The 115,343-nt window shown below is 68.7% G+C and carries 104 protein-coding genes and 1 pseudogene (1 of these 105 running past the window's edge); 36 read left to right on the top strand and 69 right to left on the bottom strand.

What is annotated here, in order from left to right:
* A protein-coding gene (locus ACYVDG_RS07770; RefSeq protein ID WP_460747758.1) for a GAF domain-containing protein crosses the window boundary here: on the top strand, nt 1–540 show its 3' portion. It extends 615 nt beyond the left edge of the window; 540 of the gene's 1,155 nt are visible here — the last part of the coding sequence; its start codon lies off the left edge, out of view; the stop codon is at nt 538–540.
* Between the two features lie 55 nt (nt 541–595).
* On the opposite strand, the gene ACYVDG_RS07765 is transcribed toward ACYVDG_RS07770, so the two are convergent.
* On the bottom strand, nt 596–1,237 hold the full coding sequence (locus ACYVDG_RS07765) for a response regulator (RefSeq protein WP_460747725.1): 642 nt from the start codon (nt 1,235–1,237) through the stop codon (nt 596–598).
* Nucleotides 1,238–1,243: 6 nt separating this feature from the next.
* Nucleotides 1,244–5,728 (bottom strand): HAMP domain-containing protein, encoded by a 4,485-nt coding sequence (locus tag ACYVDG_RS07760; RefSeq protein ID WP_460747724.1) that lies wholly within the window; start codon nt 5,726–5,728, stop codon nt 1,244–1,246.
* Nucleotides 5,729–6,320: 592 nt separating this feature from the next.
* Between ACYVDG_RS07760 and ACYVDG_RS07755 the strand changes: the two genes are divergently transcribed.
* Nucleotides 6,321–8,486 carry a SpoIIE family protein phosphatase gene (locus ACYVDG_RS07755; RefSeq protein WP_460747757.1) on the top strand — a complete coding sequence of 722 codons (2,166 nt, stop codon included), beginning with the start codon at nt 6,321–6,323 and terminating at the stop codon, nt 8,484–8,486.
* A 31-nt stretch (nt 8,487–8,517) separates the two neighbouring features.
* Here the strand turns inward: ACYVDG_RS07755 and ACYVDG_RS07750 are convergent, their stop codons facing one another.
* Nucleotides 8,518–9,123: a response regulator gene (locus ACYVDG_RS07750; RefSeq protein WP_460747723.1), complete on the bottom strand. Its 606-nt coding sequence runs from the start codon at nt 9,121–9,123 to the stop codon at nt 8,518–8,520.
* Nucleotides 9,124–9,375: 252 nt separating this feature from the next.
* Here ACYVDG_RS07750 and ACYVDG_RS07745 point away from each other — a divergent pair, with 252 nt between their 5' ends.
* Nucleotides 9,376–11,058 carry a S1C family serine protease gene (locus tag ACYVDG_RS07745; RefSeq protein WP_460747722.1) on the top strand — a complete coding sequence of 561 codons (1,683 nt, stop codon included), beginning with the start codon at nt 9,376–9,378 and terminating at the stop codon, nt 11,056–11,058.
* Nucleotides 11,059–11,822: 764 nt separating this feature from the next.
* Here ACYVDG_RS07745 and ACYVDG_RS07740 read toward each other — a convergent pair.
* From ACYVDG_RS07740 to ACYVDG_RS07730, 3 genes are all read right to left on the bottom strand, one after another.
* Nucleotides 11,823–13,277, bottom strand: coding sequence for a sensor histidine kinase (locus tag ACYVDG_RS07740; protein ID WP_460747721.1), 1,455 nt, complete (start codon nt 13,275–13,277; stop codon nt 11,823–11,825).
* A 5-nt stretch (nt 13,278–13,282) separates the two neighbouring features.
* A complete protein-coding gene (locus ACYVDG_RS07735; protein ID WP_460747720.1) occupies nt 13,283–13,975 on the bottom strand; it encodes a response regulator transcription factor in 693 nt (230 codons plus the stop codon).
* Nucleotides 13,976–14,060: 85 nt separating this feature from the next.
* The gene (locus ACYVDG_RS07730; protein WP_460747719.1) at nt 14,061–15,008 is read right to left on the bottom strand and encodes an HpcH/HpaI aldolase/citrate lyase family protein; all 948 of its coding nucleotides are present in this window, start codon (nt 15,006–15,008) and stop codon (nt 14,061–14,063) included.
* A 158-nt stretch (nt 15,009–15,166) separates the two neighbouring features.
* On the opposite strand from ACYVDG_RS07730, the gene ACYVDG_RS07725 reads away from it, so the two are divergent.
* Complete coding sequence (locus ACYVDG_RS07725) at nt 15,167–17,545, top strand: molybdopterin-dependent oxidoreductase (protein ID WP_460747718.1); 2,379 nt, start codon at nt 15,167–15,169, stop codon at nt 17,543–17,545.
* Between the two features lie 61 nt (nt 17,546–17,606).
* Here ACYVDG_RS07725 and ACYVDG_RS07720 read toward each other — a convergent pair whose 3' ends face one another.
* Nucleotides 17,607–18,284 carry a GntR family transcriptional regulator gene (locus ACYVDG_RS07720; protein WP_460747717.1) on the bottom strand — a complete coding sequence of 226 codons (678 nt, stop codon included), beginning with the start codon at nt 18,282–18,284 and terminating at the stop codon, nt 17,607–17,609.
* A gap of 92 nt (nt 18,285–18,376) precedes the next feature.
* Between ACYVDG_RS07720 and ACYVDG_RS07715 the strand changes: the two genes are divergently transcribed.
* From ACYVDG_RS07715 to ACYVDG_RS07700, 4 genes are all read left to right on the top strand, one after another.
* A complete protein-coding gene (locus ACYVDG_RS07715; protein ID WP_460747716.1) occupies nt 18,377–19,582 on the top strand; it encodes a CaiB/BaiF CoA transferase family protein in 1,206 nt (401 codons plus the stop codon).
* Complete coding sequence (locus ACYVDG_RS07710) at nt 19,582–21,237, top strand: FumA C-terminus/TtdB family hydratase beta subunit (RefSeq protein ID WP_460747715.1); 1,656 nt, start codon at nt 19,582–19,584, stop codon at nt 21,235–21,237. The genes ACYVDG_RS07715 and ACYVDG_RS07710 overlap by 1 nt, the downstream gene beginning before the upstream one ends.
* Nucleotides 21,238–21,259: 22 nt before the next feature.
* Nucleotides 21,260–22,147 (top strand): HTD2 family dehydratase, encoded by an 888-nt coding sequence (locus ACYVDG_RS07705; RefSeq protein WP_460747714.1) that lies wholly within the window; start codon nt 21,260–21,262, stop codon nt 22,145–22,147.
* A gap of 67 nt (nt 22,148–22,214) precedes the next feature.
* Nucleotides 22,215–23,057 (top strand): HpcH/HpaI aldolase/citrate lyase family protein, encoded by an 843-nt coding sequence (locus tag ACYVDG_RS07700; protein ID WP_460747713.1) that lies wholly within the window; start codon nt 22,215–22,217, stop codon nt 23,055–23,057.
* On the opposite strand, the gene ACYVDG_RS07695 is transcribed toward ACYVDG_RS07700, so the two are convergent.
* The 3 genes from ACYVDG_RS07695 to ACYVDG_RS07685 form a co-directional block, all read right to left on the bottom strand.
* Entirely contained in the window at nt 23,047–25,239 is a 2,193-nt protein-coding gene (locus tag ACYVDG_RS07695) for a PrsW family glutamic-type intramembrane protease (protein ID WP_460747712.1), read from the bottom strand. The two genes, ACYVDG_RS07700 and ACYVDG_RS07695, sit on opposite strands and share 11 nt — an antisense overlap.
* A 194-nt stretch (nt 25,240–25,433) precedes the next feature.
* On the bottom strand, nt 25,434–26,774 hold the full coding sequence (locus tag ACYVDG_RS07690; protein ID WP_460747711.1) for a methyltransferase family protein: 1,341 nt from the start codon (nt 26,772–26,774) through the stop codon (nt 25,434–25,436).
* Nucleotides 26,771–27,733, bottom strand: a complete 963-nt coding sequence (locus ACYVDG_RS07685) for a hypothetical protein (RefSeq protein ID WP_460747710.1) — start codon at nt 27,731–27,733, stop codon at nt 26,771–26,773. Before ACYVDG_RS07685 ends, ACYVDG_RS07690 begins: the two co-directional genes overlap by 4 nt.
* Before the next feature lie 130 nt (nt 27,734–27,863).
* Between ACYVDG_RS07685 and ACYVDG_RS07680 the strand changes: the two genes are divergently transcribed.
* Nucleotides 27,864–28,541: a TetR/AcrR family transcriptional regulator gene (locus ACYVDG_RS07680; RefSeq protein WP_460747709.1), complete on the top strand. Its 678-nt coding sequence runs from the start codon at nt 27,864–27,866 to the stop codon at nt 28,539–28,541.
* Complete coding sequence (locus ACYVDG_RS07675) at nt 28,538–29,029, top strand: NUDIX hydrolase (protein WP_460747708.1); 492 nt, start codon at nt 28,538–28,540, stop codon at nt 29,027–29,029. The genes ACYVDG_RS07680 and ACYVDG_RS07675 overlap by 4 nt, the downstream gene beginning before the upstream one ends.
* A 68-nt stretch (nt 29,030–29,097) precedes the next feature.
* Here the strand turns inward: ACYVDG_RS07675 and ACYVDG_RS07670 are convergent, their stop codons facing one another.
* Nucleotides 29,098–30,483, bottom strand: coding sequence for a dicarboxylate/amino acid:cation symporter (locus ACYVDG_RS07670; RefSeq protein WP_460747706.1), 1,386 nt, complete (start codon nt 30,481–30,483; stop codon nt 29,098–29,100).
* A 57-nt stretch (nt 30,484–30,540) separates the two neighbouring features.
* Nucleotides 30,541–32,106: an NAD(P)H-hydrate dehydratase gene (locus ACYVDG_RS07665; protein ID WP_460747705.1), complete on the bottom strand. Its 1,566-nt coding sequence runs from the start codon at nt 32,104–32,106 to the stop codon at nt 30,541–30,543.
* A gap of 242 nt (nt 32,107–32,348) precedes the next feature.
* Here ACYVDG_RS07665 and ACYVDG_RS07660 point away from each other — a divergent pair, with 242 nt between their 5' ends.
* On the top strand, nt 32,349–34,094 hold the full coding sequence (locus ACYVDG_RS07660) for an N-acetylmuramoyl-L-alanine amidase (RefSeq protein ID WP_460747704.1): 1,746 nt from the start codon (nt 32,349–32,351) through the stop codon (nt 34,092–34,094).
* Nucleotides 34,095–34,657: 563 nt separating this feature from the next.
* On the opposite strand, the gene ACYVDG_RS07655 is transcribed toward ACYVDG_RS07660, so the two are convergent.
* Nucleotides 34,658–36,097, bottom strand: a complete 1,440-nt coding sequence (locus ACYVDG_RS07655) for an HNH endonuclease signature motif containing protein (RefSeq protein ID WP_460747703.1) — start codon at nt 36,095–36,097, stop codon at nt 34,658–34,660.
* Between the two features lie 1,003 nt (nt 36,098–37,100).
* Between ACYVDG_RS07655 and ACYVDG_RS07650 the strand changes: the two genes are divergently transcribed.
* The 9 genes from ACYVDG_RS07650 to ACYVDG_RS07610 all read left to right on the top strand — a co-directional run bounded on the left by ACYVDG_RS07650 (nt 37,101) and on the right by ACYVDG_RS07610 (nt 43,005).
* Nucleotides 37,101–37,463: a hypothetical protein gene (locus ACYVDG_RS07650; RefSeq protein ID WP_460747702.1), complete on the top strand. Its 363-nt coding sequence runs from the start codon at nt 37,101–37,103 to the stop codon at nt 37,461–37,463.
* Nucleotides 37,456–37,884, top strand: coding sequence for a hypothetical protein (locus tag ACYVDG_RS07645; RefSeq protein WP_460747701.1), 429 nt, complete (start codon nt 37,456–37,458; stop codon nt 37,882–37,884). Before ACYVDG_RS07650 ends, ACYVDG_RS07645 begins: the two co-directional genes overlap by 8 nt.
* Before the next feature lie 156 nt (nt 37,885–38,040).
* A complete protein-coding gene (locus tag ACYVDG_RS07640) occupies nt 38,041–38,322 on the top strand; it encodes a hypothetical protein (protein WP_460747700.1) in 282 nt (93 codons plus the stop codon).
* A 10-nt stretch (nt 38,323–38,332) separates the two neighbouring features.
* Nucleotides 38,333–39,187, top strand: coding sequence for a sulfurtransferase (locus tag ACYVDG_RS07635; RefSeq protein WP_460747699.1), 855 nt, complete (start codon nt 38,333–38,335; stop codon nt 39,185–39,187).
* 206 nt (nt 39,188–39,393) lie between these two features.
* Nucleotides 39,394–39,993 carry a DUF4178 domain-containing protein gene (locus tag ACYVDG_RS07630; protein ID WP_460747698.1) on the top strand — a complete coding sequence of 200 codons (600 nt, stop codon included), beginning with the start codon at nt 39,394–39,396 and terminating at the stop codon, nt 39,991–39,993.
* Nucleotides 39,994–40,000: 7 nt separating this feature from the next.
* The gene (locus ACYVDG_RS07625; RefSeq protein ID WP_460747697.1) at nt 40,001–40,513 is read left to right on the top strand and encodes a DUF2617 family protein; all 513 of its coding nucleotides are present in this window, start codon (nt 40,001–40,003) and stop codon (nt 40,511–40,513) included.
* Nucleotides 40,514–40,524: 11 nt separating this feature from the next.
* Nucleotides 40,525–40,848, top strand: a complete 324-nt coding sequence (locus tag ACYVDG_RS07620) for a hypothetical protein (protein WP_460747696.1) — start codon at nt 40,525–40,527, stop codon at nt 40,846–40,848.
* A 75-nt stretch (nt 40,849–40,923) separates the two neighbouring features.
* Entirely contained in the window at nt 40,924–41,352 is a 429-nt protein-coding gene (locus tag ACYVDG_RS07615; protein ID WP_460747695.1) for a DUF350 domain-containing protein, read from the top strand.
* A gap of 72 nt (nt 41,353–41,424) precedes the next feature.
* Nucleotides 41,425–43,005: a polyamine aminopropyltransferase gene (locus tag ACYVDG_RS07610; protein WP_460747694.1), complete on the top strand. Its 1,581-nt coding sequence runs from the start codon at nt 41,425–41,427 to the stop codon at nt 43,003–43,005.
* A 304-nt stretch (nt 43,006–43,309) separates the two neighbouring features.
* Here the strand turns inward: ACYVDG_RS07610 and ACYVDG_RS07605 are convergent, their stop codons facing one another.
* The 6 genes from ACYVDG_RS07605 to ACYVDG_RS07580 form a co-directional block, all read right to left on the bottom strand.
* Nucleotides 43,310–44,749, bottom strand: a complete 1,440-nt coding sequence (locus ACYVDG_RS07605) for an NAD(P)/FAD-dependent oxidoreductase (RefSeq protein WP_460747692.1) — start codon at nt 44,747–44,749, stop codon at nt 43,310–43,312.
* Nucleotides 44,750–44,816: 67 nt separating this feature from the next.
* On the bottom strand, nt 44,817–45,671 hold the full coding sequence (locus tag ACYVDG_RS07600) for an ABC transporter permease (protein WP_460747691.1): 855 nt from the start codon (nt 45,669–45,671) through the stop codon (nt 44,817–44,819).
* Nucleotides 45,671–46,522 (bottom strand): ABC transporter permease, encoded by an 852-nt coding sequence (locus ACYVDG_RS07595; protein ID WP_460747690.1) that lies wholly within the window; start codon nt 46,520–46,522, stop codon nt 45,671–45,673. Before ACYVDG_RS07595 ends, ACYVDG_RS07600 begins: the two co-directional genes overlap by 1 nt.
* Before the next feature lie 2 nt (nt 46,523–46,524).
* Nucleotides 46,525–47,829, bottom strand: coding sequence for an ABC transporter substrate-binding protein (locus ACYVDG_RS07590; protein WP_460747689.1), 1,305 nt, complete (start codon nt 47,827–47,829; stop codon nt 46,525–46,527).
* Nucleotides 47,830–47,872: 43 nt separating this feature from the next.
* Nucleotides 47,873–49,051 carry an ABC transporter ATP-binding protein gene (locus tag ACYVDG_RS07585; protein ID WP_460747687.1) on the bottom strand — a complete coding sequence of 393 codons (1,179 nt, stop codon included), beginning with the start codon at nt 49,049–49,051 and terminating at the stop codon, nt 47,873–47,875.
* A 12-nt stretch (nt 49,052–49,063) separates the two neighbouring features.
* Nucleotides 49,064–50,512 carry a gamma-aminobutyraldehyde dehydrogenase gene (locus ACYVDG_RS07580; protein ID WP_460747686.1) on the bottom strand — a complete coding sequence of 483 codons (1,449 nt, stop codon included), beginning with the start codon at nt 50,510–50,512 and terminating at the stop codon, nt 49,064–49,066.
* Nucleotides 50,513–50,762: 250 nt separating this feature from the next.
* On the opposite strand from ACYVDG_RS07580, the gene ACYVDG_RS07575 reads away from it, so the two are divergent.
* A complete protein-coding gene (locus tag ACYVDG_RS07575) occupies nt 50,763–52,133 on the top strand; it encodes an aspartate aminotransferase family protein (protein ID WP_460747685.1) in 1,371 nt (456 codons plus the stop codon).
* Nucleotides 52,134–52,211: 78 nt separating this feature from the next.
* Here ACYVDG_RS07575 and ACYVDG_RS07570 read toward each other — a convergent pair whose 3' ends face one another.
* Nucleotides 52,212–52,682, bottom strand: a complete 471-nt coding sequence (locus tag ACYVDG_RS07570) for a flavodoxin family protein (protein ID WP_460747684.1) — start codon at nt 52,680–52,682, stop codon at nt 52,212–52,214.
* Nucleotides 52,683–53,094: 412 nt separating this feature from the next.
* On the opposite strand from ACYVDG_RS07570, the gene ACYVDG_RS07565 reads away from it, so the two are divergent.
* The 7 genes from ACYVDG_RS07565 to ACYVDG_RS07535 all read left to right on the top strand — a co-directional run bounded on the left by ACYVDG_RS07565 (nt 53,095) and on the right by ACYVDG_RS07535 (nt 60,605).
* The gene (locus tag ACYVDG_RS07565; RefSeq protein ID WP_460747683.1) at nt 53,095–53,721 is read left to right on the top strand and encodes a DUF4352 domain-containing protein; all 627 of its coding nucleotides are present in this window, start codon (nt 53,095–53,097) and stop codon (nt 53,719–53,721) included.
* Between the two features lie 286 nt (nt 53,722–54,007).
* Complete coding sequence (locus tag ACYVDG_RS07560; RefSeq protein ID WP_460747682.1) at nt 54,008–54,451, top strand: hypothetical protein; 444 nt, start codon at nt 54,008–54,010, stop codon at nt 54,449–54,451.
* A gap of 30 nt (nt 54,452–54,481) precedes the next feature.
* Nucleotides 54,482–55,123, top strand: a complete 642-nt coding sequence (locus tag ACYVDG_RS07555) for a DUF4352 domain-containing protein (protein ID WP_460747681.1) — start codon at nt 54,482–54,484, stop codon at nt 55,121–55,123.
* 347 nt (nt 55,124–55,470) lie between these two features.
* Complete coding sequence (locus ACYVDG_RS07550) at nt 55,471–56,313, top strand: nitrilase-related carbon-nitrogen hydrolase (protein WP_460747680.1); 843 nt, start codon at nt 55,471–55,473, stop codon at nt 56,311–56,313.
* A 6-nt stretch (nt 56,314–56,319) separates the two neighbouring features.
* Nucleotides 56,320–57,726: a dihydropyrimidinase gene (hydA, locus tag ACYVDG_RS07545; RefSeq protein WP_460747679.1), complete on the top strand. Its 1,407-nt coding sequence runs from the start codon at nt 56,320–56,322 to the stop codon at nt 57,724–57,726.
* Nucleotides 57,727–57,738: 12 nt separating this feature from the next.
* Nucleotides 57,739–58,749 (top strand): TIGR03842 family LLM class F420-dependent oxidoreductase, encoded by a 1,011-nt coding sequence (locus ACYVDG_RS07540; protein WP_460747678.1) that lies wholly within the window; start codon nt 57,739–57,741, stop codon nt 58,747–58,749.
* A gap of 347 nt (nt 58,750–59,096) precedes the next feature.
* A complete protein-coding gene (locus ACYVDG_RS07535) occupies nt 59,097–60,605 on the top strand; it encodes an NCS1 family nucleobase:cation symporter-1 (protein WP_460747756.1) in 1,509 nt (502 codons plus the stop codon).
* A gap of 75 nt (nt 60,606–60,680) precedes the next feature.
* Here the strand turns inward: ACYVDG_RS07535 and ACYVDG_RS07530 are convergent, their stop codons facing one another.
* Entirely contained in the window at nt 60,681–61,739 is a 1,059-nt protein-coding gene (locus tag ACYVDG_RS07530) for a CDP-alcohol phosphatidyltransferase family protein (protein WP_460747677.1), read from the bottom strand.
* A 749-nt stretch (nt 61,740–62,488) separates the two neighbouring features.
* Between ACYVDG_RS07530 and ACYVDG_RS07525 the strand changes: the two genes are divergently transcribed.
* Nucleotides 62,489–64,615: an acyltransferase family protein gene (locus ACYVDG_RS07525; RefSeq protein ID WP_460747676.1), complete on the top strand. Its 2,127-nt coding sequence runs from the start codon at nt 62,489–62,491 to the stop codon at nt 64,613–64,615.
* 51 nt (nt 64,616–64,666) lie between these two features.
* Here the strand turns inward: ACYVDG_RS07525 and ACYVDG_RS07520 are convergent, their stop codons facing one another.
* Nucleotides 64,667–65,767: a DUF6716 putative glycosyltransferase gene (locus ACYVDG_RS07520; protein ID WP_460747675.1), complete on the bottom strand. Its 1,101-nt coding sequence runs from the start codon at nt 65,765–65,767 to the stop codon at nt 64,667–64,669.
* A 194-nt stretch (nt 65,768–65,961) separates the two neighbouring features.
* Between ACYVDG_RS07520 and ACYVDG_RS07515 the strand changes: the two genes are divergently transcribed.
* The 5 genes and pseudogenes from ACYVDG_RS07515 to ACYVDG_RS07495 all read left to right on the top strand — a co-directional run bounded on the left by ACYVDG_RS07515 (nt 65,962) and on the right by ACYVDG_RS07495 (nt 70,579).
* Nucleotides 65,962–67,119: a cytidylyltransferase domain-containing protein gene (locus tag ACYVDG_RS07515; protein WP_460747674.1), complete on the top strand. Its 1,158-nt coding sequence runs from the start codon at nt 65,962–65,964 to the stop codon at nt 67,117–67,119.
* Nucleotides 67,116–67,559 (top strand): annotated as a pseudogene (locus ACYVDG_RS07510) (N-acetylneuraminate synthase family protein); the annotation flags it as partial. The gene ACYVDG_RS07515 and the pseudogene ACYVDG_RS07510, both read left to right, overlap by 4 nt.
* A 73-nt stretch (nt 67,560–67,632) precedes the next feature.
* The gene (locus ACYVDG_RS07505) at nt 67,633–68,040 is read left to right on the top strand and encodes an N-acetylneuraminate synthase family protein (RefSeq protein WP_460747673.1); all 408 of its coding nucleotides are present in this window, start codon (nt 67,633–67,635) and stop codon (nt 68,038–68,040) included.
* An 87-nt stretch (nt 68,041–68,127) separates the two neighbouring features.
* Nucleotides 68,128–69,105 carry a glycosyltransferase family 2 protein gene (locus ACYVDG_RS07500; protein ID WP_460747671.1) on the top strand — a complete coding sequence of 326 codons (978 nt, stop codon included), beginning with the start codon at nt 68,128–68,130 and terminating at the stop codon, nt 69,103–69,105.
* An 82-nt stretch (nt 69,106–69,187) separates the two neighbouring features.
* Nucleotides 69,188–70,579, top strand: a complete 1,392-nt coding sequence (locus tag ACYVDG_RS07495; protein WP_460747670.1) for a polysialyltransferase family glycosyltransferase — start codon at nt 69,188–69,190, stop codon at nt 70,577–70,579.
* Here ACYVDG_RS07495 and ACYVDG_RS07490 read toward each other — a convergent pair.
* The 4 genes from ACYVDG_RS07490 to ACYVDG_RS07475 form a co-directional block, all read right to left on the bottom strand.
* Nucleotides 70,492–71,754, bottom strand: a complete 1,263-nt coding sequence (locus ACYVDG_RS07490; RefSeq protein ID WP_460747669.1) for a DUF6716 putative glycosyltransferase — start codon at nt 71,752–71,754, stop codon at nt 70,492–70,494. The genes ACYVDG_RS07495 and ACYVDG_RS07490 overlap by 88 nt on opposite strands.
* Nucleotides 71,741–72,763, bottom strand: coding sequence for a hypothetical protein (locus ACYVDG_RS07485; RefSeq protein WP_460747668.1), 1,023 nt, complete (start codon nt 72,761–72,763; stop codon nt 71,741–71,743). Before ACYVDG_RS07485 ends, ACYVDG_RS07490 begins: the two co-directional genes overlap by 14 nt.
* Nucleotides 72,764–72,920: 157 nt before the next feature.
* A complete protein-coding gene (locus ACYVDG_RS07480) occupies nt 72,921–73,685 on the bottom strand; it encodes a crotonase/enoyl-CoA hydratase family protein (protein WP_460747667.1) in 765 nt (254 codons plus the stop codon).
* 9 nt (nt 73,686–73,694) lie between these two features.
* Nucleotides 73,695–74,468, bottom strand: coding sequence for an SDR family NAD(P)-dependent oxidoreductase (locus ACYVDG_RS07475; RefSeq protein WP_460747666.1), 774 nt, complete (start codon nt 74,466–74,468; stop codon nt 73,695–73,697).
* 203 nt (nt 74,469–74,671) lie between these two features.
* Between ACYVDG_RS07475 and ACYVDG_RS07470 the strand changes: the two genes are divergently transcribed.
* Nucleotides 74,672–75,268, top strand: a complete 597-nt coding sequence (locus ACYVDG_RS07470) for a Uma2 family endonuclease (protein WP_460747665.1) — start codon at nt 74,672–74,674, stop codon at nt 75,266–75,268.
* A gap of 3 nt (nt 75,269–75,271) precedes the next feature.
* Here ACYVDG_RS07470 and ACYVDG_RS07465 read toward each other — a convergent pair whose 3' ends face one another.
* From ACYVDG_RS07465 to rplM, 4 genes are all read right to left on the bottom strand, one after another.
* Entirely contained in the window at nt 75,272–76,300 is a 1,029-nt protein-coding gene (locus ACYVDG_RS07465) for an ROK family glucokinase (protein ID WP_460747664.1), read from the bottom strand.
* A 161-nt stretch (nt 76,301–76,461) separates the two neighbouring features.
* Nucleotides 76,462–77,799: a phosphoglucosamine mutase gene (glmM, locus tag ACYVDG_RS07460; protein WP_460747663.1), complete on the bottom strand. Its 1,338-nt coding sequence runs from the start codon at nt 77,797–77,799 to the stop codon at nt 76,462–76,464.
* Nucleotides 77,800–77,960: 161 nt separating this feature from the next.
* Complete coding sequence (rpsI, locus tag ACYVDG_RS07455; protein WP_460747662.1) at nt 77,961–78,470, bottom strand: 30S ribosomal protein S9; 510 nt, start codon at nt 78,468–78,470, stop codon at nt 77,961–77,963.
* 37 nt (nt 78,471–78,507) lie between these two features.
* Entirely contained in the window at nt 78,508–78,957 is a 450-nt protein-coding gene (gene rplM / locus ACYVDG_RS07450) for a 50S ribosomal protein L13 (protein ID WP_460747661.1), read from the bottom strand.
* A 1,624-nt stretch (nt 78,958–80,581) separates the two neighbouring features.
* On the opposite strand from rplM, the gene ACYVDG_RS07445 reads away from it, so the two are divergent.
* On the top strand, nt 80,582–81,427 hold the full coding sequence (locus ACYVDG_RS07445; RefSeq protein WP_460747660.1) for a hypothetical protein: 846 nt from the start codon (nt 80,582–80,584) through the stop codon (nt 81,425–81,427).
* 108 nt (nt 81,428–81,535) lie between these two features.
* Here the strand turns inward: ACYVDG_RS07445 and truA are convergent, their stop codons facing one another.
* From truA to rpoB, 39 genes are all read right to left on the bottom strand, one after another.
* Entirely contained in the window at nt 81,536–82,381 is an 846-nt protein-coding gene (gene truA / locus ACYVDG_RS07440) for a tRNA pseudouridine(38-40) synthase TruA (protein ID WP_460747659.1), read from the bottom strand.
* Nucleotides 82,382–82,507: 126 nt separating this feature from the next.
* Nucleotides 82,508–83,011: a 50S ribosomal protein L17 gene (gene rplQ / locus ACYVDG_RS07435; protein ID WP_460747657.1), complete on the bottom strand. Its 504-nt coding sequence runs from the start codon at nt 83,009–83,011 to the stop codon at nt 82,508–82,510.
* 66 nt (nt 83,012–83,077) lie between these two features.
* A complete protein-coding gene (locus tag ACYVDG_RS07430) occupies nt 83,078–84,100 on the bottom strand; it encodes a DNA-directed RNA polymerase subunit alpha (protein WP_460747654.1) in 1,023 nt (340 codons plus the stop codon).
* 181 nt (nt 84,101–84,281) lie between these two features.
* A complete protein-coding gene (gene rpsK / locus ACYVDG_RS07425) occupies nt 84,282–84,686 on the bottom strand; it encodes a 30S ribosomal protein S11 (protein WP_013156138.1) in 405 nt (134 codons plus the stop codon).
* 69 nt (nt 84,687–84,755) lie between these two features.
* A complete protein-coding gene (gene rpsM / locus ACYVDG_RS07420) occupies nt 84,756–85,133 on the bottom strand; it encodes a 30S ribosomal protein S13 (RefSeq protein ID WP_460747653.1) in 378 nt (125 codons plus the stop codon).
* A 216-nt stretch (nt 85,134–85,349) separates the two neighbouring features.
* Nucleotides 85,350–85,463, bottom strand: coding sequence for a 50S ribosomal protein L36 (gene rpmJ / locus ACYVDG_RS07415; protein WP_026117481.1), 114 nt, complete (start codon nt 85,461–85,463; stop codon nt 85,350–85,352).
* Nucleotides 85,464–85,517: 54 nt separating this feature from the next.
* Nucleotides 85,518–85,739 (bottom strand): translation initiation factor IF-1, encoded by a 222-nt coding sequence (gene infA / locus ACYVDG_RS07410; RefSeq protein ID WP_017578623.1) that lies wholly within the window; start codon nt 85,737–85,739, stop codon nt 85,518–85,520.
* Between the two features lie 328 nt (nt 85,740–86,067).
* Nucleotides 86,068–86,523: a DUF1707 domain-containing protein gene (locus tag ACYVDG_RS07405; protein ID WP_460747652.1), complete on the bottom strand. Its 456-nt coding sequence runs from the start codon at nt 86,521–86,523 to the stop codon at nt 86,068–86,070.
* A 77-nt stretch (nt 86,524–86,600) separates the two neighbouring features.
* Nucleotides 86,601–87,425 (bottom strand): type I methionyl aminopeptidase, encoded by an 825-nt coding sequence (map, locus tag ACYVDG_RS07400; protein WP_460747651.1) that lies wholly within the window; start codon nt 87,423–87,425, stop codon nt 86,601–86,603.
* On the bottom strand, nt 87,425–88,084 hold the full coding sequence (locus tag ACYVDG_RS07395; RefSeq protein ID WP_460747650.1) for an adenylate kinase: 660 nt from the start codon (nt 88,082–88,084) through the stop codon (nt 87,425–87,427). Before ACYVDG_RS07395 ends, map begins: the two co-directional genes overlap by 1 nt.
* Nucleotides 88,085–89,398 (bottom strand): preprotein translocase subunit SecY, encoded by a 1,314-nt coding sequence (secY, locus tag ACYVDG_RS07390; RefSeq protein ID WP_460747649.1) that lies wholly within the window; start codon nt 89,396–89,398, stop codon nt 88,085–88,087.
* Nucleotides 89,399–89,680: 282 nt separating this feature from the next.
* Nucleotides 89,681–90,145 (bottom strand): 50S ribosomal protein L15, encoded by a 465-nt coding sequence (gene rplO, locus ACYVDG_RS07385; RefSeq protein ID WP_460747648.1) that lies wholly within the window; start codon nt 90,143–90,145, stop codon nt 89,681–89,683.
* Nucleotides 90,142–90,327: a 50S ribosomal protein L30 gene (rpmD, locus tag ACYVDG_RS07380; protein ID WP_460747647.1), complete on the bottom strand. Its 186-nt coding sequence runs from the start codon at nt 90,325–90,327 to the stop codon at nt 90,142–90,144. Before rpmD ends, rplO begins: the two co-directional genes overlap by 4 nt.
* A gap of 2 nt (nt 90,328–90,329) precedes the next feature.
* Complete coding sequence (rpsE, locus tag ACYVDG_RS07375) at nt 90,330–90,932, bottom strand: 30S ribosomal protein S5 (RefSeq protein ID WP_460747646.1); 603 nt, start codon at nt 90,930–90,932, stop codon at nt 90,330–90,332.
* A 51-nt stretch (nt 90,933–90,983) separates the two neighbouring features.
* A complete protein-coding gene (gene rplR, locus ACYVDG_RS07370; RefSeq protein ID WP_460747645.1) occupies nt 90,984–91,364 on the bottom strand; it encodes a 50S ribosomal protein L18 in 381 nt (126 codons plus the stop codon).
* Between the two features lie 2 nt (nt 91,365–91,366).
* Nucleotides 91,367–91,903 (bottom strand): 50S ribosomal protein L6, encoded by a 537-nt coding sequence (gene rplF, locus ACYVDG_RS07365; RefSeq protein ID WP_460747644.1) that lies wholly within the window; start codon nt 91,901–91,903, stop codon nt 91,367–91,369.
* A gap of 18 nt (nt 91,904–91,921) precedes the next feature.
* Nucleotides 91,922–92,320 carry a 30S ribosomal protein S8 gene (gene rpsH / locus ACYVDG_RS07360; protein WP_460747643.1) on the bottom strand — a complete coding sequence of 133 codons (399 nt, stop codon included), beginning with the start codon at nt 92,318–92,320 and terminating at the stop codon, nt 91,922–91,924.
* A 266-nt stretch (nt 92,321–92,586) separates the two neighbouring features.
* Nucleotides 92,587–92,772 (bottom strand): type Z 30S ribosomal protein S14, encoded by a 186-nt coding sequence (locus ACYVDG_RS07355; RefSeq protein ID WP_460747642.1) that lies wholly within the window; start codon nt 92,770–92,772, stop codon nt 92,587–92,589.
* A gap of 13 nt (nt 92,773–92,785) precedes the next feature.
* Entirely contained in the window at nt 92,786–93,361 is a 576-nt protein-coding gene (gene rplE / locus ACYVDG_RS07350) for a 50S ribosomal protein L5 (RefSeq protein WP_460747641.1), read from the bottom strand.
* Nucleotides 93,361–93,666, bottom strand: coding sequence for a 50S ribosomal protein L24 (gene rplX / locus ACYVDG_RS07345; protein ID WP_460747640.1), 306 nt, complete (start codon nt 93,664–93,666; stop codon nt 93,361–93,363). Before rplX ends, rplE begins: the two co-directional genes overlap by 1 nt.
* Before the next feature lie 3 nt (nt 93,667–93,669).
* Nucleotides 93,670–94,038: a 50S ribosomal protein L14 gene (gene rplN, locus ACYVDG_RS07340; protein ID WP_460747639.1), complete on the bottom strand. Its 369-nt coding sequence runs from the start codon at nt 94,036–94,038 to the stop codon at nt 93,670–93,672.
* Between the two features lie 104 nt (nt 94,039–94,142).
* Nucleotides 94,143–94,415 carry a 30S ribosomal protein S17 gene (gene rpsQ, locus ACYVDG_RS07335; RefSeq protein ID WP_460747638.1) on the bottom strand — a complete coding sequence of 91 codons (273 nt, stop codon included), beginning with the start codon at nt 94,413–94,415 and terminating at the stop codon, nt 94,143–94,145.
* Nucleotides 94,412–94,666 (bottom strand): 50S ribosomal protein L29, encoded by a 255-nt coding sequence (gene rpmC / locus ACYVDG_RS07330; RefSeq protein ID WP_460747636.1) that lies wholly within the window; start codon nt 94,664–94,666, stop codon nt 94,412–94,414. Before rpmC ends, rpsQ begins: the two co-directional genes overlap by 4 nt.
* Nucleotides 94,666–95,082, bottom strand: a complete 417-nt coding sequence (gene rplP, locus ACYVDG_RS07325; protein ID WP_460747635.1) for a 50S ribosomal protein L16 — start codon at nt 95,080–95,082, stop codon at nt 94,666–94,668. The genes rpmC and rplP overlap by 1 nt, the downstream gene beginning before the upstream one ends.
* A gap of 7 nt (nt 95,083–95,089) precedes the next feature.
* Nucleotides 95,090–95,878, bottom strand: a complete 789-nt coding sequence (gene rpsC / locus ACYVDG_RS07320) for a 30S ribosomal protein S3 (RefSeq protein ID WP_460747634.1) — start codon at nt 95,876–95,878, stop codon at nt 95,090–95,092.
* A complete protein-coding gene (gene rplV / locus ACYVDG_RS07315) occupies nt 95,878–96,246 on the bottom strand; it encodes a 50S ribosomal protein L22 (protein WP_460747633.1) in 369 nt (122 codons plus the stop codon). The genes rpsC and rplV overlap by 1 nt, the downstream gene beginning before the upstream one ends.
* Before the next feature lie 74 nt (nt 96,247–96,320).
* On the bottom strand, nt 96,321–96,599 hold the full coding sequence (gene rpsS / locus ACYVDG_RS07310; RefSeq protein WP_460747631.1) for a 30S ribosomal protein S19: 279 nt from the start codon (nt 96,597–96,599) through the stop codon (nt 96,321–96,323).
* 12 nt (nt 96,600–96,611) lie between these two features.
* Nucleotides 96,612–97,451, bottom strand: coding sequence for a 50S ribosomal protein L2 (gene rplB, locus ACYVDG_RS07305; RefSeq protein WP_460747630.1), 840 nt, complete (start codon nt 97,449–97,451; stop codon nt 96,612–96,614).
* A gap of 58 nt (nt 97,452–97,509) precedes the next feature.
* Nucleotides 97,510–97,800, bottom strand: coding sequence for a 50S ribosomal protein L23 (rplW, locus tag ACYVDG_RS07300; RefSeq protein WP_460747627.1), 291 nt, complete (start codon nt 97,798–97,800; stop codon nt 97,510–97,512).
* Entirely contained in the window at nt 97,797–98,468 is a 672-nt protein-coding gene (gene rplD, locus ACYVDG_RS07295; protein WP_460747626.1) for a 50S ribosomal protein L4, read from the bottom strand. The genes rplW and rplD overlap by 4 nt, the downstream gene beginning before the upstream one ends.
* Nucleotides 98,469–98,471: 3 nt before the next feature.
* Nucleotides 98,472–99,122: a 50S ribosomal protein L3 gene (gene rplC, locus ACYVDG_RS07290; protein ID WP_460747625.1), complete on the bottom strand. Its 651-nt coding sequence runs from the start codon at nt 99,120–99,122 to the stop codon at nt 98,472–98,474.
* A gap of 12 nt (nt 99,123–99,134) precedes the next feature.
* Entirely contained in the window at nt 99,135–99,443 is a 309-nt protein-coding gene (rpsJ, locus tag ACYVDG_RS07285) for a 30S ribosomal protein S10 (protein WP_013156110.1), read from the bottom strand.
* A gap of 254 nt (nt 99,444–99,697) precedes the next feature.
* Nucleotides 99,698–100,891: an elongation factor Tu gene (gene tuf, locus ACYVDG_RS07280; RefSeq protein WP_460747624.1), complete on the bottom strand. Its 1,194-nt coding sequence runs from the start codon at nt 100,889–100,891 to the stop codon at nt 99,698–99,700.
* A gap of 83 nt (nt 100,892–100,974) precedes the next feature.
* Entirely contained in the window at nt 100,975–103,089 is a 2,115-nt protein-coding gene (fusA, locus tag ACYVDG_RS07275; RefSeq protein ID WP_460747623.1) for an elongation factor G, read from the bottom strand.
* A 45-nt stretch (nt 103,090–103,134) separates the two neighbouring features.
* Nucleotides 103,135–103,605, bottom strand: coding sequence for a 30S ribosomal protein S7 (gene rpsG, locus ACYVDG_RS07270; RefSeq protein WP_460747622.1), 471 nt, complete (start codon nt 103,603–103,605; stop codon nt 103,135–103,137).
* A gap of 2 nt (nt 103,606–103,607) precedes the next feature.
* Nucleotides 103,608–103,979, bottom strand: a complete 372-nt coding sequence (rpsL, locus tag ACYVDG_RS07265) for a 30S ribosomal protein S12 (protein WP_014912437.1) — start codon at nt 103,977–103,979, stop codon at nt 103,608–103,610.
* A 475-nt stretch (nt 103,980–104,454) separates the two neighbouring features.
* The gene (locus ACYVDG_RS07260) at nt 104,455–106,866 is read right to left on the bottom strand and encodes a DNA polymerase III subunit gamma/tau domain-containing protein (RefSeq protein WP_460747621.1); all 2,412 of its coding nucleotides are present in this window, start codon (nt 106,864–106,866) and stop codon (nt 104,455–104,457) included.
* A 262-nt stretch (nt 106,867–107,128) separates the two neighbouring features.
* Entirely contained in the window at nt 107,129–111,007 is a 3,879-nt protein-coding gene (locus tag ACYVDG_RS07255; protein WP_460747620.1) for a DNA-directed RNA polymerase subunit beta', read from the bottom strand.
* A gap of 34 nt (nt 111,008–111,041) precedes the next feature.
* Nucleotides 111,042–114,509 (bottom strand): DNA-directed RNA polymerase subunit beta, encoded by a 3,468-nt coding sequence (gene rpoB, locus ACYVDG_RS07250; RefSeq protein WP_460747619.1) that lies wholly within the window; start codon nt 114,507–114,509, stop codon nt 111,042–111,044.
* Nucleotides 114,510–115,343 lie beyond the last annotated feature (834 nt).

Raw genomic sequence — 115,343 nt, 5'->3', positions numbered from 1 at the left:
GTCGTCCTGGCCGCCCGCAGACTCGACGTACTGAACCGGATGACCCGCCTCCTCCTCCGAGGCGCGGGCATAGCCCTGACCGACGCCGCCGAACTGCTGGCCGATTCCTACGCCGACTGGGTGGTCATCGACGTCTGCGACCTCCCCGAGGACCCCGAAGCGGCCCGCCGCGCCGCGGTCATCGGCCCCGCCGACGCCCCCGCCCACCAACGCGACGAGGTCCGCGCGCTCTCCCCCCGCGCATCCGACATCCCCGGCGAGGTCCTGGGCCGCGGCCAGTCACTCCTCTTCCCCCTCATCGAGGACGAGACGGTCCTGGGCCACACACCGTCGGGCGCGCCCCTGCTATCCGTCCTCGGGGCCGGGTCGCTCCTGTCCGTGCCTCTCAGGGGCAGCCGGGGCGTCCGCGGGGCGCTCACCCTCATCCGCCGCAGCAACCGCGGCAGCTTCCGCCTCGCCGACCTGGGCCTCATCGAGGAGATCGGCGAGCACATCGGCCTGGCCCTCCCGCCCCGGGCGCCAGCGGAGCCCAAGCCCTAGGCAGGCCCCGGCCCCGGACAGGGACAGGGACTGGCGGAAACCGCCGCCCAGCCACCTAGTCGTCGGGACCGTGCAGGGTGTCCACCAGGGTGGACAGCCGACCGGCCGAGCGGTCGACCCTGCGCACGGCGTCCACCAGCGGCTGGTCGATCTCCTGGTACTTGTCCACCACGTGCTCCCGCAGCGCGCTCAGGTCGGCCTGGACCTGCCGGGAGCGCTGGGACAACTGCTCCGCGAGCACCTTGCCCGGCTCCCCGGTCTCCTGGTTGAGGACCCGCTGCAGGGAGCGGGCCTGCTCGCGCATCTGCGCCTTCAGCTGGTGCAGCTCGACGAAGACCTCGACCTTGGAGCGCAGCACCCACGGGTCGAACGGCTTGATCAGGAAGTCGACCGCCCGCGACGAGTACCCGCGGAAGACCTGGTGCCGATCGACCTCCTGAGCGGTCAGGAAGATGATCGGCACGTCCTTCGTCTTCTCCCGCTGCTTGATGTGCGCGGCGGTCTCGTACCCGTCCATCCCGGGCATGATGACGTCCAGCAGGATCACCGCGAAGTCAGTACCCAGAAGCTGCTTCAGCGCCTCCTCACCGGAGTTGGCCCGGACCAGGTTCTGGTCGAGGGAGGTGAGGGCCGCCTCCAAAGCGATGAGGTTCTCGTCTCGGTCGTCAACGAGAAGGATGTTGGCCTTCTGAGTCACTGCTGGCTACTCCGAGTCTTCGGTCGGGTTGCTTCCGGTCCTGCCGGTGTCCCCGTTCGATTCACTGTTATCCGTGGTGTCACTGTGACCGGGGTCGTCCGTGGCGCCATTGTGCCCGTCCGGAGACCGGCCCGTTTCACCGGCCCCGGAGTGGCCGCCACCCGAGCCGTCGACATCGGCGTCATCGGCCGCGGCACCGGCCCGCGTCTCCTCCGGCCCGGCCGTGAGCCACCTGCGCATCACGTCGAGCAGGTGGTCCAGGTCCACCGGTTTGGTCACGTAGTCGGTGGCCCCCGCCGCGAGGCTGCGCTCCCGGTCGCCCTGCATGGCCTTGGCCGTCAGGGAGATGATCGGCAGGTCCTCGAACTGGGGCATCTCCCGAATCCGCTGAGTGGTCTGGTTACCGTCCAGCTCGGGCATCATCACGTCCATCAGGACCAGGGAGATGTCCTCGTTGGCCTCCAGCCGCTCGATCCCCAAGTGACCGTTGTCAGCGTAGAGGACCTCAAGTCCTTGAGCCTCGAGCGCGCTGGTCAACGCGAACACGTTGCGCACGTCGTCATCGACGATCAGCACCCGCTGGCCGCTCAGGATCGCCCGCCGCTCCGGGTCCGGGCGTGCCTCGGCCGTGTCCTGCCCGTCCCCTTCCTCGTCGCCCGCCGCGTCGGGGGCGTGTTCGGGGCCCTTGAGCACCTGCACCATCGGCAGCGGTTCCGCGGGCTCCCCGGAGTCGGTCAGGGCGGCGACCACCGCGTCGAAGTCCTCGTCCGGCAGGTCGAGGCCGTCCTCAGGGATGCCGCCGCCGGCGTCGTCCCCTCCTCCGGGCAGGGCCTGGCCCTCCACCCGGTTCGGCTCCAGCACCGGAAGCGGGTGCAACTGGGTCAGCTCGTCACCGACGTCGCCCGCCTCCTCCGGGATGCGGACCGGCAGCAGCAGCGTGAACGTCGAACCCTGGTTGGCCACGCTCCGCACCCGGATCTCGCCGCCCAGCAGCCGGGCGAAGTTCCGGCTGATGGACAGCCCGAGCCCGGTTCCGCCGAACCGCCTCGACGTGCCGCCGTCCCCCTGGTGGAAGGCCTCGAAGATCACCTGCAGCTTGTCCTCGGCGATCCCGATCCCGGTGTCCGCGACGGTGAAGGCGATGACCTCCTCGTTGGCCACGAACATGTCGATGTCGGTGTCTTCCAGTGCCCACGCCGGTTCGATCAGCAGCCGCACCTCGCCCTGCGGGGTGAACTTCACCGCGTTGGACAGCAGGTTCCGCAGGATCTGCTGGAGGCGCTGTTCGTCCGTCCACAGGGTCCCGGGGATGTCCGGGGAGACGTCCACCGCGAACGCCAGCCCATGCTCCCCCGTCACGGGACGGAAGGTGGCCTCCACGTAGTCGACCAGCTGCGCGATCGAAACCTCGCTGGGCTGGACCTGGGCGCGGCCCGCCTCCACCTTCGACAGGTCGAGGATCTCGTCGATGAGGAGCAGCAGGTCGCTTCCGGCCTTGTGGATGGTCTGGGCGAACTCGACCTGCTTGGCGGACAGGTTCTGCTCGGCGTTGTCGGCGAGCAGCCGGGCCAGGATCAACAGGCTGTTCAGCGGGGTGCGCAGCTCGTGCGACATGTTGGCCAGGAACTCGGACTTGTACTTGGACGAGACCTGGAGCTGATGGGCGCGCTCCTCCAGCGCGTTGCGGGAGCGCTGGATCTGCTGGTTCTGGAGTTCGATCGCGCGGTTCTGGTTGGCCAGCTGTGTGGCCTTCTGGCGCAGCTCCGCGTTCTTGCCCCGGAGCTCCTCCTGCTGGCGCTGCAGCTCGTTGGAGCGCTCGCGCAGCTGGCTGGTGAGCTGCTGGGACTGCTCGAGCAAGTGCTCGGTACGGGTGTTGGCCAGGATGGTGTTGATCGTCGTGCCGAGCAGGGAGACCAGCTGCCGCAGGAAGTTCTTGTGGATCTCCCGGAACTCGTCGTAGGAGGCGAACTCCACCACACCGAGCGAACGCCCCTCCGAGACGATCGGGAGTATGTACAGGTTGCGCGGCTGGGACTCCCCGATCCCCGACTCGACCATGACGTAGCCCGGCGGGATGTTGGATACCTGCTGCTCGACCTGCTGGGACAGGGCCTCACCGGCCAGCCCGACACCCTTGTGGATGCGCTGCCGGTCCTCGGACGGCTGGAAGCCGAAGCCCGCGTAGAGGCGGAAGATGTCCTGGTGGTCCTGGTCCTCGGGGAGGTAGCAGGCACCGTGCTGGGCCTGGATCAGCGGCGTCACTTCGGTCATGATCAGGCGGGCGAGCTCGTTGAGGTCGCGGTGCCCCTGGATGTGGCCGGAGATGCGGGCCAGGTTGGACTTGAGCCAGTCGGCGTCGCGCTGGTCGGCGGTGGTCTCGCGCAGGTTGGACACCATCAGGTTGATGTTGTCCTTGAGTTGTTCCATCTCCCCGCGGGTGTCGACCTGGATGTTGCGCGTCAGATCGCCCTTGGCGACGGCGTTGGCGACCTCCGCGATCGCGCGTACCTGCGTGGTGAGGTTGCCCGCCAGGCCGTTCACGCTGTCGGTGAGCTGCTTCCACGTTCCCGTGACGCCCTCAACCTTGGCCTGACCGCCCAACTGCCCCTGGCTGCCCACCTCGTACGCCACACGGGTGACCTCGGTGGCGAAGGCCGACAACTGGTCGACCATCGTGTTCACCGTCGTCTTCACTTCCAGGATCTCGCCCTGGGCGTTGACGTCGATCTTCTTGGTGAGGTCACCGGCGGCGACCGCCGTCGTCACCTCGGAGATGTTGCGCACCTGGGTGGTGAGGTTGTGCGACATCGAGTTCACGTTCTCGGTGAGGTCGTTCCAGATGCCCGAGACGCCCTTGACGCTGGCGCGGCCGCCCAGCTTGCCCTCGGTACCCACCTCACGGGCCACCCTGGTGACCTCGTCGGCGAACGCGGACAGCTGGTCCACCATCACGTTGATGGTGTCCTTCAGCTCCAGCATCTCGCCCTTGGCGTTGACGGTGACCTTCTTGGTCAGGTCGCCGGCTGCGACCGCCCTGGTGACCATCGAGATCTGCCGCACCTGGTAGGTGAGGTTGTTGGCCATGGAGTTCACGTTGTCCGTGAGGTCCTTCCAGACCCCGGACACGTCGCGGACGTGGGCCTGTCCGGCCAGCTTGCCCTCGGTACCCACCTCTCGGGCCACCCTGGTGACCTCATCGGCGAAGGTCGACAGCTGGTCCACCATCTTGTTGATGGTGTCCTTCATGTCGAGCATCTCGCCCTGGGCGTCGACCGTGATCTTCTTGCTCAGATCGCCCTTGGCCACCGCCGTGGTGACCTGCGAGATGTTGCGGACCTGGTAGGTGAGGCTGTTCGCCATCGAGTTGACGTTGTCGGTCAGGTCCTTCCAGATGCCCGAGACGCCCTTGACGTTGGCGCGGCCGCCCAGCTTGCCCTCGGTACCCACCTCACGGGCCACCCTGGTGACCTCGTCGGCCAGGGAGTCGAGCTGGTCGACCATGGTGTTCACGGTGTTCTTCAGGGCGAGCATCTCGCCCTGCACGTCCACCTCGACCTTGCGGGTCAGTTCGCCCCTGGCCACCGCAGTCGTCACCTTGGAGATGTCGCGGACCTGGTTGGTCAGGTTGTCCGCCATCGAGTTCACGTTGTCGGTGAGGTTCTTCCAGATGCCCTGGACCCCCCGGACGTTGGCGCGGCCGCCCAGCTTGCCCTCGGTACCCACCTCACGGGCCACCCTGGTGACCTCGTCGGCGAACGTGGACAGCTGGTCCACCATCGTGTTGAAGGTGTCCTTGAGCTCCAGCATCTCGCCCTGGACATCGATGGTGATCTTCTTGCTCAGATCACCCCGGGCGACGGCGGTGGTCACCGTGGAGATGTCGCGCACCTGGAGGGTGAGGCGGGAGGCCATCTGGTTGACCGACTCGGTGACCTCGCGCCAGGCGCCGGAGACGTCCTCCACACGGGCGCTGCCGCCGAGCTTGCCCTCGGTGCCCACCTCGCGGGCCACGCGCGTGACCTCCTCGGTGAAGCCGCTCATCTGGTCGGCCATCCGGTTCACCGTGTTGGCCAAGCGCAACAGGTCGCCCTTGAGCTCGCCGCGCCGCCCCACGGTGGACGCCCTGCGGTTCAGCTCGCCCTCGGCGACGGAGTCCAGGACACGGGCGACGTCGGTCACCGGCTCGGCGACCTCGTCGAGGAGGACGTTGAGTGCCCGGGCGCTGTTGCCCCAGGCTCCCCGGGACGGGTGGACGTTGACCCGCTCGTTGAGCCGACCCTCGTCACGGACCACGTCGCCGACCCGCTGGAGTTCGGTGCTGAGCTGCTCGCTGTGGTCGACCACCTCGTTGAAGACCGAAGCGATCTCGCGGAGCTTGCCGCTGCCCCGCGACCTGAGCCGGACGCTGAAGTCGCCGTCCCTCATCCGGTACAGCGCACTCAGTATCTCGTCGAGCTGATCATCGGCCAGTTCCGTGACCGCCTCGGGCATGAACCCCTCCTCAATCCCGCAAGTCACTTCGACAACCGAACCCGCGCCGATCCCGGTCCGACCCACGCACAATGGGACGGTCCCGTGCACAGCGCACGGGACACGGAGGCGCGCGAGCGATCACGCACCTTCGGCCGTGCTCGACAGATCATTCCGCGCTCGCAACCACCAGGCTGCCCCTCGCTGCGCCGATGTCGCTCGGACAGCCAACCCCGGGCTGACCTTCGCTCATCGTCCGGCGAGAGATTGCCTGGACGGCCGCTCGCCTCGATGCCGGCTCCGCCGACACGAGCGAAAGCATCCGTCGAACACTCCCTAGGTCACACACCGTCACGCTACCGTCGCGAAGTACCACCCGAAAGAAGCGGATGTGTCGACTTACACTAACTGGCCGAGGCCTCGTACACAGGAGGGTTCGCCATGTTCACGTCCCTCTCGCACGCCGATGGGCGCCGATGCGGGGCCGTGACGAACAGGTTCCGGTGGATCGCGACGAGCGGGGCCCGGCACACGCGTATCGTGGCAGTGGCCACCATTCCCACACCCGCGCACAGTGACGAAGGACACCGACGGCTTGGCAGCACATGACGCGTTGAAGGTCGCTCGACGAGAGTTTCCCCCTGCTCCCGAGACCGCGGCGGCCGCCAGAGAGTTCGTGCACGACACCCTCCTGACCTGGGGTGTACCCGACCCCTTCGACGACATCATCCTGTTGGTCAGCGAGCTGGTCACCAATGCCGTCATTCACGCGGACTCGGCGCTGGAGGTGACCGTGCGCCGCTCGGAGGGTTCGACCGAGGTCATGGTCACCGACTCCTCTCCCGAGCGCGCCGTCCCGGAGGCCGGTCCGCTCTCCGTGGACACCTCCCCCTCCACCGGCGACGAGCGCAGCGGCGGCCTGGGGCTGGCCCTCGCCTCGGCGATCGCCTCCAGCTGGGGTGTCAGCTACGGGCGCAACGACAAGGCCGTTTGGTTCCGCATCGAGGACAAGTCGGCTGAGCATCCGTCACTGGAGTCCCCTCCGGTACGCCGCGGACCCACGCGCCCCGCGCGAGCTCCAGCGTGGTCTGCCCTGGACTCGGCGCTGGGCTCCCGCCTGTCCCTGCCCCAACTGCTGGAACGCACCGTGGAGTACGCGACCACGGCGCTGGGCGGGGACGCCGCCTACATCGCGCTGGCCACATCGGACGAGACCATGTGGGAGGTGCGATCGGCGGTCGGGCTGACCGGCGGGGCCCACTGGCGCCCGCTGCGGGTGCGGACCGAGGAGATCTTCCCGTCGGCCGCGCCCGAACCGGGCCCGGTGATCAACGACGACCTGATGATCGCCCGTGCCACCCGCGGCGCCCTGGCCAAGGCCGGGATGCGGTCGCTGGTGACGGCGCCCCTCATCGTGGACGGCCGGGTGACCGGCCTGCTGGGCGTGGCCTCCACGCGCGCCCGGCACTTCGGCCCTGCGGCGGCCAAGCGGCTCCAAGAGGGCACGGACCTGATCGCGCTCCCGGTGGAGCGGTCCCGGCTGGCCGAGGTCGAACTGAGCCGCCGCGCCTCGCTGAGCTTCCTGGCCGAGGCGAGCGACCTGCTCGCGGGCACCCTGGACGAGCGGATGACCGGAGCGCTGGCCGCTCAGCTGATCACCTCGCGCCTCGGCCGCTGGTGCGCCATCCACACCATCAACGAGCTGGGGATCTCCAAGCTCACGCACGTGGTACACAGCGATGAGAACCTCAACGACGTCCTACGGTCCCTGCTGACCGCACTGCCGCCGCGCGAACAGCGCGAACCGGGTCCCCTGTGGGGCCCGAAGGAGCTGGCGGACGAAGGGTTGGACGAGCAGCTGTCCGGCGCGCTCGCCCGCGGCCCGGCGATCAGCATCCCGCTCGTGGCCCATGGTCGGGCGCTCGGACGGATGACGATCGGCAAGAGCGAGACCGACGACTTCACCCGTGAGGAGGCCGATGTCGCCGACGACCTGAGCCGTCGTGTGGCTTCGGCAATGGAGAACGCCCGGCTGCACGAGCGGCACACGGCGATGAGCACGGCACTCCAGCGCAGCCTCCTGCCGGCCAAGGACAAGGAGCCGGTCATTCCCGGGGTGGACCACGCGGTCTACTACCGGCCCTCGGACGAGCGCAGTGAGGTGGGCGGGGACTTCTACGACGTCTTCTCCGCCAGCGGCCGCTGGTGCTTCGCCATCGGCGACGTGTGCGGGACCGGACCGGAGGCAGCGGCCGTCACCGGGCTGGCCCGGCACACCCTGCGCGCGCTGGCCCGTGAGGGCTTCACCCCCGCGCACATCATGCAGCGCCTCAACATGGCGATCTTGGACGAGAACACCTCGACCCGGTTCCTGACCATGCTCTACGGGGAGATGACCCCGGCCACGGACTCGGCGGGCGGCATGCGCGTGCGCATGGTGTCCGCCGGCCACCCGCTGCCGCTGCGGCTGAACCAGAAGGGCGACGTGGTCCCCTTCGGCAGCTCGCAGCCCCTACTGGGCGCCTTCGAGGACGTCGGCTTCAGCACCGAGAGCGTGGACATCCTGCCCGGCGAGGTGGTGCTCGCGGTGACCGACGGCGTCACCGAGCGGCGCAGCGGCGCGGACATGCTCGGCGACGAGGGACTCATGAAGATCTTCTCCAACGCGGCCGGGCTGACCGCCCAAGCGGTGATCAGCCGGATCGACCGCGAACTGGAGGAGTACGCACCGGGCGGCAACGTCGACGACACCGCGATGCTGGTGCTGCGCTTCCTCTAGGCCGCCGGACCGCGAGGCCGCAGGGCCGGCCTCAGAGCCAGCCCATGTCCTGGGCGGTGCGGATGGCGGCCATCCGGTTCTCACCGCCGGTCTTGCCGATGGCGTTGGACAGGTAGTTGCGTACGGTGCCCTCGGTGAGGTGCAGGCCTTTGGCGATGCGGGCGACGGTCGCCCCGTCCGCGGCGGCCCGCAGGACCTCGGCCTCGCGGTCGGTGAGCGGGCTCTCACCACCGAGCATCGCGGCGGCGGCCAGTTCGGTATCGATGTACCGGCCGCCTTCGTGGACCTTGCGGATGGCACCGGCGAGCTGCTCGACCGGGGCGTCCTTGGCCAGGAACCCGCGGGCCCCCGAGGCCAGGGCGCGGCGCAGGTAGCCGGGGCGGCCGAAGCTGGTGAGGATGACGACCCCGCACCCGGGCGCCTCCGTCTTCAGCTTCGCGGCGGCCTCCAAACCGGTGGCGCCCGGCATCTCGATGTCCAGCACGGCGACCGCGGCCCCGTGTTCGAGAACGGTGTCCACCACCCGGTCGCCACGCCCGACCTCGGCGGCGACCTCCAGGTCCTCCTCCAACCCGAGCAGCGCGGCGATCGCACCGCGCACCAGGTGTTCGTCGTCGGCGAGAACCAGCTTGATCACGGGCGGGCCTTCCCAGTCGCACGCGCTGTATGGAAGCGCGGGCAAGGTATCGTTCCGGACATTGTGGCGTATAAGGCCCTGGCCTCCTAGGGGAATCCGAGGCGGGGGAGGCGCGTTTGCGTGGTCGGGAGCGCGGACCACCAGGGCCGAGCAGAACTCGAAACCGCTCTGTATCGGGCTCTCACCCTGTTCTAACCCACGGGCCACATGATGAAGCATGTCAGTACATCGTCCCGCCAGCCGGAGGATGAGTTGCACCCGAACGATCCGAGTGACGGCCCGGAGACCGGTGCGGGAGCCGAGCACGGCGACACCGAGCACGGTCACACCGGGTCCGGCGCCGCAGAGCGACCCGCGGACCACCCCGTAGACCCCGAAGCCCCGGTAGGCCCTGAGGCCTCATCCGCACCGCGCTTCTCACTGCCCGAAGGCGCCACGCCGAGCTGGGCGACGGGACCCAACGACACCGACCGCGCCTCCTATGTCTTCCCCGAGCCCGAAGGGCAGCAGGGACCGAACGCGGGAGCGCCGTCTGGGCCGCAGCCGGGGGCGCATACGGGGGCTCATCCCGGTGCCCAGCCGGGGCCCTACCAGACGGGCGCTCACCAGACAGGCACCCATCAGACCGGCGCCTATCAGACGGGCGCCTTCCAGAGCGGACCCTTCCAGGGCGCGCAGCACGGCACGTTCGGCGGTCCCGGCGGGCCGTACAACACCGGCCCCCACAATCCGGGTCCGCACGGCGCGGGGCCGCACCAGGGCTTCGAGCAGCCGGGCTTCGGGCAGCATCCCCACGGCCAGTTCGGCCAGGGGCCCTTCCCCGGCCAGCCCCAGCCCAAGAAGCGGGGCACCGGCCGGATCATCGCCATCGCCGCGGTGACCGCCCTGGTCACCAGCCTGATCGTGGGCCCAGCGGTCGCGCTGGGAACCGCGTACCTGATGCCCGGCGGGGCGAGCTCGCCGATCAGTTCACTCACCGGCGAACAAGGGTCGAGCGCCACCGAAGGCGCCGTCGGCGACGTCGCCGACGAGGTCATGCCCAGCGTGGTCTCCATCCAGACCGGTGCCGGAGGCGGCAGCGGCGTGATCATCTCGTCCGACGGGCAGATCCTCACCAACGCGCACGTCGTGGAGGCCGGCGAGGGCGGCCCCATCCAGGTGCAGTTCAGTGACGGAACGGCGGCCGAGGCGGAGGTGCTCGGAGCCGACCCGGTCTCCGACATCGCGGTGATCCAGGCCGAGGGACGCGACGACCTCACCCCGGCGACGCTCGGCGACTCCGACCAGGTCGGCGTGGGCGGCGACGTGGTGGCGATCGGTTCTCCGCTGGGCCTGTCGGGCACGGTGACCACGGGCGTGGTGAGCTCGCTCAACCGTCCCGTGAACACCGGCGCCACCGAGAGCGGCGGCGGTCAGACCTCGACGGTGATCAACGCGATCCAGACCGACGCGGCCATCAACCCCGGCAACTCCGGTGGCCCGCTGGTGAACATGGCCGGTGAGGTGATCGGCGTCAACACCGCCATCGCCGGGCTCTCCCAGGAGGGCGGATCGGTGGGTCTGGGCTTCGCCATCCCGATCAACCAGGTCCAGCCGATCGCCGAGCAGCTGGTGGAGAACGGAAGCGCGAGCTACCCGGCCATCCAGGCCACCATCGCGCCCAGCCGCGGCGGCGGAGCCGAGATCATGGAGCTCACCGAGGGCGGATCCGCCGAAGAGGCGGGGCTCGAGGCCGGTGACGTGGTCGTCTCCGTGGAAGGGGAGGAAGTCACCTCGCCCGACCAGCTGATCGCCCAGATCCGCTCCCGTCAGCCCGGTGACGACATCACCCTGGGCGTGCTCTCGGGCGGCAGCGGCAATGAGCAGGAGGTCGAGCTGACGCTCGGCGAGCAGAGCGCGGAAGCGGCCTCCGAGGAGGACGCCGAGGAGGACTGACGGGGGCGTCTTCGCCTCGCGACCTCAGTACGGGTGGGGCGGAGCGGCCAGCGGGCCGCTCCGCCCCGCCCGTGTTTCCGGCCCCATGGTGGAGTTGCTCCGGACGGTTGGGTTGCCACCTGAGGTCGGGGGTTGCTGCTGGGCCGGGGCTCCCGCCGGCTAGGGGACCGTTTCCGCAGGTGGCGGAAGCCCTACTGGGGTGCGGGAAGCCCTACTGGGGTGGGTGTTCCGCGCCAGTGCGGGTTTTCCCGTTTCCTGCCGCCCGATGGTGGCCGTCTCCGCTGCGCGCCTCAAGGTCGTCGCCATCGAGCGCTTCGCGCGCGAGGGGCGCTGCACCTTGACCCGCTTCGCTGCGCCGGCGGGTGGGCGGCTATCAGGAAACGGGGGGCCTGTGGTCGGGGCGCCAAGGGGCCGCACGGGCCCTTCGGGCCCCGGGACTGCGGCCCGGCGGGCCAAGCCCGGTGGGCCGAGTGGCGCCCAGCCCACCGGCCGAGTCCGGCCGTGACCGGCCGGATTCCTGCCCGTCCGCCCGGCTTCGGGCACCCTTTCGGAAGATGATCTTGCTCCCAGCTCAACCCTCGGCCGTCGAGGGTTGAGACAGGGGCAAGATCATCGGGGATTAGCCGGTTTCGGAAGCAGCGGACACCCCTACCGAACTGGTTTCGGACACCGGGACCGCACCGGTGAGCCCACAGCACCCGGGAACCCAGACTGCAGGCTTCGCCCCGAAGACATCACCGTGGCGTGCTCTGCCGGTGGCGAACCTACTCGGAAGGGTGCGGACCCCGCTGGTGGAGGGGCAGGTGGAAGCCGATCGCGGTACCGCCGCCCTGGCGGTTGCGGGCGAACACCTGACCACCGTGCGCGTTGGCGATCTCCTTGACCATGGCCAGGCCCAAGCCGGAACCGGGCAGGCTGCGGGCGACGGTGGCCCGGAAGAAGCGCTCGAAGAGGTGGTCGATCTCGGCGGGGTCCACACCGGGCCCCCGGTCCAGGACCTCGACCACGCCGCCGCGGACCCGGATCACGATCGGCTCGGTGCCGTCCGGGTCGAACTTCGCGGAGTTCTCCACGGGGTTGGACAGGGCCCGTTCCAGAGCACCGGGGCGGCCCCACACGACGCTGGCGTCGGCGTCCACCACGATCTCCCGCCCGGTGCGGCGGCGGGTCCGGGCCGCGACCCGCTCAGCGACCTCCGCGAGGACGACCGCGCTGGCCGACTCGTCCTCGTGGTTGCCGGTGGCCAGCCCGACGAGTTCGTTGACCAGGTCGGTGAGCTCGCGGGTCTCGCCCTGGAGGTCGTCTATGAGCCGTTGGCGGGCCTCCGGGCTGAGCCGATCCACCCGGCCCAGGACCTGCACGTTGGTGCGCAGGCTGGTGAGCGGGGTGCGCAGTTCGTGCGCGGCGTCCTGCACCAGGCGGCGCTGTTCGTCCTTGGACCGGGCCAACCGGGCGAGCATCCCGTTGAAGGCACTGCCGAGGCGGCCCACCTCGTCACGGGTGGGCTCATCCGGTCCGTTCCCACCGCGGTCGGGGGTGACGGGGTCCAGGCGGCCGGTGGAACTGACGTACTCCGCGGCACCGGTGAGGCGGACCAGCCGGCCGGTGAGGCGGTGGCCGACGAGCCAGCCCACCGACGCCGCGCACAGGGCCACGAACAGCCCCACCCACAGGGTCTGGGTGGCCAACCGCCCGATCATCAGTTCCATGGGCGACAGGCGCTGGAACAGCTGGACCGCACCGCGCTCCTCCCCGACGGAGACCGTGCCCACCCGGTACTCCTGGCCGTTGACCTCCGTCTCGCGGGTGTCGACGACCCCGGCGTCCTGGGCCCGCGCGACAGCCAGGTCCTCCGTGGTGGGGTGGAAGGTGGCGGGTTCGTCGGTGTTGGCGAGCAGACGCGCCCAGGTGCCGTCCGGGGTGAGGATCTGCGCGTCCATGCTGCCCGGGGCCAGGAAGGTGAGGGTGCTGCTGTCCGGGGTGGTCGGCTCGTCCTCGGCGGCGATGACGAGCTGCTCGGCGAGCTTCTGCACCGCCGTGTCGAACTCGCTCTTGGCGTCGGCCCGGATGAGCGCCGCCGCCGTGGTGTAGGCGAGGGTACCGACCAGGGCGATGGTGACCGCCGCGACCAGTGCGAACAGGAGGGCGAACCGCGTACCCAGCCGCCAGTCCCGGGGGTTGAGCAGGACACTGTGCCGCAGTGTCTCGTGACCGGACACGTGACTCACCCCTGAAGACGCAGCGTGTACCCGACGCCCCGGACCGTCTGGATGAGCGGGGGCCCGCCGTCCTCCAGTTTGCGGCGCAGGTAGCTGATGTAGACGGCGAGGTTTTTGGACTCCGGGCCGAAGTCGTAACCCCAGATGCGGTCGTAGATGGTGGCGTGGTCCAGGACGATCCCGGTGTTGCGCATGAGGAGTTCGAGCAGGTCGAACTCGGTCTTGGACAGCTCGATCTCGCGCTCTCCCCGCCAGACCCGCCGGGCCCGGGTGTCCAGGCGGAGCTCGCCGACGCGCAGCGGGCCCTCCTCGTCCTCAGGCACCGGTGTGGCGCGGCGCAGCAGCGCCCGCAACCGGGCGAAGAGCTCGTCGAGTTCGAAGGGTTTGGCGAGGTAGTCGTCGGCACCGGCGTCCAGGCCCGCCACCCGGTCCGGGGTCTCCACCCGGGCGGTCAGCATGAGGATGGGCGTCCTGTCGTTCTCCGCGCGCAGGACGCTGGCCACACCGAGGCCGTCGACCCCGGGCATCATGACGTCGAGGACGAGCAGATCCACCGGCTCGGCGTGGACAGCGGCCAGGGCCTGGACGCCGTCCGCGGCCGTTCGCACCGTGTACCCCTCCAGTTGGAGGGCGCGTTCCAAGGACTCCCTAATGGCCCGGTCGTCGTCGGCGACCAGGACAGTGGCGGTGCTTTCCATGGCCCCATGTTGGCCCACCATGGTGAGAGCTCGGTAAGAGACGGGCCGACAGGCCCGGTGGTCAGAGCGCCCGGCGGGCTCACGGTCAGGCGTCCGGGCGGAACTCGCGTGTCCGGGACAGCCCCGCGGCGCGCCCCTTGCCCGCCACGACGAGGGCCATCTTCCGAGAGGCCTCGTCGAGCATCTCCGAACCAAGCATGACGGCGCCCCTGCGGTCCACGGTGGTGGCGTGCGCGTAGGCATCCAGGATGAGCTCGGCGTGGTCGTAGTCCTCCTGGGAGGGCGCGAAGACCTCGTTGGCCGCTTCCACCTGCAGCGGGTGCAGGACCCACTTGCCGTCGAACCCCAGGGCGGCGGTGCGTCCGGCCGCGCGCCGGAAGGCGTCCACGTCGCGGATCTGGAGGTAGGGGCCGTCAATGGCCTGGAGGTCGTTGGCCCGGGCGGCCACGAGTATGCGCATGAGGACGTGGTGGTAGGCGTCACCGGTGTCGTAGCCGGGCGGCTGCTCACCCACGACCAGGCTCTTCATGTTGATGGACGCCATGAAGTCGGCGGGGCCGTAGACCAGGGTCTCCAAGCGGGGAGAGGCCGCAGCGATCTCGTCGACGGCGACCAGGCCCTTGGCGTCCTCGATCTGCGCCTCGATGCCGATGCGGCCGACCGGCAGGTCCACGGCGCGTTCGATCTGGGTGAGGAGTGTGTCCAGCCAGTGGACGTCCCGTGCGGCGGTCACCTTGGGCAGGACCAGGGCGTCCAGGTTGGCGCCAGCGCCCTCCACCACGGAGATGACGTCGCGGTAGGCCCACTCGGTGGAGATGTCGTTGACCCGCACGGAGCGGACCTTGCCGTCCCAACCGCCGTCGTTGAGCGCCCTGACCACGTTGTCGCGGGCGGCCGCCTTCTCCAATGGCGCGACCGCGTCCTCCAGGTCCAGAAAGAACGCGTCGGCGTCCAGTCCCCGGGCCTTCTCCACGAACCGGGGGTTGGACCCCGGAACCGCGAGTACCGAACGCCGCGACCTCAGCTCGCCCATCGTCGTCCCCGCTCCCGTCCGTTGTGCTGTGCCTGCTGTCGTGCGTGCCGCCCGTGGCACGCGTGCATCATCGCACCGTGTGAGGCACGGAGCAGGGTCCGGGTGGTGCATAGAGTGTGGTTCGGGCCAAGGGCCCGGGATCCACGAGGAGAGTGCACATGTCCACCACGCTTCACCCGACCAGCACCCACTGGGGCAGTTACCAGGTCGAGGTCGAGGGCGACCGGGTAGTCGGGGTACGCCCCGACCCGGAGGACCCGGCACCCGCCCCGGTCATGGGCAACACCCCCGCGGCCCAGCACCACCGCACCCGGGTGGCCCGCCCGGCCGTGCGGCGCCGGTGGCTGGAGCACGGTCCCGGCCCGGACCCGCGCCGCGGCGACCCGGAGGACGCCTACGTCGAGGTGGAGTGGTCCACGGTGCTGGACCTGCTCGCCGGTGAACTGGACCGGGTGCGGACCGAGCACGGGAACGCGGCGATCTACGGCGGCTCCTACGGTTGGGGCAGTGCGGGTCGGATCCACCACGCGCAGAGCCAGCTGCACCGCTTCCTCAACACCATCGGCGGGTACACGCGCTCCCGCACCACGTACAGCCACGGCGCCCTGGAAGTACTGTTCCCTCGCCTCATCGGCACCCCCGCCGCGAACCGGATCTTCAGCCGCGTGCCGTCATGGAAACGGATCCGCGAGCACACCGAGCTGCTGGTGAGCTTCGGCGGGCTGCGGCTGTCCAACACCTGGACGTCCTCCGGCGGCCGCGCCGCCCAGACCGCGGGCCCGGCGATGACCGCGGCCTCGGATGCCGGCGTGGAGTTCGTGTCGGTGTCCCCGCTGCGCGACGACACCCCCGCCGAGCTGAAGTCGGAGTGGGTGTCCTTGGAACCGGGGACCGACACCGCGGTGCTGTTGGGCCTCATGCACGTGCTCTTCACCGAGGGGCTGGCCGACACGGACTTCCTCGACCGTTACACCGTCGGCGCCGACCGGCTGCGTGCCTACGTGATGGGCGAACGGGACGAACAGGGGCGCCCCGGCGGGGTCGAACGCTCCCCCGCGTGGGCCGAGCGGGTGAGCGGTGTTCCCGCGGCCGACCTTCGGTCGCTGGCCCTGCGGATGGCCGGGAAGCGCACCCTGCTCAACGTGGGCTGGTCCCTGCAGCGCGCCCGGTACGGAGAGCAGCCGCTGTGGGCCGGGTTGGCGCTGGCGTGCTGCCTCGGGCAGGTGGGGCTGCCCGGTGGGGGCTTCGCGTCGGGGTACGGGTCCATGGGCAACTACGGGGGCGGCGCGACCCCGATGGGACTGCCGCGCATGCCGCAGGGCAACAACCCGGTGGACTCGTTCATCCCGGTGGCCAAGGTGTCCGACATGCTGTTGCACCCGGGACACCCGTACGACTACGACGGCGAGCGCCGCCACTACCCGGACATCAGGCTCGTGTACTGGGCGGGCGGCAACCCCTTCCACCACCACCAGGACCTGACCCGGCTGACCAGGGCCTTCGGACGTCCGGACACCGTGGTGGTGCACGAGACCCACTGGACCGCCACAGCCAGGCACGCGGACATCGTGGTCCCGGCGACCACCACGCTGGAACGCGAGGACATGGCCGCCAGCCGGGGCGACCTGGCGCTGCGCGCCATGCCCAGGGCGGTGCCGCCGCACGGCCAGGCCCGCGACGAGTACGACACCTACGCCGATCTCGCCGAGCGCCTGGGCCTGCGCGAGGAGTTCACCGAGGGCCGCAGCAGCCGTGAGTGGATGCGGGTGGCCTACGAGCGGTGGCGTGCGCTCCTGGCCAGCAGGGACCTGGAGGTACCCGGTTTCGACGGGTTCTGGGAGCGGGGCAGGTTGGAGATGCCCGCCCGGGTCGAGGACGAGACCCACATGGGCGAGTTCCGCGACGATCCAGACTCGAACCCGCTGCGGACTCCCAGCGGACGGATCGAGCTGTACTCGGAGACCATCGCGTCCTTCGGCTACGAGGACTGCCCCGGTCATCCCGTGTGGCTCCCCGGCCCTGCCGTCACCGGTCGCGACGGCCGGAGCCGTGGCGGGGGCGGGAAGCACCGCGCCCCCGGCAGTGAGGACTGGCCGCTGGTCCTGATCGCCAACCAGCCCAGCGGGCGGCTGCACAGCCAGCAGGACATGGGCGCCTACAGCGCGTCGCAGAAGATCGACGGCCGCGCACCGCTCCGCATCGGGCCCGAGGACGCCGCGGCGGCCGGGGTCGCGGAGGGGGACCTGGTGCGGGTGTCGAGTCCGAGTGGTTCGTGCCTGGCCGGCGTGGTCGTGAGCGACGCCCTGCGCCCCGGCGTGGTGCAGCTGTCGACCGGCGCCTGGTACGACCCGTCCGGCCACGGCGTCACGTGCGCGCACGGCAACCCGAACGCGCTCACCGAGGACGTCGGGACGTCGTCCCTGAGCCAGGCCTGCACCGGCCAGCTGGTACGGGTCCGGGTTGAACCGTACGAGGGGACCCCGCCGAGGGTCCGCACTTTCGAACCACCCGCGGGTGTTCGTCCGCCGGAGCGGTGAGGCCGCGTGTCCGCCCCGGCCCCGGTAGCAGGCCGGGCCGAGGCCTTGGGCGGGGCCTTCGTCAGGCCCTGGCCGGGGCCTCCGCCGAGGACTCCGCGGTGAGCTGGCGCATCGTGTGCTCGGCCGCGTCCGCGATGTGGGCGCGCATGTGCTCGGCGGCCTGCTCACCGTTCCGTTCCCGGAGCGCCGCCATGATCGCGCGGTGCTGTTCCGAGGAGGCGTGGGACCGGCCGACGAGGCTGATGGCCTGGTAGGGGACCCCGTCCCACAGGCGGTCGATGAAGTCCAGCAGGTACTCGGACCGGGCCGCGCCGTAGACGGCCCGGTGGAACCGGGCGTTGAGCTGGGTGATCTCCTCGTCGCGCCCCTCCTCGACCGCGCGGTCGAGGACCTCCAGGGCCCGCTCCATGGCGGCCAGCTGCTCATCGGTCGCCTGTTCGGCCGCCAGACGCGCCGCCATGGGTTCCAGGACCAGCCGCAGCCGGTACACGTCCTCGGCCCGCTCCGGGGTTTGTTGGGCGACGACGGCGCCGAGGTTGGCCCGCTGTTCGATCAGGCCCTGGGCCGCGAGCATCCGCAACGCGTCCCGGACCGGCGTCAGGCTCATCCCGAGCCTCCCGGCCAGGTCCTGCAGGCGCAGGCGCTCTCCCGGGGCGAGCTCACCCGAGCGGATGGCGTCACGCAGCGCCGTGTAGGCGACCTCGGACTTGGTGGGGGTCTCCACACGCTCGATCGACATGTCCTCAGGCTAGCGCACCTTGGCATTTTGTTCTTTATAAATTATTCTCCCTGGCACCAGCTCAGCTCGGCGACGTTGGAGGAGTCAACCCCATGCCGGCACTGGACGGTGTCACCGTCGTCTCGATCGAACAGGCGGTCGCGGCCCCCTTCGCGACCCGGCAGCTCGCCGACCTCGGCGCCCGGGTGATCAAGGTGGAGCGCCCCGGGTCGGGAGATTTCGCACGCGGCTACGACACCACCGTCAACGGGATGTCGAGCCACTTCGTGTGGACCAACCGGGGCAAGGAGAGCCTCGCCCTGGACATCAAGGACCCTGAGGACGCCGAGCTGTTGAGGGGCCTCGTCGAGCGCGCCGACGTGTTCGTGCAGAACCTGGCGCCCGGTGCCGCCGAGAGGGCGGGGTTCGGCGCCGACCAGCTCCGCGCCCGCAATCCGCGGCTGGTCACCTGCCAGATCTCCGGATACGGACCGGAGGGCCCCTACCGCGACAAGAAGGCCTACGACCTGCTCATCCAGTGCGAGGCGGGGCTCCTGTCGATCACCGGCTCCGAGGACGAACCCGCCAAGACGGGCGTGTCGATCGCCGACATCTCCGCGGGCATGTACGCCTTCTCGGGGATCCTCGCCGCCCTGTACGAGCGCGTGGCCACGGGGACGGGAACCCACGTCGACGTCGCCATGCTCGACGCACTCGGCGAGTGGATGGGCTACCCGTACTACTACGCCAACCACGGGGGCACACCGCCCAAGCGCAGCGGCGCGCGCCACGCGTCCATCGCCCCGTACGGGCCCTTCCGTGCGGGTGACGGCTCCGACGTGTTCCTCGCGGTGCAGAACGACCCGGAGTGGCGCTCGCTGTGCACGCGGGTACTCGGCCGACCGGAGCTGGCGACCGAACCCGCCTTCGCGACCAACAGCGACCGGGTGCGCAACCAGGACCGGGTCACCCGGGCCGTCGAGTCGGCCTTCGCCGACCTGACCGCGGACGGGGCCGCCAAACGGCTGGACGAAGCCGGGATCGCCAACGCCCGCCTGCGCACCATGGCCGAGTTCGCCGACCACCCCCAGCTCGCGGCGCGGGACCGCTGGCGCGAGGTCGACACCCCGGCCGGCCCGGTTCGCGCCCTGCTCCCACCGGTGACGCCCGGCGGTGTGGAGCCCGAGATGGGCCCCGTCCCCGCGCTGGGCGAGCACACCGACGCCATCCGCGCCGAACTCGCCGCGCCTGCCGTCCCCGCTACCCCTCCCACCACCGGCGCCGCGCCCTCGGGGACCGCCGGACCGGGGAGGGCGTGATGGCGGAGATCCCCTACACCGACCCGCTCCCCCTGGGACCGGACACCACGGAGTACCGCCTCGTGGCGACCGAGGGCATCCGGACCCACCACCACTCCGGCCGACCCGTCCTCGACGTCGCGCCACCGGCGCTGCGGAACCTGACCCGGCAGGCTATGGAGGACATGGCCCACCTGTTGCGCCCCTCCCACCTCGCGCAGCTGCGCACCATCGTCGACGACCCCGAGGCGAGCGGAAACGACCGCTTCGTCGCCTCCGACCTGCTGCGCAACGCCGCGGTCGCGGCCGGGGGCGTGCTCCCGATGTGCCAGGACACCGGAACCGCCGTCGTCATCGGCCAGCGCAGCAACGCGGTGCTGACCGACGGGGACGACCACCGGCAGATCGCGGGCGGGGTGTACGACGCCTACTCCAGCCTCAACCTCCGCTATTCGCAGATGGCCCCGCTGACCATGTGGGACGAGGTCAACACAGGCACCAACCTGCCGGCGCAGATCGACGTCAAGCTCCTGCCGGGCAACGAGCCCCGGTACGAGCTGCTGTTCATGGCCAAGGGCGGCGGCAGCGCGAACAAGACCTTCCTCTACCAGGAGAGCAAGGCCGTGCTCGCGGAAGAGCGCATGCTCGCCTTCCTGGAGGACCGGCTCCGCTCGCTGGGGACCGCGGCCTGCCCGCCCTACCACCTGGCGATCGTCGTGGGCGGTTCGAGCGCGGACCAGGCGCTCACGACGGCGAAGCTGGCCTCCACCCGCCAGCTCGACTCGCTGCCCGAGCAGGGCTCATCCCTGGGGCACGGTTTCCGCGACCGCGACTTCGAGCGGCGCGTACACGAGCTGACCAGGCAGATCGGTTACGGGGCCCAGTTCGGCGGCAAGTACTTCTGCCACGACGTGCGCGTGGTGCGCCTGCCCCGCCACGGCGGCTCCCTGCCGATCGCCCTGGCCGTCTCCTGCTCGGCCGACCGCCAGGCCAAGGCCGTGATCACACCGGAAGGCGCGTTCCTGGAGCGGTTGGAGACCGACCCGGCCCGGTTCCAGCCGCCGGTCTCCGACGAACGGCTTTCCGAGGACGCGGTGCACGTGGACCTGGACCGCCCGATGGAGGGCATCCGCTCCCAGCTCTCCGGTGTCGCCGTCGGCACCCGCGTCCAGCTGAGCGGCACCATCGTGGTGGCCCGCGACATCGCGCACGCCCGCGTCCGGGACGCACTGGAACGGGGCGAGCCGATGCCCTCGTACCTGCGCGACCACCCCGTCTACTACGCCGGCCCGGCCAAGACCCCGAGCGGGCGGCCGTCCGGCTCCTTCGGACCGACCACGGCCGGACGCATGGACGGCTACGTCGAACAGTTCCAGCGCGCCGGCGGATCCCTGGTCATGCTGGCCAAGGGCAACCGCTCGGACTCGGTGGTGAACGCCTGCCGCAAGTACGGCGGCTTCTACCTGGGCTCCGTCGGCGGCCCCGCCGCGAGGCTGGCCGAGGAGTGCATCCGCGACGTCCAGGTCCTGGACCACTCCGACCTCGGTATGGAGGCCGTGTGGCGGATCCGCGTCGAGGACTTCCCCGCGTTCGTGGTCATCGACGACAAGGGAAACGACTTCTTCGCGCCCATCGCCTCCCCGACCCTGCACATCACCCCGCGCCCCGGGGCCTGAGCCCGCCGACCCAAGGAGTCCCATGTCCCTGCTGAGCACGGCCGTCGAAGGCTGGGATCCCGCGCCCATGAGCGTGACCGGGACCATCGACGCGTGGCCCGCCGAAGCGTTCTCCCACGCGCTCGACCTCCCGATGAGCCTCAAGCGGGGCGATGCCCTGCCCCCGATGTGGCACTGGTTCCACCTCCTGGACCACCCCACCCGCTCGGCCCTCGGTGAGGACGGGCACCCCTCCGACGGCGCCTTCCTCCCGCCCGTCCCGGACCGGCGCCGCATGTTCGCGGGCTCCCGGGTGCGCTGGCACGCCCCGATCCGCATCGGGGACGAGGTCACCCGCAGGTCGGCGCTCCAGCAGGTGCGGGTCAAGCAGGGGCGCAGCGGGGAGATGGTCTTCGTGACCGTGCGCTCCGAGTTCTTTCGAGGTGACCGGGTCCTCCTGGTCGAGGACCAGGACATCGTCTACCGTTCCCAACCCGCCACACGGCGGCCCGAGGCGTCCCCGCCCTCCGCCGCGGCCACGGAGGCCCCGGCGGAGCCGTCCGACGGGGCGGCGCAGGGCGGAACACGCATCACCCTGGACACCGACCCCGCCCTGCTGTTCCGCGTGAGCGCCCTGACCTACAACACCCACCGCATCCACTACGACCTCCCCTACTGCACGGACGTGGAGGGTTACCCCGGCCTGGTCGTGCACGGCCCCCTCCTGGCACTGCTCCTGATGGAGGTCCCCCGCCGGTTCCACCCGGACCGGACCGTGGAGTCGTTCGAGTTCCGCCTGGTCACACCGGTTTTCTCGGGACAGCGCGTCGTCGCTCACGGGAACACCGGAGACGGTGGCGACCTCGTGCTGTCCGCCGCGGCCGAGGGTGGCCCCAAGGCCATCCGCGGGTCCGCCGTCCTCGCGCCCTGACCCCCACCGCGCCTACCGGTCCGGCGCCGCGGCGACCGGGTCCGGGCACGACGTCTGAGGAGTCTCCATGACCGAGTCGAACAGGCAAGACCGAACCGTGACCGAGCAGACCGCGCTCCCGGGCCCAGCGCCGCTGTTCTGCCCGGCCACCCGGCCCGATCGCGTCCGCAAGGCCGCCGAAGCGGCGGACGCGGTGATCGTCGACCTGGAGGACGCCGTCGCACCGGACGACAAGGGCATCGGGCGCCGCCACGCGCTGGAAGCCCTCGACACCCTGGGGACCGGCCGGGTCATCGTCCGCGTCAATGCCGCCTCGACGCCTTGGCACACGGAGGACCTGCGCGCCCTCATCGACTTTCCCGAGGCCGTCGTGATGCTGCCGATGACCGCCTCCCGGGACGAGGTGGAAATACTGAGGCCGCGGCCGGTCATCGCCCTGTGCGAGACCGCCGCGGGGATCCTGGCAGCGCCCGCGATCGCCCAAGCGGCCAACTGTGCGGGGCTGATGTGGGGCGGTGAGGACCTGCTGGCCGACCTCGGCGGCCGTACCGGCAACGGACGGGGACGGCTTCCCGTGCTCGACCATGCCCGGTGGACGGTGCTGCTCGCCGCCCGCGCGGCGGGCCTGCCCGCGATCGACACGGTGTACGTGGACACCGACGACGAGTCCGGACTCAGCGCGGAGGCCGTCGAGGCGGCCAACGCGGGCTTCGACGCCAAGGCGTGCGTCCATCCCAAGCAGGTCCCGGCGGTCAGGTCCGCCTTCCGGCCCACCGAAGGGGAGATCGCCTGGGCCAGCCGTGTCCTGTCCGCGGCGGCCTCGCGGGGCGGTGCCTTCGGTTTCGAGGGAGGCATGGTCGACGCCCCCGTCATCGCCCGAGCCCGGTCGATCCTGGCGGTCAGCGGCTGATCAGGCGGTTCACCTTCCGGGGCAACAGGGTTCCGGCGAGGCCGAGGAGTGCGTAGCCCACCTGGCCGGGGGCGAGCATGCCGAGGATGGCGCCCGTGTTGGCGGTGGGGGACCTCAGGAACTCGCCCATCCTGGGGTGTGCGTGCGGGACACCGTTGCCCATGCTGAGGAGGCTGAGCAGGGCCGAGGCGGTGAGGGCCGCCCACGTGACGGTGGCGGTGTCGGCCTCGGCGATCCAGTTCTGGAAGACCTCGACGGCGTGCACGGCGTAGGCGGGGCCCGCGCCGGGGTCCGGGGCGGGCGAGGCCCCCGGCAGGGCGAGCGTGGCACCCGTAAGGGTGAGCAGCCCGGCCGCGGCGATGACGATGCCGCCGGTACCCGCGAGGCCGATGCGGCGGGCGAGCTCGCGGGAGCTGCCGGTGAGCTCCTCCTGGGAGGGGTAGCGGCGCCAGCTCCCGCTATCGGAGCGGGCCTCACCCATCGCGTTGGCCCGGCGCCAGCGGAGGAAGCGCAGGGTGTCGCAGAGCGCGGCCGGCCCCTGTTTGGCCGCCATCGTGGCAGTGGCGAGCTCGTGCACGATCGCGGTGAACGTCATGGTGAGGGTGACGGGCAGGTCCACCCAAGAGAGCGCGATACGGCGGAACAGCGGCGCGATGTCGGCGGGCACGCGGACCCGCATGGAGACCGACTTTCCGTGCGCCCAGCGGCGCAGCCTCGGCAGGGGCGCGCGGCCGGGGAGCGGCGGCGTGGTCTCCGCGGCGCCGCCGATCACCCGGTAGTCCATGGCCACCGCGAAGAGCAGGGCGAGCAGCAGCAGCCACGGGGTGAGCGAGCCGCCGCCGAGCGCACCGTGCACGAAGGTGGAGACGGGGTCCAGGCTGTGCGCGTCCGTCTGGGCGTTCAGGTGGAGGTGGTCGAGGTACACCAGTCCGGTGGCGAGCACCGGCAGCAGCCAGAGCCAGCTTCCGTAGCGGCGGCCGACAACGGCCAGGCCGAGCGTGGCGCCGATCAGTCCGGTGACCACGGCGTGCCCCGCGAAGACCACGGGCGCGACTCCGTCCAGCCCCGGCCCGACCTCCCCGCCGGGCAGGATCAGGCCCGTGCCCTCTCCCCCGTCGGCCAGGGGGAAGGCGATGTCGGTGAGGAGCTGTTCGGCCAACTGGAAACCGGCCCCGGAGGCCGCGGCCAGCAGGAGGAAGTCGACGGCTGACAGGCGGCGCATCCTGCGCCGGGCGATCAGCACGAAGAGCAGGAGCGGCGTGAGTTTGCCCAGCTCCTCGACGGTTACCGCGACATAGGTCCGGCTGAACACGTCACCGGTGTCGAGGCCGAGGGCACCGCTGACCAGGGCGGAGACGAGGGCGATCGGCCACAGCAGGAGGGCGCCTAGGGCGGTGACCCGGAGGAGCGTCGCGAAGGAGACGGTTCTGGAGCGGGCCAGCAGGGCCAGCTGGAACAGCAGCAGGTAGGTGAGCATCAGGGCGGGCAGGGCGATGCCGAGTTCCGGGGCCGCAAGGGGCACGAGGAGCAGCACGCCGAGCATGAGCCAGCCCCACAGGCCCCGCAGCCCGCGGCCGAACCGCACCGGCCCCGGGGAGCGTTCACGGGCGCGTTCGGCCCAGCGGGAGACGCGTTCGGCCAGGTCGGGCCCGGGCCCCCGGGGGACGCGCGCGTGGCGTGCCCCGGGTTCGACGCAGTTGTAGTGCTGGGCGGCCCGGACCAGTTCGGACCGGTTGCTCTCCAGCGCCTTGCGGGCGAAGTCCGCTCGGGCCTGCGGGATGTCCGGCCCGACGATCTCCCGGACGAAGTCCGCGGGCCCCGCGGCGACGGTGAGTTCGTTGGACGCGACCAGGACGGCGGCGGAGAAGTCCTCGACGCAGACGAGGAAGTCGGTGGGCTTGGGCCCCCAGCCGCGGATCAGGGCGATGAGGGTGTCCGTGTCGAGGGGCACCTCAGTGACCGGATCGTAGGAGAACTCGGCCCGGGTGCGGCAGACGAGAAGGCGGTCGACGCCCATCGCCCGTCCGGCCTCGACGATCCCGCGGATCAGGTTGCGGTCGCGCGGAACGGAGAAGGGCGTGGTGACCTTCCCCCCGTCCCGCACCCACTGGAGGTCGAACTCGGTCGCTCCGGCACAGACACGCAGCACGAGGTCGCGCGCGAGCATCGCCTGTACTTCCATGGACTTCCTCGTGCCGGGGGGCTGAGTACACGGGGGCCGTCCATGTCCGGAGTTGTCCGGCACTGGGGCGGCCCCGCACGAGCATAACGGCGAAGGGCTTCCGCGGAACATGCGCGTCCTGCCCTAGCGGCCGCCGTTGGACACCGGAGTCCGGTTTCCGGGCGAAGCTGGGTCAGTTCCCGGACGGGGCTGTGTCAGTTCCCGGACAGGGAGGGCACCGGTACCGCGGTTTTCGGGACCGTCCGCGACGGACGGGGGCCCGCGCCGAACGCGTCCGTGCACAGCTGGACGAAGTGGCGCAGCACCGGCAGCGACAGCGCCCAACCGGTCATCGCCCACCCCAGGTTGAGGTGGTCCATGGCCCGTGCCAGGGCGGCCACCCCGCTCCACCGGACCCCCTCCGCGTTCTCGTAGGTGAGCCGGTACAGCACCTCGGGGTGTTCCGCGGCCGGCCGCATGGCCAGCGCCGTCGGCCTCCGCGCCGCCACCCAGCTCCCCAATCCCCGGCACATGCCGCAGTCCACCGCCACGTAGAGGGTGCCCCGGGCCCGCCCCTCCCACGGGCGCCAGCGCGGCAGCCATGGACGCGTAGCCGTGCTGTAGGCGTCCCACTCCTCCCCGAAGTGCTCGCGCAACTGCCCGCCCTCGTGCCAGGAAGCGAACCCCACCGCATATCCGAGGGCCACCAGCGCGCCCAGCGACAGCGGCGGGTGGAGGACACCGAGCACCAGGTAGAGCAGCACGACGGTGAGCTGCATCGGGTTGCGGACGTAGGCGTAGGGTCCGCTGGTCACCAAGCGGGCAGGCGGGTCGTAGGGCAGCGGGGTGCCCCCGCCCACCGCCGCGAACTCACGCGCCGCGGCCAGGCCCGGCAGGCAGACCAGGGCGACCACCTGGGCACCGACGGCCAAGGCCTCCGGTGTCGCCGCCCAGGGAACCCACGGATATTCGGCCATGGCCGGGGCGGACGCGAAGGCCGGGACGGGCGCGGTCGCCAGGACGTACAGGGGCAGGACGACCATGAGCCCGAGGGCGAGCACGGCTTGGGCCCACACCCGGGCGTGCACCGCCTGGCGGCGCCGGGTCCAGTAGGCCAGCATCAGGGCGGGGATCAGGCACAGCGCGACACCGAGGATCTCGCCGAGCAGCCACCACCCGCCCAGCACCACCACGGGCTCACCCAGCGGCATGAGGATCACGTCCAACCACACCAGCAGCACCGTCACCAAGGGAACCGGCAGGAACCGGAGCATGAGAGCCGGCAGGGCACCCCACAGCAGGACCCAGGCGAGCAGCAGGTCGACGGGGATGCCCTGCCAGACGGCACCCTCGGCGTGGAAGGACCACCACCCCTCCCGCTGGGCGACCAGGTTGAGCGGAATGAGGGTGAGCAGCACCCATCCGGAGGCCACGATCATCGCCGCCGTCTCCCGCTGCCCCGGTGTCCGCCACAGGCACAGGGCGACGAGCGCCACCACCGGCAGTGCGAGGCCCAGGCCCCGGACGAGGAGGGCGGGCAGTTCGTCGGGGATCACCGGGCCGCCTCAGCGAAGGTCTCAGCGAGGTACTCGGCGGCCAGGTCGGTGGCGTAGGCCTGTACCGGGCCGAAGTACCAGGAGGGGTCGTAGGTGCGCTCGTACTCGATCTCCCAGGTCATGACGGTCCCCTCCGCTGTCTCCTCCCAGGTGGCCACGGCGCGGTCCATCTCCATCCAGTTGTCGAAGGCGGTGTCGTCGGTGACGTCGAAGACCACCCGGCCGCCGTCGGGGCGCATCTCGCTCTCCGTGACCGCCAGCTCCATGTGGCGCGGGGTGGCTTCGGCACCGAAGGCGAGCGTTCGGCGCGGGGTGAAATCGACGGCGCGGGTATCGCCCTCAGCCAGGCCCTCCCCGGAGGCCTCCAGCGGCAGGGGGAAGGGGATGGCGGTGAGGAAGAGGGCCCGCGGTGCGTCGTACTCGGGCGGGGCGGCGAGGGCGTCGGCAACCTGGTCGGGGGCGGCGTCGACGACCACCGAACCCCGGCCCGCGCTCTCACGCGGCAGCAGCGAGAACCCGCCGACCCCCTCCATGGCGAGGGCGAACAGGACGGGGATCGCGACCAGCGCGTGCGGGTTGCGCCGGTCCAGCTGGAACACCGTCACCACCAGCCAGGTGACCAGGGAGACCACGCCGTAGATCAGCGGAGCGGAGATGACCAGGCAGACCACGCCCTCCCCGAGCAGCGGCCCGGCCAGCAGCAGGGCCAGGGTGGTGACGGCCATGGCGGCGCCGAGCGCGCTGCGGACCCGGACGCACAGGACGACGAGCAGGGCCAGGAGCGCTGGCAGCCCGACGTAGAACAGGGCGGTCTGGTCCAGGCCGCCGAACTGGGTGACCCGCACGGCGAGCAGGCCGCCGAATGCCGCGAGGACGATCCCGGCCAGGATCCAGCGGGCGCGGCTGGGGCGGTACGGGGCCGGTTCGGGTGCGTCGGCCGGTTCGGGTGAATGCGTCATGGCGGGGACTCCCTTGTCGCAAGGTCCTCTGGTCGCACGATCCTTCGCACTGCTTCGATGCCACGATTAAAGCACAAGTTTTAATCACTCGATTAAAACGTATGATGAAGGAAGATCGAGAGGGAGGACGATGGCGAGGAGTGGCGGCGGAGGCCGCAAGAACAGCGCCGAGACCAAGGACCGCCTGCTCACGGCGGCGAGCGAGATCCTGCGCGAGGAGGGGTACGTCGGAGCGTCGGCCCGGGCGATCGCCACCCGCGCCGAGGCCAACTCGGCCCTGGTCTTCTACCACTTCGGCGGGGTCGACCAGCTGTTGCTGGCGGCGCTGGACCGGTCCAGCGCCGAGCGCATGGCCATGTACGAGGAGCTCGCCGGGGAGGCACGCACCCTGGAGGAGCTCGTGGAGGTCGCCACCCGCATCTACCGGACCGACCTGGAACGCGGCTACATCACGGAGTTCTCCGAACTGGTCGCTGCCGCGGTCACCAAACCCGACCTGCGCCCGGAGGTCAACCGGCGGGCACAGCCGTGGATCGACTTCATCGCCGGCGAGTGGGAGCGTGTGGTCGGCGGCTCCCCGCTCGGGAAGCTGCTGCCCGCCCGGGAGGTGGCGTACGCGGCGATCACCTACTACCTGGGGGTCAACCTGTTCTCGGTGCTGGACGAGGACCACAGCCGGACCGAGGCCGTGTTCGACCTCGCCGGGAGCCTCGCACCCCGGGCCAAGCTGCTCACCCTGCGCCTCCCCCGGCGCAGGGACACAGCCAAAGAGAAGGCCACGGAAAACCCAGTGAGGAAGAGCGAATGACAGTGAACGTGGACGTCGCCGACGGGATCGAGTTCCCCGACACCGCCGACGGCAACCGCTGGGTCGCCGGCGCGGTGATCACCGACGGTGCCGGGCACGTGTTCGCACAGCGCCGCTCGGCCACCCGCAAGGTGTTCCCGCACTGCTGGGACGTGGTCGGCGGACACGTCGAGGACGGCGAGAGCATGCTCGAGGGCCTGGCCCGCGAGGTCCGCGAGGAGACCGGGTGGACCCTGTCCGGCGTGGTCGCGGAGCTGTACCGGCTCGACTGGGACCCGGGGGACGGCCTGACCCGCCGCGAGGTCGACTACCTGGTCCGCGTGGACGGCGACCTGAGCACCCCGGTCCTGGAGGCCGAGAAGCACACCGAGTTCATGTGGGTCGACGACTCGAAGGTGCACCTGCTGCGCGACTCCCGAGACCCCGGCGACTACTTCATCACGGACATCGTCCAGCTGGGCCTGGACGCCGCCCGGAAGCTCGGCTGAGGGCACCCGATGGAGTGCGGAACCGCGCCGCCACGGGTGACGGCGCGGACCGGGTCAGGTCGGTCAGGTCAAGTCGTGTCTCCGGGGCGCGCCGACGAAGTCTCCGATTCCCCGTCCGAGGGGTCACCGGGGTCCTCGGGAGCATCCGGCTCCGAGGACTCCCGTGCCGGGGCATCGGGGTCTTCGAACATCTCCTCTTCCGTCCCCGCGATGATGCGCGTACCCGTCAGATCCCCGGTGATGTTGCACATGGTCCGAGCCATGTCGAGGAGCGCGTCGATACCCGCGACCAGGGCGACCGGGGCCATCGGCAGCCCCACGGAGGTCACCACCATGGACAGCATGATCAGACCAGCGCCCGGAACACCTGCGGTGCCGATCGAGGCGAGGACACCGGTGAGGACGACCGTGGCGAGCTGCGCGATGGTGAGTTCGACCCCGGCGATGTTGGCGACGAACACGGTCGCCGCGCCCACGTAGATCGCGGTGCCGTCCATATTGATGGTCGCGCCGAGGGGGAGGGTGAAACCGTAGACACCCTCCTTGACGCCCATACGGTCCGCGGCCCGGGTGGAGACCGGCAGCGTGCCGTTACTGGAACGCGTGACGAAGGCCGTGACCATCGGCTCCTTGGCCTCGGCGAAGAAGCGCCCCACGCGCGCCCGAAAGAGCATAAGCAGGAGAGCGTAGATCGCGATCATGACGATGATCGACCCGTACACCACGCCGGTGAGTTGGAGCAGCGGGCCGATCGCCTCGAAACCGGTCTCCGCGAGGACCACGGCGATCAGCGCGAACACACCGACTGGGGCGTACTGCAAGACCCCCTTGACCACACGGAACACCAGTTCCATGGCCCCTTCCACGCCTCGGCGGAGGAAGAGCCCCATCTCCCGAACTCGGTGTTCGTTGCTGTTGACCATGAAGGTCAGGGCCAGGCCGAAGGCGATGGCGGTGAACATGATGCCCAGGACGTTGCCCTCAACCAGCGCCTCGAACGGGTTGGCGGGCACGATGCTGAGCAGGGTCTCGGAGATCGCCGGGGCTTCGGCCGCCTCCTCACCGTCGTCCGGCATGCTCAGCCCGGTCCCGGGGGAGATTGCCAGGGCCACGCTCAGGCCGATCGTGACGGCCAGTGCCGAGGTCGCCAGGTAGAAGACGAAGACCTTCAGCCCGATCCGGCCCAACCGCTGCGGAGAGATCGAGACCACGCCCGCGATAAGGGTCGTGACGATCAACGGGAAGACGAGCATCTGGAGCAGGTTCAGGAACAGTTCCCCGAGCGGTTCCAGGATCGGCAGGGCCCAGGACTGGGTGTCGGTCACCGAGACGGTGAGGCCGACCACCACGCCTACGACGAGGGCGATCGCCATTTTCCAGATCAGGGGGAAGTCGAGGTAGCGGCGCCACAGACTCGGCGGGCTCGGAGGGCTTTCGGTCACGTCCGCGGACATCGTCGTCCTCAATCAGCTAGGAAGCAAATGTCCGTTTTATACCTTGGTTTCGGCTGGTCACACGTCACGATCCTGTTGCCGACCGCGGAGGCGTTCTCCGGCTCCAGAAGCCTCCGCGACCGCGAGCGGCACCGCGTCCAGGAGGTCCGACGCGCTGATCGGCGCCCCCGACCGCGCGAGCACCGCCGCACGCCCGTGCAGGTAGGCGGCGCACATGGCGGATTCCTGGGCGGGCAGCCCGGACGCGAGTAGAGCCCCCGCCACCCCCGAAAGCACGTCTCCCGAACCCGCCGTAGCCAACAGCGGGGTACCGGTCGGGTTGGCCACCGCCGGCTCGCCGGGATGCGCGATCACAGTCGTCGAGCCCTTCAGCAGCACGGTCGAGTGGTACAGCGAAGCGGCGTGGGCTGCGTGTTCGAGGCGGCGCTGCTCGATGTCCGCGCGGTCGGCCTTCGGCAGCAATCGGGAGAGCTCACCGGCGTGCGGGGTGAGCAGGGTGTGCGCGGTGCGTCGGCGTACCAGATCGGTGAGGGGCACGCTGTCCGCCAACAGCGTGAGCGCGTCTGCGTCGAGCAGCACCGAGCAGTCGCTCTCCAACAGCGCCCGAAGCTCGTCGCCGTGGGCGGGGTGCGTGCCGCGGCCGGGGCCGGCCACCGCGGCCGAAACCCGCCCGGGGGCCAGGTCCGTGCTGCTCATCGGGTCGAGGTGCACCCCGACCGCTTCGGGCCAGCGCGCGAGCACCTGCGCGAGGACGTCCTCGCCGCCCCCGTAGCGCACCATGCCCGCCCCGGTGCGCAGGGCACCCCCGACGCACAGGACGGCGGCACCGCGGTACTGGTCGGACCCGGCACGAACGGCGAGCACTCCCCGGCGGTACTTGTCGTCCTCGGCCGAAGGGGTGGGGAGGAGGCGCGCGATGTCCACAGCCTGTGGACAGGACAGGCCCGCCCCGGGAAGCTCCGGGGCCAACCCGATGTCGACGAGGTGGACCCGACCGGCCCGCTCGGCCCCCGGATCGACGAACAGGCCGGGTTTGTACGTACCGAAGGTGACGGTGTCGTCGGCGCGCACAGCGTGCCCGGGCACCTCCCCGGTGTCGGCGTCCACACCGCTGGGGAGGTCGACCGCGACCACGGGCGCCGGAGAGTTCGAGGCCAGCGCGGCCAGCGCGGCGAAGGGCTCGCGCAGGCCGCCCCGGCCGCCGATGCCGAGGAGCCCGTCCACGATGAGGTCTGTGTCGAAGAGCGCCGACTCGGCATCGTCAGAGACCGCGTTCCGGTACGAGTCGGGGTCGGGGTCGTCGGACTGCCCGAGCTGGACGACGCGGCCGCCGACGGCGCGCAACGCAGCCAGCCCGCCGGGGTGGGCACGCTTCCCGGCGAGCACCGCGCGCACGAAGGCGCCCCGTGCGGCCAGGGTCGCCCCCGCGAAGAGAGCGTCGCCGCCGTTGTCACCACCGCCGACCAGCAGGGTCACCCTGGACCCGTAGACGCGGGGCAGCATGCGGGAGCAGTGGACGGCGAGACCGAAAGCGGCGCGGCGCATGAGGGCGCCTTCGGGCAGCCTGTCCATGAGGGCCTGTTCGGCATCGCGTACGACGCTGACTGTGTGGGCGGAGCGCACCGGTCACCTCCGAGGGGTGGGGTCGGGGTCCCATCGTGGCGCATCGGGTCGGCGGTGTGCGCGCACCGCCACACGGACGCCCGGTGCCGGGTGCCGGGTGCCGGGTGCCGGGTGCCGGGTGCCGGGCGAAGCGTGTCGGGCAGCGGGTGGCGAATGGGGGGTACAGAGCTCATCTTTGGCACTTATCGCCCGTTGTCACGGAATCGCCACGTAGAGAAGTCCGCACTGGGGACAATGGAGGTATGCCTCGACCGAGCAACTACGTGTCCAGGTCCGATCTGGGCTGGGGTACGTCCCCGGCCTCCGAAGCCAATCCCCAGTCCGGCCTCGTGATCCACTACGACAGCGCCGACCAGGGGCTCCCCAACCAAGACCACTCCGCCTGCCTCACCTACTGGAACAACACCCGCGACTTCCACACCGGTCCCTCCCGGGGATGGGCGGACATCGGCTACTGCGCGGATGAGGAGACCGAGATCCTCACCGAGGACGGCTGGCGTTCGTTCCGGCAGGTCAGCGCAGGCGACACCGTACTCACCCTCGACCACGGCACCGGGACGTCCCAGTGGCAGCCGGTTCAGGCCGTCAACGTCTTCCCCGCGACCGAGCGCACCCTCATCCGCTTGGAAGGGCGCGCGCACTCCTCCCTCACCACCGGTCAGCACCGCTGGCCCGTGGAACGCACACCGGCCCACGCTTCTGCACTCAGCAAGGTCTGGGCGACCACAGGCACCCTCAACGAGGAAGACCTCTTCCGGACCGCCGCGCCCTGTGCCCACCTGCCGGACCAGCCCAAGTGGCCCGACTCCTTGGTCGCGGAGACGGCCGAGAGCTGGAGGTCCGGTACCGGCGGCGCACCCGACCACGAGTTCCTGCGTTCCCTCACCCTTGCGCAGATCACCCAGCTACTCGGCCGTTTCGGGTTCCGGGACGGGGGCTGGGAGAAGGACCGGGACCGGGACCGGGACCAGAGCCGAGACCGGGACTGGGACTGGGACCAGGGTCGGCTCCGGGACCGGGCCTCGGCGGAGGCTCTCCAGTTCGCCGCTGTCCTGGCCGGGCAGACCGTACACCTGCGCTGCCAGGAGGACGGCTGGTCAGTGGAGCCCGATCAGCGCGCGCTGCTCCCCTCCGGCGACCTCACGCGCACCGAAGAGCGCTACGGCGGACACATCTGGTGCCCGACCACGCCCAACGGCACCTGGCTGGCGCGGCGGCGGGGGACGGTGTACTTCACCGGGAACTCCTTCATGGCCTGCGCGCACGGGTACGTGATCGAGGGCCGCGGGCTGTACCGCACCCAGGCGGCCCAGCCAGGAGGGAACTCCTCGCACTACTCCTGCACCTTGGCCACCGGGCCGAACGACGGCATCACCCCGGAGCAGATCAACGCGGTCCGTGCTCTGCGGCAGTGGTTGATGGAATCCGACGCCTCTATCGCGGGAACCGTGCTCGGGCACCGCGATTTCACCCCCACGTCCTGTCCCGGTGACCGGGCCTACCAGATGGTCCAGGACGGAACCTTCACGCAACCCTCCGACGGCATCGAAGGAGACGACATGCCCCGACACCGCAGGTTCGAGAAGGACGACAGCCAGGACCTGGAGCCGGGCACGTGGGCCAGCCTGCGCTTCGACAGGCGGCACGACGACGAGACCGGTGAGTTCTACGCCCTGGTCGGGGTGGAGGAGACCGACGGCGCCTACTACGACCTGTCCGTCGGCGTAATCCTGGAAGGCGTCACCCCCGGCTCTGAAGTACAGATCCGCGCAACCGAGTACGAGCCTGACGGGGACGGCGGCTGGCAGATCGCGCGAAATCGTCCCCTCGACAGCCCCGTGCACGCTGGTGGCAAGGCGCACTTCACCTACTCCTGGAAAGGAAACCTGTCGGAGGGTCGCCGGGTGAGGATCCGGATAGCCCAGTTCGGTGACGCGGAGGCGCACGTGACCTCTGCGACCGCCGACGTCTTCTACTGGCCGTTCTGACCCCCGGCCGTTCTGAACCCCGGCCGTTCTGAACCCCGGCCGTTCTGAACCCACTGGCAACACGGACTCCGGGACTGGCCCCAGGCTCGGGATGGTGCGGAAAGCCCTGTACCGGGGTTCGGGGGTTCTCTCTGGCTGGGGTTCCCCCCTTTCCCGCCGCCCGATTGTGGCCGTCTCCGCTACGCGCCTCAAGGTCGTCGCCATCGAGCGCTTCGCGCATCAACGGCGCTCCACCTTGACCCGCTCCGCTGCGACGGCAGGTTGGCGGCTATCGGGAAAGGGGGACGGGTGGTTGAGGTCCGAGCGGTCCCGGCCTTCGGCCGGGCAACTGCGTCGGCCTGGCGGCCGATGCCTGCCACGCCGCCGGAGCGTTGACGCCTGGCGGTGTCGCGGCCGGTCATTCTGAGCGGCGGACCCCTCGGCCTGGGGGCCGATGCCTGCCCCTGCGCCGGAGCGTTGACGGGTCGGGTGTCGCGGCTGGTCATGGTGTGCGGCGAACCCCTCGGGAGGGCGCCAGGGCATCAGGGCGTGGGGGCGTGGGCCGGTAGGGCCTTGGCGGGGAGTTACCGCTCCTCAGGTGTGGGAGTGGGAGTGGGTGTGGAGGCTGGGTCGGGGTCCCCGTCCTGATCCTTGCCCCCACCCTTGTCGTTGTTGTTGTTCCGGTTGCGGTGAGAGGGGCGGCCCTGCCAGACGGACTGCTCCGGATTGGTCTCCCGGCGGTACTTCAACCGGTTGTGGTCTGAGCACAGTGGCTGGATATTGTCCGCGCTCGTGGACCCGCCGGCCGAGAAGCTCCTCTTGTGGTCGGCCTCGGAGTCGCTGGCCGGGGTGTTGCACCCCTGGTACCAGGCGCAGGTGGTGTGACCGAACATCCCCGCATCCCGCAGAGCGCCCGTGGCGTTGCGCTGGGTACGGCCCACGTCCAACACCGTCTCCCCCTTCGGGGAGGTGATCATCCGGCGCAGCACACTGTTGGGGGCCAGTGCACGGATCGCGGCCATAGAGACCACCTGCCCGTCCTGGGTGGTGGCCGGACCCGCACCCCCGTCCTCGCCTCGGAGGCCGAGGAAGGTGGGCAGGGGCACCATGATGTTGATCATCGCCACCGCAGCACGCTTGCGACCCGTGCCGCCCTTGCCCTTGCTGTCCCCGGTGCCGGCCTCGGCGCCCTCAGCGTCCCCGGTGGGGTTGGTGGGGTGGGAGGCGGAGCGGACCAGGTTCATGAACGCGTCATACATCCGCTCGGAGGCCGATACGTGCAGCCTCTCGGGGTCATAGTCCACCTCGTGGGCCTTGAGCTCACGCTGGATCTCCTCGGCGTGCTCACTCGGACCCCACAGCTCGACCATGAAGGTCGCATCAAAGGTGCGCACCAGGCGTGCACCCCGGGCGTCGAAGGCGGCCTGGTACTGCTCTTCCACCACGGCCGGGTTGTACTGGGCCAACAGCTCCCGGCCCAGCCGGGCGATGTGGGAGGTCGACATCGCCGGTTCCTTGGCCTTGGCGGCCATGATCCCGGCCTCCATCATCTGCCGAAACTCCCCGGCGTTGGGGTGGCGGCCGGTGTTGCGCGCCCCCACCGCCCTCTCAGCGGCCCGGCACACCGCCACCGCCTCTCCAATCGACAACAACCCAGAGTCCAAGCCCTGGCGGGTGGCGGGCAGCTCCAGGGCGAAGAGCCGGCGGGCCAGCTCGGCGCGCCCGTTGGCCTCAACGGGGACCATCCCCACCGAGTGGATCAGCCAGTTCTGCACCGACCTCTGCCCACCCGCCTCCAACAGAGTCCCAGCCGCCTCCAGCTGGGCCAGGCGCAGCAGCATCGCAAGCTGGGCCTGCTCCATGTCCTCGCACACCTGCGAGATCACATCCAGCACCTGACCGGCCGCACCCGCCGGAGGCACCTCGCCCATTTCCGAAGCGATCTTTCCCCGGGCAGCACCCATGGCGGCCACGGCGGGCGTATTGCCCGCCGTGTTCCCGCACTGCCCAAAAGAAGAAGCCATGACTCAAGGATATCAAGAAAGGCATAGAAAGGACCTATCCTCGGGGTGATAAAACCCTTACCCGGCCACCCCGACCCGCCTTTCTATCCCCCAACGAGAAGCCTTCCAGGGAAAGGGAAGCGACCCCCTGTGCGCATTCTTGGGCAAAGCGGGCATATGTACACCAGAATGGTGATGATCTTGCCCCTGTCTCCACTCTCGACGGCCGAGGGTGGAGACAGGGGCAAGATCATTGGGGTTTTTCGCCTCCCGCATTGACCGGCCGCGACACCCGGCCCGTCGACGCTCCGGCGGAGTGGCCCACCCGGCCGCTAGGCCGTGCTGTTCGTGGTCCTCCGCACACCTTGACCGGCCGCGACACCGCCAGGCGTCAACGCTCCGGCGCAGGGGCAGGCATCGGCCGCCAGGCCGACGCAGTTATCGGGCGAAGCCCGAAATGGCTCGGACCTCAACCACCCGGCCCCTCTTTCCCATAGACGCCAACCCGCCGTCGCAGCGAAGCGTGTCAAGGTGGAGCGCCAATGACGCGCGAAGCGCTCGATGGCGACGACCTTGACGCGCGTAGCGGAGACGGCCACAATCGGGCGGCGGGAAAGGAGGGATCCCCAACCCAAGAAGGGAACCTCAAGCCAGAACAACAAGCGCCGCCTGATTTCATTGTCCGCCTTTCTCCGCCTCCGCGCACAATGCCTCGCCGTGGCGCCACAAACTGACCGTGGCGCCACAAACTGCTCGGCTCCGGCGGGGTGGGTGTTCGCGATCGCCGCATGTGCTCGGAGCACTGGCTCAGCTTGCGGCTGCCGTCTCGACTGGCGGTCGGTTGCCGTCTCGACTGCCAGACTTCGCACGGCGGCCAGACGTCGCACGGCGGCCAGTCATACACCGGCCAAGGGAGCTACTACACTGCGTCGTATTGGGCGTCCTCCTGGATGTCGTTATTGGACTCGTTCCGCTGACATGGGCGGACATTCGCGGAGTAGCGCAGTACCGGAGCGGAGGCGGCATGGTCGACTGGCTGACCATGACCATTCAGATGGTGTCGTTGGGGATGGCCGTGTGGTGCCTCATCTCCACGTTCCGCGACCAGCCCATGCTGATACCGCACCTGGTGGGCATGACCGTGCTGTGGCTGCTGGTGCTGGCACAGGTCGCCGCGACGATTGTGGCGATGGGCGGGGGTGAACGGCCGGACGAGATGGTCATGTTCGTGTCGTACCTCGCGACCGTCGCAGTGCTGCCGCCGGCGTGCGCTGCGTGGGGGTTCATGGAGCGCAGCAAGTGGGGCCCGGCGGTCATCGCGTTCGCGTGCCTGATCCTGCCGGTACTGCTGGTCCGCATCGAGCAGCTGTGGAGCCCCGTTGCCTGACACCACCGTTCCGGACCGCACTCTGCGCACCGGCCCTGGGCGCCTGCTCGTCGCTGTGTACGCGGTGTTCGCCCTGGCGGCGACCGCCCGTGGGAGCTACCAGCTGGTGACCCGGTTCGACGAGGCGCCCTTGGCGTACGGGCTGTCCGTGCTCGCCGGGGTGATCTACCTGGTCGCCGCCGTCGGCCTGGCCCGGGCGGGGCGCACCTCGCGGATGGTGGCGTTGGTCTCGGTTTCCGTGGAGATGGCCGGGGTACTCGTGGTGGGCGCCCTGAGCGTTTTCCTGCCCGGGGTGTTCCCGGACGACACCGTGTGGTCGAACTTCGGCAGCGGTTACTTGTTCATTCCGCTGCTGCTGCCTCCCCTCGGGCTCTGGTGGATTCTGCACGTCCATCGCAGGGACCGCGCACACCATCGATGACCCCACGACATAAGTCGGGACGTACCGGGCATTGACCTCCATATGGAGGTACACACTCAACCGCTCGACCGCGCGTCCACCAGGCCCTCCGCGTTAGGCGGACCTGTTCTCCTGTTCGCCGGACTCGGACTCACCCTCTGGGCTTGGGGCGCCGCCGTGCCCGAACCCGCACGGCTCCAGATCTTCCTCTGCCTATGGCTACTGGGAGTGGGCATTCTCGCCGCGCGGCTGCTGTTCGACGGACTGCCGCAACTGGAACTGCGGGTGTCCAGGAGTGTGCTGACCTTCGCGATCGGTGTGGTGGGCGCCGCGGCGGTGGCCACGATGCCCTGGTCCGACCTGGGATCGGTGTTCTGGTACCAGCTCTGGTTCTCTGTTCCGCTGGCCACCGGCCTGGGCCTGGCCGCCTTCCGCCCCTCGGGCGGGCGCCGTCACTAGGATGACGACCATGTCCGATCAGACGCTGTCCCTCCCGGTCGCCGTTTCGGCCGACTGGCTCCGTGAGCACCGCGACGAGGTCGTCCTCGTCGACTCCCGCTGGTACCTCGATGGCCGATCCGGCCGCGAGGCCTACCTGAACGGCCACATCCCCGGCGCCGTGCACGCCGACGTGGACGCGGACCTGGCCGCGCCGGCCAGCGCCGAGGGCGGCCGCCACCCCCTCCCGACCGCGGCCGACTTCGCCCGCACCCTCGGCCGACTCGGCATCGGCGACACCTCCTCCGTAGTCGTCTACGACGACGCGGGCGGCTCTGTGGCCGCGCGCCTGGTCTGGATGCTCCGCGCCCTGCGCACCCCCGCCGCGATCCTCGACGGCGGCCTCCAGACCTGGACCGAAGGCCTGGAAGAGGGCGAGTCCACCACCGCGCCCGTGCACCGGACCGCTCTCCCGTGGCCCGCGGACCGCCTGGTCGGCACCGAAGCCCTCCAGCAGGAGCTCTCCGACCCGCACCGCCTCCTCCTCGACGCCCGCGTCCACGGCCGCTTCACCGGCGAACAGCCCGCACCCGTCGACGCGCGCGCCGGCCACATCCCCGGAGCCCGCAGCGCCGAATGGCCCGCCAACCTCGCCCCCGAGGGCCTCCTCGCCGCTCCCGAGGCCCTCCGCGAGCGCTTCGCCGCCCTCGGCGCGGAGTCCGCCACCACGGTCACCGCCTACTGCGGGTCCGGCGTGACCGCCTGCCACGACCTCCTCGCCCTGGAGCACGCGGGCTTCACCAACACGCGCCTCTACCCCGGTTCATGGAGCCGTTGGGGCGGCGACGAATCACTCCCGCTGGAGACCGGCGACCCGAAGTCCTGACAGGGCTTTGAGCCCCGCGGCGACCGCCTAGGCTGGGGCAAGTCCGATAGGTCCGGAAAACCCCCGGCCCTGGGCGCTCATGCCCGCCGCCGAACCTGCCGGAACAGGAACCAGAACGCCCGAGCGGGCGTCTCACCGAGCAGTAGGCTGCCCTGGCCCGTTCCCGGGTACAAGAACCGTGCTTCACCGCGAAACGAGGAACACTGGTGACCGAACTCCTCCTTCTGCTGATTCTCATCGTTGGGATCGTGATCGGAGTCCTCATCTACACGCAGCGCTCGCGCTCGCAGAAGCAGGACACTCCTCCCCCGCCGCCCCAGGACCCCTTCGCCGGAGCGAACGCCACGGACACCGCCGGTGACCCGCTCGGGATCAAGGCCGGGGACATGATCGACTGGGGCACCGAACGCACCTGGGTTCGCGGCACCCTGCGCCTGTCCGAGGGCGGCTACACCTGGTCCGAGCACTTCCTCGAGGTCGACGGCGGAAAGCGCTGGCTCTCGGTGGAGGCCGACCCGGACGTCGAGCTCGCCCTGTGGACCGGCCGCCCGGACCTGGAGATGGTCCCCCAGGGCAGGAGCATCGAGCTCGAGGGCGTCACCTACCGGCTCGAGGAGAAGGGCTCCGGCTCCTACCGGTCCGAGGGCACCACCGGCCTCAAGGCCGAAGGCGGTATGGACTACGCGGACTACGAGTCCGACAACGGCAAGCTGCTGGCCTTCGAGCGCTTCGACCACGGCAGCTGGGAAGTCGCCACCGGTGAGAAGGTCGCGGCCGGCACCTTCACGATCTTCCCCGGGAGCTGATGCCCTCGTGCGCGCGAGCATCAGCGCCCCTTTCGTCGACACCAAGGCCGACGACCTGGTCTGGACCCTGAGCCACTCGTTGGTCGAACCCCTCGCCACCCGCACCGTCGAGGTGCCGGGCTTCGGGGTCGAACTCCGCGTACTCGGCGCCTCGCACCAGGTCGTCCTCCGGTCCGCGTCGACGGACGGGGAACTGGTGGAAACAGTCGCCTGCCTGCCGGGGGTCCCCGGCGGGCTTCCCGGCAATGCCGAGCACCCTCTGCCTGGGGTGGGCGACTACCGCTTCGACTCGATCGTCGAGTCGTTGCCTCGCGCCGAACTGGCCCGCCGGGTGGACGCGATCCACCATGAGACATCCGTCTCGACCGGCGGGCTGCTCGTCGCCTTCCCCGGTGATCCGCTCGCGATCACCGCGCTGCACCTGACCTCCGGCAGCGAGGCGTCGTTGCGCTGGCGTACCTGGCACGCCTACCCGCAGAGCGACGAACTGGTGACGACGACCACCACCCTGACCCCCTAGAGGAGGCCGACATGGCCAAGACCCAGATCCGAGCAGCAACGGTCCCACGACACAAGCTCGCCGCGGTGGGCGGAGCCACCGCGCTGCTCCTGCTGCTGTCGGCATGCGCGGGCGGAAGCAACAGCGCCGACTGCGAGCCGAGCGACAGTTCCACCTCCGGTTCGGGCTCGACGAGCGCCAGCGGCCCCTCAGCAGAGCCCACAGACGACTGCGACGAGGGCCGCGGCGGCGGTGGTTTCTTCTTCTTCGGCGGCTTCGGCGGCGGGGGCAACAACTCCAACAGCGGCGGCAGCGGAAGCGACAGCCGTGGCGGCGGATCGGGTTTCGGCAAGTAGTCTGCCGTGTCGGGGGCGGGACATATCCGCACGTCCCACCCCCGGCACCCCGATTTCCCCTACACGGACAAGGCCATGTACGAGATCCTCGAGAGTTCCCTCTACGCGCTCGGCTACGGCGTGGTCGGCACGGTCATCATGCTGCTCGGCTACCTGATCACCGACCTGCTCACCCCCGGGAAACTGCACAAGCTCATCTGGGAGGACCGCAACCGGAACGCGATCCTGCTGGTCTCCGCGAACACCTTGGGCGCGGCGATCGTGGTCGTCTCCGCCATCCTGGCGAGCTATTCCGAGCTGGGTCTTCTGTACGGCCTGATGTCCGCCACGATATTCGGCCTGATCGGGCTGGTCGTCATGGCCCTGTCCTTCCTCCTGATCGACCTCATCACGCCCGGCAAGGTCAGCCACATGATCAGCGGCGCCGAGTGGCACCCGGCGACGTGGGTCAACGCGACCGCGCACGTCTCCATCGCCTTGGTCGTGGCCGCCGCCATCTCCTAGGCGCCTGGCCGTCCGCCCTGAGCGGCCCAGCATCCCCGGACACCGCGTCCGCTTCCCCGAGAGAGCAGTACCTTGACCGAGACCACGGCCCGCGCGCGGCCCCGCTTCCCGGTACCGCCGCGCGCGGCCCGGTTCTTCGTGCTGCTGGCGGTGTTCATCTGCGCCGCCTGCGGCCTGGTGTACGAGCTGGCGCTCGTGGCGATCGGCAGCTACCTGCTCGGCGACACCATCACCCAGGCCTCCGTGGTCCTGTCGGTGATGGTGTTCGCCATGGGGGTCGGGTCCCTGCTCTCGAAGCGGTTCCAGTCCACCCCGGCACTGTCGTTCGCCGTGGTGGAGGGCCTGCTCTCGCTGATCGGCGGCCTGTCGGTCCTCCTGTTGTACGGGTCCTTCGCCTGGCTGTCCGCCTCCGCCTACCAGCCCACCCTGGTACTGCTGGCCTTCATCATCGGCACCCTGATCGGCATCGAGATCCCGCTGCTGATGACGCTGATCCAGCGCATCCGAAAGCAGGAGGCCTCCGAGGCGGTCGCGGACCTGTTCGCCGCCGACTACGTGGGCGGTCTGATCGGCGGCCTCGCGTTCCCGTTCCTGCTCCTGCCGCTTCTGGGGCTGCCCAAGGGAGCGCTGATGGTGGGTGTGCTGAACGCCGTCATCGGCGTGGCGGTGGTGCTGTGGCTGTTCCGCACGGACCTCACCAAGATGGCCTACCTGGGGCTGAGCGTCGGCCTGGCGTTCATCGTCGGTGTGCTGGGGCTGGCCTTCTACTACTCCGACCAGTTCGAGGTGGACGCCCGGCAGGCCATGTACCGGGACCCGATCGTGCACGCGGACCGCACCGAGTACCAGGAGATCGTGGTCACCCAGTCCCTGGACGGCCGGGACGTGCGCATGTTCCTCAACGGCGACCTGCAGTTCTCCACCCTGGACGAGTACCGGTACCACGAAGCGCTCATCCATCCGGCGATGGACGGCCCGCGCGAAGACGTCCTCGTGCTGGGCGGCGGCGACGGCTTGGCCCTGCGGGAGATCCTGCGCTACGACGACGTGGCCTCCGTGACGGTGGTCGACCTGGACCCGGCCGTGGTCGAACTGTCCGCCTCGGATCCGGTGATCAGCGAGCTCAACGACGACTCCTTCCAGGACCCGCGCGCGGAGGTGGTCAACACCGACGCGTTCCAGTGGTTGCGGGACACCCAAGAGGACTTCGACGTGATCATCGCGGACCTGCCCGACGGCACTGACGTGGGTACGTCGAAGCTGTACACGGTGGAGTTCTACGCGCTCCTGGCCCAGGCCTTGGAGGACCACGGGAAGATGGTGGTGCAGGCCGGGTCGCCGTTCTTCGCGCCGGACGCCTTCTGGGGCGTCCGCCACTCGCTCGAGGAGGCCGGGGTCGCGGTCACCCCGTACAACGTGGACGTCCCGACCTTCGGCAACTGGGGCTTCTACCTCGGAACCACGCGTGATGAGGCCCCGGACCTCGCCCTGCCCGACGACGCACCCGAGCTGCGCTTCCTGGACGACGCCCTGCTCGAGGCAGCCCTGGTCTTCCCGATCGACCGTCAGGAGGAGGACGTCCAGGCGTCCACGATGCTCCACCCGCGGATCATCGGCTACCACCAGGACCGCCAGGCCTGGCGGGGTTACTGACCTTCACGGAAACGGCGCCCGCACGCGGAGTACGGGCGCCGTTCTCGTGAAAAGCACCGCGCGGCCTGGGATCTTGGGCCAGTGGGCGGCCACGCGGTGGGTTCGGCGAGGTGGGGCGGGCCCGCGGGAGGAGCGGTCACCTTACGGAACTCCCCCGCGGCCCGGTGCCCATCCTCGCCCCGGCACGGCCGTGGGTGTGCACGCCACGCCGCCCGCATCACCCCACATAGCAACCCTTGACACAGACTTACCGATCCTTGCCGGAAGCGGACGGTTTCCCGCCGGGTGTGCCCGAGTGACTGGATCAGCTGTCGAAACCCATACCGACCGCGTCCAGGCCGCGCAGCCACAGGTTGCGGCGGCCCCCGTTCCGGTCGGCGGCGGCCGTGGCCCGCAGGGTGAGCTCGATACCGAGGGAGCGGGCCGGCTCCGGCGGGAACGGGAGGGGCTTCTCCCGGACCATCCGCAGCCGCGTGCGCTCGGTGTCCAGCCCGTCCAGCCGGTCCAGCATGACCTGCGCGCCGAACCGGGTGGCGCCCACGCCCAGGCCGGTGTACCCGGCCGCGTACGCCAGCCGACCGTCGTAGGCCTGGCCGAAGAAGCCCGAGAACCGGCTGCAAGTATCGATGACCCCGCCCCAGGTGTGGCCGAATCGGACCCCGCTCAGCTGCGGGAACGTCTCCAGGAAATGCTCGGCGAGCTTCTGGAAGGTCTCCGGCCGCTGGTCGTACTCGGGCCGCACCTTGCCGCCGTAGTGGTGGACGATGTCGTAGCCGCCCCACAGGATCCGGTTGTCCGCGGTGAGCCGGTAGTAGTGGAAGAAGTTGGCCGAGTCGGAGACACCCTGGCGTCCTTGCCAACCGATCGACGCCATCTGCTCGTCGGTGAGCGGCTCGGTCATGAGCGCGTAGTCGTACACGGGGGCCAGGTAGTGCTTGAGGCGGCGCAGCGGTCCGGGGAACGCGCCCCCGCCCCAGGCCACCTTGGGGGCGTGCAGCGCCCCGGACCGGGTTCCCAAGCGCAGTCCGTCGGGCACGGCGTCGATCTCGCGCACGGGCGTGTTCTCGAAGAAGCGCACTCCCAGGCCGAGGCACGCCTCGCGCAGCCCCCAGGCGAGCTTGGCGGGGTGGACCATGGCGACGCCGTCGGGCTCGTAGAAACCGCCCTTGTAGGTGGGCGAGTCGATGTTGCGCCGGACCTCGTCAGCGTCCCACACGTGTGCCGTGTGGCCCTTCTCCCGCATGGCTGCCGCAGCCTCGTCGAACCACTCGGCCTGCCAGGGCTCGGTGGCCACCAGGATCTCCCCGGTGCGCTCGAACTCGCAGTCGATCCCGTACCGGCGCACGGCTTCCTCGATGGCGTCGAGGTTGGCCCGGCCCTGCCGTTCGATCTCCTCGATCTCCTCCGGCCAGCGTTCGGCACCGTTGTCGTAGCCGTGGGTGAGGCTGGCCGCGCAGAACCCGCCGTTGCGGCCCGAGGCCGCCCAGCCGGTGGTGCGGGCCTCCACCACGACGACGTCGCGGTCGGGGTCACGCTCCTTGGCGGTGAGCGCCGTCCACAGTCCGCTGTACCCCGCACCGACGACGACCAGGTCGGCGTGCACCTCTCCGACCAGGTGCGGCGCGGGTTCGGGGACGTCCTGTCCGGGAACGTCGGGGTCCAGCCAGAAGACCCTCGGGCGGGCACCGTCCAGGGCCCGCGCCGCTTCGACCCGCACGGCTTCGGCTCGCGTGCTGTCGGCCATCGGCTATCACTCGTCTCTGTCGCGTACTTCGGTACTTCGGCGGTGTCGGGAACCGGTTCCGACGGTGTCACCTACGGCGGTGGGTCATCACGATGTTGACCACCGCCATGACGAGTCCGATCCCGAACAACAGTGTGCCCATCACGTTGACCTGTGGCGGGATGCCGACCCGGGTGGATCCCCAGATCCACAGCGGGAAGGTGGTCACGTCGCCGCTCACGAACGTCGTGATGATGTAGTCGTCGATCGACAGGGCGAAGGCCAGTAGCCCTCCCGCCATGATGGCCGGAAACAGCATCGGCAGGGTGACCAGGCGGAACGTGGTGAAGGGGCCGGCGCCGAGGTCTCTGGCCGCCTCCTCCAGGGAGGGGTCCAGGGTGATGACGCGCGCCCGAACGGTGATCGCCACGAACGACACGCTGAACATCACGTGCGCGATCACGGTCGTCCAGTAGCCGGTGGTCACGTTCATCATCAGGAACATGGAGAGCAGGGCCGCGCCCAGGACCACTTCCGGGGCGCTGATCGCGGAGAACATCACCAGGTTGGTGAGCTGCTTGCCCCGGAACCGGAACCGGCCGAGGGCGAGCCCGAGCAGTGTCCCCAGGCCGCCCGCGATGAACATCGTCAGCAGCGCGATGGATACCGAGTTCAGCACCGCGCTGTTCAGGTCCGGGTAGGCGAAGGCGTTCTCGTACCAGCGCAGGGTGAAGCCCTGCCAGGTGATGTTGTGCCGCCCGGCCGGGTTGTTGAAGCTGAACGCGATCATGAACATGATCGGCAGGAACAGCCAGGCCAGCACGGCCCACGTGTACAGGCGGCCCCAGTCGACGCGGCGGCGGGGGCGCGCGCGTGCGGACCGGGTGGTCCCCTCGGGACCGGAGGGGGCCTGGGGCGGTTCGGTGTCGAGTCGGGCGCTCATCAGGTGTGCACCTCCATGACCCGTTCCGTGCCCAGGGCCCGCGCGTAGCTGAAGATGCCGACGAGCAGCAGGCCCATGAGGACGAAGGTGATCGACGCCGCGATCGGGTAGTTGTTGTTGATCAGGTACTGGGACTGGATGACGTTGCCGACCATGGTGTTCTGCGCCCCGCCCAGGACCGACGCGTTGACGTAGTCGGCACTGGTGGGGATGAACGTCATCAGGACGCCGGCGAACAGGCCCGGCAGCGACACCGGCAGGATGACCTTGGTGAAGGCCTGCGTGCGGCTGGCATAGAGGTCGTGTGCGGCCTCGACCATCCTCGGGTCCATCCGTTCGAGTACCGCGTAGAGCGGCAGCACCATGAACGGCAGGAAGTTGTACGCCAGCCCGAGGATCACCGCCGGCGCGGAGTTGAGCAGGGCGAGGTTCTCCGGGACGAGCCCGATGGACTTGAGCGGGCCCAGGACCACGCCGTTGTCGGCGAGGAGGAACCGCCAGGAGATGGTCCGCAGCACGAACGACACGAAGAACGGCAGCAGGACCAGCAGCAGGTAGGTGGACTTGTAGGCTCCCCCGTGGAAGGCGATCCAGTAGGCCATCGGGTAGCCCACGGCGATGCACACGAGTGTGGCGCAGGCGCCGTAGAACAGGGAGCGGGCGATGTGCTCCCAGTAGTCCCCGAGGGCCGCGGCGTAGTTGCCCACCTCGAAGGTCTGCTGGAACCCGGTGACCACGTTGCCGGTGGTCAGCGACAGCGACAGCATCCCGCCGAGGGGCACCACGAAGAACAGGGCCAGCCAGGTCCACGCGGGAAGCACCAGGACGTAGGGCGTGAGCTTGCGGTTCATGGTCAGCTCTGTGTGACGGCCTGGAAGATGGTGGAGAAGGCGTCCTGCTCGTCGGTCTCCAGCGTGACGAAGTTGTGCAGCCGATCGAAGTCGGCGTCGTCGGGGAAGACCAGCTGGCTCTCGGCCATCTCCGCCAGGGCCTGGGCGCGCTCCCCGTCGTCCTCCTCACCGGACCAGTCCTCCAGCACCTGCTGAACGTCCGGGACGGGCGGGATGTAGGCGATGTACTCGGTGAGCCCGGCGGCGACCTCCGGGTTGTAGAGGAAGTCCATCAGCTCGATCGCGTCGACCGGCGCCTGCGAGTTGAACGGGATCATCATGTTGTCCGTCCAGAGGGTGGCGCCCTCTTCGGGCATGACGAACCTGAGGTTGGTGCCCTCCTCGGCATTCTGCTGGTAGATGTCCCCGGACCAGGCCATCGTGATCCACAGGTCGCCGTTGGTGAGGGGCTGGACGAAGTCCTGGTCGTAGTAGGCGCGCACCAGGCCCGCGTCGCGCTGCTCCGTCAGGCGCTGGGCCGCGGCCTCCCAGTCGGCCTCATTGGAGTCAGCCGGGTTGACGCCGGTGGCGAGCAGTCCGAAGTTGGCGATCTCCTGCGGGTCCGCGAACATCCCGACCCGGCCCTCGAACTCGGGGTCGAAGAGGTCCTCGATGCTGGTGATCTCCCGGTCGATGAACTCGGGGTTGTAGGCGATCCCGGTCATGCCCGACTGGTAGGGCACCGTGTAGACGTTGCCCGGGTCGAAGTCGGTCTCCTTGTAGTACTGGCCCGCGTACTGCTCGAAGTTGGGCAGCCTGGCGTGGTCGAGCTCCACCAGGTAGCCGAGTTCGATCAGCCGGGACAGCTCGAAGCCGTTGGGCACGACGAACAGGTCGTATCCGGTGTCGTCGTCGTTGGCCAGACGCGGCTGGACCTGGCCGAAGAACGACGCCGCCTCCTGCACGTCCTCCTTGTAGTCGACCTCGATACCGGTCTCCTCGGTGAACTGCCGAAGCGGGCCGCGGTCGGGGTCCATGTACAGGGGCCAGTTGCCGAAGCGCACCGAACCGGTCTGCTCCTTGTCCGCCCAGAAATCCGCGTCGGCCTCCCGCTGTGTTCCGCCCACGCCGCAGGCGGAGAGCGCGAGCGCCGCCGCCGCGGCTCCGCCGACCTGGAGGGTGCGGCGGCGGGTGAGCCCGGCGGGTGTGGGAAGGCCCGCTGCCGGGCGCGGGGCGAGGCGGCCGGGACGCCTGGCCCCGGTTCGCCTGGCTCGGGCGAGTCCGCGCAGGAGTGCGGGGTTCGGGTGCGCGCGCGAGGTGTGGTTCATATCGTCATCCCCCGGTTCTGGGCGGCGGGCGGTGGTCAGGGCATCAGGTGGGCAGTGCGTAGGAGTGGCGTGGCGACCAGGACAGCCAGACGGCCTCACCCCGTTGGGCGACCAGGGCCGAGTCCGCGGAGTTCTGCTGGTAGACGGTGATCTCCGCGCCGCCCTGGAGAGCCACTTGGTAGTGGGTGGCCGCACCCATGTAGACGGTTTCGGTGACGGTGCCGGGCAGGACGCAGAGGTCGGTGCCGCTTCCTCCCCCCTCGGTTCCGGGCCGTTCGGTGTCGATCCGAACTTTCTCCGGACGCACGGTCAGGTGGGCCTCGGAGCCCTCGGTGATCCCGCTGGGGAGTTCGGCGACGAGGGCGGTCAGGCCGCTCCCGAGGTCCACACGGCGGTGGCCGGAGGGGTCGGTCCCGTGCACCACTGTTCCGGTGAGCAGATTGCTGGTGCCGATGAAGTCCGCGACGAAACGGGTGGCGGGCCGTTCGTAGATCTCGGCGGGGGTGCCGAGCTGCTCCACCAGCCCGTGGTTCATCACCGCGACCCGGTCCGACATGGTCAGGGCCTCGCCTTGGTCGTGGGTGACGTAGACGAAGGTGATGCCGACCTCGCGCTGGATGCGCTTCAGCTCGACCTGCATGGACTGGCGGAGTTTGAGGTCCAAGGCGCCCAGGGGCTCGTCGAGCAGGAGGGCTCCCGGCTGGTTGACCAGGGCGCGGGCCAGGGCGACCCGCTGCTGCTGGCCACCGGAGAGCTGGGCGGGGCGGTGCTTGGCCCTGGGGCCCAGCTCGACGAGTTCGAGCATCGCGTCGACCCGGCGCCGCACCTCCTGTTTGGGGACCCGCTTGCGTTCCAGGCCGAAGGCGACGTTGGCCGCTACGCTCATGTGGGGGAAGAGCGCGTAGCTCTGGAACACCATGTTGACATCGCGCTGGTTGGCCGGGACCCCGTTGACGTCCTTGCCGGACAGGCACACGGTGCCCTCGGTAGGCTCCTCGAACCCGGCGATCATCCGCATCGTGGTGGTCTTGCCGCACCCGGAAGGGCCCAGGAGCGAGAAGAACTCGCCTCGGGTGATCTCCAGGTCGACCCCGCCGACCGCGCGGACCGTCTCCGACCCGGACCGGTAGGCCTTGACCACCCGCTCAAGGCTGATGGCCGACCCCTGTTCCGGCGGTGCCACTGGGGCCTCCTCGGTACGTCTGCTCGTGGTGGTGGCCATTGGGGACTCCGCTCAGGTGCCGAAGTAACTCATGACGTGCTTGATCCGCGTGTACTCCTCGAACGAGTACAGGGACAGGTCCTTGCCGTAGCCGGAGTGCTTGAAGCCGCCGTGGGGCATTTCGGCGGTGATGGGGATGTGGGTGTTGATCCACACGCAGCCGAAGTCCAGTCGGCGCGAGACGCGCAGCGCGCGGGCGTGGTCCTTGGTCCACACGCTGGAGGCGAGCCCGTACTCGACCGAGTTGGCCCAGGCCACGGCGGTCTCCTCGTCGGTGAAGCGCTGGACGGTGAGGACGGGCCCGAAGATCTCGTCGGTGACCAGCTCGTCGCCTTGGCGCAGGCCGGAGACGACCGTCGGCGCGTAGAAGAAGCCTTCCCCGCCCACGCGCGAGCCGCCGGTGAGGACCTGGGCGTGGTCGGGTGCGCGGTCGAGGAACCCGGAGACCCGGGCGAGCTGGTCCGCGTTGTTGACCGGGCCGTAGGCGGCGTCGGGGTTGTCCGGACCCGCGGTGACGGTGTTGCGTGCCTGCTCCGCCAGGGCGGCGGCGAGGTCGTCGTGGACGCCGGGCCCGGCGAGGATCCGGGTGGCGGCGGTGCAGTCCTGGCCGGCGTTGAAGTATCCGGCTTCGGCGATCCCCGCGGCGGCCTGTTCGATGTCGGCGTCATCGAAGACCATGACGGGCGCCTTGCCGCCGAGTTCGAGGTGGAGGCGCTTGAGGTCGCGGGACCCGGCTTGGGCGACCTCGTACCCGGCGCGGGTGGACCCGGTGAGGGAGATCAGGGCGGGGATCGGGTGCTCCACGAGCGCGCGGCCGGTGTCCCGGTCGCCGCAGACCACGTTGAACACCCCCGGCGGGAGGAACTCGGCGGCGATCTCGGCGAGCAGCAGGGTGGAGACCGGGGTGGTGTCCGAGGGTTTGAGGACGATCGTGTTGCCGGCGGCGAGGGCGGGACCGATCTTCCATGCCGCCATGGCCATGGGGTAGTTCCACGGGGTGATCTGGCCGACGACGCCTAGGGGCTCGCGGCGGATCCAGGAGGTGTGGTCGCGCATGTACTCCGCGGCGGCCCTGCCCTCCAGGTTGCGGGTGGCTCCGGCAAAGAACCGCAGGGCGTCGAGGACCTGGAAGATCTCCTCGGACTTGGTGAGTGCCGCCGGTTTGCCGCAGTTGCGGACCTCGGCGGCGACCAGTTCGCCCGCTCGGGCCTCCACTGCGTCGGCGAACCGGTTGAGCGCGATCTGCCGTTCCGCCGGGGTCCAGTCCCGCCAGCCGCCGTCGAAGGCGCGTCGTGCCGCCCGGAAGGCGGCGTCGACGTCCTCGGGCCCGGAGATCGGGGCGGTGGCGAAGACCCGCCCCGTGGCCGGGTCGACCAGTTCGCTCCGACGGCCGTCCGCGGCTTCCACATGCTGGCCGTCGACGAAGTTGCGGAGGTGATCGGTTGCGGGCACCTGGGTCACTACTGGCTCCCCTGCGATCGGGCGCGCCACAGCGCGCGATGGCTCTGTGATCTGCAACACTGCCACCCCAGATGCGGGAGTTCAAGAGATTTCAAGTGATTCCGTTGTTAAGTTTGAATTGACCGACGGATACTTGACACACGAACCATGGATGCGACTATTTCTGTTGAGAGGAGTGCGCGAGGACGATGAGGGCCGATCCGGTCGTCACACTTGCCCCAGCACCACCCAGAGACCTCGGAGGCATCAAGTGGAACCGCGTCTGAAGAACCTGCAGCAGGCCGCCAAGGACCACCTGTGGATGCACTTCACGGAGATGGCCGCCTACCACGACGCCGACGTCCCGGTGATCACCAGGGGTGAGGGCGCCTACGTCTACGACGAGCACGGGAACCGCTACCTGGACGGCCTGGCCGGCCTCTTCGTCTCCCAGGTGGGGCACGGGCGCGCGGAGATCGCCGACGCGATCGCCGAACAGGCCCGCGAGCTCGCCTACTTCCCGATCTGGACCTACGCGCACCCCCGGGCGATCGAGCTGGCCGACCGCCTCGCCGACCTGGCCCCCGGCGACCTGAACCGGGTGTTCTTCACCGGCAGCGGCTCCGAGGCGGTGGAATCGGCCTGGAAGCTGGCCCGCCAGTACTTCAAGGCGATCGGGCAGCCCGAACGGCACAAGGTGATCAGCCGCAACATCGCCTACCACGGCACCACCATGGGCGCCCTCTCGATCACCGGCGTGCAGTCGATCAAGAGCCCCTTCGAGCCCCTGGTCCCGAGCACCGTCCAGGTTCCCAACACCAACTTCTACCGAGCGCCGCAGCACGCCGACGACCTGGAGGCCTTCGGCCGCTGGGCCGCGGACCAGGTCGAGGAGGCGATCCTCCAGAACGGCCCGGAGACCGTCGCCGCCGTCTACGTCGAACCGGTCCAGAACTCCGGCGGCTGCTTCCCGCCACCGCCCGGCTACCTCCAGCGCGTACGCGAGATCTGCGACCGCCACGGCGTCCTGATGGTGTCCGACGAGGTGATCTGTGCGTTCGGCCGCATCGGCGAGTACTTCGGCGCGACCAAGTACGGCTATGTACCGGACATGATCACTTTCGCCAAGGGCGCGACCAGCGGTTACGTCCCCCTTGGCGGAATGATCGCCCGCGACCGGCTCATGGAGCCGTTCCAGGAGGAGGGGGCGGCCTTCCTGCACGGCATCACCTTCGCCGGGCACCCGGTGGCGGCCGCCGCCGCGCTCGCCAACCTCGACCTGTTCGAGAGCGAGGGCATCCTCGACAACGTCCGCGAGAACGGCCCGGTGCTGCGTGCCACCCTGGAGAAGCTGCTCGACCTGCCCATCGTCGGCGACGTCCGAGGCGACGGCTTCTTCTACGGCATCGAACTGGTCCGGGACAAGGAGACCAAGGAGTCCTTCACTCCGGAGGAGTCGAAGACCCTGCTCAAGGGCTTCATCTCCTCGGCCCTGTTCGAGGCCGGCCTGGTCTGCCGGGCCGACGACCGGGGCGAGCCGGTGATCCAGCTGTCACCGCCCCTGACCTGCGGACCCGAGCAGTTCGACGAGATCGAGAGCATCCTGCGCAAGGTGCTCACCGAAGCCGGAAACCGTCTGTAGGCCCTTCGGCGCGGAGTGCGGGACACTCGTCCGCGGGGAGTGCCCCGGGCTCCGGTCGTGCTCAACCGCGGGGAGCGCTCACCCGCGGCTCTCCTCCCGTTCGAGTGCGGCGAGGGCGGTGACCGCGCCGAGTTCCCAGCAGGCCTCGCGGGACTGGCTGTCGGGGCGGCCGGTAACGGTCACCGGGGGCCGGTGGCGTTGCCATCCCATGCCTTTGGTGATGGACTCGACCGCACGGACCGCCCCGGAGGTGTCGTTGCCGCCGTGGACGTACAACGTGTACGGGATCCCCTCCGTGTCCGGCTGGGCGGGGTAGTACACGGTGTCGAAGAAGTGTTTCAGGGCGCCGGACATGTAGCCGATGTTGGCGGGGGTACCCAGCACCACCGCGTCAGCTTCGAGGAGGTCTGTGACAGTCGCGGACAGGGCCGCTTTGACCTGCACGCGCACGCCTTCGATATCGTCGGTGCGGGCGCCGTCGAGCGCCGCGTCCAGGAGCTCCTGGGTCGCGGGCGAGACGGTGTGGTGAACGATGAGCAGTCGTGCCATGCCCCCACAGTAGGCAGTCGCACGGCACGGAACCTCCGCGCGTCCGGCGGCGTCAGAACAGTCGGCGCGAACCGTCCGGGCTTGCCCTTCGGCTCAGCGCTCCCCCGCCTACGGGCCCGGCGGGTTCACCCGTCCCTGGCACACGGCCCGGTCACACACTCCCATCACCAGCTCCACTCGCGGAAGAAAGCCAAGGACCGCCATGAATCAGCCTCCTCCGCAGGGCCCCTATGACGGCCCACCCCACGGTATGCCTCCCACCGGCGGTCAGCCCCCGATGGGCCCGCCGCCCGGCGGTATGCCCCCCGGTGGTCCGCCTCCCGGTGGAATGCCCCCCGGTGGTCCGCCTCCCGGTGGAATGCCCCCAGGCGGTCCGCCTCCCGGCGGTATGCCCCCGGGTGGGCCACCGCCCATGGGCCCGCCGCCCGGGGACCCGTACGGCAACCCCTACGGACCGCAGACGCCCCAGAAGAAGACCTCCCCCTGGCTGTGGGTCAGCCTGGGCTGTGGCGGACTCTTCATCATCGGGCTCGTGCTGGTCCTCGTGCTCGTCTTCGTCGTCGGAGACACTGAAAGCGACAGCGGCACGAGCTCCGAAACCTCGTCGAGTGACGACGGCTCCGGCAGCGGAGACCGTTCCAACCCGGACATGCCCGGAATGAACGAGCAGGTCGAGCACGGCGGCATGGTCTTCACCGTCACGGGTATCGAAACCGGCATCACCGAGGTGGAGGGGCACCGTCCCCAGGGCGAATACGCGGTAGTGGACATCCAGGTCCAGCCGGCGGACGACGTCCCCATCACCTTCTGGCTCGACGAGCAGCACCTGTACATGAACTCCGGCGAAGCGATCGCGGAGGACTACCTCGCCACCCTGGAATACGTGGGCATCAACGGCATGAACGTCCAGGTGAGCCCGGGCGACTCCGAGGACGTGTCGGTCGTCTTCGACGTGTCCGACGCCTCGGAGATCTCCCACGTCGGCCTCAGCGCCGAGATGTACGGGGGCAACGAGGTGGACATCGACGTGACCGGCTGACCCGACAGGTCGACGATGCTTGTTCGAGCGGGCCGCCGGTGTTCCGGCGGCCCGCTTCCGTTCCCCAGAAAGGGCTTCGATGCAGCACCCCCCGCAAGGCCACCCCCCACCGCACCCCGGGCAGGGACCCCACGGACACGGGCCGTTTCCCCCGCAGGGGCCTCCGCGGGGAGGTCCACATCCCTTCGCAGCACCCGGACCGGGTCACCGGGCCCAGCCCAAGAAGTCATCGAAGGGCCTCTTCATCGGCCTCGGTGTCGGCGGCGCGGCCCTCCTGTTGGTCACCGTGCTCATAGCCGCTTTCCTCATCCTCGACGTGGGTGACGACGGCCCCGTCGCGGGACTTGACGAGCCCTTCCAGAACGGGGACCGGCGCCTCACCATCACCAATTTCGAGATCGGGATCTCGCAGGTCGACACCGACCACGGCCCAATCCTGCCCGACTACGTGTTCGTGGGCTTCGACGTCCACATGGAGAACCTGGGGAACATAGAAAGGCACTGGACCGGGGACGAGATCACACTCCGTTTCGACGACGACTCGATCGCCGCCCGCCCGCACAGCGAAGCGACGCACCAAGCCAACCGCGGCGGCAGGGACGAGTACGTCCTCGGGCCCGGGGAAGAGGGCACCGTCCGGATGTACTTCGACGTGGAAGAACCCGAGCAGCTCAGCCACCTGTCCTACCGGGACCGTGAGACGGTCACGGTCGACCTGGGCCTCCGGTAAGACCTGGCCGAAAACCGAAAAGGGAACGCGATGTACCACCAGTCCCCACCTCATGGGCACGAGCACGGGCCTCCGCCGCTCCCACAAGGCCCGCCCGGGCACCACCACCTCCCGCCCCAGCCGCCGAAGAAGCCGAAGACGGGCCTCATCATCGGCCTCAGCCTCGGCGGGGTGGGGGCCGTCGGCCTGGTCGCCGCGCTGCTGGTCGCCGTCTTCGTCTTCGATGTGGGCCGTGACAGCGGGCCCGTGGCCGGGCTCGGCGAGAGCTTCGAAATCGACGAACGGCTCGTCACCGTTCTCGACGTGGAGACCGGGATCGAGCAGATCGGCGACGAGCACACCATGCACGAGCCCACGAACGAGTACGTCGGTGTGGACCTCCACATCGAGTACATCGGGGAAGACGACGAACTGCGCTGGTCGAGGAGCAACACCGCCCTCTACTCCGACCCGGACACGGAGCTTGCGGCCATGGACCTCGACGCGACGCTCAAGGCCAACCCACAGGACCAGCTCGAACCGCCCTTCAGGCTCACCCCCGGCCAGGAGGGCACCATGCGGATCATCTACGACGTGAGCAACTCTGCCCGTGTGAACTACCTGGAGTACGGGGTCACCACCTACGGAGTCGACAGCGTCCTGATCGACCTGAACGGGCCCGTCCACGGATGACACCCGGCCGGTGGCCCCGCGTCATGTGTGCGGACGCATGAAATTCTCACCCCCCAGAGCTGCGAAACCTGTCAAATCCTCTAAATCAATACCGCCACACAATGGACATTGATCCCCTTGAGGCACGAATGCGAATGTCATTAACCCGCCCGTATCACCCTCGTAGGGATGTCGGACATTGACCCACCATTCCCCTCGTACCTAAGGTGCGTCCTCTACAACGCGCCAACCCGCTCGCACCGGATGCCCCATCGGCACCACCAGCGGTGCGAACAGGCCAAACGCGGATGCCAAGCGTTCTCCGCCGCCCCTGAACCGGGCGGCTCTCAAAGAGGAGCGAGGGAACCATGCCGCACACCGTCCGGGCCGCACTCGTCCAGAGCGAGTGGACCGGGGACTCCGAATCCATGATGGCCGCCCACGAGAAATACGCGCGGGACGCCGCCGCTCAGGGCGCCAAGGTCATCGGCTTCCAAGAGGTCTTCAACGCCCCCTACTTCTGCCAGGTGCAGGAGGCCGAGCACTACCGCTGGGCCGAAGCCGTTCCCGACGGCCCCACCATCACCCGGTTCAAGGCTCTCGCCAAGGAGCTGAACACGGTGATGGTCCTGCCGGTCTTCGAGATCGAGAAACCCGGCTTCTACTACAACACCGCGGCCGTCGTCGACGCCGACGGAAGTTACCTCGGCAAGTACCGCAAGCACCACATCCCGCAGGTCAAAGGCTTCTGGGAGAAGTACTACTTCCGTCCCGGAAACCTCGGCTGGCCGGTGTTCGACACCGCCGTCGGGAAGGTCGGCGTCTACATCTGCTACGACCGCCACTTCCCCGAGGGCTGGCGCGCGCTCGGCCTCGCCGGCGCCCAGATCGTCTACAACCCCTCGGCCACCCACAGGGGCCTGTCCGCCTACCTGTGGAAGCTCGAACAGCCCGCCTCCGCCGTCGCCAACGCCTACTACATCGCGGCGATCAACCGGGTGGGCCAGGAAGAGTACGGCGACAACGACTTCTACGGCACCAGCTACTTCGTGGACCCCCGCGGGCAGTTCGTCGGCGACGTCGCCTCCGACACGAAGGCCGAGCTCGTCGTGCGCGACCTGGACCTCGACATGATCGACGAGGTCCGCCAGCAGTGGGCCTTCTACCGGGACCGCCGACCGGACGCCTACGGACCACTGGTGGAGGGATAACAGCCCATGACACGAACCCTCATCAGCGGTGGCCTCGTCGTCACCGCCGCCGAAGAGCTGGAAGCCGACGTCCTCGTCGAGGACGGCAAGGTGGCGGCCCTCGCCCTACGGGGCAGCGAACCCGCACAGGCCTGGGCCCGGGGCGACGCCGAGACCATCGACGCCACCGGCCACTACGTCATCCCGGGCGGCGTCGACGGCCACACCCACATGGAGATGCCGTTCGGCGGCACCTACGCAGCGGACACCTTCGAGACCGGCACCCGTGCCGCGGCGTGGGGCGGAACCACCACCATCGTCGACTTCGCCATCCAGCGGCCGGGCGAATCCGTGCGCTCCGGGGTGGACCAGTGGATGGCCAAGGCCGACGGCAACTGCGCGATCGACTACGCCTTCCACGCCATCCTGTCCGACGTCAACGAGTCCTCGCTCAAGGAGATGGACGTCCTCGTCGACGAGGGCATCACCTCGTTCAAGCTGTTCATGGCCTACCCCGGGGTGTTCTACAGCGACGACGGCCAGATCCTGCGCGCCATGCAGCGCGGCGCGTCCAACGGCGCACTCACGATGATGCACGCTGAGAACGGCATCGCCATCGACGTCCTGGTCGAGCAGGCCCTGGCCGAGGGGAAGACGGACCCGCGCTACCACGGCGAGGTCCGCAAGACCCTCCTCGAATCCGAGGCCACCCACCGCGCCATCCAGCTGGCCCGGGTCGCCGGCTCACCGCTGTACGTCGTGCACGTGTCCGCGGACGAGGCCGTGGCGGAACTGTCGCGGGCCCGCGACAAGGGCCTCAACGTGTTCGGCGAGACCTGCCCGCAGTACCTCTTCCTGTCTACGGACAACCTCGCCGAACCGGACTTCGAGGGCGCGAAGTACGTGTGCTCCACCCCCCTGCGCCCCAAGGAGCACCAGGCCCACCTGTGGCGGGCCCTGCGCACCAACGACCTGTCCGTGGTCTCCACCGACCACTGCCCGTTCTGCTTCACCGGGCAGAAGGACCTGGGGGTGGGCGATTTCTCCAAGATCCCCAACGGCATGCCCGGCGTGGAGAACCGGATGGACCTGCTCCACCAAGCCGTGGTTGAGGGCCACATCAGCCGCCGCAGGTGGATCGAGCTGGCCTGCGCCACCCCCGCGCGCATGTTCGGGATGTACCCGAAGAAGGGCACGGTCGCGCCGGGTGCCGATGCCGACCTGGTGGTCTACGACCCGGATGCCGAACAGGTCATCTCCGCCGAGACACACCACATGAACGTGGACTACTCCGCCTACGAGGGCAAGCGGGTGACGGGCCAGGCCCGCACCGTGCTCTCGCGCGGCCGCGTGGTCGTGGACCGCGGTTCCTACCTGGGCCAGGCCGGAGACGGCCGTTACGTGCCCAGGTCCACCTGCCAGTACCTGGTCTGAGGGGGACGGCACATGGACATCGGACTCGTCCTACAGACGGACCCGCCCGCCGGAACACTGGTGGAGCGGATGGTGCGCGCCGAGGAGAAGGGGTTCACCCACGGGTGGACCTTCGACTCGGTGGTGCTCTGGCAGGAGCCCTTCGTCATCTACAGCCGCATCCTCGACCGGACGCGGAACCTGGTCGTCGGACCCATGGTGACCAACCCGGGCACCCGCACGTGGGAGGTGACGGCCTCGCTGTTCGCCACCCTCAACGACATGCACGGGAACCGGACGGTCTGCGGGATCGGCCGCGGGGACTCGGCGATGCGCGTGGCGGGCCGCAAGCCCGCCACCCTGGCCCGGCTGTCCAAGGCGATGACCGCCATCAAGGACCTCGCGGAGGGCCGTGAGGCGGACGTGGACGGCGCACCGATGCACCTGCCGTGGGTGCGCGACGGCTCGCTCCCGGTGTGGATGGGCGCTTACGGGCCAAAGGCCTTGGACTTGGCCGGCCGACAGGCGGACGGTTTCATTCTGCAGCTCGCAGACCCCTACCTGACCGAGTGGATGGTCAAGGCGGTGCGGTCGGCCGCGGCGGACGCCGGGCGCGACCCCGACGAGGTGAAGGTGTGCGTCGCGGCCCCCGCGTACGTCACCGACGGCTCTGAGGCGGGGCAGGCCCACGGACGTGAGCAGTGCCGCTGGTTCGGGGGGATGGTCGGCAACCACGTCGCCGACCTGGTCTCCCGGTACGGCGAGCACTCGGGCATGGTGCCCCAGGAGCTCACCGACTACGTCAAGGCCCGCGAGGGCTACGACTACAGCCACCACGGACGGGTCGACAACCCGGACACCGACTTCGTGCCCGACACCATCGTGGACCGGTTCTGCCTGGTCGGCCCGGTGGAGGCCCACGTGGAGAAGTTGGCGCGCCTGCGCGAGGCGGGCGTGGACCAGTTCGCCGTCTACGCGATGCACGACGACGTCGACGGCGTCATCGACGCCTACGGGCGCGACATCATCCCCGCCGTGCGCTGAGCACGCTCGGCCACCCGCAACCGGGCCGGGTCCCGCCCAGAGCGGACCCGGCCCACGGGCCGCCACTGCGCCGGTCACTACGGAGCCGGTCATTACGGCGCCGAGGCAGCGCACCCGGTCATCGCGACCACGGTGAAGTGCGAAGATATGCGGTGGCCTGCCCGCTTTCGGACATGACCGGCCCCGACTTGCCCCCGCCAGCGCGGGCCCAGTGCCGCACCCAAGCACACCGCTTCCCACCAGTTCCTCCGAAACACAGGTGTCCCGTGTCCACAGTGCCCTCCCAACCCGAGCCGCCCACCACCGAGTCGACCGCACAGGTCACGCACCCCGATGGCCGGGTGTCCATGCCCGAAGGCACCACCCTGCCCGACAACCCCTTCGTCAATGACGACCTCCAGCCCGTCCCCATGTCGAAGCGGACCTGGGGTACCGGAAGCTTCACCGCGCTGTGGGTGAGCATGTCGGTCAGCATCCCCGCGTGGACTCTCGCCAGCGGGCTGATCGCCGCAGGGATGGACTGGCGCCAGGCGATGGTCACCATCGTCCTGGGCAACATCATCGTCCTGCTGCCTATGGTGCTGACCGGGCACGCGGGCGCCAAGTACGGCATCCCGTACCCCGTGTTCGCCCGCGCCTCCTTCGGGCTGCGCGGCGCCAACCTGCCCGCCCTGTTGAGGGGCGCGGTCGCCTGCGGCTGGTACGGCATCCAGACGTGGATCGGCGGCCAGGGCGTGTACGTCCTGGCCGGCCGCCTCATCGGGGACGGATGGATCAACGCGGCCGAGTTCGGTGGAAATCCGTGGACGCTGTGGCTGTCCTTCGCGGTCTTCTGGCTGGTCCAGGTCGCGATCATCCTCTGGGGCATGGAGGGTGTGCGCAAGGTCCAGGTGTGGGCCGCTCCGCTCATGGCCGTGGGCGGCATCGCCCTGCTCGTGTGGATGGCGGCCGAAGCCGGCGGCTTCGGTCCGATGCTGGCCCTGGACAACGGGCTCGGCGGCGGTCTCGACTGGGGCCCGTCCTTCTGGGCGCTGTTCTTCCCGTCCCTGATGGGTGTGATCGGCTTCTGGGCGACCCTGACCCTGAACATCAGCGACTTCACCCGGTTCGCCGCCACACAGCGCGCACAGGTCGTCGGCCAGTCTCTGGGCCTGCCCACGACGATGTCGCTGTTCTCGCTGATCGCGGTGATGGTGACCGCCGGTACCGCCGTCGTGTACGGCGCACCGCTGTGGAACCCGATCGACGTCGTCAACGGGATGGACAGCGGCATCGGCCTGCTGTTCGCCATCTTCGTGGTGCTGCTGGCCACGGTCTCCACCAACATCGCGGCCAACCTGGTCGGTCCCGCCTACGACCTGGCCAATCTCAAGCCCAGCTGGATCAGTTTCCGCACCGGAGCGATCATGACGTCCTTCCTCGGCGTGCTGATCTTCCCGTGGAGGCTCATCGAGGACGAGAACGTCTACATCTTCATCTGGCTGGGCACCGTCGGCGGCCTGCTCGGCGCGGTGGCGGGCATCCTGCTCGCCGACTACTGGCTGCTGCGCCGTACGCACATCAATCTGCCCGCCCTGTTCACGCCCGGTAGCGAGTACTGGTACTCGAAGGGGTGGAACTGGCGCGCGATGGTCGCCTTCGGGGTCGGTGCGCTGCTGGCCGTGGGCGGCTCCAACTCCCCCGAGGGTGAGGGACCCTTCCCGACCGAAGGCATCATCCCGGTACTGGCCCCGCTGGCAGACTACGGCTGGATGATCGCCCTCGCCAGCGCGTTCCTCCTGCACTGGGCGCTGGGTCGGTTCTTCCCGGCCCATCCCAGGCTGGAGCGTGCCGAACGGACGGACAGCGCCGCCTGACCCTCTCCGCTAGGGCGCCGCTCCGCCACTCCGGCGGGGGCGGCGCCCTTCAGCCGGCCGGTCGGCCCCGCGGTGTCAGGCGGTCGGCTGCCGCTCGCCGTCGATTTCGAGGCTCGCCATCACCTTGTTGATGTCACCGGTCACCCGGGCGAACTCCCGGGTGGAGAGCCACAGCTTGTAGATGATGAGCAGCTCGAAGGCGAACATCATCGCGGCGGACGCCGCGATGGTCACGAGCATTCCCGTGATCGAGACCATGCCCACCAGGGGCGCCACGATGAACACGCCCATCTGGTATTCGATACCGCTGAACAGGTGCGGCCGGATCCGGTTCTCCCGCAGGGTCTCACGGACTCTCCGGTACCAGGGGAAACGGCGGTCGAAGCCCTGCTGCAGGGCAGTTCGCTGGATCTTCTTCGCCTTGCCCGTGGGGGTCGCGACCGCGCCTTCCTGTGCCTCGGTGCCCTCCTGCACCTCGGTGGCAGCGGGGGCCTTCACCCGCTCGGAGCCGCCGATCGAGACGGCGTCCTCGTCGTCGCCCAAACCCTCGTCCGAGCCGAAGCGCGCCGCGGCGCGGCGCACGCCGCTGGTGTCCTGGTCGGCGCTGCGCTCCTCCACCTCACGGATCGACTGGGCCATGTGCCGCCGCATTGCGGAGCGCACCTTCGCCATCTGCGGCGAGTTCAGGTAGCGGAACATGTCGGTGAAGACGATGCCCAGCAGGAACCACAGGAATACCGGGTTCTCGGTCTGGATGAACTGACCGCCCATCAGGGCGATGGCGCAGAAGAGGACTCGGATCCGGTCGAAGACGTAGTCCAGCCAGCTGCCGAACACCGAGCCGTTGCCCTTGAGGCGGGCGATCTTGCCATCCATGCAGTCGAGCACGAAGCTCAGGTGGAAGAGCACTGCTCCGGCAAGGAGCCAGTACCAGTCACCGAAGAAGAAGCAGACCGCCGCCACCAGTCCGAGCAGCAGGGCGGCCAGTGTCAGCTGGTTCGGGGTGATCGAGGTCCGGTTCGCCGTGAACTTGACCAGACGCGAAGCCAGGGGATCGACGAGCCATACCGTCCACCACGAGTCACGCGGCTTGTAGGTCTGCTCTTGTACGTCAAGAAGCGTGAAGTTGGGCATTCCTGGGGCTCCTGGTGTGGCTCGCGGGGCGGGATACCCCTCGGGAAGAGGTGCGAGGTGGGCACCGTCTTACGGCTGGTCAGGGCGCCTCCCTGCGGCGGAACCGGGGAACCACGACCCGGTCGGTCGGATGGGATGGCGCGGGGGAGTGTGTCAGAAACCGCTTTCGAGGGGGCCGCGGTCGAGGTGGACGGGAGCACGGACACCGAAAGTGCCGTCATCGTCGTAGAAGAACTCCTCACCCTCTTCATACACGTCGTCACAATCTGTGCAGTTCACGTGGGGGATGCCTCTCGGGTAGCGGTGTCACCTGAGAGGGGTGACGCCTCTCCGCCCTGGGCGGTTGTCCAGATCGCGACGTATGTCAGAAAAAGTGATGAACCGATGATGAGCACAGGGTGAACTGTGACGAGAACGCGACTCATCGCAGGTCATGCCTGCCCGACGAGCGTTACGCGAGAATCCGGTCAACGCACGATCGTGTCGGCCGCAGCGGATTCGGTTCACATCAGAGCGCCGACTGTGACTGAGCACACGCGTTCGCACTGTTCAGGGCTACACATTCACACAGATTTCATCTCGACTCGACAACATGACCGTGCCCGAACGCAGGTCACTCCCCCCGGGTGCTGATACTGGACCGGCAGGGCAACTCCCTTAGGCGCCGCGCCACAACCAGCGGGCCCCTCTAAGTGCCGCTTGACCGTCTGGCCCCCTGCCTTCACCTCCTTCGAGCCCGAGGCTGCCCCGTGTCCGTTCCTGCCCTGAACAACGTCACCGACGCCGTCGCGTCACCGGTGACCGCGAAAAGCCGTCGGCGCCCCGACATCGAAGGGCTGCGCGCAGTCGCCGCCCTCCTGATCGCCGTCTACCACATCTGGTTCGGCACGGTCTCGGGTGGCGTCGACGTCTTCCTGCTGCTCACCGGCTTCCTCATCACGGGTTCGCTGGTCCGCGCCATGGAGCGCGACGGCCGCATCGCCTTCGGGGCCTTCTGGACCAAGCTGGTCAAGAGACTGTTCCCCGCGGGCGCGGTCGTGCTGGGCGCCGTCCTGGTGATGGCCTACCTGTTCTTCCCGCGCTCGCAGTGGATGACGGTCATCGACGACGTGCGTGCGGCAGCGCTCTACTACGGGAACTGGCACCTGGCGCTGGGGTCGGTCGACTACATGGCGGAGAGCGCCGCGGCCAGCCCAGTGCAGCACTTCTGGTCCCTGGCCATCCAGGGGCAGTTCTACCTGGTATGGCCGATCCTGATCACCGCCGCCGGCCTGATCGCCGTGTGGCTGGGCGTGCGGATCCGCCATGTCGCGGCGGCCGCCGTGGGAACGGTGTTCGCGGTCTCTTTGGGCTACTCCCTGTGGATCACCTCCACCGAGCCGGTGTGGGCCTACTTCGACACCGGGGCGCGCTTGTGGGAGCTCGCCATGGGCGGCTTGCTCGCCCTGGTGATCCACCGGGTGAAACTTCCGGGCTGGCTGAGCCTCGTGTCCGGCTGGCTCGGGCTGGTCGCGCTGGTCCTGTGCGGGTTCGTGATCGGCGACTCCATCCCCTACCCCGGTTACGCCTCCCTGTGGCCGACCCTGGCCGCGCTGTTGGTCATCCTCGCGGGCGCCGGCAATGTCGAGCCCCACCGCCTGTCCGCGAACCACTTCCTGGGGATGCGCCCCCTGACCTGGCTGGGCGGGCACGCCTACACGCTGTTCCTGTGGCACTGGCCGGTGCTGATCGTCTACTTGGAGCTCACCGAGCGCGTCCGCCCCTCCCTCAGCGGCGGCTTCCTGGTCCTGGGGGCGTCGTTCGCCGCCGCCCTGCTCACCAGCTGGGTGATCGACGGCGGGGTCAACCGGGTGACCCGAAGGCTCCGCACCCCGAGCTGGTCGCTGGCGGCCGGGGTCATCTTCATCATCCCCGTGCTGGTCGGGGGCGCCATGTGGGGCCAGTCCCTCGAACGGGACCGGCAGCTGCGCGCGGAGCTCAGTTCGAACCCCCTCGCCTACCCGGGCGCCGCCGTGCACCTCGACGAGGAGGTCGCCGAGAACCTGCCCGAGCTGCCGGTCTACCCGGACACGAGCACGGCCGCTCGCGACACCATCGACCAGACCGACGAGTGCAACAACGCGACGACCGACGACACCGAAGCCGTGACCTGCGAGTTCGGAAACGTGGGATCCGACTACACGATCGCCCTGGTGGGCAGTTCGCACGTGCGGCACTGGTTCCAGGCGGTCGAGACACTCGCCGACCAGCACGGCTGGCACATGGTCCTCATGACCAAGAACGGCTGCCAGTTCAGCGACCAGGTGCACTACCGCGGCGGCTCCGTGGACGAGGCGTGCGGGACCTGGAACGACAACGTCATGGACGAGCTCACCGAGCTGTCCCCCGACGCCGTGTTCACCCTGGCCTCCCTCACCCCCGGATCCGCGGACGGGGAGGAGCAGATCCCCGAGGGCTTCCTGGAGCGATGGCGGCAGCTGGACGCCATGGGTATCGACACGATCGCGGTCCGGGACACCCCCCGGTTCGACTTCAACGTCGCCGAATGCGTCGACCGCAACTCCCCGGCAGAGTGCTCCGCACCGCGGTCCGATTCCATGGCCCCCGAGGCGCCCTTCAAGAACCTCGCCAACGTCCCGCACAACACGCGTTTCCTCGACATGACCGACTACCTGTGCTCGGACGAGGTCTGCCACGGGGCGATCGGCAACCAGTTGGTCTTCTACGACAACCACCACCTCACCTACGCCTTCTCGCAGTCCCTCGCGGTGGTCATGGAGCCGCACATCCTGGAGGCCACCGGCCACGCCCCCATGGGTGAGCCCACCCTGATGGAGGCGGCCACTGCCCTCCAGAACCAGGAGGCCCATCCCTGAGCCAGCCGGTCCGGCACTGGTCCCTGTGACCGGTGCTCGGCCACACTGCGCTCAGGCCAGATCGCCCCGGTCGGCGCGCTCCAGCAGGCCGTGCAGGCGTTCCACCCAGTCGTTGTGGTCCGCGGGGTGGAAGTGGTTGTGCTCGCCCCAGACCCGGCCCGGCTTGTGGAAGCGGGTGGCCCGCACGTCGGCCAGGGTGCCGAACAGCCCGCTGCCCTCGAAGGCCGCGTTGCCCTGCGCCGCGCCCACCCCGAAGTCCGTGAGGACGAGGGCGGGAACCCTGTTCTCGATCGCTTCGAGCACGGCGGCCGACCCCACCGCGACGAGTCCCCGCGCCCCTTCCAGCTGCGTGGACAGCGCCCCGGAGCGGAAGAGCAGAGCGGATTCGGGGGCACTCCCGGAAGCGGTCAGCGCACGCCATGTGTCCAGATGGCCGCCGGGGGCCTCGCCCTCGTACCCCACGTGCACAACGACCTCCAGTTCAGGCCGGTACCGCGCCACCTCGGACAGGGCGAGGAGGATGCTCTCCCGGCCCCGCTCCGCCTCCGGGACCCCGGGCAGAGCCGCGTACACCACCCGGGTCCTCCGGGTCGGCCCAGCGCCCTCGTGGCGGTCGAGGGGCAGGCTTCCCAGCCCCACCTCGCCCGCGATCCCGAGTTTCTCGCCCAGGGCGGCGTACTCGGAAACCTCCCGGTGGCTGTGCGCCACGAGCAGGTCGACCCGTGAACGGTGGAGCCACGTGCCCTCCGCCGCGGGCACCGCGAGCCCGGGCAGGGCGGACACCGCCACCGGACGGTAGCGGCGGACGATCGACCGCGTCGACCAGGACAGTGCTTCCACGAACGGACCGTCGCAGTTGAGGACCACGACGTCCGGTCGGCGCCGCAGCACGAGCTTGCGGATCTGCCGCCCGGTGAGGACGGGGACGCGCAACCCTGCCTGCCGGGTGCCCTCGGTCTCTGCACGGATCCTGGCCGGTGAGGGCGTGGTCTCGGAGCGGACGACGGCCAGCCCCACGGTGTTCCCGCCGCCGGAGAGGGGGTCGAGCATGGCGACGGACATCCTGACCCGGTCGGCGGAGTCGGCGACCGCGAGAACCGTGATCGGACCGGTCCGGTTCTCGGATCGGCCCCATGAAGGGGTGAGGGACACGAAGCCGTCTCCTTGGCACTCGGGGTGAACCAGCCCAGGCTACCCACGGACGGTAAGCAGACTGGAACCCTCGGGGCCCACGAGAAAGGGTGCAACGCCGGTCGTGCCTCGTGGCGTCCGCACTCTCCTCCCACTACCATCCAAAGTAATCAAATGACTACTTAGGGTTATAAATCTGGGAGTGCTCTGTGCGTGTGACCGCCGTGATCCCCGCACGCGGGGGTTCGAAGGGAATCCCCCTCAAGAACGTGGAGCCGGTCGGCGGCGTCCCCCTCGTCACCCGCGCGGTCCGCGCCTGCGGGGCCGCGCACACCGTGGACGAGACCGTGGTGTCCACGGACCACGAGCAGATCGCGGAGGCCGCCGCCGGCGCGGGCGCCCGCGTGCTGCGGCGCCCCGCGAACCTGGGCGGCGACACCGTCTCCTCCGAAGCCGTCCTCCTGCACACGCTCGACACCCTCGAGGACTCCGACGGGGCGGCTCCGGACGTGATCGTCTTCGTCCAGTGCACGAGCCCGTTCATCAGCCCGGCCGACCTCGACTCCGCCGTCCGGCGCATCCTCGACGGCGACGCCGACAGCGTGTTCTCGGCGACCGTGACACACGCCTTCCTGTGGCGCCCGACCCCGGCCGGCGCCCGCGGGGTCAACCACGAGCACACGCACCGCCCCCGCAGGCAGGACCGGGACCCGCAGTTCCAGGAGACCGGCGCCTTCTACGCCATGCGTTCACAAGGCCTGCGCGCCCACCGCCACCGCTTCTTCGGCAGGATCGCCGCCGAGGCGGTCTCCCCGCTGCACGGCTTCGAGGTGGACGTGCCCGACGACCTGCACCTGGTGCGAGGTCTGGCACCCCTCGCGGACCCGGAAAGGGCACCCATCGACGTGGACGCCGTCGTCACCGACTTCGACGGGGTCCACACCGACGACCGGGCCGCCGTCACCGAGAGCGGCGGGGAGTCCGTGACCGTCAGCAGGTCCGACGGCATGGGGGTCAAACTCCTCCGGGAGGCCGGGGTGCGGGTCCTGATCCTGTCCACCGAGGAGAACCCGGTCGTGTGCGCCCGGGCCGACAAGCTCAAGACCCCGGTCCTGCACGGGCTGTCCGACAAACGGACGGCCCTGGCTGAGTGGCTGGCCGAGGAGAACCTCGACCCGGCACGTGTGGCCTACGTGGGCAATGACGTCAACGATCTGGGATGCCTGTCCCTGGTCGGTTGGCCGGTGGCCGTTCCCGGCTCGCACCCAGAGGTCCTGGCCGCGGCACGCGTGGTCCTGAACCGAGAGGGCGGCGACGGCGCGGTCCGAGAACTCTGTGAACGTGTACTCAAGGCCCGGAAGGGAACACGATGACCTCTGTCGTCGAACGCACCAGCACTCCACCGCACCTGAGGACCGAGATCACGCCCGTGCCGATCGGCGAGCACCTGGTGGGCCCCGGCCAACCCGTGTACGTCATCGGGGAGATCGGCATCAACCACAACGGTGACATCGGGATCGCCAAGAAGCTGATCGACGCGGCCGCCGAGGCCGGCTGCCAGGCGGTGAAATTCCAGAAGCGCACCCCGGAGATCTGCGTCCCGCTGGAACAGCAGCAGCGCATGCGCCAGACGCCGTGGGGCGAGATGACCTACCTGGACTACAAGCACAGGGTGGAGCTCGGCCGCGACGAGTACACCGAGATCACCAAGTACTGCGCCGAGCTGGGGCTGGACTGGTTCGCCTCACCCTGGGACGTCCCGTCGGTGGAGTTCCTGGAGGAGATGGCGGTGCCCGCCCACAAGGTGGCCTCGGCCTCCGTCACCGACCTCGAACTGCTCCGCGCCCTGGCCGGGACCGGCAAACCGATCCTGACTCTCGACCGGCATGTCCACACTGGAGGAGATCGACGCCGCGGTCACCGTTCTGGGGGCGCGGCAACTCGTCATCATGCACTCCACCTCGACGTACCCGATGCCGCCGGAGGAGGGGAACCTGCGGACCATCGAGACCCTGCGCGAGCGCTACCGCGTCCCGGTGGGCTATTCGGGCCACGAGCGGGGACTGCAGATCTCGGTGGCGGCCGCCGCGCTGGGTGCGGTCACGGTGGAACGGCACATCACCCTGGACCGCACCATGTGGGGCTCGGACCACTCGGCGTCCCTGGAGCCCAACGGCCTGAACAACCTGGTCCGCGACATCCGGGTGGTCCAGGACGCCCTGGGCGACGGCGTCAAGCGCGTCTTCCCCGGCGAGGAGGAGCCCCGCAAGCGCCTCCGCCGCACCACTGTCTGACCACCCGGCCCCACAAGGAGAGTGACCGGCGAGACGGCTTCGCCGGTCACTCTCCGAATTCATACTGCCACCCTCCATGGAGGACGCATGCCATCCCTGTCCGTGATCATTCCGGCCAAGGACGTGGAACCCTACATCGGCGACACACTGAACAGCCTGGTCCGCAACGACCGTCCCGACTTCGAGTACATCGTCGTCAACGACGGCTCCTCCGACCGGACCCCCGAGATCGTGGACGCGTTCCGCCAGCGCCTGCCCAACCTGCGCATCCTGCACAACGAACACCCGACCGGGCTCTCGGCCGCGCGCAACCAAGGGCTCCAGGAATCCTCCGGTCGCTACATCACCTACCTCGACGGTGACGACTGGTTGGCCCCGGGCTACCTGCCCAAGGCCGTGGACGCCACCGCCGAGCTGGGTGTCGACTTCGCAAGAACCGACCTGGTCGAGGTCTACCCCGAACACCGCGTCCAGGTCGTGGTCCCGGAAGGGCGGACCAACCGGCCGCTCGACCCCCGGACCGGCATCCTGCCGAACTACACCAGGAGTGCGGTGGACCACCCCTACGCGTGCACCGGTATCTACTCACGCCACCTGGTCGACCAGGGCCTACTCACCTTCGACACCAACCTCTTGACCTGTGAGGACCGCCCTTGGATCTGGCGTCTGCACCTCAACGCCAAGTCCTACGCCAGGCTCCCCATGCTCGGCGTCTTCTACCGACGCGAGGTTCCCGGATCGCTCACCCAAGTCGGAGACCGGCGCCAACTGCACTTCTTCGACGCCTTCGACCAGGTCGTGGACATGGTGAGCACGGACCGCGACGCACACCGCTACCTTCCCAAGGCCCTGCACACCTACTGCAAGATCATGCACCGCCACATCAACCGCAAGCAGAGGCTCTCCCCCACCTTGCAGCGCACCCTCATCGACCGGGCCGCCGCCACCCTGCGGAGGCTGCCCCCGGCCCTCCTCGACGTTGTGCTCCGTGAGCTCAGCAGCAAGGAGGAGCAGCGGTTGCGCGAACTGCACGCCTCGCGGGCACCCCGCGGGGAGCGCGCGTAACCACCGCATACGGACAGCGGACCACGTGCCCGGACGACCACTCAGCAGTGCCTCTTCGAAGCCCAGGATTGGTACCCACCACATGACCCAGATCTTCGTCGCATCCCGCGTCTTCGGCCTGATGAGCCTGACCGCCGCCATCGACTCCGGGCTGTTCGGCAATGAGCGCCGCGTCCTCCTGGTGGTGGACAACGCCGAAATCCCCGAGATCGCCCCGTCCCTGACCGAGGCACCGGGCTTCGCGACCCTGAGCGAACGGTTCCACGAGGTCGTCTCCTACAACGCGCTCATCTGGCCGCACCACCCGAAGCGGTGGAGCGCCCGCGAGGACGACCGCACCCTGTTCCGCGGGCTTCTGGGGTCCCACCTGGCCTTGGGGGGCCAGGCCCCGGAACTCGTGGTGGAAGCCATCCAAGGCGAACCGTCCAAGGGGCTCATCGAGATCTTCGACGACGCCCGCCTGACCGTCATCTCCGACGGACTTGCCAGCTACAGCCCCACCCGCGACCCACTGAACCGTGAGACGAGCACGCGGTTCGAACGGGTCGTCCACCTGGACCTCCTGCCCGGGATCAGCCCGATGGTGCTCTCCGAGGCAGAGGTGGAGTACACGCCCGTCGGCGCCGAGGCCTTCCGCACCGTCGCGCTGGAGGTCGCCAAGTCCGTCCCGGACCGCCTCGACGCCGCTGCCCCAGAAAGCAGCCCGGCGACCGCGCTCATCGTCGGCCAGTACCTCGCGGCGCTGAACCTGCTCAGCGCCACAGAGGAGACCGAGATCTGTGTGCGAGCCCTCTACGCCTGCGCCCGAGCGGGCCACCGCACCGTCGCCTTCAAAGGCCATCCGATGAACGCCGAAGGGATGGCGCCCGCCATGCGAGCGGCCGCGGAGCGCGCGGGCGTCAGGCTGACACTCCTCGACGCCTCCGTTCCGGTCGAGGCCTGGTACGCCACGAACCCGCCCGAGCTGGTCGTCGGCGCCTTCTCCACCTCGCTCAGCACGGCAAGCCAGCTGTACGGCATCCCGGTGGCCACGGTGGGCAACGGCCTCCTCCTGGAGCGGCTGTCCCCGTACGAGAACTCCAACCGGATACCGCTGGTCATCGCGGACACCACGATGCCGAGGCTGCTGAGTTCTGGAGAGATCCAGGCCCCGGCGATCCCCGAGGCGAGCCGCCGCGAGGAACTGGAACCCCTCATCCGGGCCGTGGCCTACTGCATGCAGGCCAGCGTCCACCCCCACCTGAGGGAGGCGGCCGAGACCTACCTGAGGTCCTGTGACAGCACGGCGGACCGCTACTTCAAGCGCAAACGGCTCTGGGCGCTCAACCTCCCGTGCCCGGGGGCCCCGGCCGGCAAGCAGCCGAAGCCCCCCATGGCCCCGCCGCGTCAGAGCTTCGCCCGGAGGGCCCTGCGCAGTCTGCGGCGCAGGTCGCGTGTCCTGCGCCGCAGGCTGCCGGCCCCCTTCACCACCTGAAGCGGGAGGGTCAGCTTGGCGAAGTAGCGTGATCTGACCCGGCGCCGGGCCGGCCCGGCGAGCGGGTCGGGGCGGGTGGGCAACCCGCCCCCACGCCCCCGCTCCACGAGGGAGTCGAGCACGTCGATCCAGTCGTTGTCCTGGGGACGGTGGAAGTAGTTCCGTTCGGTCCACTCCGGGAACGGCCGGTGGAAGCAGGCCGCCCGGAGATCGTCCAGCGTGCAGAAGGTCCCGCTGCCCTCGAACACCGTGTTGATCATCTTGCCGCTGATCCCGAAATCGGTCAGCACGGCGATGGGCACGTCGAGCGCGACCGCCTCCAGCGCGGCGGTGGAGCTGACCGTCACAAGACCGACTGAGGACTCCAGGTGGTCCGCCATCGCCCCGGTCCGGAACTGTACGGCCGCATCGGCGGCGACGCGACCGCTCCGCACGAGTCCGTGCCACAGCGCCTGGTAGTGATGACGCTCGGCGTGGGTCTGCGCTTCACCCTCCAGGCCGCGGAGCTTGACCACCACTTCGAGGTCCGGGCGCTTCTCCGCCAGGTCCGCGAGCGCCACCAGGATCTGTTCCCGGTGCTCCTTCTGCCCAGGAACCGTGGCCTGCGCCGCGAAGACGACCTTGTCCGGCACCGCCGCCCGCGGCCGCGGATCGGGGAGGAACGGCAGCCGGGCCAGGCCCACCTCGCCCCCGAGGCCGAGCCGCTCCCCCAACTCCTTGAAGTCGGTGACCTCCCTGCGGCTGTGCAGGACGAAGAGGTCGATCCGGGCCCGGTTCTGCCAAGCCATGTCCGTCGCCGGAATGGAGATGCCCGGCATCGCGGCCACCAGCACCGGCCGGGGGCCGCCCTTGGCACCGAGGATGAGGTGCGCGAGCAGGTCGGCGACCGGGCCGGTGCAGTTGAGCATCACCACGTCGGGGCGCGTCCGCCGGACCAGCTCACGCACGCCCAACGCCGACTTGACCGTCCATGCACGGTCGGCGCTCCGCGTGCCGTCCAAGGCCGCGCGGGCTTGGTCCGCCGAGGGCATGAGGGGCGTACGCACACCGACGTGCTCCACCGCGAACCGGTCCGGCGGCAGGACGTCGGTCATGGCCGCGGAAAGCTTCACGTAGGAGTCGGAGTCGGCGACGGCCAGGACCCGCGTCCGGGTCTGCTGCTCAGTTCCCCTCACCGCTCACCGCCTCGAATTCCACGCTGGCGGACAGGTCAGCACGGAGGGTGGGGCGGGCCCGTTTGGTCCACCAGTGCTCCGGGAGGCTCACGGCCTGGATGTCCGCCCCTTTGGCGAGGGTGCGCAGGGACACCAGCGCCGTGGAGGGCGGCGCCATGACGGTGTGTTCGGGACCGAGCCCCCGGAGGGAGAGTTCCACGGGAATGGCCGGGCGGATCACCCGGATGCGGGGGTGTCTGTCGAGGAAGCTGAGCACCTCTGAATCCTCTCTGCGGTGCGGATAGTAGGCGAGCGGTCCAGTCTGGGACTGCCCGTCGAGCCAGGTCAGGTAGTTCGACCGGTGGACCAGTCCGTCGGCGACCAGGGCCGTGCCGAGCACGATCCGGCGCTCACTCGGGACGGCTTGGTCGGGCAGCGAGCGCAGCATGCCGAACCCGTGGCGGACGATGCGCACTCCCATCGCTTCGGCCCTCGCGGCCAGCGCCGGGTCCATGGGCAGCATGGTGAAGACGGAGAGCCTGCCCCAACGGGCCGCTTGGCGCAGCCGTAGCGCCACCGCGGCACCGAGCACGGCGCGGAGGGGGCTCTTCCTGGCGCGGGCACGCAACAAGGGCCGGGGAACGACGGAGCTGAGCAGACGGATCAGGTGCCAGGTGGCCAATCCGTCGTCGACGACAACGATCCGGCACCGCGGCGCGGCGAGCAGGGCGCGCTGCACCTGGCCGGAGAAGACGTCGCCGATCGCCCACACGCCGTCAGCCGTGGCCGGGGCTTCGGGCACCCGGGCAGGACTGGTGAGCGCGGTGTTCGCGGGGAAGAGACGACGCAGCTCCGCGGCGGTCTCCGCGAGGCCTCGGGCCCCGGGACGGAGGAGGATCTGGCCGGCCTCGAAGAGCTGGCCCGAGGCGTACGCCTCAGCGACGGACAGGAGCTGCAAGGGCGATTCGACCCAGGCGGTGCCCGTTGACGCCGCGGACACTGGCCCGCGCAAGGAAGGTGTGTGGTTCACGGCGCCGTTTCCTCCGTCGGACCGGTGGCGGACACCCATAGATTACACACGAAGAGTAGTTATTCATGGACTATAAGTAACAGTCCGGCGCGCCCCAGGAAACGGCGACGGCGGCCGCCCTCGGGGCGGCCGCCGGGTAACGCGGAGCGGGTGCGGGCTACTCGCCCTTCCACACGGGGGCACGCTTCTCGGCGAAGGCCACCGCCCCCTCCATGGCGTCGTGACTGACGAACACCGGGCCCGCCAGCTCGTTCTGCTTCTCCCACATCTGGTCGGTGGACCAGTCGTCCGAGGCTTGGAAGATCTCCTTGGAGACGTTCACGGCCAGCGGACCGTTCGGGGTGATGCGGGCCGCGAGGGACTTGGCACCCTCCAGGGCACCGCCGCTCTCGGTGACCTGGTTGACCAGGCCGAGGTCCGCCAGCCGCTTGGCGTCGACGAAGTCACCGGTGAGGGCGAACTCCATCGCAACGTTGCGCGGGATGCGGTTCTGCAGGCGCAGCAGGCCACCGGCACCGGCCACCAGACCGCGCTTGACCTCGGGGATGCCGAACTTGGCGTCGTCCGCGGCCACGACCAGGTCGCAGGCGAGCACGGCCTCGAAACCACCGGCGAGGGCGTAACCCTCGACCGCGGCGATGAGCGGCTTCTTCGGGCCCCGCTCGGCGAAACCGCCGAATCCGCGACCCTCGACCACCGGGACCTCGCCCTTCATGAAGGCCTTCAGGTCCATCCCGGCGCAGAAAGTGCCGCCGGCGCCGGTGATGATCGCGGCGGTGACGTCCTTGCGGGCGTCGACGTCGTCGAGCGCCTCGGCGATCTGGGCGGCGACCGCGGCGTTGACCGCGTTCTTGGCCTTGGGGCGGTTGATCGTGATGACGGCGATGCCGTCCTCAGACGTGTAGAGAACCTCGTCGGACACGGTGTCCTCCTATTTCGGGGGCATGCGCAGGGCGCCGTCGATACGGACGACCTCGCCGTTGACGTAGGTGACTTCGAGGAGGGTCCGGGCGAGCTTGCCGAACTCCTCGGCGGTGCCGAGGCGCTTGGGGAAGGGCACCGGGGCCGCGAGCTTGTCCTTGAACTCCTGGGAACCCGGACCGTCGCCGTAGATGGGCGTCTCCAGGATGCCGGGGGCAATGGTGTTCACGGTGACGCCGACGGCGGCGAGGTCGCGCGCGGCCGGCAGGGTCATGCCGATCACGCCGCCCTTGGAGGACGAGTAGGCGATCTGACCGATCTGGCCCTCGATACCGGCGAGGGAGGCGGTGTTGAGGATGGAGCCGCGCTCGCCGTCCTCGTTGACCGGCTCGGTCTTGGCGATCTCGGCCGCCGACAGGCGGAGCACGTTGAACGTACCGATCAGGTTGACCTGGATGACCTTCTGGTAGCTGTCCAGGTCGTGGGGGTTGCCGTGCCGGTCCACCGTGCGGGTGGCCCAGCCGATGCCGGCGCAGGAGACCGCCACGCGGAAGGGCTTGCCGGTGTCCGCGGCCGCCTGCACCGCTGTCTTGACCTGGTCCTCCTGGGAGACGTCGGTGGAGACGAAGACGCCACCGATCTCCTTCGCGACGGCCTCGCCGCGCTCGGCGTTGAGGTCGGCGATGACGACGGTGGCACCGGCGGAGGCGAGTTCCTTGGCGGTGGCCTCGCCGAGGCCACTCGCGCCGCCCGTAACGAGGGCGGAGATTCCGTTGAGATCCATGTGCCGCACTCTACAGAGGATGTGACCCACGCACTAGAACCGGGTTCGGTTAATCGCGGGTAATACCGTGACCAGCCTCGTTGAACAGGCCCCGAGCGGGTATGGGCAAGGAGCCCCACTCTGTCGTCACGGAGCGCTACGTTCCTGTCATGCGAAGAACAGCGACACTAGAGTGGGCTCAGGAATCGACCCAGGAGGATTCGATGGCCGAGCCGCTCCCCGAATGGTTCCTCACCCCGCCCGGGGGCTGGACCGCCGACCACATGGACCAACTTCCTCCGGGCGCCCCCCGGATGGAGCTCATCGACGGAGCGCTCGTCTTACTTTCCCCCCAGACCAAGTTCCACTCACGCGTCATGATGCACCTGGCGCACGAGCTCGAGGACCTGGCCCCTAAGAACATCGACGTCCTGGCCGAGATGACCATGAAGCTGGGAAAGTACCAGCGCCCGGAACCCGACATCGTCGTCTACACGTTCGAGGAAGGTGCTGACGACCACCTCGACTGGTACCGGGCTACCCATGTTCCGCCCGAAGACGTTCTCATCGCCATCGAAATCGTCTCCCAGGAGTCCCAGGACCGGGACCGGACAACAAAACCGATGAAGTACGCGGCCGCCGGTATCCCGCACTTCTGGCGGATCGAACCCGAGGACAACGGACCCGCGATCCACGTATACGAACTGGACGGGACCAAGGAGCCCCGCTATGTCCCGACCGCCATCGCCCGGGAAAGGCTCAAACTGGACGTGCCCTTCCCGATCGACATCGACGTGAAGGCCCTGACCGGTCGCCACTGACCCTCACCACCGGCCCCGGCCCAGTCGCTGTTGGCGTCGGCGCTGCCGCCCCCTCGGCAGCGCCTCCCTCGCCAGGTCGGCCGCGCCGATCATCCCTGCCTCGTTGCCCAGAGCGGCGGCCACCACCCTCGCCTCCGGACGGTAGCCCCGGCCGGTCAGCCCTTTCTCGAACGCGCTCCGCGCCGGGCCCAGCAGCAGCTCACCCACCTCCGAGACCCCTCCCCCGACGATGAAGAGCTCGGGGTCGAAGGCGGCCGCCAGGTTGGCCAGGCCCACTCCCAGCCAGCCGCCCGCCTCCTCCAACAGCTCCCGGCAGGCCCGGTCTCCCTTGTGGGCCAGTTCGCTCACCAGCGGGCCGGTGATCAGCCGCGGGTCGCCGCCCACCGCCTGGCTCAGCGCCTCCGCCACCGGCGACTCCGCGACCACCAGCTCCCGGGCGTCGCGGGTGAGCGCGTTGCCGCTGGCGTACTGCTCCCAGCAGCCCCGGTTGCCGCACTCGCAGCGGTGGCCCCCGGGGACCACCGTCATGTGCCCGAACTCCCCCGCGAGCCCGTACCGGCCGCGGCGCAGCAAGCCGTCCTGCACGATCGCGCCGCCGATCCCGGTGCCCAGGTTGACGACCAGCACGTCGTCCACGCCGCGCCCGGCGCCCGCGCACACTTCGGCCCAGGCGGCGGCGTTGGCGTCGTTCTCCACCACCACGGGCAGGCCCAGGCGCACGGACAGCGCGTCCCTGAGCGGCTCCTCCCGCCAGGACAGGTGCGGGGAGAACAGCACGTTGGCCCGCCGTTCGTCGACGAATCCGGCGGCTCCCACCCCGACCGCGCGCACCGTGTACTCCTGGCGCAGGTCGGACACGACCGACACGATGGTGTCTTCCACCACCGAGGGGCTCTTGCTCCGCTCCGGCGTCTCGGCTCGCAGGCGCGCCAGCACCCGGCCGCCCGCCGTGATCACGGCCGCCGCGACCTTAGTCCCGCCGATGTCCACGCCGACCGTCAAGGAGTGCCCGTACCGCACGTCCGTCACCATGTCCGCTCTCCTCTTCCGCCCCACCCAACGGGCCTCAAGGCGTCCGAGCCTATGCAGGACGCGTCAGGGGCCCGCCCCACCACACCGCACACACGAAAACGCGCACCCGGGCCACTCTGTGCCCGGATGCGCGGAAAATCCCGCAGAACCCTCAGAAACCCCTAGCCGAGAGCCGAGCGGACCACCCCGGCGAGGCTCTCGGCCACGGCGGTGGCCTGCTCCTGCTCGGGGGCCTCCACCATGACGCGGACCTTCGGCTCGGTCCCGCTGGGCCGGATCAGGACCCGCCCGGTCTCGCCCAGCTCGGCCTCGGCCGAGCGCACCGCTTCGCCCAGCTCCTCGGAGTCGTCGGCACGGGCCTTGTCGACGTCGGGGACGTTGATCAGGACCTGCGGAAGGCGGGTCATGACCTTGGCCAGCTCGGCCAGGCCCTGTTTGCGGTGAGCCATGGCGGCCAGCAGGTGCAGACCGGTCAGTAGGCCGTCACCGGTGGTGGCGTGGTCGAGCAGGATCACGTGCCCGGACTGCTCACCGCCCAGGCCGAACCCGCCGCTCTTCATCTCCTCCAGCACGTACCGGTCGCCCACCGCGGTCTCCACCACGGAGATCCCCTCGCGGGCCATCGCCAGCTTCAGCCCCAGGTTGGACATGACCGTCACCACGAGGGTGTCCTCGGTCAGGCGCCCGGCCTCCTTGGCCTCGGTCGCCAGGATCGCGAGGATCTGGTCGCCGTCCACGACGTTGCCCTCGGAATCCACCGCGAGGCAGCGGTCGGCGTCGCCGTCGTTGGCGATTCCGGCGTCGGCACCGTGCAGGCGCACCGCCTCCTGGAGGGCGCTCAGGCTCGTGGACCCGCAGCCCTGGTTGATGTTGTGGCCGTCGGGCGCGTCCCCGATGGCGATCACCTCGGCGCCCGCCCGGCGCAGCGCCTCCGGGGCCACGGTGGCGGCCGCGCCGTTGGCGCAGTCCATCACCACCTTGAGCCCCTTCAGGCCGTGCGGCAGGGAGTCCAGGACGTGCCGGGTGTAGAGCTCGGCGCCCTCGTGGGAGTCGGTCACCCGGCCGACCGCGTCGCCGACTGCCGGGTTCGAGGGCACGTCGAGCATGCCCTCGATCTCCTCCTCCAGGGAGTCCTCGAGCTTCTGCCCGCCCTTGGCGAAGAACTTGATGCCGTTGTCCGGGGCCGGGTTGTGGCTCGCGGAGAGCATCACGCCGAAATCGGCCTCTAGGGCGCCGGTCAGGTAGGCCACGGCGGGGGTCGGGAGCACACCGACCCGGACCACGTCCACACCGGTGCTCGCCAGGCCCGCGACGACCGCGGCCTCCAGGAACTCGCCGGACGCGCGGGGGTCGCGACCCACCACCGCCAGCGGGCGCCGCTCCTCGTACTTGCCCGTCAGCACCCTCGCCGCCGCGATGGACAGGTCGAGGGCGAGCGAAGCGGTCAGGTCGCGACCCGCGAGACCACGTACGCCGTCTGTTCCGAACAGCCGAGCCACAGGCGACAGCCCCTTTCAGAAGCGGCGCCGGGTTACGGCGCCGGTGAAGTTCAGCGTGGCGGAGAGAGCCACCGGAAAAAGCAAAAACCCGTACGCCGCCCCCGGGTGCGGGGACGACGTACGGGCGAGAACTCAGCCGAGCAGGTGCCGGCGGACGAGCATTAGCGCTTGGAGAACTGCGGAGCCTTGCGCGCCTTCTTGAGACCGGCCTTCTTCCGCTCGACCTCGCGGTCGTCACGGGTGAGGAAACCGGCCTTCTTCAGCGTCGGGCGGTTGTTCTCCACGTCCAGGGAGGCGAGCGCACGGGCGATGCCGTGCCGCAGCGCGCCGGCCTGGCCGCTGGGGCCGCCGCCGTCCAGTCGGGCGAAGACGTCGTAGGCGCCGTCGAACCCGAGCGAGACGAGGGGGTCCTTGATGGTCTGCTGGTGGACCTTGTCCGGGAAGTAGTCCTCGAGCGGCTTGCCGTTGACCTTCCACTCACCCGCGCCAGGGGTGATACGGACTCGGGCGACAGCCTTCTTGCGCCGACCGGTGCCGGCGCTGGGGCCGGACGCGGTGGGGACGTAGGCGGCGGTCGTCTCGTCCGACTCGCTGGTGAACTCCGAGGGGAACTCCTCGGGGTTTTCAGCAAAGTCCTGCGCGACGTCTTCGATGCCGGTGGGCTCGACCACGGTTATCCTCGTGCTTCCTGTAAAAGTCTGCGAACGCCTAGGCGGGCTGCTCGATCTTGGTGATTTCGAACGGAACCGGCTGCTGGGCCTGGTGCGGGTGCTCCGGGCCGGCGTACACCTTGAGCTTCTTGGCCATCTGACGGCCGAGGGAACCCTTGGGCAGCATCCCCTTGATGGCCTTCTCGACGGCCCGCTCGGGGTTCTTCTCCAGCAGGTCGGCGTACGAGATCGAACGCAGACCGCCGGGGTAGCCGGAGTGCCGGTAGGCGCGCTTCTGCTCGAGCTTCTTGCCGGTCAGCGCAACCTTGTCGGCGTTCACGACGATCACGAAGTCGCCGGTGTCGATGTGGGGCGCGTAGTAGGCCTTGTGCTTACCCCGAAGCAGCGTGGCAACCTGGCTCGCCATACGCCCGAGCACGAGATCGGTAGCGTCGACAACGTGCCACTGACGCTGGACATCGCTAGGTTTGGGGCTGTATGTGCGCACGATCGTTTGCCTTCGCTCTTCAGTCGGCTGCCCCATCCCGAACGGGATGGTGGACTCGTATTACAAAACACCCCTACGGGTGCGGGGCCGGAAACAGACCCCGCGGGTGCGGATCTGTTACTTGGCCGGATGTCCCATGTCCAATCAGGACAACCCGGTCGTGAGTGCGCAGACGATGGTGCGTGGATCGGCACCCAGCTTCGGGAGTTTGGGGCCCACGGCAACTCAACGCACAACGACGAAATATCCTACCCGTCCATCCTGACGCAGGTCAAAACGAGCGACAGGCGGGACCGGCGGGATCGTCTGGCGGGAAAGCGCCGGGACGGGTTCACATCCGTGACCTCTCCGCCTTTTATTATGCCTGCAGTCAGGAGTGCTTCGTCCTTCCCCCGCCCGCACGTTGGCTACCCTTGCACCGAAAGACCCGTCTTCACCCGCTACCACGGGCGTTGACGTCCACCTTGGAGACGCCCGTCACGGTCACCGAACCGGCGGCGGACGCTGGCAGCGCGGATCAGGCCACGGCCCGGAGAGCCGCGGTCCAGTCCCACCCTCAGAGCCTTCGGAGACTCCCATCAGCACCCATCCGAACCCGCCTCAGTACGGCCCAGACGGACGGCCTCTCCACCCGGAGGCCGGCGACGGCCAGGACCTGCTCGGCTCATCACCCTCCCAGCCCGAGGGCCAGCCTCCCACAGCGGGCCCGCAGCAGGCGCCCGGCGCGCCCGTGGACGGATCCGCGGCCCAGCGCCCCCCGCACCCTGGCGGCCCCGGCCCGCAGCCGCCGCAGGGCTCCGCCCCTCCCGGACAGCACCCCCGGAACCCGCCACCGGGCCCGCAGGGCGGTCAGGGCGGACCCCACCCCCCTAACGGACCCCACCCCCCTAGCGGCCCGCAGCCCCCTAGCGGCCCGCAGCTTCCGCCGAACACCCGCCCCAGCGGCCCGCAGGCGCCCCAGCCGCCGAGCGGCACCACGCAGGGCGGCCCCCTGCCCGGTCGCCCTGGCGGCCCGTCCGGTGCCCCTGGGCCCCCCGGCGGACCCGGCGGACCCCACCCCGGCATGGGACATGTCACCCAGAGCGGTCCGCACGTCCCTCCCGGCGCACCCCAGCCTGGCCAGACCCCTCCCTCCGGCCCCCCGAACCCCGGCGGTCCGCAGGGCGCTCCCGCCCCGCAGCCCCCGCAGGGACGCCCGCCCCAGGCTCCCCCCGGACCCCCCGGACCCCCCGGACCCCCGGGTCAGCCCGGCCCGCAGGGACAGCCGGGCCAGCCCGGACCCCCCGCTGTGGGGGCCCCTGGAGGCCCCGGCGGGCCCTCTGGCGGCCAGCCGCCCATGAACCAGCAAGGGCCTCCCCCGCCCAACGCCCTTCCCCCCGGCGGGCCCTCTGGCGGCCAGCCGCCCATGAACCAGCAAGGGCCTCCCCCGCCCAACGCCCTTCCCCCCGGAATGCCCGGCGGCCCCGGAATGCCCGGCGGCCCCGGAATGCCGCCGAACGGCCCCCCGCCCCCGCCCGGGAACTCCGGCGGCCCTCCACCCCACGGCGGCCCGCCCAACACCCAGCACGGCCACCCGGCGCCCCCACCGCCGCCTCAGGAGGAGCCCGTCTTCCCCGCTGAGGCGATGGGCTCGACCCAGAACCTGCGGGCGGTTCCCGGCCCCGGCGCGAGCGCCGGTGAGCGCCCGCTGTACCGGGACGAGGTACCTGAGGACGCCGGAGCCGACACCGCGCAGTTCGAGGTCACGGGTGTCCAGGACTACGACGATTACGACGACTACGGGGACTACGACGACCCTTATCCCCCGCAGAACTCCAAGAAGCGCACCATCCTGATGGGTTCGCTCTTCACCGCCCTGCTGGTGGTGGCGGGCGGCGGCGCCTTCTTCTTCGCCAGCGGCGGCCTCGCCGACGGCGGCGCCAACGCCTCCACCGTCGGGGACGAGAGCGACGATCCGGGCGAACTGGCTCCGGACAGCCTGTTTCCCGAGCAGATCGACGTCGAGGGGCAGGGCTCGTTCAGCCGCGTGGCCGTCGACGACATCGAGGACTGCGCTGCGGGCACACACGGCGACTACGGGCAGGTCCTCACCGACAACGACTGCCGTCAGATGGTCCGCGCCTCGTACCTGAGCGAGGACGAGAACCACGCCGTGACCGTGGGTGTGGCGGCCATGCCCAGCGACTCCGAGGCCGAGGAGGCTATGGGAGCACAGGACCTGGTCGCCGCGCAGTGGTTCGCCGGCCTGCCCGGGGAAGAGGGGACCGCCGCCGAACGGCTCGGCTACTCCGGCGGCCACGGAAGCAGCGGCCAGTGGGGCCGCTACCTCCTCTTCTCCCTCTCCGCCAACAGCGACGGCAGCGGGGACGAAGCTGAAGACGGCGAAGAGGCCGACGCCACCGAGCTGCGCGACATCGGTGACGGCTTCATCGACTCCGCATACGACGCGCTCGCCGACGACCGCGCCTGAGGCGGAGCACCCGCTCCACCCGCACACGCGAGGGACCGGAAGGGCGCCCGGATCGGAATCCGGGCGCCCTTCCGGCTGTGCCGGGTCAGAACCGATACCTCTGCCGGCTCAGTCCCGGTGGCCCTGGCACGGTAGCTCGCGTACTCGGCGGGTGAGGGAGGCGCGCTCCGCCAGTTCCCCGTCGGCCGGGTAGCGCACCTCCTCCAGGCTCAGCCCCTGCGGACCGACCACGTGCACCGACGAGTCGCGCACCGCGGCCCCTAGGACCCTCCCCGGCCACTCGACCTCGCGTCGCCCGTCCCCCACCGCCAAGAGGGCACCCACAAGGGCGCGCACCATGTTGTGGCAGAACGCGTCGGCCTGGATGGTGCCGGCGAGAAGGAACTCTTCCTCCCGGACCCACTCCAGCCGCAGCAGCTCCCGGATGGTGGTGGCACCCTCGCGCTTCTTGCAGAAGGCCGCGAAGTCGTGCTCCCCCACCAGCAGCCGCGCGGCCCCGTTCATCCGGTCCACGTCCAGCGGGTTTCGGTGCCACAGCACGTCCCTGCGGCGCAGCGGGTCCACACCGTAGGGAGCGTCGCTGACCCGGTACACGTAACGCCGGAACAGCGGCGAGAAGCGCGCGTCGAACCCGGGCGGGGCCAACCGGACACCGTTGACCCGGACGTCCTTCGGCAGCACCCCGGCCAGTCTCCGCAGAACCCGCTCCCCCTCGCTCTCCCAGGTCGTGAGCGGAACGTCGACCTGGGCGACCTGGCCTCGGGCGTGTACCCCCGCGTCGGTGCGCCCGGCGCACGTGACGGCGGCCTCCGGCAGCCGCAGCACCTTCGCCAGGGCCGACTCCAGCTCGCCCTGCACGGTGCGCCGAGCGGGCTGCCTGGCCCACCCGGAGAAGTCGGTGCCGTCGTAGGCGATGTCCAGCCGCAGCCGGACCGTTGTTTCCTTGTCGTCCATCCCCACCCCGATCAGTACCCCGGACGCGGCAGCGACGGGGCCGTCAAAAACAAAGTGCCCGACCCCCGCAAGGGTCGGGCACTCCTCGAGCGTGTCACCCGGGCCGCGGCCCGAGCATGATCCGCCCTACTTGTTCTCGGCGCTCTCCTCGGCGGCCTCGGGGGCCTCCGTGGCGGTCTCCTCGGCCTTGGCCTCAGTGGACTCCTCGGCCTTGGCCTCAGTGGACTCCTCGGCCGGAGCCGCGGCAGCGGCGGCCGGAGCGGCGGGGGCGCTCATCGCCTCGACCAGCTCGATGATCGCCATCGGGGCGTTGTCGCCCTTGCGCGGACCGATCTTGGTGATCCGGGTGTAGCCACCGGGACGGTTCTCGAACCGCGGACCGATCTCGGTGAAGAGCTCGTGCACGACGGCCTTGTCCGTGATCTTGGTCAGCACCTGGCGACGGGCGTGCAGGTCGCCCCGCTTGCCGAGCGTGATGAGCTTCTCGGCGTACGGACGCAGGCGCTTGGCCTTGGCCTCCGTGGTGCGGATGCGGCCGTGCTCGAACAGCGAGGTGGCCAGGTTCGCCAGCATGTGCCGCTGGTGAGCGGGCCCGGAACCCAGACGGGCGCCCTTAGTAGGCGTGGGCATGGTGTCGTTCTCCTAGTGATGCGGTCCACGGCCACACTCGGCCGGAGACCTTTGGGCGACGAAGGTCTAGTACTGCTCCGTCTCGACGAAGGACTCGCCCTCGTCGTCCTCGGAGCCGAAGGAGTCGGCCGCGGTGCTGGGGTCGAATCCGGGCGGGGAGTCCTTCAGGGACAGGCCCATGTCGATGAGCTTCTGCTTGACCTCATCGATGGACTTGGCACCGAAGTTGCGGATGTCCAACAGGTCCTGCTCGGATCGGGCCACCAGCTCGCCAACGCTGTGGATGCCCTCACGCTTGAGGCAGTTGTAGGACCGGACCGTCAGGTTGAGGTCCTCGATCGGCAGCGCCAGGTCCGCCGCGAGCGCGGCGTCCGTCGGCGACGGGCCCATGTCGATGCCCTCGGCGTCGACGTTGAGCTCACGCGCCAGACCGAACAGCTCGACCAGGGTCTTGCCCGCGCTGGCCACGGCGTCACGGGGACGGATGGCCGGCTTGGTCTCGATGTCGACGATCAGGCGGTCGAAGTCGGTGCGCTGCTCGACTCGGGTGGCCTCGACCTTGTAGGTCACACGCAGTACCGGGGAGTAGATGGAGTCGATCGGGATCCGACCGATCTCCTGCCCCTGCTGCTTGTTCTGCGTCGCCGAGACGTAACCGCGGCCGCGCTCGACCGTCAGCTCCATCTCCAGCTTGCCCTTGCCGTTCAGCGTGGCGAGGTGAAGGTCGGGGTTGTGCACCTCGACACCGGCCGGCGGAGCGATGTCCGCGGCGGTCACCACACCGGGGCCCTGCTTGCGCAGGTACATCAGAACCGGCTCGTCGTGCTCGGAGCTGACGACCAGGCCCTTGAGGTTGAGGATCATCTCGGTGACGTCCTCCTTGACCCCGGGCACGGTGGTGAACTCGTGCTCGACGCCCTCGATGCGGATGCTGGTCACAGCCGCACCGGGGATGGAGGACAGCAGGGTACGCCGAAGCGAGTTACCGATGGTGTAACCGAAGCCCGGCTCCAGCGGCTCGATGACAAACCTCGAGCGCAGGTCCGAGACGACTTCCTCGGCGAGCGTGGGACGCTGTGCGATCAACATGGTCCGTGTTTTCCCTTCCACATGGCCGACCGCTATATGACGGCCACCGGACGGGCACCTCCGGATCGGCGGTGCCCTCTACTCGGATTCCTACCCTGCCCGCGCGGGCCCCATCCCGGGGCCACGCGGACAAGCACCCACGGAGCACCCGCGCGGTAGGAAGCGCGGGTGCCGGTGCGGATCAGACGCGGCGGCGCTTGGGCGGGCGGCAGCCGTTGTGCGGAACCGGGGTGACGTCCTGAATGGAACCCACCTCGAGGCCGGTCGCCTGCAGCGAACGGATGGCGGTCTCCCGGCCGGAACCCGGGCCCTTCACGAAGACGTCGACCTTGCGGACGCCGTGCTCCTGGGCGCGGCGGGCAGCGGCCTCGGCGGCCATCTGCGCGGCGTAGGGGGTGGACTTACGCGACCCCTTGAAGCCGACCTGTCCCGAGCTGGCCCACGAGATCACCGCACCGGTCGGGTCGGTGATGCTCACGATCGTGTTGTTGAACGTGCTCTTGATGTGAGCGTGCCCGTGGACAATGTTCTTCTTTTCCTTGCGGCGCACCTTGCGCGCGGCACCCTGACGGCCCTTAGGCGGCATGAGCGAAACTCCCAGAGATCATCGGTCCGTACGTTTCTTCTCGGACGCGGTTGGCTGGTCCGAGGCGGACTACTTCTTGGCCTTCTTCTTTCCGGCCACGGTCTTCTTCTTGCCCTTGCGGGTACGGGCGTTGGTCTGCGTACGCTGACCACGGACCGGGAGACCGCGACGGTGCCGGAAGCCCTGGTAGCTACCGATCTCCATCTTGCGACGGATGTCGGCCTGGACCTCGCGACGCAGGTCACCCTCGACCTGGTAGTTGGCGTCGATCCAGTCGCGCAGCTTGACCAGGTCCTCTTCGGACATCTGGTAGACGCGGGTGTTCCCGTCGACACCGGTTTCCTTCAGGGTTTCGATGGCGCGGGTGCGGCCAACCCCGAAAACATAAGTGAGAGCGATCTCCACCCGCTTGTCGCGGGGGAGGTCAACGCCGGCAATACGTGCCATGTGGGCGAGACTCCATCCATACTTTTGCGGAGGTCTGACCCGTTCCATCCTCTCGTCGCCCAATCGACGAGGCCCCGGCCTCCGACCGGGGGTTCTCCCCCGCGCCCGTACGGGCGGCAGGAGATCGGAACAGGCTTTTGTTGTTACTCACCCGGCGGGAGGTGTACTCCCTACCGGGTCAAAGCTGTGCGGAAGCCGCGGAGCGTACCGGGGTCACTAACCCTGGCGCTGCTTGTGTCGCGGGTCCGAGCAAATGACCATGATCCGGCTGTTACGGCGGATCACGCGGCACTTCGCGCAGATCTTCTTCACGCTCGGCTTGACCTTCATGGTGACTCCGAACTCATCACATCACCAGTCTTGGGCCGTGCGGCCCCTGACGGGCTACTTGTAGCGGTAAACGATGCGCCCGCGCGTGAGGTCGTACGGGCTCAGCTCCACGACGACCCGGTCGTCGGGGAGAATACGGATGTAGTTCATCCGCATCTTGCCGCTGATGTGGGCAAGGACCGTGTGCTTGTTGTCGAGCTCTACCTTGAACATAGCGTTGGGTAGCGACTCGACAACGGAACCCTCGATCTCGATGGCGCCGTCTTTCTTCGCCATGTCCTCCACGCCTCGCTCATCAATTGGTTGATCATGACAACCCGACGCGACCCCAGTGGCCTCGCATGACACGAAGACTTCGGCGACCGCCGGTAGACCGGGTCGCCAAAGCCGAAACACACTGGAAGCTCGGGCCAACTGCAAGACAGGCGAACGTCGGTGAAATGACGTGGCACAAAGAAGGCAGACTGACCCAACAGCCCGCGTATGGGCAGTGCCAGTCTATCCCCTTCCGGCAAGTACTCCTAACCGAGAGGCGGAGAAGCCTACACCTTCCACACCGCCCGCCCGACGGAGCGAACCGCCCGAGCGGCGGAGCCGGCCGGGTTCAGTTCTGTTCGTCGCCTTGGCCGCGCTGGGCGAGGAGCACACCGAATGTGACCACTCCCATCAGGATCCCCCAAGGGCCGAGCACCCACAGGAACCAAGGGTAGGAGGCACCGGTCGTGAAGTAGACGATCAGCCAGATGAAGAAGCACAGGACGTTGACCCCGCCGTACAGGACCCACGGCACCATCAGGGCCGGGTCCCGCAGGCGCAGCGGCACGGTACCGGCACCGGCGTCCGTGACGGCGGCCCGACCGACATCGGCCAGATCCCGCTCGGGCAGGTCGTTGGTGACCTCGGAGAGCTCCTCCACCGTCTTGGCCTTGTAGACCTCGCTGAGGCGCTGGGTGAACTCCTCGTGGTCGAGCCGCCCCTGAGCGAAATGCTCCTGGAGCAGCTGCGCGACACGGTCGCGTTCGGAATCAGACGTACGAATCGACGGCACCGGGTCGGACACTGCGCGCACCTCGCCTCTGAGTGGTCACCACCCCACTGCCCCGGTCGGTTACCGGAGGCGCGGGGGTGGGCCCGCCGTCACCAGGTCGGCTGGACGAACCCCATCTGCGAAATTTTATCGCGGTTCGACTCGCGTGCGGTCAACACCATCGGGCCGTCCGCCGTGACCGCCACGGTGTGCTCGAAGTGGGCGGCGCGGCGACCGTCCTTGGTGACCACGGTCCAACCGTCGTCGAGCTCCACGACGTGCTGCTTGCCGAGCGTGGTCATGGGCTCAATGGCCAGGCACATGCCCTCGACCAGGCGCATGCCGCGCCCGCGCTTGCCGTAGTTCAGGACGTGCGGGTCCATGTGCATCTCGGTACCGATGCCGTGGCCCCCGTACTCGCGCACGTTGCCGTAGCCGCCGTTGGCCGAGATATGGCCGGCGATCGCGTAGCCGATGTCCCCCAGGCGCTTGCCCGGACGCATCTGCGCGATCCCCTGCCACATGGATTCCTCGCACACGCCCATCATCGTCAGGTCCTCGGACCTGCCCTCGCCGACCGCGATGGTGACCGCAGAGTCACCGTGCCAGCCGTCGAGGATCGCACCGCAGTCGATGGAGACGATGTCGTTCTCGACCAGAACGCGCTCGGTGCTCGGGATTCCGTGAACGACCTCCTCGTTGACCGAGGCGCAGATCGATCCGGGGAATCCGTGGTAGCCCTTGAACGACGGGACCGCCCCGGCGTCCCGGATCACCTTCTCCGCGACCGCGTCCAACTCGAGGGTGGACGCCCCGGGCCGCACAGCGGCCCGGATGGCGTCCAGGGCGCGGGCCACGATCTGGCCCGCCGCCCTCATCTTGGCGATCTGCTCCGGCGTCTTGATCTGCACGCTCGGATCCGCCTTTCGAAACATCAGGCGGCCGACCGCTTCTCCGCGATGGCGGCCTTCGCGCGAGCCGTCACCTCGTCCACGGGACCCGTGGCCGAGATGGTGGCCAGCAGACCTTCGCCGGCGTAGAACTCGACCAGCGGAGCGGTCTGCTCGCGGTAGACCTTCAGGCGGTGCCGGATGGTCTCCTCACGGTCGTCGTCACGCTGGTACAGGTCGGCACCCTCGTTGTCGCACTTGCCCGTGCTCTGCGGGGCGTCGTACTCGACGTGGTAGACCCGACCGCACTCGGGGCAGGAACGGCGTCCCGAGAGGCGCTTGACGACCTCCTCCTCGTCGACCTTCAGCTCCAGGACGACGTCCAGGCCGCTGTCGAGGTCGACGAGCATCCCCTTGAGGGTCTCCGCCTGGGGGACGTTGCGGGGGAACCCGTCGAGCAGGAATCCCATCTCCGCGTCGTCCTGGGCCAGACGGTCCTTGACCATGGCGTTCGTGACCTCGTCCGGGACGAGGTCGCCGCGGTCCATGAACTCCTTGGCCTTCTTGCCGAGTTCGGTACCACCGCTGACGTTGGCCCGGAAGATGTCACCTGTGGACACCTTCGGGACCGACAGCTCTTCCGCGAGGATCTGGGCCTGAGTGCCTTTACCGGCCCCAGGCGGCCCCACCAATACTGCACGCATTTATCGCAGAAAACCTTCGTAGTTCCTCTGCTGGAGGTGACTCTCGATCTGCTTCACCGTGTCCAGCCCGACACCGACCATGATCAGAATGCTCGTCCCGCCGAAGGGGAAGTTCATGTCGGCACCGGTGGCACCGAGAGCGACCATCGGCAGGAGAGCGATCACACCCAGGTAGAGAGAGCCGGGGGTCGTCAGCCGAGTCAACACGTAGTCGAGGTACTCGGCGGTCGGACGCCCTGGTCGGATACCCGGGATGAACCCACCGTACTTCTTCATGTTGTCGGCGACTTCAGTGGGGTTGAACGTAATAGCCACATAGAAGAACGCGAACCCGACGATCATGACGAAGAAGGTCGCCATGTAGATGGGGTGAGTGCCCGTGAGGAAGTAGGTCTGGAAGAACTGGGCCACCGGGTGGGTGGAGTCCTGTCCCAGCAGACCGACGATCAGCTGCGGCAGGTACAGCAGCGACGAGGCGAAGATCACGGGGATGATGCCCGCCTGGTTGACCTTCAGGGGGATGTACGTGGAGCTGCCGCCGTACATCCGGCGGCCGACCATCCGCTTCGCGTACTGCACCGGGATACGGCGCTGGGCCTGCTCCATGAACACCACCGCGGTGATCAGGGTCAGACCGGCGATGCAGATGATGGTGAAGATCCAGACCGACCGCTCCTCGTACAGACCCATGATCGAGGAGGGGAACATCGCGATGACCTGGGTGAAGATCAGCAGCGACATACCGTTGCCGACACCGCGCTCGGTGATCAGCTCACCCATCCACATGATGATCGCGGTGCCCGCGGTCATCACGAAGACGATCGTCACCATGGTGAGGATGTCCTGGTTGGGCATGTAGGTGGTCGAGGGGATCGAGTCCTGGAAAAGCGCACCAGTGCGGGCCATGGCCACGATGGACGTGGCCTGCAGCACGGCGAGCATGAGGGTGAGATAGCGGGTGTACTGGGTGATCTTGCTCTGTCCGGACTGGCCCTCCTTCTTGAGGGCCTCCAGACGGGGGATCACCACCGTCAGCAGGTTGATGATGATGCTGGCGGTGATGTAGGGCATCACCCCGAGCGCGAACACCGCGAGTTGCAGCAGCGCGCCACCGCTGAACAGGTTCACCAAAGCGTAGACACCGGACTGGTCCTGCGCGGTGATGAACTCCATCTGGTCCCGGATCGCCGCCGAGTCGATGCCCGGTGCGGGAATCACCGAACCCAGCCGGAAGATCGTCAGGATGAACAGTGTGAACAGCAGCTTATTGCGCAGGTCGGGCGTGCGGAATGCACGAACGAACGCACCTAGCACGTCTCCTCCTGCGCGGCTTCGGCGGCGGAACGGGTTCCAGACATCGCGGCCGATCCTGAATCGTCGTAGAACGTCAGCACCGGACCTGTCGCCCGGTGCTCGGAAGTCTTCACATTACGTCAAGCGGGGAACTCAAACAGACGGCACTGTAACAGTGATCACTCGACGGGCGGGTTCGTGAGGCATAACGATCGACACTCACCAACACGTGAGGGCGCCCGCCAGCCGGTCCTTCAAAGACCTGCTGAGCGGACGCCCCCAGTATTCATCGTAGGGAGAACCCTACAGCTCGGTGACGGTGCCACCGGCGGCGGTGATCTTCTCCCGCGCGGAGCCGGAGAACGCGTTCGCGCTCACCTGCACGGCGACGGTGATCTCACCGGTGCCCAGCACCTTGACGAGCTGGTTCTTGCGAACCGCGCCCTTGGCGACCAGGCCCTCGACAGTGACCTCGCCACCCTCGGGGTAGAGCTCGCTCAGCTTGTCCAGGTTGACGACCTGGTAGTGCGTCTTGAACCGGGCGTTGCTGAAGCCCTTGAGCTTCGGGATCCGGCGGATGAGGGGCATCTGCCCACCCTCGAAGCCGGGACGCACGGTGTTACGAGCCTTCGTGCCCTTCATGCCGCGACCAGCGGTCTTACCCTTGGTAGCCTCGCCGCGGCCCTTGCGGGTCTTGGCCTTGTTGCTACCCGGAGCAGGACGCAGGTGGTGCAGCTTGAGCGGCTCGTCGGGGTTGTAGTCGCTCATTCTGCGACCTCCTCGACAGTGACGAGGTGCGAGACGATCGTGATCTGCCCGCGAACCTCAGGGCGGTCCTCGCGGACAGTGGACTTACCGATCCGGCCCAGGCCCAGCGACTGGAGAGTAGCGCGCTGCTTCTCAACGCCGCCGATCTTGGAACCGGTCTGCGTGATCTTGATCTTGGCCATGATCAGGCTCCTGCCTTCGCCTCAGAGCGAGCGCGCAGCATGGCAGCCGGGGCCACATCCTCGAGCGGGAGGCCGCGGCGGGCCGCGATCTCCTCAGGCTGGTTGAGGCCCTTGAGCGCCGCCACCGTGGCGTGCACGATGTTCAGCGGGTTGGACGAGCCGAGCGACTTGCTCAGGACGTCGTGAATGCCGGCGCACTCCAGGACGGCGCGCACGGGACCACCGGCGATCACACCGGTACCCGGGGCTGCCGGACGCAGCAGGACGACGCCCGCGGCTTCCTCACCCTGGACTCGGTGCGTGATCGTGCCCTGGATGCGGGGGACGCGGAAGAAGTTCTTCTTCGCCTCCTCGACACCCTTGGCGATCGCGGACGGAACTTCCTTGGCCTTGCCGTAACCGACACCGACCATGCCGTTGCCGTCGCCGACGACGACGAGAGCCGTGAAGGAGAAGCGACGGCCGCCCTTGACGACCTTCGCGACCCGGTTGATGGTCACGACCTTCTCAATGTAGGAGACACCCTTGTCTGCGGCGCCGCCGCGGCGATCGTCACGGCGATCACGCCGCTCGCCACCGGCGCCGCGCCGCGGTGCTGCAGCCATCAGTGATTCCTCTTCTCGTGCTTGTTCTTGGCCAGTACTGAGGTCATCGAACTAGAACTCCAGCCCACCCTCGCGCGCCGCATCGGCGAGCTTGGCAATACGACCGGCGTAACGGTTACCACCACGGTCGAAGACGACCGCGGAGATACCGGCGTCCTTCGCGCGCTGCGCGACGAGCTCACCGACCTTGACGGACTTGTCGGACTTGGTGCCATCGGCACCACGCACGTCCGCCTCGACAGTGGAGGCGGCGACCAGGGTGTGACCCTTGGTGTCGTCAATGACCTGCGCGACGATGTGCTTGGAGGAGCGGAACACGGCCAGACGCGGACGCTCGCTCGTGCCCACGACCTTCTTACGGACGCGGAACTGCCGACGCTTGCGCGAGGTGGTGGCCTTCGCGGTGCGCTTACGGCTCACGGTGATGCCCATGCCTACTTACCAGCCTTTCCGGCCTTGCGGCGGATGTGCTCACCCTTGTACCGCACGCCCTTGGCCTTGTACGGGTCAGGCTTGCGCAGACCGCGGATGTTCGCGGCGACCTGGCCCACCAGCTGCTTGTCGATGCCCTCGACGTGGAGGATCGTCGGCTTCTCCACGCGGAACGTGATGCCCTCCGGGGGCTCCACGACGACCGGGTGGCTGTAGCCCAGCGAGAACTCCAGGTTCGCGCCGCGGGCCTGGACGCGGTAACCCACACCGTGGATCTCCAGCGTCTTGGTGTAGCCCTTGGAGACACCCTCGACGAGGTTGGCGATCAGCGCACGGCTCAGACCGTGCAGCGACCGGTTCTCCGGCTTGTCATCGGGACGTGCCACCGTGAGGATCCCGTCCTCGAAGGAGGCGGTGATCGGCTCGGTAATCGTGTGCTTCAGGTCGCCCTTCGGCCCCTTGACAGTGACGTCTTGCCCGTTAATCGTGACTTCGACGCCCTTGGGGACCGAGAGCGGCAGTCGACCGATTCGCGACATGCTTTTCGTCTCTCCCTATTACCAGACGTAAGCGAGGACTTCGCCGCCCACGCCACGCTTCTTGGCCTGCTTGTCTGTCATCAGGCCACCGGACGTCGAAATGATCGCCACACCGAGGCCACCCAGCACGCGCGGGAGGTTCTCCTTCTTGGCGTACACCCGGAGACCGGGCTTGGAGACCCGTCGGATGCCCGCGATCGAACGCTCACGGGTGGGGCCGTACTTCAGGTCGAGGACGAGGCTCTGGCCCACAGGGGCCTCCTCGGTCCGCCAACCCTCGATGAACCCCTCCTGCTGGAGGATCTCGGCGATGTGCGCCTTGATCTTGGAATACGGCATCGTCACGGTGTCGTGGAACGCCGAATTCGCGTTACGCAGACGCGTCAGCATGTCTGCGATCGGGTCGGTCATCGTCATGGCCGACTGGCCCTTCCTCACCGCGGTTTCCGAGTGCGGGCCTTCCCAGAGCCTGCGTACCTCGGGGTTACCCCCGGGCACTGCACAAACGGACCTACAGCGTGGTCGTGGGCACCGCGGTCCCTCGCGGGACTGCCGTGCCCTGTTGAATGGATGTCGCGGGCCCGTGTACCGCCTTTGCCGGTCACGGACACTGCGTTAAGCCACCAGACGGTGGCAGTTCGGGGGGCCGATCGCGCTGTGCGCCTGATCGGCCCCACCGGAAACTACCAGCTCGACTTGGTGATACCGGGCAGCTCGCCGCGGTGCGCCATGTCACGGAAGCAGATACGGCACAGGCCGAACTTCCGGAAGACGGCGCGCGAACGGCCGCACCGAGAGCATCGAGTATACGCGCGAACGCCGAACTTCGGCTTCCGCTGCGACTTGGCAATCAGGGACTTCTTCGCCATCTGTGGTTACCCCTCAGGCTTCCTTGAACGGGAAACCGAGCCGCTTGAGCAGGCTGCGGCCCTGGTCGTCGGTGGTGGCCGTGGTGACAACCGTGATGTCCATCCCACGCTGCCGGTCGACCTTGTCCGGGTCCACCTCGTGGAACATGACCTGCTCGGTCAGGCCGAAGGTGTAGTTGCCGTTCCCGTCGAACTGCTTCGGGGAAAGGCCACGGAAGTCCCGGATCCGGGGCAGAGCCAGGGAGAGCAGCCGGTCGGCGAACTCCCACATGCGGTCGCCGCGCAGCGTAACGCTGGCGCCGATCGGCATGCCCTCGCGCAGCTTGAACTGCGCGATGGAGTTCTTCGCCCGGTTGACCTTGGGCTTCTGGCCGGTGATCGCCGTGAGATCGGCGATCGCGCCCTGGATCAGCTTCGCGTCACGAGCCGCCTCGCCCACGCCCATGTTGATCACGATCTTCGTCAGACCGGGGATCTGCATGACGTTGGCGATGTCGAACTCGTCCTTGAGTCCCGCAGCGATCTCGTTGCGGTACTTCTCCTTGAGCCGCGGCATCGGAGGTGCGGTGATGTCGTTGGTAACCGTCATCAGATGTCCTTACCGGTGCGGCGGGAGACCCGAACCTTGGTTCCGTCTTCCTCGAAGCGGTAGCCGACCCGGGATGCCTTGCCGTCCTCCGCGAGCGCAACATTGCTCACGTGGATGGGGGCCTCCTTGGTAACGACCTCGCCCTGCTGGCCGCCCGCCGGGTTGGCCTTCCTGTGCTTCTTGACCAGGTTGACGCCCTCGACGACGACACGGTCTTCCTTCGGCATGGCCTTAACGACCTTGCCGGTGGCACCCTTGTCCTTGCCGGCGAGAACGATGACCTCGTCGCCAGATTTGATCTTCATCGCTTAGAGCACCTCCGGCGCCAGCGAAATGATGCGCATGTACTTCTTGTCACGCAGCTCACGGCCGACCGGGCCGAAGATGCGGGTGCCTCGCGGGTCCCCACCGTCCTTGATGAGCACGGCAGCGTTCTCATCGAAGCGGATGTAGGAGCCGTCGGGCCGGCGGCGCTCCTTAGCGGTGCGCACGATAACGGCCTTGACGACGTCGCCCTTCTTGACTCCAGCGCCAGGCAGGGCGTCCTTCACCGTGGCGACAATGGTGTCACCAACCCCGGCGTAGCGCCGACCCGAGCCACCGAGAACACGGATGGTAAGGATCTCCTTGGCACCCGTGTTGTCGGCGACCTTGAGTCGCGACTCCTGCTGAATCACGTCTGCTCCTGATGTGATGCGTGCGGTCCACTGCCGCACGGCTAGGTGGTCTCACCCCTCGCGTCGGCGGCCGACAACCCGTGTCGGCCGCCAACAGGCCGGGGTTACTTAGCCTTCTCCAGGATCTCCACGACGCGCCAACGCTTCGTCGCGGAGAGCGGCCGGGTCTCCATCATGCTGACCCGGTCGCCGACACCAGCGGAGTTCGCCTCGTCGTGCGCCTTGTACTTGGTCGTCCGACGGATGACCTTGCCGTACAGAGCGTGCTTGACGCGGTCCTCAACCTCGACAACGACGGTCTTGTCCATCTTGTCGCTGACGACGTAGCCCTCACGCGTCTTGCGGTAGTTGCGCGCTGCGGTCTGGTTCTCACTCATTCGGCTGCTTCCTTCGTCTCCTCAGCCGACTCACCAGACAGCGGGACGATGCCCAGCTCGTGCTCGCGCATGACCGTGTAGATCCGCGCGATCTCGCGCTTGACAGTGCGCAGACGGCTGTGGTTGTCGAGCTGGCCGGTGGCGGCCTGGAAGCGGAGGTTGAAGAGCTCTTCCTTGGCTTCCTTGAGCTTCGTGACCAAGTCCTCGAGGGACTGGTCGCGCAGCTCGTGGGCAGTCACGGACTTCGCCACTACTCCCACACCTCCCGCTTAACAAACTTGCACTTCATCGGGAGCTTGTGCATCGCACGGCGCAGGGCCTCCTTGGCCACGGCCTCGGGCACGCCCGACAGCTCGAACATCACACGCCCGGGCTTCACCGGCGCGACCCACCACTCGGGCGAACCCTTACCGGAACCCATGCGGACCTCGGCGGGCTTCTTCGTCAGCGGGCGGTCCGGGAAGATGTTGATCCACACCTTGCCGCCACGCTTGATGTGACGCGTCATGGCGATACGAGCGGACTCGATCTGCCGGTTCGTCACGTACGCCGACTCGAGAGCCTGGATGCCGTACTCACCGAAGTTGACGGTCGTGCCGCCCTTGGCCTTGCCACGCAGGTCCGGGTGGTGCTGCTTGCGGTACTTAACCTTGCGAGGAATAAGCACTGGTCAGTCAGCTCCCCTCGGTCTTCGGGGCCTCGGCCGAAGCACCGGCCTTGGCCTCAGTGTTGGAGCCGCCAGCGGCGCCACCGCGGCGACGACGCTGCGGGCGCTCACGGCGCTGACCGCCACCGGCGGTGCGCTGAGCGGCCTGGGCAGCCTCGCGCTCGGCGCGGGTCACCGGGGCGTCACCCTTGTAGATCCACACCTTCACGCCGATGCGGCCGAACGTCGTACGGGCCTCGAAGAAGCCGTAGTCGATGTCGGCGCGCAGCGTGTGCAGCGGGACGCGACCCTCGCGGTAGAACTCCGAGCGGGACATCTCAGCCCCGCCCAGACGGCCACCGCACTGGATACGGATGCCCTTGGCTCCGCCCTTCATGGCGCTCTGCATGGCCTTGCGCATCGCGCGGCGGAAGGCCACGCGGCTGCTCAGCTGCTCAGCGACGCCCTGGGCGACGAGCTGCGCGTCGATCTCCGGGTTCTTGACCTCGAAGACGTTCAGCTGCACCTGCTTGCCGGTCAGCTTCTCCAGGTCCGTACGGATCCGGTCGGCCTCAACGCCGCGGCGGCCGATGACGATGCCCGGCCGGGCGGTGTAGACGTCCACGCGGACACGGTCACGGGTGCGCTCGATCTCGACCTTGGAGATGCCCGCGCGCTCCATGCCACGGGTCAGCATCCGACGGATCGCGACGTCTTCCTTGACGTAGTCCTTGTAGGACTTGTCGGCGTACCACCGGCTCTTGAAGTCAGTGCTGATGCCGAGACGGAACCCGTGCGGGTTTACCTTCTGCCCCACTATCGGGTCCTTTCCTTCGTCTTGGACGAGGCGCCCGAGTTCTCAGCGACGACCACGGTGATGTGGCTCGTGCGCTTCGTGACCCGGAAAGCCCGGCCGAAGCCTCGCGGACGAATGCGCTTCAGGGTCGGACCCTCGTCCACCCAGACGCGCTCGACCACCAGAGTCTCGCGGTCCAGCTTGTCGTTGTGCTCAGCGTTGGCCATGGCGCTAGCCAGAACCTTGCCAACGGGCTCGCTCGCCGACTGGGGAGCGAACCGGAGCACCGCCTGTGCCTCGTCAGCGGGCAACCCGCGAATAAGGTCCGCCACCCGGCGAGCCTTCCGGGGCGTAACGCGGACGAACCGCGCCTGTGCCCTCGTTCCCATCGCTTTTCCCTCGCTCACGGAAATTCATCTCCACTCACCGTGGAGAAAGTGGTTCTTAACAACTGCTGCAACCGCTAACGGCGGCTACGGCGGTCTTCCTTGACGTGGCTGCGGAAAGTACGCGTGGGAGCGAACTCACCGAGCTTGTGGCCGACCATCGACTCCGACACGAACACCGGAACGTGCTTGCGGCCGTCGTGGACGGCGATCGTGTGACCGATCATCTCCGGGACGATCATGGATCGCCGGGACCACGTCTTGATGACGTTCTTGGTCTTCTTCTCGTTCTGGACTTCCACCTTCTTGATGAGGTGGTCGTCGACGAAGGGACCCTTCTTAAGGCTACGTGGCATCAGACGTGCTCCTTACCGCTTCTTCTTACCGCTACGCCGACGCCGCACGATCAGCTTGTTGCTGGCCTTCTTCTTGCTCCGGGTCCGGCCTTCCTTCTGACCCCAAGGGCTCACCGGGTGACGGCCACCGGAGCTCTTACCCTCACCACCACCGTGCGGGTGGTCGATGGGGTTCATCACGACACCGCGGACGGTCGGGCGCTTGCCCTTCCACCGGGAGCGGCCGGCCTTGCCCCAGCGGATGTTGGACTGCTCGGCGTTGCCGACCTGACCAACCGTTGCGCGGCAGGAGATCTCGACCATGCGCATCTCACCGGAGGGCATACGCAGCGTGGCGTAACGGCCTTCCTTGGCGAGGAGCTGGATCTGCGACCCGGCGGAACGGCCCAGCTTGGCGCCACCGCCCGGCTTCAGCTCGACCGCGTGCACGAACGTACCCGTGGGGATGTTGCGCAGCGGGAGGCAGTTGCCCGGCTTGATGTCGGACTGGGACCCGTTCTCGACCCGGTCACCCTGCTTGAGGCCGGCGGGCGCCAGAATGTAGCGCTTCTCACCGTCCAAGTAGTGCAGCAGGGCGATGCGGGCGGTGCGGTTGGGGTCGTACTCGATGTGAGCAACCTTGGCCGGCACGCCGTCCTTGTCGTGACGACGGAAGTCGATCACGCGGTAGGCGCGCTTGTGGCCACCACCCTGGTGACGGGTGGTGATCCGGCCGTGGCCGTTACGACCGCCCTTGGAGTGAAGCGGACGGACCAGGGACTTCTCCGGCTCCGAGCGCGTGATCTCGACAAAGTCGCTCACGCTGGAGCCGCGACGACCCGGCGTCGTCGGCTTGTGCTTACGAATGCCCATCTTCTTCGCGCATTCCTTTACGTATTGCTTGACGTGTAGCGGTCAGACCCGGAAAAGGTCAGACACCGAAGATGTCGATCCGCTGGCCGTCGGCCACGCTGACAATCGCTCGCTTGGTGTCGGGACGCTTCCCGAAGCCGAAACGGGTCCGCTTACGCTTACCCTTCCGGTTGATCGTGTTCACGTTCGTGACCTTCACCTCGAAGATCTTCTCGATCGCGATCTTGATCTGGGTCTTGTTGGCTTCGGGCCGGACGATGAACGTGTACTTGTTCTCGTCCATGAGCCCGTAGCTCTTCTCGGAGATCACCGGCTCGACGATGATGTCGCGGTGGTCAGCGATCCTCACTGGTCGTCCTCCTCGGACTCAGCGGCCTTAGAGGTACCAGCCGCGTGGGCCAGGAACTCGGCGTAGCCCGCCTCGGTGAAGACCACGTCGTCCGAGTACAGGACGTCGTAGGTGTTCACCTGGTCCGCGTCGAGGATGTGCACCTCTTCGAGGTTCCGCAGGGCGCGCCGGTTGTGCTCGTCCTCGCGGGCCAGGACGACGAGAACCTTGTCGGACTCGGTCACCTGGCGCAGCGCCTTCAGAGCGGTCTGCGTGAACTTGCCGTCCGCGTCCTCGGCCACGAAGTGGCTGACGACGTGGATGCGGCCGTGGTTGGCCCGGTCGGAGAGGGCTCCGCGCAGGGCGGCGGCCTTCATCTTCTTCGGGGTCCGCTGGGAGTAGTCACGCGGCTGGGGACCGTGAACGGTGCCACCACCGGTGTACTGCGGGGCGCGGATCGAGCCCTGACGGGCGCGACCGGTCCCCTTCTGGCGGTAGGGCTTCTTGCCACCGCCGCGGACTTCGCCGCGGGTCTTGGTGGCGTGGGTGCCCTGCCGGCCAGCTGCCAGCTGGCCGTTCACGACCTGGTGGATCAGCGGAATGCTGACCTGCTGGGCGAAGACGGTCTCGGGGAGCTCCACGCTGCCCTTGGAGCCGCCTTCAGGGTTCTTGACCTCGATCTGGGCCATGACTTACTTGTCCCCCTTCACAGCGGTGCGGACGAGCACCAGACCGCCGTTGGGACCGGGCACAGCACCCTTGACCAGGATGATGCCCTTCTCCGAGTCCACGGAGTGGACGGTCAGGTTCTGGATGGTCTTGCGCACGTTGCCCATGCGCCCGGCCATCCTCATGCCCTTGAAAACGCGGCCGGGCGTCGCGCAACCGCCGATGGCGCCCGGGGTGCGGTGCGTCTTGTGCGTACCGTGCGAAGCGGACATACCACTGAAACCGTGGCGCTTCATCACACCGGCGAAGCCCTTGCCCTTGCTCTTGCCCGTGACGTCGACTTTCTGGCCGTCCTCGAACGAGGCCGCGTCGACTTCCTGACCGAGCTGGTACTCAGAGGCGTCAGTGGTGCGCACCTCGACGTAGTGGCGGCGCGGGGTCAGGTCGTTCGCGCGCAGGTAGTCGCCGAGAGGCTTGTTGACCTTACGCGGGTTGATCTGCCCGTAGCCGAGCTGGATGGCGGAGTAGCCATCGGAGTCCGGAGTCCGGATGCGGCTCACGACGCACGGACCGGCCTTCAGGACGGTGACGGGAACCATCTTGCCCGCGTCGTCGAAGACCTGGGTCATGCCGAGCTTTTCGCCCAGAACTCCCTTGATCTGCTTGGTGGCCATGTCTGTGCGTCCTTAAAGCTTGATCTCGATGTCAACGCCGGCCGGGAGGTCGAGCCGCATAAGCGAGTCGACCGTCTTCGGCGTGGGGTCGATGATGTCGATCAGCCGCTTGTGGGTGCGCATCTCGAAGTGCTCGCGCGAATCCTTGTACTTGTGCGGCGATCGGATGACGCAGTAAACGTTTTTCTCCGTCGGCAGCGGCACCGGGCCCGCGACCTGTGCGCCAGTTCGCGTCACAGTCTCAACGATCTTGCGCGCCGAGCTGTCGATGACCTCGTGGTCATAGGCCTTTAGCCGAATGCGGATCTTCTGTCCCGCCATGTGGCCTGTTCGTCCTTCGCTTCAGTGTCCGTAACGGTGAGCTGTCCCGGTCACAGACGCCCAGGCCCGTCGGCGAATCCGCCGGCGTGTTGGCCGTGAGCCCCTATTTCCTTGAGAAACCGCAACAGGGCTTGCCCCTGCGGTGCGTCACCGTCACAGAGCCCGATGACGTCTTTTCGGTGTGGTGGGCGGGCCGCCGTGAAGCGGCCCACCCACCACGTCGGGGCGGCTCTGGTGCCACCCCAACGTGTGTGCTACTTGAGGATCTTCGTGACGCGACCCGCGCCCACGGTCCGGCCACCCTCACGGATGGCGAACTTGAGGCCCTCTTCCATCGCGACCGGCTGGATCAGGTTGACGGTCATCGCGGTGGAGTCACCGGGCATGACCATCTCCGTGCCCTCCGGCAGCGTCACGACGCCGGTGACGTCAGTGGTGCGGAAGTAGAACTGCGGACGGTAGTTGTTGAAGAAGGGCGTGTGCCGGCCACCCTCGTCCTTGGACAGGATGACGACCTGGCCCTCGAAGTCGGTGTGCGGGGTGGTCGTGCCGGGCTTGATCACGACCTGGCCGCGCTCGACGTCCTCGCGCTTGATGCCGCGCAGGAGCAGACCGACGTTGTCGCCAGCCTGACCGTTGTCGAGCAGCTTGCGGAACATCTCAACACCGGTGACGGTGGTGGTCTGCTTGTCTTCCTTGATGCCGACGATGTCAACGGTCTCGCTGACGTTGACGACGCCGCGCTCGATGCGACCGGTGACGACGGTGCCGCGACCGGTGATCGAGAAGACGTCCTCGATCGGCATGAGGAAGGGCTTGTCGGTGTCGCGCTCCGGCTCCGGAATGAAGGAGTCGACGGTGCCCATGAGCTCGAGGATGGCGTTCTTCCAGGTCTCCTCGCCCTCGAGCGCCTTCAGCGCCGAGACCTTGGTGACCGGGACGTCGTCGCCGGGGAACTCGTACTCGCTGAGCAGCTCACGGACCTCGAGCTCGACGAGCTCGAAGATCTCGTCGTCGTCCACCATGTCGGCCTTGTTCAGGGCGACGACGATGGCGGGGACGCCGACCTGGCGGGCCAGGAGCACGTGCTCCTTGGTCTGCGGCATCGGGCCGTCGGTGGCGGCCACGACCAGGATCGCGCCGTCCATCTGCGCGGCACCGGTGATCATGTTCTTGACATAGTCAGCGTGGCCGGGGCAGTCGACGTGAGCGTAGTGGCGCTCCTGCGTCTGGTACTCGACGTGAGCCACGGAGATGGTGATACCGCGCTCGCGCTCCTCAGGAGCGTTGTCGATGTCCTCAAACGGGGTGAACGGGTTCAGCTCCGGGTACGCGTCGTGCAGCACCTTGGTGATGGCCGCGGTCAGCGTGGTCTTGCCGTGGTCAATGTGACCGATGGTGCCGATGTTGACGTGCGGCTTAGTCCGCTCGAACTTTTCCTTCGCCACTGGAAGTCTCCTAGACGTACAGAACTATTTGACTGTGGTGTAACCCCGCAGACGCGGGGCACAGCCTGGTTACGTGTTCGCGACTACTCGCCGCGAACCTTCGCCACAATTTCTTGGGCGACAGCGGACGGAACCTCCGCGTAGGAGTCGAACACCATCGAGTAGTTGGCTCGACCCTGCGTACGGCTGCGCAGGTCACCCACGTAGCCGAACATTTCCGAGAGGGGCACCTGGGCCTTGACGAGGCGGACGCCGGAACGCTCGTCCATGGACTGAATCTGTCCACGGCGGGAGTTCAGGTCACCGATCACATCGCCCATGTACTCCTCGGGCGTGGTGACCTCGACGGCCATGACCGGCTCGAGCAGCGCAGGCTTGGCGAGCTTGACGGCCTCCTTGAAGGCCATCGAACCAGCGGTCTTGAACGCCATCTCGGAGGAGTCGACCTCGTGGTACTGACCGTCCTGCAGCGTCACCTTGATACCGACGAGCGGGTAGTGCGCGAGCACACCCAGCTCCGCGGCCTCCTGGCAGCCGGCGTCCACGGACGGGATGTACTCCCGCGGGATACGGCCACCGGTAACCGCGTTGACGAACTCGTAACCGGAGGCGTCGCTGCCCTCGTCCGCGACAAGCGGCTCGAGGTCGATCTTGACCTTGGCGAACTGGCCCGAACCACCGGTCTGCTTCTTGTGGGTGAAGACGTGGCCTTCAACCTTCTTGCGAACGGTCTCGCGGTAGGCCACCTGGGGCTTACCGATGTTGGCCTCGACCTTGAACTCGTCGCGCATGCGGTTGACGAGCACCTCGAGGTGCAGCTCACCCATGCCGGAGATCACGGTCTGCCCGGTCTGCTCGTCCGAAGCCACCTGGAAGGAGGGGTCCTCGTCGGCCAGACGCTGGATCGCGATGCCCAGCTTCTCCTGGTCGCTCTTGGTCTTCGGCTCGATGGCCACCTCGATGACCGGAGCCGGGAACGTCATGGACTCCAGGACGATCGGCGAGCTCTGCTCGCAGAGCGTCTCACCGGTCGTGGTGTCCTTCAGACCCATGACGGCGACGATGTCGCCCGCGCCGGCCTCGGCGATCTCCTCACGCTTGTTCGAGTGCATGCGGTAGATCTTGCCGATGCGCTCCTTGCGGCCCTTCAGGCTGTTGAGCACCTGGGTACCGGTGGTGAGAACACCCGAGTAGATGCGCACGTAGGTCAGCTTGCCCAGGTGCGGGTCGCTCATGATCTTGAAGACCAGGGCGGACATCGGCTCGTCGATGCTCGGCTTGCGCTCGAGCTTGGTCTCCTCGGACTCGTCCTTGGGGTCGTGGCCTTCGATGGCGTCGACGTCCTGGGGCGAGGGAAGGTAGGCGATGACCGCGTCGAGCAGGGGCTGCACGCCCTTGTTCTTGAACGCGGTGCCGCAGACCACCGGAACAGCGGTGCCGGCGATGGTGGCGCGACGAATCGCCGTGACGAGCTGCTCCTCGGTGGGCTCCTGGCCCTCGAGGTACAGCTCCATGATCTCGTCGTCGGCCTCGGCCAGCGTCTCGATGAACTGGTCGCGAGCCTCGCGAGCGGCGTCCACGTGGGTCTCGGGGATGTCGATCGTCTCGTACATCTCGCCGAGCTTGGCCTCGTCGTTCCAGACGTAGGCCTGCATCTTCACGAGGTCGATGACGCCCTTGAAGTCGCTCTCGGCACCGATGTTCAGCTGGATCGGCATGACGTTGGCGCCGAGGCGCTCACGGAACATGTCGACACAGCGCTGGAACTCGGCGCCGATCTTGTCCATCTTGTTGACGAAGCAGATCCGCGGGACCTTGTAACGGTCGGCCTGACGCCAGACCTGCTCCGACTGGGGCTCGACGCCTTCCTTGGCGTCGAACACGGCGACGGCACCGTCGAGCACGCGCAGCGACCGCTCGACCTCGACCGTGAAGTCGACGTGGCCGGGCGTGTCGATGATGTTGATCGTGTGGTCGTCCCAGTGGGTGGTGGTAGCAGCCGAGGTAATGGTGATACCCCGCTCCTGCTCCTCCTTCATCCAGTCCATCGTGGCGGCGCCGTCGTGGACCTCACCCACCTTGTGGGTGACACCGGTGTAGTAGAGGATCCGCTCGGTCGTCGTCGTCTTGCCCGCGTCGATGTGGGCCATGATGCCGATGTTGCGGACCTTGGCCAGGTCAAGCAAAGTCTTAGCCATGAGGCTCGTCTTCCCTAGGTCTCAAGGAATCGATTCGCCGCGGGGTTACCAGCGGTAGTGGGCGAAGGCCTTGTTCGACTCGGCCATCTTGTGCGTGTCCTCACGCTTCTTGACAGCCGCGCCCAGACCGTTGCTGGCGTCGACCAGCTCGTTCATCAGTCGCTCGGTCATGGTCTTCTCACGACGCTTGCGCGAGTAAGAGACCAGCCAGCGCAGGGCCAGCGTGGTGGACCGGGAGGCGCGAACCTCGACCGGCACCTGGTAGGTCGCGCCACCGACACGGCGGCTGCGGACCTCCAGCGCGGGCTTGACGTTGTCCAGGCCTCGCTTGAGAACAACGAGCGGGTCCTGACCGGTCTTCTCCCGGGCGCCTTCCAGGGCGTCGTAGACGACGCTCTGAGCGATGGAGCGCTTGCCGTCGAGGAGCACCTTGTTGATCAGTGCGGTGACGAGCGGCGAGCCGTAAACCGGGTCGGTGATGAGCTGGCGCTTCGGCGCCGGGCCCTTGCGCGGCATGCTTACTTCTCCTTCTTGGCGCCGTAGTGGCTACGGGCCTGCTTGCGGCCCCGGACACCCTGGGTGTCGAGCGAGCCGCGGACAATTCGGTAGCGGACACCCGGCAGGTCCTTGACACGACCGCCGCGCACCAGCACGATGCTGTGCTCCTGGAGGTTGTGACCAATGCCGGGGATGTAGGCCGTGACCTCGATGCCGCTGCTCAGCTTGACGCGAGCGACCTTACGCAGAGCGGAGTTCGGCTTCTTCGGCGTAGTGGTGTAGACACGCGTGCACACACCACGACGCTGCGGACTCCCCTTCAGCGCCGGGGTCTTGTTCTTTGCGACCTTGTCCTGTCGGCCCTTGCGGACCAGCTGCTGGATGGTGGGCACCGCGTCTCCGTCTTCCTCGTGACCTACGCCGGTTCTCGTAGCCGATATCGCTATTGACCTGCTGAATTTCCCGAACCTCCCCGGCCCCCGGGGTCGGGCGTGTCGCACTCGTTCCCACGCATGGTGGATGGATGCACACCCGACCGAACGGCCGATTCACAGGAGGGGGTTCACATGCGCCGCGCGCCTTGCGTCCGTCCTGACAGAGGTCCGGGGCGCCGCACACGCACGTGTGACCCGTCGACTCACGGGCACAATCACACAGGCTACCGCTAACCGAACAAGCGGTCAAAACGGTGTGCGACATGGCGAGAACAAGCGGAACCGGATCTCGCGTAACCGTGGGTCAGAACCAGTCTACGCGCTTCCGGACTCGTTTCGCCCCAAGTTTTCCGCCGAGGGGCGGTTGAGGGGCCGGTAATGCCTAAACGGCCGCTCCCAGAGGACAGATTATCCCCCAGAAGCGGCCGAGACGCTACAGCGCGAGCAGAATCGCGACCGAAATCACGGTCACGACGATGCCGACGACCGAGAAGACGGTGCCCGTGGTGATCAGACCGAGGCCGTCCAGTGTGCCCCGCGACTCACCGATCGCCTTCTTGGCCTTGGGGCCGGTGACGAACAGCGCCAGGAGCGCCGTGATCACGCCGACGCCCGGGATCAGCGACGCCACACCCAGCCACAGGGTGACATTGGCTCCGGGCTCGGTGTCCGCCAGGTAGTCGATGCTGTCGTAACCGGGGTAGGCGTCGCCCACGTCCCCGCCCAGGGGGCTGTCGTCGAAACCCGGGAAGTCCTCGACTGCCCGGTCCCGGCGCCGCTTGGCGGGCCGGGGCTGTTCCGTCATCCCGTAGTCGGCCGGTGTGAAGCCGTCGTCGTACTCCGACTCCGGCGCCTCCGCCTCGAACGAGGGCTCCCCGGGCTCCGCAGCGTCCCAGTCCGGCTGGGGCTCGAAGGCGGGCTCCGGTTGCCTCATTCCGTAGGACGGCACCGATCCGAGGTCGGAAGGGACACCGGGTGCGATGCTGCTCCGGCCCTCCGCGGGTGCGCCGAGCTCGTCGTAGGCCGGTTCGCCGTAAGGCTGCTGCCCGTGGGCTGCTCCACCGTAGGACGGTTCACCATAGGAGGACTGACCGTAGGACGGCTCGTCGTAAGCCGTCCTCCCGTAGCCGGGATCACCCCGGTCATGGACGCCATAGCCCAACTCGTCCTGGGCACGGTCGTCCGGGCCCAGTTCATCGTAGGTACGTTCGTCCCGGCCCAGCTCGTCGTAGGCCTGATCGCTCTCCTGGCCCCACCCGTGCTGCGGCTCTTCGGACCAGGACGAACCGACGGTCCCGTAGCCCTCGGGCTCTCGGGCCTCGCGCGGTGCGAGGGGGTCCTCCTCGGGGGCCGGTGCCGGGAACATCCGGGTGTCTCCCCGCGGCTCGGGCTGCCAGGAGTCGTCAGCGGCGGCGGGAGCCTCACCCCAGGGGCGCTCGTCCCACGCGGGCTCGGCAGAGCGTGCCTCGTCCCAGGGGCGCTCGTCCCACGCGGGCTCGGCAGAGCGTGCCTCGTCCCAGGGGCGCTCGTCCCACGCGGGCTCGGCAGAGCGTGCCTCGTCCCAGGGGCGCTCGTCCCACGCGGGCTCGGCAGAGGGCGCCTCACCCCACGGCTTCTCCCACCGGGGCGGCTCCTCGCCCCACGCGGGCTCGGGGACGGGCTCGTCACCGGTGTCCCGGACCTCCTTGGCCTTCGCGCGCGACTGCATGTCGGCGATGGCAGCCAAGGGGTCGGTGGAGGTCGCCACGGCGGCGGACAGCTCACCCGTGTCGGGGCCGTCGTCGGTCTCCGCCGGGGGCTCAGCGGTGTCCTCGGCCGGTGCGGAACCCCAGTCGGCGAACGAGGGAACCTCCGGAGCCGACTCCTTGCGGCGCCGCTCCGCGTCGCGGACGACGTCCGGCAGGCGCGGGTCGTTGCGGTCGAAGGCCCACGTGTTGCCGCTGCCGCTACCGATCCCGCCCTCGTCGGAGGGCACGGCCGCGAAGGACGGCGGTGAAAGCTCGTCGTCGTAGCGGTCCCCGCCGTAGGACGGGGTACGGGTCGGCTCGGTCCATTGCGGGGCCGACGATTCAGCCCAGGGTTCCGTGGTTCCGGCACCCTTCCAGGCGCCTCCGCTCTCCCAGTCGTCCCCTTGGTCCGGCGCCGGCGACCAGCTGTCCAGGCCACTCGTGTCCTGCCGTTCGCGCGGCTGCTCCTGGTCGGGCCGGGGTGCCCACGAGTCGGACTGTCGTTCCCACGGTCCCACGGTGTCGGTGGCAGCGTCGGCCCACGGCTGCTCGCTTTCCGGCTCCTCCGGAGGCAGTGGAACCCGTGCGCTCGCAGCGATACCCGGGTAACCGCCGGTCGGGGCGTACCCCTCGGGCTCCACCGGTTCCGAGGGCTCCTCGGCCTGGACCGGTTCAGGGAACCCCTCCGGCTCGGAGACCCCCTCCGGTGCGGGGAAGCCCTCCGGCTCGGAGACCCCCTCCGGTGCGGGGAAGCCCTCCGGCTCGGAGACCCCCTCCGGTGCGGGGAAGCCCTCCGGCTCGGAGACCCCCTCCGATGCGGAGAAGCCCTCCGGCTCGGGGAACCCCAGCGGGTCCGGCTCCCCGGGGACCCGCGTCACCGGCTTGTAGGCCTCGCTACCTGCGCCCGGGTACGAGATCGCACCCGGGACGAACGGGGCTTGGGCGTCACTCGGTGGCGCAGGAGGCGTGGTGGGCGGCCCGCCCAACGCCTCCGGATAGGGCTCCACCATGGCCGGCCGCGAGGCACTCAGCCCCGAGTAACCCCCGCTGTCGGGGAAGACCGCGCCACCGGACGGCGCTCCGCCCTGCTCCGAGCCCTCGCCGTCCTCCTGTTCCATGGGGTCCTGATACTCCGACTGCGTGCGGAAACGGTTCTCACTGGGCTTGAACCACGAATCCGCGTCCTCCTCGGACCTCCGGTTGCCCGGCGCTCCGCCCCCGTTTTCAGTCACTTGCCTGCTCTCCCGCCGGCGCCGTAGCGCCCTCTCCCCGTTCACACAGCAGTGTACGAACCGACAACGACGAAACGGCGGCGGGGCCACCCCCGGTGTGGGGGTGGCTGACCGCCGCCGTCAGATCAGCCAACGTACAGGTTGACGCTTACCGGTTGTACGGCCCGAAGTCGTACTCCTCCAGCGGGACGGCTTCGCCGGACCCCTGACCGAAGGTGTACTCGCTGGGCTCTTCGTAACCGGAGACCGAGTACATCGAGGCCTTGGCCTCCTCGGTCGGCTCCACCCGGACGTTGCGGTACTGCGGAATACCCGTACCGGCCGGGATGAGCTTACCGATGATGACGTTCTCCTTCAGGCCGAGCAGCGGGTCGCTCTTGCCGTGGATCGCGTTCTCGGTGAGCACCCGGGTGGTCTCCTGGAAGGAGGCCGCCGACAGCCAGGACTCCGTGGCCAGCGAGGCCTTGGTGATACCCAGCAGCACCGGACGTCCGGCGGCCGGCTGGCCGCCTTCGGACACGACGCGTCGGTTGATCCGCTCGAACTTGGGCCGCTCGACCATCTCGCCGGGCAGCAGCTCGGTGTCACCCGACTCCAGGATGTTCACCCGCTTGAGCATCTGGCGGACGATGATCTCGATGTGCTTGTCGTGGATGGACACACCCTGCGACTTGTACACCTCCTGGACCTCCGACACGAGGTGCTGCTGCACCGCGCGCGGGCCCTGGATGCGCAGAACCTCGTGCGGGTTGATCGCACCCTGGATGAGCTGCTGGCCGACCTTGACGTGGTCGCCGTCGCTCACCAGGAGCTGCGCACGCATCGGCACCGGGTAGCCGATCTCGTCCGTGCCGTCGTCCGGGATGACGACGATCTTGCGGCTCTTCTCCGTGTCGTCGACCCGGATCCGGCCCTCCATCTCGGAGATCGGAGCCACACCCTTGGGGATGCGGGCCTCGAAGAGCTCCTGGACACGGGGCAGACCGTGCGTGATGTCCTGACCGGCCGAACCACCCATGTGGAACGTACGCATGGTCAGCTGGGTACCGGGCTCACCGATGGACTGGGCCGCGATGATACCGATCGCCTCACCGACATCCACCGGCTTACCGGTCGCCATGGAGCGGCCGTAGCAGGTGGTGCAGACACCGATCTTCGCCTCACAGGTCAGCGACGAGCGGATACGCACGCGGGTGAGCCCGTGAGCGACCAGCTTGTCGATGTTCTGCTCGGAGGTGTCGCTGAGCGCCGGCAGGACGAGCTTGCCGTCCGAGTCCAGCGTGTCCTCGGCGATGGTCCGGCCGAAACCGGTGTTCTCGACGTTGTGCTTGCGCACGATGACACCGGCGGCGTTCTTCTCACCGATCTCGTGCCAGAGCGAGCGGTCGGTGCCGCAGTCGATCTCCCGGACGATGACGTCCTGCGCGACGTCCACCAGACGACGGGTCAGGTAACCCGAGTCAGCGGTACGCAGGGCGGTGTCGGCCAGACCCTTGCGCTGACCGTGCGTGGAGATGAAGTACTCCAGCACGGACAGGCCCTCGCGGTAGGAGGACTTGATCGGGCGCGGGATGGTCTCACCCTTGGTGTTGGAGACCAGACCGCGGATACCCGCGATCTGACGCACCTGCATCGGGTTACCACGCGCACCGGACTGGACCATCATCCACACCGGGTTGTCGGCGGGGAAGTTGTCCTCCATGTTCTGGGCGACCTCGCCCGTGGCCTGGGTCCAGACCTCGGTGAGCTCCTGACGGCGCTCGTCGTCGGTGATCAGACCGCGGTCGTACTCGCGCTGGATCTTGTCCGCCTTGCGCTCGTACCCGCCGAGGATCTCGGCCTTGCGCGGCGGCGCGACGACGTCCTCGATACCGATGGTCAGACCGGACCGGGTGGCCCAGCGGTAACCCGCGTCCTTCAGGGCGTCCAGGGTCGTGGCGACCTGGACCTTGGCGTAGTTCTCGGCGAGGTCGTTGACCAGCGTCGAGATCTGCTTCTTGCCCACCTGGAAGTTGACGTACGGGTAGTCGACCGGGGTGGCCTCGTTGAAGAGGTACCGACCCAGGGTGGTCTCCAGCACGTAGACGTCGCCCTGCTCCCAGCCCTCCGGCGGCGTCCAGTCCTTCGGCGCGGGAGCACCGTCGGCGATACGCAGCTGGATCCGGGCCTGCAGGTCCAGGTCTCCCAGGTCGTAGGCCATGATGGCCTCGGCCGGGGAGCGGAACGCGCGACCCTCGCCGACCGCTCCGGTCTTCTCCGTCGTCAGGTAGTACAGGCCGATGATCATGTCCTGGGTGGGCATGGTCACGGGCTTGCCGTCGGACGGCTTGAGGATGTTGTTGGTGGCCAGCATCAGCAGCCGCGCCTCGGCCTGGGCCTCGGCCGACAGCGGCAGGTGCACGGCCATCTGGTCACCGTCGAAGTCCGCGTTGAACGCGGTGCACACGAGCGGGTGGATCTGGATGGCCTTGCCCTCGACCAGCTGCGGCTCGAAGGCCTGGATGCCCAGGCGGTGCAGCGTCGGCGCACGGTTCAGCAGAACCGGGTGCTCGGTGATGACCTCTTCGAGGACGTCCCACACGACCGGACGGGACCGCTCCACCATGCGCTTGGCGCTCTTGATGTTCTGCGCGTGGTTCAAGTCGACCAGGCGCTTCATCACGAACGGCTTGAAGAGCTCCAGGGCCATCTGCTTAGGCAGACCGCACTGGTGCAGCTTCAGCTGCGGACCGACGACGATGACCGAACGGCCGGAGTAGTCGACGCGCTTACCGAGCAGGTTCTGACGGAAACGGCCCTGCTTGCCCTTGAGCATGTCGGACAGCGACTTGAGCGGACGGTTACCGGGACCGGTGACCGGGCGGCCGCGGCGGCCGTTGTCGAACAGCGCGTCGACGGCCTCCTGCAGCATCCGCTTCTCGTTGTTGACGATGATCTCGGGGGCACCGAGGTCGAGCAGCCGCTTGAGGCGGTTGTTCCGGTTGATGACGCGGCGGTACAGGTCGTTGAGGTCGGAGGTTGCGAAGCGGCCACCGTCCAGCTGCACCATCGGACGCAGGTCCGGCGGAATGACCGGGATGCAGTCCAGCACCATGCCCATGGGGCTGTTGGTGGTGTTGAGGAACGCCGAGACGACCTTGAGCCGCTTCAGGGCGCGGGCCTTCTTCTGGCCCTTGCCCGTGCGGATGGTCTCCCGGAGCTTCTCCGCCTCAGCGTCCAGCTCGAAGTTGGACAGGCGGTCCTGGATGGCCTGAGCGCCCATGCCGCCGCGGAAGTACTTCCCGAAACGGTCCCGCATCTCGCGGTAGAGCATCTCGTCGCCCTCGAGGTCCTGGACCTTGAGGTTCTTGAACCGGCTCCAGACCTCGTCGAGGCGGTCGATCTCACGCTGGGCGCGGTCGCGCAGCTGGCGCATCTCGCGCTCAGCACCCTCGCGCACCTTGCGGCGAGCGTCGCCCTTGGCGCCCTGCTCCTCGAGCTCAGCCAGGTCGGCCTCGAGCTTGCGGTGGCGCTCCTCGATGGTGGAGTCTCGGCGCTGCTCCAGGTGCTGCTTCTCGACCGAGATCCGGGCCTCGAGCGACTGAAGGTCGCGCTCACGGGCATCGGTGTCCACCCACGTGACCATGTAGGCGGCGAAGTAGATGATCTTCTCGAGATCCTTCGGCGCCAGGTCCAGCAGGTAGCCCAGGCGAGACGGCACACCCTTGAAGTACCAGATGTGCGTCACCGGAGCGGCCAGCTCGATGTGGCCCATCCGCTCACGGCGCACCTTGGCGCGGGTCACCTCGACGCCGCAGCGCTCACAGATGATGCCCTTGAAGCGGACGCGCTTGTACTTACCGCAGTAGCACTCCCAGTCCCGGGTCGGACCGAAGATCTTCTCGCAGAAGAGACCGTCCTTCTCGGGCTTGAGGGTGCGGTAGTTGATGGTTTCGGGCTTCTTGACCTCGCCGTGCGACCACTGGCGGATGTCGTCGGCCGTGGCGAGACCGATGCGCAGCTCGTCGAAGAAGTTGACGTCGAGCACTTAATTCGTCCCCTGCTCTCGAAGAATGCGGAAGTTAGACCTCTTCGACACTGCTCGGCTCCCGCCGACCCAGGTCGATTCCCAGTTCTTCCGCCGCGCGGAAGACGTCCTCGTCGCTGTCCCGCATCTCGATGGACATACCGTCACTGGACAGCACCTCCACGTTCAGACAGAGCGACTGCATCTCCTTGATGAGCACCTTGAAGGATTCAGGGATGCCCGGCTCGGGGATGTTCTCGCCCTTGACGATGGCCTCGTAGACCTTGACGCGACCCACCACGTCGTCGGACTTGATGGTGAGCAGCTCCTGGAGCGCGTAGGCGGCACCGTAGGCCTCCAGCGCCCAGACCTCCATCTCACCGAAGCGCTGACCGCCGAACTGCGCCTTACCGCCCAGCGGCTGCTGGGTGATCATGGAGTACGGGCCGGTGGAGCGCGCGTGGATCTTGTCGTCCACCAGGTGGTGGAGCTTCAGGATGTACTTGTAGCCGACGGAGATCGGCTCAGCGAAGGGCTCACCGGTGCGGCCGTCGAACAGGAGGGCCTTGCCGTCGTTGTTGATGAGGCGGTTGCCGTCCTTGTTCGGGCGGACCGACTTGATGAGGCCGCTGAGCTCGTCGCCGTGCAAGCCGTCGAAGACCGGCGTGGCCACACGGGAGTTCGGATCGACCTCGGCCGCCCCGATCTCGTGCAGCGACTTCTGCCAGGCCTCCTCCATGCCCTCGACCAACCAGCCGTTCTTGGCCAGCCACCCGAGGTGGACCTCCAGTACCTGGCCGACGTTCATGCGGCCGGGCACACCCAGCGGGTTGAGGATGATGTCGACCGGGGTGCCGTCCTCCAGGAAGGGCATGTCCTCCTGGGGCAGGATCTTCGCGATGACGCCCTTGTTGCCGTGGCGGCCGGCGAGCTTGTCACCATCGGTGATCTTGCGCTTCTGGGCGACGTAGACGCGGACCATCTCGTTGACGCCCGGGGCGAGCTCGTCACCGTCCTCGCGGCTGAACACGCGCACGCCGATGACCTTGCCGGTCTCGCCGTGCGGCACCTTCAGGGAGGTGTCGCGGACCTCGCGGGCCTTCTCACCGAAGATGGCACGCAGCAGGCGCTCCTCCGGGGTCAGCTCGGTCTCACCCTTGGGCGTGACCTTGCCGACGAGGATGTCGCCGTCGACGACCTCGGCACCGATGCGGATGATGCCCCGGTCGTCGAGGTCGGCCAGGACCTCATCGCTGACGTTGGGGATCTCGCGGGTGATCTCTTCCGGGCCCAGCTTGGTGTCACGGGCGTCGACCTCGTGCTCCTCGATGTGGATCGAGGAGAGGACGTCGTCCTGCACCAGGCGCTGGGAGAGGATGATCGCGTCCTCGTAGTTGTGCCCTTCCCAGGACATGTACGCCACGAGGAGGTTCTTGCCCAGCGACATCTCGCCCTGGTCCGTGGACGGGCCGTCGGCGAGGACCTGCTTGGCCTCGACGCGCTGGCCATCGGTCACGATGGGGCGCTGGTTGAAGCAGGTGCCCTGGTTGGAGCGCTGGAACTTGCCCATGCGGTACGTCTTGCGCGAGCCGTCGTCGGCCATCACGGTGACGAAGTCGGCGGTGACGTCCTCGACGACGCCCGCCTTCTCCGCGACGATGACCTCGCCGGCGTCGGTCGCGGCGCGGTACTCCATACCGGTGCCGACGAACGGCGACTCGGCGCGGAGCAGCGGCACGGCCTGGCGCTGCATGTTGGAGCCCATGAGCGCGCGGTTGGCGTCGTCGTGCTCGAGGAACGGGATCATGGCGGTGGCGACCGACACCATCTGGCGCGGCGACACGTCCATGTAGTCGACCTCGTCGGTGCTGACCTGCTCGAACTCGCCACCCTTACGGCGGACGAGCACGCCGCGCTCGGCGAAGGTGCCGTCCGGGTTCATCGGCGTGTTGGCCTGAGCGATGACGTAGAGGTCCTCTTCGTCAGCGGTCAGGTAGTAGACCTCGTCGGAGATGCGACCGTCGATCACCTTGCGGTACGGGGTCTCCACGAAACCGAAGGAGTTCACGCGGCCGTAGGCTGCGAGCGAGCCGATCAGACCGATGTTCGGGCCCTCAGGCGTCTCGATCGGGCACATGCGGCCGTAGTGGGACGGGTGGACGTCTCGGACCTCGAAGCCGGCGCGCTCACGGGACAGACCGCCCGGACCCAGGGCGGAGAGGCGCCGCTTGTGGGTCAGACCCGCGAGCGGGTTGGTCTGGTCCATGAACTGGGACAGCTGCGAGGTGCCGAAGAACTCCTTGATGGAGGCCACGACAGGACGGATGTTGATCAGGGTCTGCGGCGTGATGGCCTCGACGTCCTGGGTGGTCATCCGCTCGCGGACGACACGCTCCATCCGGGCCAGGCCCAGGCGGACCTGGTTCTGGATGAGCTCGCCGACGGTACGGAGACGACGGTTGCCGAAGTGGTCGATGTCGTCGGTCTCGATCGGGCGCGGACCGAGGGCGGTCTCCTTCTCGACCTCACCCGCGTGCAGGCGCACGAGGTAGTCGATCGTGGAGACGATGTCCTCTTCGGTCTGCGTGCCCTGGGTGTAGTCGGTGTCCAGACCAAGCTTCTTGTTGATCTTGTACCGGCCGACCTTGGCCAGGTCGTAGCGCTTGGGGTTGAAGTAGAGGTTCTCCAGCAGCGCCTGGGCCGACTCCTTCGTGGGCGGCTCACCCGGACGCAGCTTGCGGTAGATGTCCAGCAGCGCGTCGTCGGTACCCGCGGTGGGGTCCTTCTCCAGGGTGTTGCGGATCGACTCGTACTGGCCGAAGCGCTCCAGGATCTGGTCGGTGGTCCAGCCAAGCGCCTTGAGCAGGACGGTGACGCCCTGCTTGCGCTTGCGGTCGATGCGGACGCCGACGAAGTCGCGCTTGTCGACCTCGAACTCCAGCCAGGCGCCGCGAGACGGGATGACCTTGCAGCCGAACAGGTCCTTGTCCGAGGTCTTGTCGACGGACTTGTCGAAGTACACGCCCGGGGACCGGACCAGCTGGGACACGACAACGCGCTCGGTGCCGTTGATGATGAAGGTGCCCTTGACGGTCATGAGCGGGAAGTCGCCCATGAATACCGTCTGGCTCTTGATCTCACCGGTGTCGTTGTTGATGAACTCCGCCGTGACGAACATCGGGGCGGAGTAGGTCATGTCCTTGTCCTTGCACTCCTCCTCGGAGTACTTGGGCGGCTCGAACCGATGGTCGCGGAACGACAGCGACATCGTGCCCGAGAAGTCCTCGATCGGACTGATCTCCTCGAAGATCTCTTCGAGACCGGACTGCTCCGGAACGTCCTTGCGGCCAGCATTGCGGGCCGTCTCGACCCGGGTCTTCCACGCGTCGTTGCCAAGCAGCCAGTCGAACGACTCGGTCTGCAGGGCCAGAAGGTTGGGAACCTCGAGGGGCTCCTGGATACGGGCGAAAGAAACGCGGTGCGGACCAAGGGCGTTAGCGGAGGCGTTGCGCGAGGCTGCCAACAGGGGTCCTTCCGAAGGCTTGTGGCGGTTGAAGCGCGCACGCCAGACGATCCGTCACGAGAAGGACCGCCGCAACGCGGTTGAGACGGTCACATCGAGCGGGAACGGGCTTTCCGGATCCAGAATTTGGGATGGCGGAAGCCGTACCCCAGCACAGGGATCACCAAAGGGCAGCGCAAAAGAGCAGTGTAGCCGAACACCACACCGCTGTCCACCCACGGTCCACAGCGCCACTCACGACACCGGCAGGATCACCCCTCGAGGGCGATCCGTCAAGCCCGCATCCCCGGGGGAAGGCCCTGGACCATCAGGGTGAAACAGCGCGCCTGCCCTGGCCCCACGGGGGATGTGAGCCAACGGACACCCGGAGAGGTTCCCCCGCCCAAGGCGGGTAAACACTCGACCCGGGCACCGTCAAGATTCCCGGGACGGGAGATTATCGCGTCCCAGGGACAGTTCGCACACGGGAGACCCGGCGTTGCGCCCTCGAACCGCCTCAGCTTCGCACATCACCCAGCTCGCAGCAGGTCAGACACGGCATCGTTCACGACATACGGGACGCAGGACCGCACCACCCTGAGACGTTCGGGCACCGAATCCAGTCCGGAACCTCGGGGTTCGCGACCGACCGAATCCCGGCACCACCCGGGTATCCCCGCAACCCGGCCGGTCCCGGACACGGGGACCGGGACACAGGCCCGTAGGGCAATCGGGTAGGCGGGTCGGGTCGCCCGACCCGCCTCCCACACCACCGGACATGCGAACCACGCATCCGGCGGTTCGTCAAGCTGATCTCAACCGCTGCCAGGACGGCTTCAACATCCGCAGACCAAG

The sequence above is a fragment of the Nocardiopsis oceani genome (genome assembly GCF_054777395.1).
The sequence above is the reverse complement of the archived record's forward strand: the minus strand, read 5'-3'. Positions and strand labels throughout refer to the sequence as shown.

Excerpts from the sequence above, each read along its gene's own strand:
- ACYVDG_RS07760 (WP_460747724.1), bottom strand. The coding sequence starts at position 5,728 with ATGCCCGAGGCGGTCACGGAACTGGCCGATGATCAGCTCGACGAGATA.
- ACYVDG_RS07735 (WP_460747720.1), bottom strand. The coding sequence starts at position 13,975 with ATGGAAAGCACCGCCACTGTCCTGGTCGCCGACGACGACCGGGCCATT.
- ACYVDG_RS07730 (WP_460747719.1), bottom strand. The coding sequence starts at position 15,008 with ATGGGCGAGCTGAGGTCGCGGCGTTCGGTACTCGCGGTTCCGGGGTCC.
- ACYVDG_RS07725 (WP_460747718.1), top strand. The coding sequence starts at position 15,167 with ATGTCCACCACGCTTCACCCGACCAGCACCCACTGGGGCAGTTACCAG.
- ACYVDG_RS07720 (WP_460747717.1), bottom strand. The coding sequence starts at position 18,284 with ATGTCGATCGAGCGTGTGGAGACCCCCACCAAGTCCGAGGTCGCCTAC.
- ACYVDG_RS07715 (WP_460747716.1), top strand. The coding sequence starts at position 18,377 with ATGCCGGCACTGGACGGTGTCACCGTCGTCTCGATCGAACAGGCGGTC.
- ACYVDG_RS07710 (WP_460747715.1), top strand. The coding sequence starts at position 19,582 with ATGGCGGAGATCCCCTACACCGACCCGCTCCCCCTGGGACCGGACACC.
- ACYVDG_RS07705 (WP_460747714.1), top strand. The coding sequence starts at position 21,260 with ATGTCCCTGCTGAGCACGGCCGTCGAAGGCTGGGATCCCGCGCCCATG.
- ACYVDG_RS07700 (WP_460747713.1), top strand. The coding sequence starts at position 22,215 with ATGACCGAGTCGAACAGGCAAGACCGAACCGTGACCGAGCAGACCGCG.
- ACYVDG_RS07695 (WP_460747712.1), bottom strand. The coding sequence starts at position 25,239 with ATGGAAGTACAGGCGATGCTCGCGCGCGACCTCGTGCTGCGTGTCTGT.
- ACYVDG_RS07685 (WP_460747710.1), bottom strand. The coding sequence starts at position 27,733 with ATGACGCATTCACCCGAACCGGCCGACGCACCCGAACCGGCCCCGTAC.
- ACYVDG_RS07680 (WP_460747709.1), top strand. The coding sequence starts at position 27,864 with ATGGCGAGGAGTGGCGGCGGAGGCCGCAAGAACAGCGCCGAGACCAAG.
- ACYVDG_RS07675 (WP_460747708.1), top strand. The coding sequence starts at position 28,538 with ATGACAGTGAACGTGGACGTCGCCGACGGGATCGAGTTCCCCGACACC.
- ACYVDG_RS07670 (WP_460747706.1), bottom strand. The coding sequence starts at position 30,483 with ATGTCCGCGGACGTGACCGAAAGCCCTCCGAGCCCGCCGAGTCTGTGG.
- ACYVDG_RS07660 (WP_460747704.1), top strand. The coding sequence starts at position 32,349 with ATGCCTCGACCGAGCAACTACGTGTCCAGGTCCGATCTGGGCTGGGGT.
- ACYVDG_RS07655 (WP_460747703.1), bottom strand. The coding sequence starts at position 36,097 with ATGGCTTCTTCTTTTGGGCAGTGCGGGAACACGGCGGGCAATACGCCC.
- ACYVDG_RS07650 (WP_460747702.1), top strand. The coding sequence starts at position 37,101 with ATGGTCGACTGGCTGACCATGACCATTCAGATGGTGTCGTTGGGGATG.
- ACYVDG_RS07635 (WP_460747699.1), top strand. The coding sequence starts at position 38,333 with ATGTCCGATCAGACGCTGTCCCTCCCGGTCGCCGTTTCGGCCGACTGG.
- ACYVDG_RS07620 (WP_460747696.1), top strand. The coding sequence starts at position 40,525 with ATGGCCAAGACCCAGATCCGAGCAGCAACGGTCCCACGACACAAGCTC.
- ACYVDG_RS07615 (WP_460747695.1), top strand. The coding sequence starts at position 40,924 with ATGTACGAGATCCTCGAGAGTTCCCTCTACGCGCTCGGCTACGGCGTG.
- ACYVDG_RS07605 (WP_460747692.1), bottom strand. The coding sequence starts at position 44,749 with ATGGCCGACAGCACGCGAGCCGAAGCCGTGCGGGTCGAAGCGGCGCGG.
- ACYVDG_RS07600 (WP_460747691.1), bottom strand. The coding sequence starts at position 45,671 with ATGAGCGCCCGACTCGACACCGAACCGCCCCAGGCCCCCTCCGGTCCC.
- ACYVDG_RS07595 (WP_460747690.1), bottom strand. The coding sequence starts at position 46,522 with ATGAACCGCAAGCTCACGCCCTACGTCCTGGTGCTTCCCGCGTGGACC.
- ACYVDG_RS07590 (WP_460747689.1), bottom strand. The coding sequence starts at position 47,829 with ATGAACCACACCTCGCGCGCGCACCCGAACCCCGCACTCCTGCGCGGA.
- ACYVDG_RS07585 (WP_460747687.1), bottom strand. The coding sequence starts at position 49,051 with ATGGCCACCACCACGAGCAGACGTACCGAGGAGGCCCCAGTGGCACCG.
- ACYVDG_RS07570 (WP_460747684.1), bottom strand. The coding sequence starts at position 52,682 with ATGGCACGACTGCTCATCGTTCACCACACCGTCTCGCCCGCGACCCAG.
- ACYVDG_RS07565 (WP_460747683.1), top strand. The coding sequence starts at position 53,095 with ATGGGCCCGCCGCCCGGGGACCCGTACGGCAACCCCTACGGACCGCAG.
- ACYVDG_RS07555 (WP_460747681.1), top strand. The coding sequence starts at position 54,482 with ATGTACCACCAGTCCCCACCTCATGGGCACGAGCACGGGCCTCCGCCG.
- ACYVDG_RS07550 (WP_460747680.1), top strand. The coding sequence starts at position 55,471 with ATGCCGCACACCGTCCGGGCCGCACTCGTCCAGAGCGAGTGGACCGGG.
- hydA (WP_460747679.1), top strand. The coding sequence starts at position 56,320 with ATGACACGAACCCTCATCAGCGGTGGCCTCGTCGTCACCGCCGCCGAA.
- ACYVDG_RS07540 (WP_460747678.1), top strand. The coding sequence starts at position 57,739 with ATGGACATCGGACTCGTCCTACAGACGGACCCGCCCGCCGGAACACTG.
- ACYVDG_RS07535 (WP_460747756.1), top strand. The coding sequence starts at position 59,097 with ATGCCCGAAGGCACCACCCTGCCCGACAACCCCTTCGTCAATGACGAC.
- ACYVDG_RS07530 (WP_460747677.1), bottom strand. The coding sequence starts at position 61,739 with ATGCCCAACTTCACGCTTCTTGACGTACAAGAGCAGACCTACAAGCCG.
- ACYVDG_RS07505 (WP_460747673.1), top strand. The coding sequence starts at position 67,633 with ATGTCCACACTGGAGGAGATCGACGCCGCGGTCACCGTTCTGGGGGCG.
- ACYVDG_RS07500 (WP_460747671.1), top strand. The coding sequence starts at position 68,128 with ATGCCATCCCTGTCCGTGATCATTCCGGCCAAGGACGTGGAACCCTAC.
- ACYVDG_RS07495 (WP_460747670.1), top strand. The coding sequence starts at position 69,188 with ATGACCCAGATCTTCGTCGCATCCCGCGTCTTCGGCCTGATGAGCCTG.
- ACYVDG_RS07475 (WP_460747666.1), bottom strand. The coding sequence starts at position 74,468 with ATGGATCTCAACGGAATCTCCGCCCTCGTTACGGGCGGCGCGAGTGGC.
- ACYVDG_RS07470 (WP_460747665.1), top strand. The coding sequence starts at position 74,672 with ATGGCCGAGCCGCTCCCCGAATGGTTCCTCACCCCGCCCGGGGGCTGG.
- ACYVDG_RS07465 (WP_460747664.1), bottom strand. The coding sequence starts at position 76,300 with ATGGTGACGGACGTGCGGTACGGGCACTCCTTGACGGTCGGCGTGGAC.
- ACYVDG_RS07445 (WP_460747660.1), top strand. The coding sequence starts at position 80,582 with ATGGGCTCGACCCAGAACCTGCGGGCGGTTCCCGGCCCCGGCGCGAGC.
- truA (WP_460747659.1), bottom strand. The coding sequence starts at position 82,381 with ATGGACGACAAGGAAACAACGGTCCGGCTGCGGCTGGACATCGCCTAC.
- rplQ (WP_460747657.1), bottom strand. The coding sequence starts at position 83,011 with ATGCCCACGCCTACTAAGGGCGCCCGTCTGGGTTCCGGGCCCGCTCAC.
- ACYVDG_RS07430 (WP_460747654.1), bottom strand. The coding sequence starts at position 84,100 with ATGTTGATCGCACAGCGTCCCACGCTCGCCGAGGAAGTCGTCTCGGAC.
- rpsK (WP_013156138.1), bottom strand. The coding sequence starts at position 84,686 with ATGCCGCCTAAGGGCCGTCAGGGTGCCGCGCGCAAGGTGCGCCGCAAG.
- rpsM (WP_460747653.1), bottom strand. The coding sequence starts at position 85,133 with ATGGCACGTATTGCCGGCGTTGACCTCCCCCGCGACAAGCGGGTGGAG.
- rpmJ (WP_026117481.1), bottom strand. The coding sequence starts at position 85,463 with ATGAAGGTCAAGCCGAGCGTGAAGAAGATCTGCGCGAAGTGCCGCGTG.
- infA (WP_017578623.1), bottom strand. The coding sequence starts at position 85,739 with ATGGCGAAGAAAGACGGCGCCATCGAGATCGAGGGTTCCGTTGTCGAG.
- map (WP_460747651.1), bottom strand. The coding sequence starts at position 87,425 with ATGTTTCGAAAGGCGGATCCGAGCGTGCAGATCAAGACGCCGGAGCAG.
- ACYVDG_RS07395 (WP_460747650.1), bottom strand. The coding sequence starts at position 88,084 with ATGCGTGCAGTATTGGTGGGGCCGCCTGGGGCCGGTAAAGGCACTCAG.
- rplO (WP_460747648.1), bottom strand. The coding sequence starts at position 90,145 with ATGAGCGACTACAACCCCGACGAGCCGCTCAAGCTGCACCACCTGCGT.
- rpmD (WP_460747647.1), bottom strand. The coding sequence starts at position 90,327 with ATGGCCAAGATCAAGATCACGCAGACCGGTTCCAAGATCGGCGGCGTT.
- rpsE (WP_460747646.1), bottom strand. The coding sequence starts at position 90,932 with ATGGCTGCAGCACCGCGGCGCGGCGCCGGTGGCGAGCGGCGTGATCGC.
- rplR (WP_460747645.1), bottom strand. The coding sequence starts at position 91,364 with ATGGGCATCACCGTGAGCCGTAAGCGCACCGCGAAGGCCACCACCTCG.
- rplF (WP_460747644.1), bottom strand. The coding sequence starts at position 91,903 with ATGTCGCGAATCGGTCGACTGCCGCTCTCGGTCCCCAAGGGCGTCGAA.
- rpsH (WP_460747643.1), bottom strand. The coding sequence starts at position 92,320 with ATGACGATGACCGACCCGATCGCAGACATGCTGACGCGTCTGCGTAAC.
- ACYVDG_RS07355 (WP_460747642.1), bottom strand. The coding sequence starts at position 92,772 with ATGGCGAAGAAGTCCCTGATTGCCAAGTCGCAGCGGAAGCCGAAGTTC.
- rplE (WP_460747641.1), bottom strand. The coding sequence starts at position 93,361 with ATGACGGTTACCAACGACATCACCGCACCTCCGATGCCGCGGCTCAAG.
- rplX (WP_460747640.1), bottom strand. The coding sequence starts at position 93,666 with ATGAAGATCAAATCTGGCGACGAGGTCATCGTTCTCGCCGGCAAGGAC.
- rpsQ (WP_460747638.1), bottom strand. The coding sequence starts at position 94,415 with ATGAGTGAGAACCAGACCGCAGCGCGCAACTACCGCAAGACGCGTGAG.
- rplV (WP_460747633.1), bottom strand. The coding sequence starts at position 96,246 with ATGGGAACGAGGGCACAGGCGCGGTTCGTCCGCGTTACGCCCCGGAAG.
- rpsS (WP_460747631.1), bottom strand. The coding sequence starts at position 96,599 with ATGCCACGTAGCCTTAAGAAGGGTCCCTTCGTCGACGACCACCTCATC.
- rplB (WP_460747630.1), bottom strand. The coding sequence starts at position 97,451 with ATGGGCATTCGTAAGCACAAGCCGACGACGCCGGGTCGTCGCGGCTCC.
- rplD (WP_460747626.1), bottom strand. The coding sequence starts at position 98,468 with ATGGCCCAGATCGAGGTCAAGAACCCTGAAGGCGGCTCCAAGGGCAGC.
- rplC (WP_460747625.1), bottom strand. The coding sequence starts at position 99,122 with ATGGCCACCAAGCAGATCAAGGGAGTTCTGGGCGAAAAGCTCGGCATG.
- rpsJ (WP_013156110.1), bottom strand. The coding sequence starts at position 99,443 with ATGGCGGGACAGAAGATCCGCATTCGGCTAAAGGCCTATGACCACGAG.
- fusA (WP_460747623.1), bottom strand. The coding sequence starts at position 103,089 with ATGGCTAAGACTTTGCTTGACCTGGCCAAGGTCCGCAACATCGGCATC.
- rpsG (WP_460747622.1), bottom strand. The coding sequence starts at position 103,605 with ATGCCGCGCAAGGGCCCGGCGCCGAAGCGCCAGCTCATCACCGACCCG.
- ACYVDG_RS07260 (WP_460747621.1), bottom strand. The coding sequence starts at position 106,866 with ATGGAACAGGAGGACGGCGAGGGCTCGGAGCAGGGCGGAGCGCCGTCC.